This window comes from Cupriavidus necator (assembly GCF_040578825.1).
Taxonomy (GTDB): domain Bacteria; phylum Pseudomonadota; class Gammaproteobacteria; order Burkholderiales; family Burkholderiaceae; genus Cupriavidus; species Cupriavidus necator_E.
This window is the reverse complement of the sequence record NZ_JBEFLI010000007.1, coordinates 1-111,329: the sequence shown is the minus strand read 5'-3', so window position 1 is coordinate 111,329 and position 111,329 is coordinate 1. Positions and strand designations below refer to the sequence as shown.

General features: G+C 66.8%; 104 protein-coding genes, 4 tRNA genes and 1 pseudogene (1 of these 109 running past the window's edge). 56 read left to right on the top strand and 53 right to left on the bottom strand.

Going from position 1 to position 111,329, the window contains the following annotated elements; genetic code table 11:
• A protein-coding gene (gene mltB / locus AB1I47_RS06240) for a lytic murein transglycosylase B (protein WP_354682895.1) crosses the window boundary here: on the bottom strand, positions 1–774 show its 5' portion. 336 nt of this gene lie to the left of the window's left edge; only the first 774 of its 1,110 coding nucleotides appear in the window; its start codon is at positions 772–774; its stop codon lies beyond the left edge, outside the window.
• A 158-nt stretch (positions 775–932) separates the two neighbouring features.
• Here mltB and AB1I47_RS06235 point away from each other — a divergent pair, with 158 nt between their 5' ends.
• The 8 genes from AB1I47_RS06235 (at position 933) to AB1I47_RS06200 (ending at position 9,185) form a co-directional block, all read left to right on the top strand.
• Entirely contained in the window at positions 933–1,856 is a 924-nt protein-coding gene (locus AB1I47_RS06235; protein WP_354682894.1) for a histone deacetylase family protein, read from the top strand.
• 12 nt (positions 1,857–1,868) lie between these two features.
• Complete coding sequence (locus tag AB1I47_RS06230; RefSeq protein ID WP_354682893.1) at positions 1,869–2,669, top strand: enoyl-CoA hydratase; 801 nt, start codon at positions 1,869–1,871, stop codon at positions 2,667–2,669.
• Between the two features lie 168 nt (positions 2,670–2,837).
• The gene (locus tag AB1I47_RS06225; RefSeq protein ID WP_354682892.1) at positions 2,838–3,872 is read left to right on the top strand and encodes a methionine ABC transporter ATP-binding protein; all 1,035 of its coding nucleotides are present in this window, start codon (positions 2,838–2,840) and stop codon (positions 3,870–3,872) included.
• A complete protein-coding gene (locus AB1I47_RS06220; protein ID WP_354682891.1) occupies positions 3,862–4,515 on the top strand; it encodes a methionine ABC transporter permease in 654 nt (217 codons plus the stop codon). The genes AB1I47_RS06225 and AB1I47_RS06220 overlap by 11 nt, the downstream gene beginning before the upstream one ends.
• A 34-nt stretch (positions 4,516–4,549) precedes the next feature.
• Entirely contained in the window at positions 4,550–5,347 is a 798-nt protein-coding gene (locus AB1I47_RS06215; protein ID WP_354682890.1) for a MetQ/NlpA family ABC transporter substrate-binding protein, read from the top strand.
• Between the two features lie 226 nt (positions 5,348–5,573).
• On the top strand, positions 5,574–6,323 hold the full coding sequence (locus AB1I47_RS06210) for an electron transfer flavoprotein subunit beta/FixA family protein (RefSeq protein ID WP_354682889.1): 750 nt from the start codon (positions 5,574–5,576) through the stop codon (positions 6,321–6,323).
• 20 nt (positions 6,324–6,343) lie between these two features.
• Positions 6,344–7,279 carry an electron transfer flavoprotein subunit alpha/FixB family protein gene (locus AB1I47_RS06205; RefSeq protein ID WP_354682888.1) on the top strand — a complete coding sequence of 312 codons (936 nt, stop codon included), beginning with the start codon at positions 6,344–6,346 and terminating at the stop codon, positions 7,277–7,279.
• 121 nt (positions 7,280–7,400) lie between these two features.
• Entirely contained in the window at positions 7,401–9,185 is a 1,785-nt protein-coding gene (locus AB1I47_RS06200; RefSeq protein WP_354682887.1) for an acyl-CoA dehydrogenase, read from the top strand.
• A 77-nt stretch (positions 9,186–9,262) separates the two neighbouring features.
• Here the strand turns inward: AB1I47_RS06200 and AB1I47_RS06195 are convergent, their stop codons facing one another.
• Entirely contained in the window at positions 9,263–10,582 is a 1,320-nt protein-coding gene (locus AB1I47_RS06195) for a D-amino acid dehydrogenase (protein ID WP_354682930.1), read from the bottom strand.
• A 93-nt stretch (positions 10,583–10,675) separates the two neighbouring features.
• Here AB1I47_RS06195 and AB1I47_RS06190 point away from each other — a divergent pair, with 93 nt between their 5' ends.
• Both AB1I47_RS06190 and AB1I47_RS06185 read left to right on the top strand, forming a co-directional pair.
• Positions 10,676–11,179 carry an Lrp/AsnC ligand binding domain-containing protein gene (locus tag AB1I47_RS06190; protein ID WP_354682886.1) on the top strand — a complete coding sequence of 168 codons (504 nt, stop codon included), beginning with the start codon at positions 10,676–10,678 and terminating at the stop codon, positions 11,177–11,179.
• 20 nt (positions 11,180–11,199) lie between these two features.
• Entirely contained in the window at positions 11,200–12,444 is a 1,245-nt protein-coding gene (locus tag AB1I47_RS06185; RefSeq protein ID WP_354682885.1) for a PA0069 family radical SAM protein, read from the top strand.
• Between the two features lie 307 nt (positions 12,445–12,751).
• Here AB1I47_RS06185 and AB1I47_RS06180 read toward each other — a convergent pair whose 3' ends face one another.
• From AB1I47_RS06180 to AB1I47_RS06165, 4 genes are all read right to left on the bottom strand, one after another.
• Complete coding sequence (locus AB1I47_RS06180; protein ID WP_354682884.1) at positions 12,752–13,243, bottom strand: TM2 domain-containing protein; 492 nt, start codon at positions 13,241–13,243, stop codon at positions 12,752–12,754.
• A gap of 146 nt (positions 13,244–13,389) precedes the next feature.
• Positions 13,390–13,548: a hypothetical protein gene (locus AB1I47_RS06175; protein ID WP_354682883.1), complete on the bottom strand. Its 159-nt coding sequence runs from the start codon at positions 13,546–13,548 to the stop codon at positions 13,390–13,392.
• Between the two features lie 247 nt (positions 13,549–13,795).
• Complete coding sequence (locus AB1I47_RS06170) at positions 13,796–14,194, bottom strand: hypothetical protein (RefSeq protein ID WP_354682882.1); 399 nt, start codon at positions 14,192–14,194, stop codon at positions 13,796–13,798.
• 223 nt (positions 14,195–14,417) lie between these two features.
• The gene (locus tag AB1I47_RS06165) at positions 14,418–15,551 is read right to left on the bottom strand and encodes a PQQ-dependent sugar dehydrogenase (protein WP_354682881.1); all 1,134 of its coding nucleotides are present in this window, start codon (positions 15,549–15,551) and stop codon (positions 14,418–14,420) included.
• A 173-nt stretch (positions 15,552–15,724) separates the two neighbouring features.
• Here AB1I47_RS06165 and rpsP point away from each other — a divergent pair, with 173 nt between their 5' ends.
• The 5 genes from rpsP to AB1I47_RS06140 all read left to right on the top strand — a co-directional run bounded on the left by rpsP (position 15,725) and on the right by AB1I47_RS06140 (position 18,861).
• Positions 15,725–15,979, top strand: coding sequence for a 30S ribosomal protein S16 (gene rpsP / locus AB1I47_RS06160; RefSeq protein ID WP_354682929.1), 255 nt, complete (start codon positions 15,725–15,727; stop codon positions 15,977–15,979).
• A 107-nt stretch (positions 15,980–16,086) separates the two neighbouring features.
• A complete protein-coding gene (gene rimM / locus AB1I47_RS06155; protein WP_354682928.1) occupies positions 16,087–16,731 on the top strand; it encodes a ribosome maturation factor RimM in 645 nt (214 codons plus the stop codon).
• A 41-nt stretch (positions 16,732–16,772) separates the two neighbouring features.
• Entirely contained in the window at positions 16,773–17,555 is a 783-nt protein-coding gene (trmD, locus tag AB1I47_RS06150) for a tRNA (guanosine(37)-N1)-methyltransferase TrmD (RefSeq protein WP_354682880.1), read from the top strand.
• Positions 17,556–17,630: 75 nt separating this feature from the next.
• Entirely contained in the window at positions 17,631–18,026 is a 396-nt protein-coding gene (gene rplS, locus AB1I47_RS06145; RefSeq protein ID WP_354682879.1) for a 50S ribosomal protein L19, read from the top strand.
• 154 nt (positions 18,027–18,180) lie between these two features.
• Positions 18,181–18,861 carry a CoA pyrophosphatase gene (locus AB1I47_RS06140; protein WP_354682878.1) on the top strand — a complete coding sequence of 227 codons (681 nt, stop codon included), beginning with the start codon at positions 18,181–18,183 and terminating at the stop codon, positions 18,859–18,861.
• Between the two features lie 21 nt (positions 18,862–18,882).
• Here AB1I47_RS06140 and AB1I47_RS06135 read toward each other — a convergent pair whose 3' ends face one another.
• Positions 18,883–19,731, bottom strand: a complete 849-nt coding sequence (locus tag AB1I47_RS06135; RefSeq protein WP_354682877.1) for a sulfurtransferase — start codon at positions 19,729–19,731, stop codon at positions 18,883–18,885.
• Positions 19,732–19,950: 219 nt separating this feature from the next.
• On the opposite strand from AB1I47_RS06135, the gene dnaE reads away from it, so the two are divergent.
• Positions 19,951–23,463, top strand: coding sequence for a DNA polymerase III subunit alpha (gene dnaE / locus AB1I47_RS06130; protein ID WP_354682876.1), 3,513 nt, complete (start codon positions 19,951–19,953; stop codon positions 23,461–23,463).
• 15 nt (positions 23,464–23,478) lie between these two features.
• Here dnaE and AB1I47_RS06125 read toward each other — a convergent pair whose 3' ends face one another.
• Positions 23,479–24,552 (bottom strand): glycosyltransferase family 4 protein, encoded by a 1,074-nt coding sequence (locus tag AB1I47_RS06125; RefSeq protein ID WP_354682875.1) that lies wholly within the window; start codon positions 24,550–24,552, stop codon positions 23,479–23,481.
• Between the two features lie 35 nt (positions 24,553–24,587).
• A complete protein-coding gene (locus AB1I47_RS06120; RefSeq protein ID WP_354682874.1) occupies positions 24,588–25,352 on the bottom strand; it encodes a glycosyltransferase family 2 protein in 765 nt (254 codons plus the stop codon).
• A gap of 208 nt (positions 25,353–25,560) precedes the next feature.
• Here AB1I47_RS06120 and AB1I47_RS06115 point away from each other — a divergent pair, with 208 nt between their 5' ends.
• From AB1I47_RS06115 to msbA, 3 genes are all read left to right on the top strand, one after another.
• Positions 25,561–26,850, top strand: coding sequence for an O-antigen ligase family protein (locus AB1I47_RS06115; RefSeq protein ID WP_354682873.1), 1,290 nt, complete (start codon positions 25,561–25,563; stop codon positions 26,848–26,850).
• Positions 26,847–27,620, top strand: a complete 774-nt coding sequence (locus AB1I47_RS06110) for a glycosyltransferase family 25 protein (protein ID WP_354682872.1) — start codon at positions 26,847–26,849, stop codon at positions 27,618–27,620. The genes AB1I47_RS06115 and AB1I47_RS06110 overlap by 4 nt, the downstream gene beginning before the upstream one ends.
• Before the next feature lie 93 nt (positions 27,621–27,713).
• Positions 27,714–29,441, top strand: coding sequence for a lipid A export permease/ATP-binding protein MsbA (msbA, locus tag AB1I47_RS06105; RefSeq protein ID WP_354682927.1), 1,728 nt, complete (start codon positions 27,714–27,716; stop codon positions 29,439–29,441).
• An 82-nt stretch (positions 29,442–29,523) separates the two neighbouring features.
• Here the strand turns inward: msbA and waaC are convergent, their stop codons facing one another.
• Complete coding sequence (waaC, locus tag AB1I47_RS06100; protein WP_354682871.1) at positions 29,524–30,510, bottom strand: lipopolysaccharide heptosyltransferase I; 987 nt, start codon at positions 30,508–30,510, stop codon at positions 29,524–29,526.
• 190 nt (positions 30,511–30,700) lie between these two features.
• Between waaC and AB1I47_RS06095 the strand changes: the two genes are divergently transcribed.
• The gene (locus AB1I47_RS06095; protein WP_354682870.1) at positions 30,701–31,291 is read left to right on the top strand and encodes a peroxidase-related enzyme; all 591 of its coding nucleotides are present in this window, start codon (positions 30,701–30,703) and stop codon (positions 31,289–31,291) included.
• 18 nt (positions 31,292–31,309) lie between these two features.
• Here the strand turns inward: AB1I47_RS06095 and AB1I47_RS06090 are convergent, their stop codons facing one another.
• The 9 genes from AB1I47_RS06090 to AB1I47_RS06050 all read right to left on the bottom strand — a co-directional run bounded on the left by AB1I47_RS06090 (position 31,310) and on the right by AB1I47_RS06050 (position 39,545).
• Entirely contained in the window at positions 31,310–31,822 is a 513-nt protein-coding gene (locus AB1I47_RS06090) for a hypothetical protein (protein ID WP_354682869.1), read from the bottom strand.
• A gap of 156 nt (positions 31,823–31,978) precedes the next feature.
• Positions 31,979–33,445 (bottom strand): ribonuclease G, encoded by a 1,467-nt coding sequence (rng, locus tag AB1I47_RS06085; RefSeq protein ID WP_354682868.1) that lies wholly within the window; start codon positions 33,443–33,445, stop codon positions 31,979–31,981.
• Positions 33,446–33,542: 97 nt separating this feature from the next.
• Positions 33,543–34,145, bottom strand: a complete 603-nt coding sequence (locus AB1I47_RS06080; RefSeq protein ID WP_354682867.1) for a Maf family protein — start codon at positions 34,143–34,145, stop codon at positions 33,543–33,545.
• A gap of 137 nt (positions 34,146–34,282) precedes the next feature.
• Positions 34,283–34,762: a 23S rRNA (pseudouridine(1915)-N(3))-methyltransferase RlmH gene (gene rlmH / locus AB1I47_RS06075; RefSeq protein WP_011614787.1), complete on the bottom strand. Its 480-nt coding sequence runs from the start codon at positions 34,760–34,762 to the stop codon at positions 34,283–34,285.
• Positions 34,763–34,808: 46 nt separating this feature from the next.
• Entirely contained in the window at positions 34,809–35,585 is a 777-nt protein-coding gene (gene rsfS / locus AB1I47_RS06070) for a ribosome silencing factor (RefSeq protein ID WP_354682866.1), read from the bottom strand.
• A 49-nt stretch (positions 35,586–35,634) separates the two neighbouring features.
• Positions 35,635–36,372: a nicotinate-nucleotide adenylyltransferase gene (locus AB1I47_RS06065; protein ID WP_354682865.1), complete on the bottom strand. Its 738-nt coding sequence runs from the start codon at positions 36,370–36,372 to the stop codon at positions 35,635–35,637.
• Positions 36,373–36,382: 10 nt separating this feature from the next.
• Positions 36,383–37,294 (bottom strand): oxygen-dependent coproporphyrinogen oxidase, encoded by a 912-nt coding sequence (gene hemF / locus AB1I47_RS06060; protein WP_354682864.1) that lies wholly within the window; start codon positions 37,292–37,294, stop codon positions 36,383–36,385.
• A 172-nt stretch (positions 37,295–37,466) separates the two neighbouring features.
• Positions 37,467–38,735: a phosphoribosylamine--glycine ligase gene (gene purD, locus AB1I47_RS06055; protein WP_354682863.1), complete on the bottom strand. Its 1,269-nt coding sequence runs from the start codon at positions 38,733–38,735 to the stop codon at positions 37,467–37,469.
• 84 nt (positions 38,736–38,819) lie between these two features.
• Positions 38,820–39,545, bottom strand: coding sequence for a YebC/PmpR family DNA-binding transcriptional regulator (locus AB1I47_RS06050; RefSeq protein ID WP_354682862.1), 726 nt, complete (start codon positions 39,543–39,545; stop codon positions 38,820–38,822).
• Between the two features lie 211 nt (positions 39,546–39,756).
• Here AB1I47_RS06050 and AB1I47_RS06045 point away from each other — a divergent pair, with 211 nt between their 5' ends.
• On the top strand, positions 39,757–41,277 hold the full coding sequence (locus AB1I47_RS06045) for a helicase HerA-like C-terminal domain-containing protein (RefSeq protein ID WP_354682861.1): 1,521 nt from the start codon (positions 39,757–39,759) through the stop codon (positions 41,275–41,277).
• 77 nt (positions 41,278–41,354) lie between these two features.
• On the opposite strand, the gene AB1I47_RS06040 is transcribed toward AB1I47_RS06045, so the two are convergent.
• From AB1I47_RS06040 to AB1I47_RS06015, 6 genes are all read right to left on the bottom strand, one after another.
• A complete protein-coding gene (locus AB1I47_RS06040; protein WP_354682860.1) occupies positions 41,355–41,519 on the bottom strand; it encodes a DUF3149 domain-containing protein in 165 nt (54 codons plus the stop codon).
• A gap of 121 nt (positions 41,520–41,640) precedes the next feature.
• Positions 41,641–42,291 carry a uracil phosphoribosyltransferase gene (gene upp, locus AB1I47_RS06035; RefSeq protein WP_354682859.1) on the bottom strand — a complete coding sequence of 217 codons (651 nt, stop codon included), beginning with the start codon at positions 42,289–42,291 and terminating at the stop codon, positions 41,641–41,643.
• Positions 42,292–42,447: 156 nt separating this feature from the next.
• A complete protein-coding gene (locus AB1I47_RS06030; protein WP_354682858.1) occupies positions 42,448–43,848 on the bottom strand; it encodes an MFS transporter in 1,401 nt (466 codons plus the stop codon).
• Positions 43,849–44,469: 621 nt separating this feature from the next.
• Positions 44,470–47,331 (bottom strand): c-type cytochrome, encoded by a 2,862-nt coding sequence (locus AB1I47_RS06025; protein WP_354682926.1) that lies wholly within the window; start codon positions 47,329–47,331, stop codon positions 44,470–44,472.
• A 68-nt stretch (positions 47,332–47,399) separates the two neighbouring features.
• Positions 47,400–47,906: a (2Fe-2S)-binding protein gene (locus AB1I47_RS06020; RefSeq protein ID WP_354682857.1), complete on the bottom strand. Its 507-nt coding sequence runs from the start codon at positions 47,904–47,906 to the stop codon at positions 47,400–47,402.
• A 121-nt stretch (positions 47,907–48,027) separates the two neighbouring features.
• Positions 48,028–49,188 carry an FAD-dependent monooxygenase gene (locus tag AB1I47_RS06015; protein WP_354682856.1) on the bottom strand — a complete coding sequence of 387 codons (1,161 nt, stop codon included), beginning with the start codon at positions 49,186–49,188 and terminating at the stop codon, positions 48,028–48,030.
• 346 nt (positions 49,189–49,534) lie between these two features.
• Between AB1I47_RS06015 and AB1I47_RS06010 the strand changes: the two genes are divergently transcribed.
• Genes AB1I47_RS06010 through AB1I47_RS05995 form a run of 4 tightly spaced genes read left to right on the top strand, consistent with a single transcriptional unit; the run spans position 49,535 to position 52,850 of the window.
• The gene (locus tag AB1I47_RS06010; RefSeq protein WP_354682855.1) at positions 49,535–50,287 is read left to right on the top strand and encodes a maleate cis-trans isomerase family protein; all 753 of its coding nucleotides are present in this window, start codon (positions 49,535–49,537) and stop codon (positions 50,285–50,287) included.
• A gap of 11 nt (positions 50,288–50,298) precedes the next feature.
• The gene (locus AB1I47_RS06005) at positions 50,299–51,129 is read left to right on the top strand and encodes an alpha/beta fold hydrolase (protein ID WP_354682854.1); all 831 of its coding nucleotides are present in this window, start codon (positions 50,299–50,301) and stop codon (positions 51,127–51,129) included.
• Positions 51,130–51,142: 13 nt separating this feature from the next.
• Positions 51,143–52,222 carry a 2,5-dihydroxypyridine 5,6-dioxygenase NicX family protein gene (locus AB1I47_RS06000; protein WP_354682853.1) on the top strand — a complete coding sequence of 360 codons (1,080 nt, stop codon included), beginning with the start codon at positions 51,143–51,145 and terminating at the stop codon, positions 52,220–52,222.
• Positions 52,215–52,850, top strand: a complete 636-nt coding sequence (locus AB1I47_RS05995) for an N-carbamoylsarcosine amidohydrolase (protein WP_354682852.1) — start codon at positions 52,215–52,217, stop codon at positions 52,848–52,850. Before AB1I47_RS06000 ends, AB1I47_RS05995 begins: the two co-directional genes overlap by 8 nt.
• Positions 52,851–52,862: 12 nt before the next feature.
• Here the strand turns inward: AB1I47_RS05995 and AB1I47_RS05990 are convergent, their stop codons facing one another.
• On the bottom strand, positions 52,863–53,618 hold the full coding sequence (locus AB1I47_RS05990) for a TetR/AcrR family transcriptional regulator (RefSeq protein ID WP_354682851.1): 756 nt from the start codon (positions 53,616–53,618) through the stop codon (positions 52,863–52,865).
• Between the two features lie 82 nt (positions 53,619–53,700).
• Between AB1I47_RS05990 and AB1I47_RS05985 the strand changes: the two genes are divergently transcribed.
• The 6 genes from AB1I47_RS05985 to AB1I47_RS05960 all read left to right on the top strand — a co-directional run bounded on the left by AB1I47_RS05985 (position 53,701) and on the right by AB1I47_RS05960 (position 60,096).
• Positions 53,701–55,971 (top strand): xanthine dehydrogenase family protein molybdopterin-binding subunit, encoded by a 2,271-nt coding sequence (locus AB1I47_RS05985; protein ID WP_354682850.1) that lies wholly within the window; start codon positions 53,701–53,703, stop codon positions 55,969–55,971.
• A 148-nt stretch (positions 55,972–56,119) separates the two neighbouring features.
• Positions 56,120–56,593 carry a MarR family winged helix-turn-helix transcriptional regulator gene (locus AB1I47_RS05980; RefSeq protein ID WP_354682849.1) on the top strand — a complete coding sequence of 158 codons (474 nt, stop codon included), beginning with the start codon at positions 56,120–56,122 and terminating at the stop codon, positions 56,591–56,593.
• A 292-nt stretch (positions 56,594–56,885) separates the two neighbouring features.
• Positions 56,886–57,773 (top strand): DMT family transporter, encoded by an 888-nt coding sequence (locus AB1I47_RS05975; protein WP_354682925.1) that lies wholly within the window; start codon positions 56,886–56,888, stop codon positions 57,771–57,773.
• 54 nt (positions 57,774–57,827) lie between these two features.
• Positions 57,828–58,616 (top strand): SDR family oxidoreductase, encoded by a 789-nt coding sequence (locus AB1I47_RS05970; RefSeq protein WP_354682848.1) that lies wholly within the window; start codon positions 57,828–57,830, stop codon positions 58,614–58,616.
• 58 nt (positions 58,617–58,674) lie between these two features.
• A complete protein-coding gene (locus AB1I47_RS05965) occupies positions 58,675–59,076 on the top strand; it encodes a methylglyoxal synthase (RefSeq protein ID WP_354682847.1) in 402 nt (133 codons plus the stop codon).
• A gap of 42 nt (positions 59,077–59,118) precedes the next feature.
• Positions 59,119–60,096: a quinone oxidoreductase family protein gene (locus AB1I47_RS05960; protein WP_354682846.1), complete on the top strand. Its 978-nt coding sequence runs from the start codon at positions 59,119–59,121 to the stop codon at positions 60,094–60,096.
• Positions 60,097–60,172: 76 nt separating this feature from the next.
• Here AB1I47_RS05960 and AB1I47_RS05955 read toward each other — a convergent pair whose 3' ends face one another.
• From AB1I47_RS05955 to AB1I47_RS05930, 6 genes are all read right to left on the bottom strand, one after another.
• Positions 60,173–60,466, bottom strand: a complete 294-nt coding sequence (locus tag AB1I47_RS05955; protein WP_354682845.1) for a YkvA family protein — start codon at positions 60,464–60,466, stop codon at positions 60,173–60,175.
• Between the two features lie 364 nt (positions 60,467–60,830).
• Positions 60,831–61,976: a BMP family ABC transporter substrate-binding protein gene (locus AB1I47_RS05950; protein WP_354682844.1), complete on the bottom strand. Its 1,146-nt coding sequence runs from the start codon at positions 61,974–61,976 to the stop codon at positions 60,831–60,833.
• Positions 61,977–62,031: 55 nt separating this feature from the next.
• Positions 62,032–62,952, bottom strand: a complete 921-nt coding sequence (locus AB1I47_RS05945) for an ABC transporter permease (protein ID WP_354682843.1) — start codon at positions 62,950–62,952, stop codon at positions 62,032–62,034.
• A gap of 19 nt (positions 62,953–62,971) precedes the next feature.
• Positions 62,972–64,084, bottom strand: a complete 1,113-nt coding sequence (locus AB1I47_RS05940) for an ABC transporter permease (RefSeq protein WP_354682842.1) — start codon at positions 64,082–64,084, stop codon at positions 62,972–62,974.
• Positions 64,077–65,636, bottom strand: a complete 1,560-nt coding sequence (locus tag AB1I47_RS05935) for an ABC transporter ATP-binding protein (protein ID WP_354682841.1) — start codon at positions 65,634–65,636, stop codon at positions 64,077–64,079. Before AB1I47_RS05935 ends, AB1I47_RS05940 begins: the two co-directional genes overlap by 8 nt.
• Positions 65,637–65,973: 337 nt before the next feature.
• Positions 65,974–66,903, bottom strand: a complete 930-nt coding sequence (locus AB1I47_RS05930) for a pirin family protein (RefSeq protein WP_354682840.1) — start codon at positions 66,901–66,903, stop codon at positions 65,974–65,976.
• 679 nt (positions 66,904–67,582) lie between these two features.
• Here AB1I47_RS05930 and AB1I47_RS05925 point away from each other — a divergent pair.
• The 5 genes from AB1I47_RS05925 to AB1I47_RS05905 are packed head-to-tail and all read left to right on the top strand — an operon-like array spanning position 67,583 to position 71,522.
• On the top strand, positions 67,583–68,299 hold the full coding sequence (locus AB1I47_RS05925) for an ABC transporter permease (RefSeq protein WP_354682839.1): 717 nt from the start codon (positions 67,583–67,585) through the stop codon (positions 68,297–68,299).
• 25 nt (positions 68,300–68,324) lie between these two features.
• The gene (locus tag AB1I47_RS05920; protein ID WP_354682838.1) at positions 68,325–69,269 is read left to right on the top strand and encodes a glycine betaine ABC transporter substrate-binding protein; all 945 of its coding nucleotides are present in this window, start codon (positions 68,325–68,327) and stop codon (positions 69,267–69,269) included.
• 10 nt (positions 69,270–69,279) lie between these two features.
• Positions 69,280–69,930 carry an ABC transporter permease gene (locus AB1I47_RS05915; RefSeq protein ID WP_354682837.1) on the top strand — a complete coding sequence of 217 codons (651 nt, stop codon included), beginning with the start codon at positions 69,280–69,282 and terminating at the stop codon, positions 69,928–69,930.
• Complete coding sequence (locus tag AB1I47_RS05910) at positions 69,927–71,099, top strand: osmoprotectant ABC transporter ATP-binding protein OsmV (protein ID WP_354682836.1); 1,173 nt, start codon at positions 69,927–69,929, stop codon at positions 71,097–71,099. Before AB1I47_RS05915 ends, AB1I47_RS05910 begins: the two co-directional genes overlap by 4 nt.
• A 48-nt stretch (positions 71,100–71,147) precedes the next feature.
• Entirely contained in the window at positions 71,148–71,522 is a 375-nt protein-coding gene (locus tag AB1I47_RS05905) for a hypothetical protein (RefSeq protein ID WP_354682835.1), read from the top strand.
• Positions 71,523–71,565: 43 nt separating this feature from the next.
• Here the strand turns inward: AB1I47_RS05905 and AB1I47_RS05900 are convergent.
• Positions 71,566–71,655 (bottom strand) — tRNA-Ser (locus tag AB1I47_RS05900).
• A gap of 290 nt (positions 71,656–71,945) precedes the next feature.
• Between AB1I47_RS05900 and AB1I47_RS05895 the strand changes: the two genes are divergently transcribed.
• Positions 71,946–72,449: an outer membrane lipoprotein gene (locus AB1I47_RS05895; protein WP_354682834.1), complete on the top strand. Its 504-nt coding sequence runs from the start codon at positions 71,946–71,948 to the stop codon at positions 72,447–72,449.
• 178 nt (positions 72,450–72,627) lie between these two features.
• Here the strand turns inward: AB1I47_RS05895 and hemW are convergent, their stop codons facing one another.
• The 5 genes from hemW to AB1I47_RS05870 all read right to left on the bottom strand — a co-directional run bounded on the left by hemW (position 72,628) and on the right by AB1I47_RS05870 (position 77,296).
• A complete protein-coding gene (hemW, locus tag AB1I47_RS05890; protein ID WP_354682833.1) occupies positions 72,628–73,881 on the bottom strand; it encodes a radical SAM family heme chaperone HemW in 1,254 nt (417 codons plus the stop codon).
• Positions 73,878–74,507, bottom strand: a complete 630-nt coding sequence (gene rdgB / locus AB1I47_RS05885; protein WP_354682832.1) for an RdgB/HAM1 family non-canonical purine NTP pyrophosphatase — start codon at positions 74,505–74,507, stop codon at positions 73,878–73,880. Before rdgB ends, hemW begins: the two co-directional genes overlap by 4 nt.
• 13 nt (positions 74,508–74,520) lie before the next feature.
• Positions 74,521–75,240: a ribonuclease PH gene (rph, locus tag AB1I47_RS05880; RefSeq protein WP_354682831.1), complete on the bottom strand. Its 720-nt coding sequence runs from the start codon at positions 75,238–75,240 to the stop codon at positions 74,521–74,523.
• Between the two features lie 96 nt (positions 75,241–75,336).
• Entirely contained in the window at positions 75,337–76,251 is a 915-nt protein-coding gene (locus AB1I47_RS05875; RefSeq protein WP_354682830.1) for a PP2C family protein-serine/threonine phosphatase, read from the bottom strand.
• A gap of 16 nt (positions 76,252–76,267) precedes the next feature.
• Positions 76,268–77,296, bottom strand: a complete 1,029-nt coding sequence (locus tag AB1I47_RS05870; protein ID WP_354682829.1) for a serine/threonine protein kinase — start codon at positions 77,294–77,296, stop codon at positions 76,268–76,270.
• 190 nt (positions 77,297–77,486) lie between these two features.
• On the opposite strand from AB1I47_RS05870, the gene AB1I47_RS05865 reads away from it, so the two are divergent.
• The 4 genes from AB1I47_RS05865 (at position 77,487) to AB1I47_RS05850 (ending at position 82,064) form a co-directional block, all read left to right on the top strand.
• Positions 77,487–78,422: a YicC/YloC family endoribonuclease gene (locus AB1I47_RS05865; protein WP_354682828.1), complete on the top strand. Its 936-nt coding sequence runs from the start codon at positions 77,487–77,489 to the stop codon at positions 78,420–78,422.
• Positions 78,423–78,453: 31 nt separating this feature from the next.
• Positions 78,454–79,116, top strand: a complete 663-nt coding sequence (gmk, locus tag AB1I47_RS05860; protein ID WP_354682827.1) for a guanylate kinase — start codon at positions 78,454–78,456, stop codon at positions 79,114–79,116.
• 106 nt (positions 79,117–79,222) lie between these two features.
• Positions 79,223–79,426 (top strand): DNA-directed RNA polymerase subunit omega, encoded by a 204-nt coding sequence (gene rpoZ / locus AB1I47_RS05855; protein ID WP_006578656.1) that lies wholly within the window; start codon positions 79,223–79,225, stop codon positions 79,424–79,426.
• Between the two features lie 223 nt (positions 79,427–79,649).
• Entirely contained in the window at positions 79,650–82,064 is a 2,415-nt protein-coding gene (locus AB1I47_RS05850; protein WP_354682924.1) for a RelA/SpoT family protein, read from the top strand.
• An 80-nt stretch (positions 82,065–82,144) separates the two neighbouring features.
• Here the strand turns inward: AB1I47_RS05850 and greB are convergent, their stop codons facing one another.
• Positions 82,145–82,714 (bottom strand): transcription elongation factor GreB, encoded by a 570-nt coding sequence (gene greB / locus AB1I47_RS05845; RefSeq protein WP_354682826.1) that lies wholly within the window; start codon positions 82,712–82,714, stop codon positions 82,145–82,147.
• A 167-nt stretch (positions 82,715–82,881) separates the two neighbouring features.
• Here greB and AB1I47_RS05840 point away from each other — a divergent pair.
• The 3 genes from AB1I47_RS05840 to AB1I47_RS05830 all read left to right on the top strand — a co-directional run bounded on the left by AB1I47_RS05840 (position 82,882) and on the right by AB1I47_RS05830 (position 83,652).
• A tRNA-Arg gene (locus AB1I47_RS05840) sits at positions 82,882–82,958 on the top strand.
• Between the two features lie 209 nt (positions 82,959–83,167).
• Positions 83,168–83,431 (top strand): hypothetical protein, encoded by a 264-nt coding sequence (locus tag AB1I47_RS05835; RefSeq protein WP_354682825.1) that lies wholly within the window; start codon positions 83,168–83,170, stop codon positions 83,429–83,431.
• Positions 83,432–83,575: 144 nt separating this feature from the next.
• Positions 83,576–83,652 (top strand) — tRNA-Met (locus AB1I47_RS05830).
• Between the two features lie 138 nt (positions 83,653–83,790).
• Here AB1I47_RS05830 and AB1I47_RS05825 read toward each other — a convergent pair.
• The 3 genes from AB1I47_RS05825 to pdxR form a co-directional block, all read right to left on the bottom strand.
• Positions 83,791–84,072: a hypothetical protein gene (locus tag AB1I47_RS05825; protein ID WP_354682824.1), complete on the bottom strand. Its 282-nt coding sequence runs from the start codon at positions 84,070–84,072 to the stop codon at positions 83,791–83,793.
• A gap of 137 nt (positions 84,073–84,209) precedes the next feature.
• Entirely contained in the window at positions 84,210–84,518 is a 309-nt protein-coding gene (locus tag AB1I47_RS05820; RefSeq protein WP_354682823.1) for a hypothetical protein, read from the bottom strand.
• Positions 84,519–84,692: 174 nt separating this feature from the next.
• Complete coding sequence (gene pdxR, locus AB1I47_RS05815; RefSeq protein WP_354682822.1) at positions 84,693–86,141, bottom strand: MocR-like pyridoxine biosynthesis transcription factor PdxR; 1,449 nt, start codon at positions 86,139–86,141, stop codon at positions 84,693–84,695.
• A gap of 164 nt (positions 86,142–86,305) precedes the next feature.
• Here pdxR and AB1I47_RS05810 point away from each other — a divergent pair, with 164 nt between their 5' ends.
• From AB1I47_RS05810 to lpxO, 3 genes are all read left to right on the top strand, one after another.
• Positions 86,306–86,749, top strand: a complete 444-nt coding sequence (locus tag AB1I47_RS05810; protein WP_354682821.1) for a carboxymuconolactone decarboxylase family protein — start codon at positions 86,306–86,308, stop codon at positions 86,747–86,749.
• Between the two features lie 134 nt (positions 86,750–86,883).
• Positions 86,884–87,195, top strand: coding sequence for a hypothetical protein (locus AB1I47_RS05805; protein WP_354682820.1), 312 nt, complete (start codon positions 86,884–86,886; stop codon positions 87,193–87,195).
• Between the two features lie 151 nt (positions 87,196–87,346).
• Positions 87,347–88,249 carry a lipid A hydroxylase LpxO gene (gene lpxO, locus AB1I47_RS05800; RefSeq protein ID WP_354682819.1) on the top strand — a complete coding sequence of 301 codons (903 nt, stop codon included), beginning with the start codon at positions 87,347–87,349 and terminating at the stop codon, positions 88,247–88,249.
• A gap of 130 nt (positions 88,250–88,379) precedes the next feature.
• Here the strand turns inward: lpxO and AB1I47_RS05795 are convergent, their stop codons facing one another.
• A complete protein-coding gene (locus tag AB1I47_RS05795) occupies positions 88,380–89,816 on the bottom strand; it encodes an aminotransferase-like domain-containing protein (RefSeq protein ID WP_354682818.1) in 1,437 nt (478 codons plus the stop codon).
• Positions 89,817–89,992: 176 nt separating this feature from the next.
• Between AB1I47_RS05795 and AB1I47_RS05790 the strand changes: the two genes are divergently transcribed.
• Positions 89,993–90,382, top strand: a complete 390-nt coding sequence (locus tag AB1I47_RS05790; RefSeq protein ID WP_354682817.1) for a hypothetical protein — start codon at positions 89,993–89,995, stop codon at positions 90,380–90,382.
• Between the two features lie 67 nt (positions 90,383–90,449).
• Complete coding sequence (locus AB1I47_RS05785) at positions 90,450–92,078, top strand: NAD(P)/FAD-dependent oxidoreductase (protein ID WP_354682816.1); 1,629 nt, start codon at positions 90,450–90,452, stop codon at positions 92,076–92,078.
• Here the strand turns inward: AB1I47_RS05785 and AB1I47_RS05780 are convergent.
• Positions 92,075–93,364, bottom strand: coding sequence for a TIGR03862 family flavoprotein (locus AB1I47_RS05780; RefSeq protein ID WP_354682815.1), 1,290 nt, complete (start codon positions 93,362–93,364; stop codon positions 92,075–92,077). The genes AB1I47_RS05785 and AB1I47_RS05780 overlap by 4 nt on opposite strands.
• 87 nt (positions 93,365–93,451) lie before the next feature.
• On the opposite strand from AB1I47_RS05780, the gene AB1I47_RS05775 reads away from it, so the two are divergent.
• Complete coding sequence (locus tag AB1I47_RS05775) at positions 93,452–94,060, top strand: DUF1415 domain-containing protein (RefSeq protein WP_354682814.1); 609 nt, start codon at positions 93,452–93,454, stop codon at positions 94,058–94,060.
• Here the strand turns inward: AB1I47_RS05775 and AB1I47_RS05770 are convergent, their stop codons facing one another.
• Positions 94,061–94,903 (bottom strand): class I SAM-dependent methyltransferase, encoded by an 843-nt coding sequence (locus AB1I47_RS05770; protein WP_354682813.1) that lies wholly within the window; start codon positions 94,901–94,903, stop codon positions 94,061–94,063. It lies immediately after the preceding gene.
• 244 nt (positions 94,904–95,147) lie between these two features.
• Here AB1I47_RS05770 and AB1I47_RS05765 point away from each other — a divergent pair, with 244 nt between their 5' ends.
• On the top strand, positions 95,148–96,779 hold the full coding sequence (locus AB1I47_RS05765; protein ID WP_354682812.1) for a DUF342 domain-containing protein: 1,632 nt from the start codon (positions 95,148–95,150) through the stop codon (positions 96,777–96,779).
• A gap of 238 nt (positions 96,780–97,017) precedes the next feature.
• Here the strand turns inward: AB1I47_RS05765 and AB1I47_RS05760 are convergent, their stop codons facing one another.
• Complete coding sequence (locus tag AB1I47_RS05760; protein WP_354682811.1) at positions 97,018–98,130, bottom strand: CapA family protein; 1,113 nt, start codon at positions 98,128–98,130, stop codon at positions 97,018–97,020.
• Positions 98,131–98,352: 222 nt separating this feature from the next.
• Between AB1I47_RS05760 and AB1I47_RS05755 the strand changes: the two genes are divergently transcribed.
• From AB1I47_RS05755 to AB1I47_RS05745, 3 genes are all read left to right on the top strand, one after another.
• On the top strand, positions 98,353–99,741 hold the full coding sequence (locus tag AB1I47_RS05755) for an FAD-binding oxidoreductase (RefSeq protein WP_354682810.1): 1,389 nt from the start codon (positions 98,353–98,355) through the stop codon (positions 99,739–99,741).
• Between the two features lie 133 nt (positions 99,742–99,874).
• The gene (ppk2, locus tag AB1I47_RS05750) at positions 99,875–100,792 is read left to right on the top strand and encodes a polyphosphate kinase 2 (protein ID WP_354682809.1); all 918 of its coding nucleotides are present in this window, start codon (positions 99,875–99,877) and stop codon (positions 100,790–100,792) included.
• Between the two features lie 57 nt (positions 100,793–100,849).
• Positions 100,850–101,089, top strand: a complete 240-nt coding sequence (locus tag AB1I47_RS05745; protein WP_354682808.1) for a hypothetical protein — start codon at positions 100,850–100,852, stop codon at positions 101,087–101,089.
• Between the two features lie 38 nt (positions 101,090–101,127).
• Here the strand turns inward: AB1I47_RS05745 and AB1I47_RS05740 are convergent.
• The 3 genes from AB1I47_RS05740 to pepN form a co-directional block, all read right to left on the bottom strand.
• Positions 101,128–101,203 (bottom strand) — tRNA-Thr (locus AB1I47_RS05740).
• Positions 101,204–101,342: 139 nt separating this feature from the next.
• On the bottom strand, positions 101,343–102,359 hold the full coding sequence (locus tag AB1I47_RS05735) for a class 1 fructose-bisphosphatase (RefSeq protein WP_354682807.1): 1,017 nt from the start codon (positions 102,357–102,359) through the stop codon (positions 101,343–101,345).
• A 144-nt stretch (positions 102,360–102,503) separates the two neighbouring features.
• Entirely contained in the window at positions 102,504–105,200 is a 2,697-nt protein-coding gene (pepN, locus tag AB1I47_RS05730) for an aminopeptidase N (protein WP_354682806.1), read from the bottom strand.
• 298 nt (positions 105,201–105,498) lie between these two features.
• Between pepN and AB1I47_RS05725 the strand changes: the two genes are divergently transcribed.
• Both AB1I47_RS05725 and AB1I47_RS05720 read left to right on the top strand, forming a co-directional pair.
• Positions 105,499–106,116 (top strand): DUF4136 domain-containing protein, encoded by a 618-nt coding sequence (locus AB1I47_RS05725; RefSeq protein WP_354682923.1) that lies wholly within the window; start codon positions 105,499–105,501, stop codon positions 106,114–106,116.
• Positions 106,117–106,453: 337 nt separating this feature from the next.
• Entirely contained in the window at positions 106,454–108,775 is a 2,322-nt protein-coding gene (locus AB1I47_RS05720; RefSeq protein ID WP_354682805.1) for an NADP-dependent malic enzyme, read from the top strand.
• Positions 108,776–108,883: 108 nt separating this feature from the next.
• On the opposite strand, the gene AB1I47_RS05715 is transcribed toward AB1I47_RS05720, so the two are convergent.
• The 4 genes and pseudogenes from AB1I47_RS05715 to AB1I47_RS05700 all read right to left on the bottom strand — a co-directional run.
• A complete protein-coding gene (locus tag AB1I47_RS05715; RefSeq protein ID WP_354682804.1) occupies positions 108,884–109,129 on the bottom strand; it encodes a hypothetical protein in 246 nt (81 codons plus the stop codon).
• A gap of 249 nt (positions 109,130–109,378) precedes the next feature.
• Positions 109,379–110,446 carry a porin gene (locus tag AB1I47_RS05710; protein WP_354682803.1) on the bottom strand — a complete coding sequence of 356 codons (1,068 nt, stop codon included), beginning with the start codon at positions 110,444–110,446 and terminating at the stop codon, positions 109,379–109,381.
• 168 nt (positions 110,447–110,614) lie between these two features.
• Positions 110,615–111,133 carry a 2-oxo-4-hydroxy-4-carboxy-5-ureidoimidazoline decarboxylase gene (gene uraD / locus AB1I47_RS05705; RefSeq protein ID WP_354682802.1) on the bottom strand — a complete coding sequence of 173 codons (519 nt, stop codon included), beginning with the start codon at positions 111,131–111,133 and terminating at the stop codon, positions 110,615–110,617.
• A pseudogene (locus AB1I47_RS05700) lies at positions 111,130–111,329 on the bottom strand (allantoinase); the annotation flags it as partial. The gene uraD and the pseudogene AB1I47_RS05700, both read right to left, overlap by 4 nt.

Here is a 111,329-nt window from a genome sequence, read left to right as displayed (position 1 = left end):
CAGTTGCAGGAAGCGGGCGACGCTGCCGATTGCATCGGTCGGGCTGTTGCGCAGGTCGATGCGGCCGTTGTTGTCGTAGTCGATCGCGTATTCGCGCAGGCTGGTCGGCATGAATTGCGGAATGCCGATCGCGCCGGCATACGAGCCCAGCACCGAGTAGACATCGGTACGCGTGTCGCGGCACCACAACAGGTAATCCGCCAGCTGGTTGCGGAACAGCGTGCTGCGCGCGTCGCGGTTGGGCGTGTCCGGGTAGTCGAAGGCGAGCGTGGACAGCGAGTCGAGCACGCGGAAGGTGCCCATGTCGCGGCCATAGATGGTTTCCACGCCGATGATGCCCACGATCACCGAGGCCGGCACCCCGAATTCGGACTCGGCGCGGCGCAGCGTCTCGCGGTTGTCCTGCCAGAAGCGCACGCCCGCGTTGATGCGGATCGGCTCGATAAAGCGCGAGCGGTAGGTGCGCCAGCTTTTGCGGCCGGTAGTGGCGGGCGGCATGATCAGGCGCACCACGGTCGACGAATAGACCGCCTGGCCGAACCAGTCCTGCAGCATGCCGCGGTCAAAATTGTGGCGCGCCACCATCTCGTCGATAAAGGCGCGGGTTTGCGGGTTGTCGCGGTAGCGGCCGGGTTCGATTTCTTCCTCGCGCACGCTGACGCGGCGCTTGCCGGCGGCGAGCAGGCTGGGGGAGAGGCCGCAGAGTCCGAGTGCGGCAGCGGAAAGCGCGGCGCCCAGCAGGGGGCGTCGCAGTGAGCGCTGGGTGTCGGTCATGGTGTCCTTTGCAAGTCGCACCGAGTATAGCGGATGCCACTGGAGCAGCCGCCCGCCAGCGCGCCGCAACCGAACGCCGGTGGGGTAGGGTGCGGCTGGGTGGCTGGCCGTTGCCTGTGCTAACGTAGCGCATGGAGACAACCTTGCGACGATAAGAGATGCCGACAGGCTATTACACGCACCCGGAGTTCCAGCGGCACGAAATGGGGCATTTCCATCCCGAGTGCCCGGAACGCCTGCAGGCGATCGACGACCACCTGATTTCGCACGGCCTGGACGGCCTGCTGGAGCGGCGCGAGCCCACGCCCGCGACGCGCGAGCAGCTCGAACGCGTGCACCGGCCCGACTATGTCGATTCGCTGGAAAGCGCCAGCCCGGCCAGCGGCTACTACCCGATCGATCCCGACACCTCGATGAACAGCCATACCCTCGCCGCGGCAAAGCTGGCCGCGGGCGCTGCGGTGGCGGCCACCGATGCCGTGATCGCCGGCGAGCTGGAAAACGCGTTCTGCTGCGTGCGCCCGCCCGGCCACCACGCCGAGCCCGACCGCGCCATGGGCTTCTGCTTCTTCAACAACGTCGCCATTGCCGCGCGCCATGCGCTGCAGGCGCACGGGCTGGAGCGCGTCGCGATCATCGATTTCGACGTGCACCACGGCAACGGCACCGAGGCGGCCTTCCGCGGCGACGAGCGCGTGCTGATGTGCAGCATCTTCCAGCATCCGTTCTACCCGTACAGCGGCACCGAGCATCTCGCACCCAATATGGTCAACATCCCGCTGCCCGCGTACACCAACGGCATGGCGGTGCGCGAGGTGGTCGAAACCATCTGGCTGCCGCGGCTGAACGAGTTCCGCCCGCAGATGCTGTTTATCTCGGCCGGCTTCGACGCGCACCGCGAGGATGACCTCGGGCAGATGGGGCTGGTGGAGCAGGACTACGCCTGGATCACCGGCCAGCTCGTCGACGTGGCTCGCGCGCATGCGCAGGGCCGCATCGTCAGTTGCCTGGAGGGTGGCTACAACCTGAGCGCACTGGGCCGCAGCGTGCTGGCGCACCTGAAGGTCCTGATGGAACACTAGGAGACCATCGCCATGGCCGAGAACGATGCACGCGTGGATGCGCCGCTGCTGACCGAGTCGCGCGATGCCGCCGGCGTGACGCGTCTGACGATGAATCGCCCGCAGGCGTTCAATGCCCTGTCCGAAGGGCTGCTGGAAGCGCTGACCGAAGCGCTGGCGCGTCTGGCGACGGATGACACGGTGCGCGTGGTGGTGCTGGCCGGCGCCGGCAAGGCATTCTGCGCCGGGCACGACCTGCGCGAGATGCGCGCCTCGCCCTCGCACGATTACTACCGCCGGCTGTTCGACCGCTGCACGCGCATGATGATGGCGATCCAGAAGATGCCGCAGCCGGTCATCGCGCGCGTGCAGGGCATCGCTACCGCGGCCGGCTGCCAGCTCGTGGCGATGTGCGACCTGGCCGTGGCCGCTGACGATGCCCGCTTTGCGGTATCGGGCGTGAACCTGGGGCTGTTCTGCTCGACCCCCGGCGTGGCGCTGTCGCGCAACCTGCACCGCAAGCAGGCCATGGAGATGCTGCTGACCGGCGACATGATCGATGCTGCCACCGCGCGTGAGCGCGGGCTGGTCAACCGCGTCGTGGCCGCGGACCAGCTTGACGATGCAGTGGCGCGCCTGGCCGCCAGCATCTGCGCCAAGCCGGCCGCCGCGGTGGCCGCCGGCAAGGGGCTCTTCTACCGCCAGCTCGAGATGGGGATCGAAGCGGCTTACCAGCTTGCGGGCCAGACCATGGCATGCAACATGATGGACGAATCGGCGCTGGAGGGCGTGCAGGCCTTTATCGACAAGCGGTCACCGTCGTGGCGTGACTGACGGGCGACATTTAGCGCCTTTATATGCCGGGAACGTATAAAGACATCGGTAAAAAGTCGTTTCTGGTATGAAGCGAATCGAATAAAATACGCGCTTCAGAAAAATAACGTGCGGCAACAGCGCTGGAGACCTCCGCGACTGTTGCCGTTTTCTTTTGGTCACCTTTACATGATCGAACTGCAAGAACTGTCGCAGCGCTTCCCGGGCGCGGCAGGCGACGTGCATGCATTGCGGGACGTCAGCCTGTCGATAGCGTCCGGCGAAGTCTTCGGCATCATCGGCCGCAGCGGCGCCGGCAAGAGCACGCTGGTCCGCGCCATCAACCTGCTGAACCGGCCCACCAGCGGCCGCGTGATCGTCGCCGGCCAGGACCTGACCGCGCTGGACAACGGCGCGCTGCGCCTGGCGCGCCGCGAGATCGGCATGATCTTCCAGCACTTCAACCTGCTGTCGTCGCGCACCGTGTATGACAACGTGGCGCTGCCGCTGGAACTGGCCGGCAAGCCCAGGGACGAGATCGCCGCCACGGTGCTGCCGCTGCTGGACCTCGTTGGCCTGTCCGCGCTCAAGGACCGCTATCCGGCGCAGATCAGCGGCGGGCAGAAGCAGCGCGTGGGCATTGCGCGCGCGCTGGCGAGCAAGCCCAAGGTGCTGCTGTCCGATGAGGCGACTTCCGCGCTGGACCCGGAAACCACCCGCTCCATCCTCGACCTGCTCAAACAGATCAACCGCGACCTGGGCCTGACCGTGGTGATGATCACGCACCAGATGGAGGTGATCAAGCAGGTGTGCGACCGCGTGGCCGTGCTCGAAGCCGGCCAGGTGGTGGAGACCGGGCGCGTGATCGACGTGTTCCTGCGCCCGCAGCATGACGTCACGCGCGCGATGATCGGCGACGTGATTTCGCAGGAGCTGCCGGCGAGCGTGCTCAAGCGTGTGGAAAGCCGCCTCGGCAACGGCCGCGACCACGTCTACCGCCTCGCCTTCACCGGCGAGGGCGTGGACCAGCCGGTGCTGGCCCAGGCGATCCGCCGCTACGGGCTGGACTTCAATATCCTGCACGGCCATATCGACGAGATCCAGGGCCAGGCGTTCGGCTCGCTGGCGATCATGGCCACCGGTGAAACGGCCGACGTCAAGGCGGCGATGGAATACCTGCAGGCGCAAGGCGTCGTGGTGGAGGAGTTCGAGCATGTGGTCTGAAATGTCTGACCTGTTCCTGACCTCGTTCAACGAGACGCTGCTGATGGTGGCGATCTCCGGCGTGGTCGGCGCGCTGCTGGGCGTGCCGCTGGGCGTGCTGCTGCACCTGACCAACCGCGGTGGCGTGCTGTCGCATCCGCTGTTCAACCGCACCATCGGCGTGGTGGTCAATGCGGTGCGCTCGGTCCCGTTCATCATCCTGCTGGTGGTGGTGATTCCGTTCACGCGCTTTATCGTCGGTTCGTCGATCGGCACCACCGCGGCGATCGTGCCGCTGACCATCGCGGCGATCCCGTTTATCGCGCGGCTGGTGGAAAGCGCGCTGCGCGAGGTCGACAAGGGCCTGGTCGAGGCGGCCCAGTCGATGGGCGCGACCACCGGCCAGATCGTATGGAAGGTGCTGTTGCCCGAAGCGATGCCAGGCATCGTTGCCGGCCTGACCATCACCTTCGTCAGCCTGGTCGGTTATTCGGCCATGGCCGGCGCCATCGGCGGCGGCGGCCTGGGCGACCTGGGCATCCGCTATGGCTACCAGCGCTACATCACCGAAGTAATGGTGGCGGTGGTGGTGATCCTGATTGTTTTCGTGCAGGCGGTGCAAAGCTTCGGCGACTGGCTCGTCCGACGCATCAGCCACCGCTGAGCCCTTTATTTTTTTGAAACAGGAAACGCATATCATGCAACGTCGCAACCTGCTGCAATGGATCCTCGGCGCCGCGCTCGGCGCCTCGCTCGCCACCGCTGCCGTGGCCCAGGAAAAGCCGATCAAGATCGGCGTGACCGGCGGCCCGCACGCCCAGATCATGGAACAGGTGAAGAAGGTCGCCGCCAGGGACGGCCTCAACATCCAGGTGGTCGAGTTCAGCGACTACATCCAGCCCAACGCAGCGCTTGCCGCCGGCGACCTGGATGCCAACAGCTACCAGCACCTGCCGTACCTGGAAGCCCAGATCAAGGATCGCGGCTACAAATTCACGCATGTGGCCTATACCGTCACGTTCCCGATGGGCGTGTACTCCAAGAAGATCAAGTCGCTCGACCAGCTCAAGCAGGGGGCGCGCGTGGGCGTGCCCAATGACCCGACCAACGGCGGCCGCGGCTTGCTGCTGCTGCAGAGCAAAGGCGTGATCAAGCTCAAGCCCAACGCCGGCCTGAAGGCGACGCCGCTGGATATCGTCGAGAACCCGAAGAAGATCCGCATTGTCGAGCTGGACGCCGCCCAACTGCCGCGTTCGCTGGATGACCTGGACGCCGCCGCGATCAACGGCAACTACGCGGAATCGGCCGGTTTGTCGCCGACCAAGGACGCCATCGCCATGGAAGGCCCGAAAGGCCCGTACGCCAACCTGATCGCCATCCGCGACGCCGACAAGAACAAGCCGTGGGTGGCCAAGCTGGTGAAGGCATACCACTCGCCGGAAATCAAGCAATACGTCACTTCGACCTACAAGGAATCGGTCATCACCGCCTGGTAAGTCATATAAGGCCCCGATTAGTCGAGGGTTTCATCCAATCCGACGAGCCCCGCAAGCCCCGGTTTGCGGCAAAATCGTCGGACGGCTGGGGTCTGCCGGGCTATGCCCGGCATCATTTTGCCGATAAAATAGTACGATCGTTCGAAAAACAGGGAAGCCGCCAGCCCGGTGGTTATAATGACGAGCGAACAAAATTTCTGACTACAGCTATTAGTGGAGTGAGCGCATGAAAGTACTCGTCGCAGTCAAGCGGGTGGTGGATTTCAACGTCAAGGTCCGCGTCAAGGCGGACGGCTCGGGCGTCGATCTGGCCAACGTCAAGATGAGCATGAACCCCTTCGACGAAATCGCCGTCGAAGAGGCCGTGCGCCTGAAGGAAGCCGGCGTTGTCACCGAAGTCGTCGCCGTGTCGTGCGGTGTCACGCAGTGCCAGGAAACCCTGCGCACCGCGATGGCCATCGGCGCCGACCGCGGCATCCTGGTGGAATCCGGTGAAGACCTGCAGCCGCTGGCCGTGGCCAAGCTGCTGAAGGCGCTGATCGACAAGGAACAGCCGCAACTGGTGATCCTGGGCAAGCAGGCCATCGACGACGACTCCAACCAGACCGGCCAGATGGTGGCCGCGCTGGCGGGCCTGTCGCAAGCCACGTTCGCTTCCAAGGTGGTGATTGCCGATGGCAAGGCCTCGGTGACCCGTGAAGTCGATGGCGGCCTGGAAACGCTGTCGATCAACCTGCCGGCCGTGGTGACGACCGACCTGCGCCTGAACGAGCCGCGCTACGTCACGCTGCCGAACATCATGAAGGCGAAGAAGAAGCCGCTGGATATCGTCAAGCCGGAAGACCTCGGCGTGGACGTGAAGCCGCGCCTGTCGACCCTGAAGGTCGTCGAGCCGCCCAAGCGCAGCGCGGGTGTGATGGTGCCGGACGTCGCGACGCTGGTGCAGAAGCTGAAGAACGAAGCCAAAGTTATCTGAGCGCGGGGGAGATAGAAAACATGACTGCACTCGTCATTGCTGAACACGACAATCAATCCATCAAGGCCTCCACGCTGCATACCGTGACGGCTGCCGCCCAGTGCGGCGGCGACGTCCACGTGCTGGTGGCGGGCGCCAACGCCAAGGCCGCGGCTGACGCTGCCGCGAAGATCGCCGGCGTGAGCAAGGTCCTGCTGGCCGACGCTGCGTACTTCGACCACGGCCTGGCCGAGAACGTGGCCGAGCAGGCGCTGGCCATCGCCAGCGACTACAGCCACATCCTGGCTCCGGCTACTCCGTACGGCAAGAACATCCTGCCGCGCGTCGCCGCCAAGCTGGACGTGGCCCAGATCTCGGAAATCTCCAAGGTCGACGCCCCGGACACCTTCGAGCGTCCGATCTACGCCGGCAACGCCATCGCCACCGTGAAGTCGGAAGACAAGATCAAGGTCATCACCGTGCGCGGCACGGCGTTCGACTCCGCTGCTGCCGAAGGCGGCTCGGCTGCCGTCGAGAACCTGCCGGCCGTGGCCGACCTGGGCATCTCGCAGTTCGTCTCCAGCGAAGTCGCCAAGAGCGACCGTCCGGAACTGACCGCCGCCAAGATCATCGTCTCGGGTGGCCGTGGCGTGGGTTCGGGTGAGAACTACACCAAGGTGCTGACGCCGCTGGCCGACAAGCTGGGCGCCGCACTGGGCGCCTCGCGCGCCGCGGTGGACGCCGGCTTCGTGCCGAACGACTACCAGGTGGGCCAGACCGGCAAGATCGTTGCGCCGCAGCTGTATATCGCGGTCGGTATCTCCGGCGCGATCCAGCATCTGGCCGGCATGAAGGACTCCAAGGTGATCGTCGCGATCAACAAGGATGCCGAAGCCCCGATCTTCTCCGTGGCCGACTATGGCCTGGTGGGCGATCTGAACACCGTGGTGCCTGAGCTGGTGGCCGCACTGGGCTGACGCCGCCGCGCTGGCCATGCCGACCGCGCCGCGGCCGGCGTGGATAGCCTATACGAGCCGTTCCGGTGGGGTAACGTAGCCCCGCCGCGAACGGTTTTTTTATACACATGAGGAGACATCGATGACCTACCGCGCTCCGATCAAGGACATGCTGTTCGTCATGAACGAGCTGGCTGGCCTTGCGGCTGTCAGCAAACTGCCGGGCTTCGAAGAGGCCACGCCGGAGACGGCCGAGGCCGTGCTGGAGGAAGCCGCCAAGTTCAACGAGCAGGTGGTGGCACCGCTGAACCGCGCCGGCGACCTGGACCCGAGCAGCTGGAAGGACGGGGTGGTCACCACCACGCCCGGCTTCAAGGAAGCCTTCCGCCAGTTCGGCGAAGGCGGCTGGCAGGGCGTGCTGCACCCGCAGGAATTCGGCGGCCAGGGCCTGCCCAAGCTGATCGCCACCGCCTGCAACGAGATGCTGAACACCGCGAACCTGTCGTTCGCGCTGTGCCCGCTGCTGACCGACGGTGCCATCGAGGCGCTGCTGACGGCGGGCACCGACGAGCAGAAGGCAACCTTCCTGCCCAAGCTGATCTCGGGCGAGTGGACCGGCACCATGAACCTGACCGAGCCGCAAGCCGGCTCCGACCTGGCCGCGGTGCGCACCCGCGCCGAGCCGCAGGGCGACGGTACCTTCAAGCTGTTCGGCACCAAGATCTTCATCACCTACGGCGAGCACGACATGGCGAAGAACATCGTCCATCTCGTGCTGGCGCGCACGCCCACTGCGCCGGAAGGCGTCAAGGGCATCTCGCTGTTTATCGTGCCCAAGTTCCTGGTCAATGCCGACGGCAGCCCGGGCGAGCGCAACGACGTGCACTGCGTGTCGATCGAGCACAAGCTCGGCATCAAGGCCAGCCCGACGGCGGTGCTGCAGTTCGGCGACCACGGCGGCGCCATCGGCACGCTGGTCGGCGAAGAGAACCGCGGCCTCGAGTACATGTTCATCATGATGAACTCGGCGCGCTTCTCCGTCGGCATGCAGGGTGTGGCGGTGTCCGAGCGCGCCTACCAGCAGGCCGTGGCCTATGCGCGCGAGCGCGTGCAGAGCCGCCCGGTCGATGGCTCGGCGCGCGAGGCGGTGACCATCATCCACCACCCCGACGTGAAGCGCATGCTGATGACGATGCGCGCACTGATCGAAGGCGCTCGCGCCGTCGCCTATGTGGCCGCGGCCGCCAGCGACGCCGCGCACCAGCATCCGGACGAAGCGGTGCGCCAGCAGAGCCAGGCGTTCTATGAGTTCATGGTGCCGGTGGTCAAGGGCTGGAGCACCGAGCTGTCGATTGACGTCACCAGCCTTGGGGTGCAGGTGCACGGGGGCATGGGCTTTATCGAGGAAACCGGCGCGGCGCAGCACTATCGCGACGCCCGCATCCTGCCGATCTACGAAGGCACCACCGCGATCCAGGCCAACGACCTGGTCGGTCGCAAGACCGTGCGCGACGGCGGCGCGGTGGCACGCGCGATCTGTGCGCAGATCGCCGAGGCCGAGGCCGCGCTGGGCCAGCATGGCGGCGCTGCCTTCACCGCGGTCCAGGCGCAGCTGGCCAATGGCCGCGCGGCGCTGGAAGCGGTGGTCGATTTTGTGGTGAGCAATGCCAAGTCGGACCCGAACGCCGTATTCGCCGGCAGCGTGCCGTACCTGAAGCTGTGCGGCATCGTGTTCTCGGGCTGGCAGCTCGGCCGCGCAATGCTGGCCGCCGATGCCAAGCGGGCCGAGGATCCGGGCTTCTACGACGCCAAGATCGCGACCGCGCATTTCTTTGCCGAGCACATCCTGTCGCAGGCATCGGGGTTGCGCGATGCCATCGTCGGCGGCGGGGCACCGGTGAATGCGCTGACGGCGGAGCAGTTCTGAGCGTGCTCTGGTGGCAGGAAGAAAAAAAGGGCGACCCGCGGGGTCGCCCTTTTTTCGAGGTCGTTGCCGTGCGTGTGTCAGGCAGCAGCCGGCCGAGGCGCCAGATGATGGCGTGCCGGCTTCAGATAGCGCCCCACCGACAGGTCATCGGCACGGATCGCCGGCGACGTGCCCGACACCAGGTCGGCCAGCAGCTTGCCCGACCCACACGCCATGGTCCATCCCAGCGTACCGTGGCCGGTGTTCAGCCAGAGCCCGCGCATCTGCGTCGGCCCCACGATCGGCGTGCCGTCCGGCGTCATCGGGCGCAGCCCGGTCCAGAAGGTGGCCTGGCTGACGTCGCCGGCGCCCGGGAACAGGTCGGTCACCACGTGTTCCAGCGTGCGGCGCTTGGCCGGGTCCATGCTGCGGTCGTAGCCGACGATCTGCGCCATGCCGCCGACGCGGATGCGGTCGTCGAAGCGGGTGATCGCGACCTTGTAGGTTTCGTCCAGCACGGTCGACACCGGGCTGCGCGAGACGTCGCTGAGCGGCACCGTGATCGAGAAACCCTTGAGCGGGTAGACCGGCAGGTTGGACATGCCGCGCAGGAACGGCTTCACCAGTTGCCTCGACCAGCTGCCCAGCGCCACCACCACCAGGTCGGCGGCGACCGGCTCGCCGTTGACCACGGCGCCGGTGACGGCATCGCCCTGCGTCATCAGGCCGTCGATCGATCGGTTGTACAGGAAGCGGACCCCGAGCGTCTGGGCCATCCGTGCGAGCCGCTGGGTGAACAGCGCGCAGTCGCCCGTTTCGTCGTTGGGGAGGCGCAGGCCGCCGGCCAGCTTGTGGCGGACGGCGGCCAGCGCCGGTTCGCTCGCGGCGAGTTCCTCGCGCGAAAGCAACTGGTAGGGCACGCCGGCTTCTTCCAGCACGGCGATGTCCTTGGCCGCGCCCTCCAGCTGCGCTTCGGTGCGGAACACCTGCAGCGTGCCTTGCTGGCGGCCTTCATAAGCGATGCCCGTCTCCGCGCGCAGCGCGCGGATGCAGTCGCGGCTGTATTCGGCCAGCCGCACCATGCGTTCCTTGTTGACGGCGTAGCGCTCGGCGCTGCAGTTCAGCAGCATCTGCCACATCCACTGGAGCTGGAACAGCGTGCCGTCGGGCCGGATGCTGAGCGGAGCATGCTCCTGGAACATCCACTTGATCGCCTTCAGCGGCACGCCCGGTGCCGCCCAAGGCGACGCGTAGCCGGGCGAGATCTGCCCGGCGTTGGCAAAGCTGGTGCCGAGCGCGGGCCCGGACTCACGGTCGACGACGGTCACTTCGTGACCGGCTTTGGCCAGATACCACGCACTGGTGACGCCAATAACGCCACTGCCGAGTACGAGAACGCGCATGTCCGGGGGCTCCAACTGCGATGACAAGTTGATGAAGGATTTATCTCTATACTATTGGATGCAATCCAGTCATAGTTACCGAATTTCTCAGGAAAACAGGAAAAACTGATGAGAACGAGTCGCCAGCCTCTGCGCACCCTTGACCGGCTCGACCGCAAGATCCTGACCGCGCTGCAGAGCGACGGACGGATGTCGATGAAGGACCTGGCCGAGGCGGTCGGCCTGACCATCACGCCCTGCATCGAGCGCGTCAAGCGCCTGGAGCGCGATGGTGTCATCATGGGCTACTACGCGCGGCTGAACCCCGCGCTGCTGGGCAGCGCGCTGCTGGTGTTCGTCGAGATCTCGCTCGGCAACAAGTCGGGCAATATGTTCGAGCAGTTCCGGCGCGAGGTGCTGCGCATCCCGGAAGTGCTGGAGTGTCACCTCGTATCGGGCGATTTCGACTATCTGATCAAGGCCCGCATCCGCGAGATCGGCGAATACCGGCGGCTGCTGGGCGATATCCTGCTGCAACTGCCGGGCGCCGCGCAGTCTAAAAGCTATGTCGTGATGGAAGAAATCAAGGAAACGCTGGCGATCTCGGTCGAGGAGAAGAGTCCGCCAGACTGACAAAGGCCACCGTAGTCGCCATGAAGCGCCCCCCGCACAAACCGCAGGACCACGAGCACCGCCCCGTGCGGCGCGATGCCGACGCGCAGGCGCCGCAGGCCGCCGCGCGGCCGCCGCTCGCGCGCAAAGGCCGGGGCGCGGTCAGCAACCTGCAGGGGCGGTTCGAGCGCGACCAGCGCGAGGCCTTTGACGATGGCTGGGGCGGGGCGTTTGCCGACGAGCCACCCGTAGTGGCTGACGAGGGAGCGCCGGCTGGCGCCGGCACCATTGCCTCGCCGGCAGCCGAGGTCCCGCTGCCGCCGCTGCGCACCATCGTGCGCATCGAGCGAGCCCGCTCGATCCTGACCCGCAATGCGTCGCCCGATATCCCGTTCGATGTTTCGCTCAATCCATACAGAGGGTGCGAACACGGCTGCATCTATTGCTTCGCGCGGCCGACGCACGCCTATCTCGACCTGTCGCCGGGACTGGACTTCGAGACCAGGCTGTTTGCCAAGGCCAACGCCGCCGAACGGTTGCGCGAGGCGCTGGCGCGGCCCTCGTACCAGTGCGAGACCATCGCGCTGGGTGTCAACACCGATGCCTACCAGCCGATCGAGCGCGAGCAGCGCATCACCCGCGGCATCCTGGAGGTGTTGAGCGAGTGCGACCACCCGGTCGCGCTGATCACCAAGTCGTCACTGATCGAGCGGGATATCGACCTGCTGGCGCCGATGGCGGCCAGGCGGCTGGCGGTGGCGGCGGTCACCATCACCACGCTCGACGCCGGTATCGCGCGCACGCTGGAGCCGCGCGCGGCCACGCCGTCGCGCCGGCTGCGCACCATCCGCACGCTGACCGACGCGGGCATCCCGGTGGGCGTGAGCATCGCCCCGGTGATCCCGTTTATCACCGAACCGGACCTGGAACGTGTACTGGAAGCGGCGCACGAGGCGGGCGCCGTGTATGCGAACTACATCGTGCTGCGGCTGCCGTGGGAAGTGAAGCCGCTGTTTGAGGAATGGTTGCAGGCGCATTTCCCGGACCGGGCCGAGCGGGTCATGAACCGCGTGCGTGAAATGCGCGAAGGCAAAGCCTACGATGCCAGCTTTGCCACGCGCATGCGGGGTACGGGCGTGTGGGCGGACCTGCTGCGACAGCGCTTTTACAAGGCCGCCGAACGGCTCGGCTTCCGCTACAACCGGTTCGAGCTGGATACTTCTCGTTTTCGTCCCCCAGCCAGGGGGCCAAGCGGCAAGGATGATCCGCAAGGTTCGCTTTTCTGAGCCTTCAGCGCGGCTTCGGTGGCCTGCTGGTCGCTGATCATGCTGCTAGCGAGATCCAGCGCGGCCTTGGCGCTCGATGGGGACAGTCCTGAGGACAGCGCCAGCCGGACGGCGATCGCTGCCAGGCGTCCTTCCTCATAGGTCGGCATGTCGGTCTGTGCTCCTTTGCGCCGCCGAGCCGCGGCCCTGCTGCGCGTGCTGCCGCCGGAGATTGGGCGGTCTTACCAGTATGGGCGATTTGACTGAAAGCGAAACCCGCGATTGCGCCCGCATTGATCGCGCGCAAGCGGGTGACAGACCGCCGCCGCTATTGCGACAACTCGCGCGCGGCCTCGACCTGCGATTCGAAAAAGGTCTGGAAGCTGATCGCCAGGCCGGCCATCAGCAGCCCGGTGCCGATCAGCAGCGACAGGATCACCAGGATCACCACCGGCCAGCCGGAGCGCGTGGGTTTGCCGTGCGGGTTGAAGCGCGCGTCCCACTTGTCGTCCGGGCGCAGGCCATAGACGATGGCCGCCAGGAAGGCGCTGATGACAGAAGTGCCGCCCGCGACGGCGAAGGTCCAGTTCAGCGCCGGCGAGCCGGCCCCGGTCGCCATCGACGCCACGCCGATGACGCCGGCCAGCAGTGCCAGCAGATGCGCCCATCCATACGGGTCGCGCAGGCCGCCCAGATAGAAGCGATGTACGCCCAGGCTGCCGAACAGGAAGGCCAGCGCCACGGTCAGCAGCTTCGATTTGGCCCGGGAGGCAGAGGAAGCGAGGGGGGAAGCGTGGCGGGCTGGCGTGGCTGCTGGCATGGTCGGAGTGCAGGCAATGGCGGACGGATGCAGGCCGGCAGTGCGCCGGCACGGGAGCGGCGGCACACGGGTGCCAGCCGGCACACATTGTACGCCGGCAGTCAGCGCAGGGAGGGGAAGTGCGTCACCAGACGCGCAGGGCGGCGCTAATGCCAGCCGCCGGACAGCAGGCTCTTGATAAAGGCGGCCGCATGCTCGCTGATATGCGTCTCGCTGTAGAGGACCAGGGTCAGGATGCCCATGAACAGGATTGACAGCGATAACTGGCCTGCGTGTTCGGCCAGGTCGCTAAGAAGGGGTGACATGACAAACCTCACAGAATTATTGTCATTCTGGAGGCTGCGCCCGAGCCGTCTTGATCGGGTCCCGGCAGGAGGTGTCGGGCAGAGGCAGGTCAGTTCGATTGCCGTCTGCACTAGACGGCACGCTGTGAGCCCCGGGCAGCGCCGGGCGGCAGCCTGTGCGCGACCCATAAAGGGGGCGCGCACTTAGGTACAGACACGGAAAGCGGGGGCGGAGTTCCGTCCGAAACCCGAAATGCGGACCCGGCGGCTAGCGCCCGCCGTCGCGGCCGTGGGTCTGCCAGCCGGGGCCGACGTTGGTCGGGCGGACGTCGTTGCGGACTTCGCTGGGAGGATTGACGCGTTCCGGCGGCCGGCCGCGATTGTCGTCGCGCGCGCCGGACAGCGCTGCGCGGCGGCCGTTCAGGCGGTCGTCGGCACGGGCGCGCGCCTCCATCCGGTCGATCTGGGCCTGCACGTGTTCACGGCTTTCGGCGCGCACGCTGGCCACTTGCCAGCCGTCGCCGGATTGCAGGCGCGCGGGGCGCGCCTCGGGGCGGGCTTTTTGCCAGAACGCGACCTGGGCATGGCTGGTGGCTACCGCGCCGACCAGGCCCGAGGCCACCAGGATGCCAGCCACCAGGTCGCGCAGGAGAGAGCGGGTGAGCATGCGGATTCCCAGGTTCCTGTCGCGCTGTGATGCTGTTGGAAGATGGGTTCATGGTACGCATGGGCCATCAGGCCGCCTATGCCAATCCCGTTACCGGTGTAACGGATTGTTTCGGCCCCGCCACGTCCCCTTTCGCCCCGCCCCAGGCGGGTTTCCGGGGAATTGCGGGGGCGCTTCAGGGGCCGCCTGATGGGCGCTTCGGGGGCCGCTTCAGGGGCCCGCTTCAGGGGGCATAGCGGATGCGGTAGATCGCCCCCGCCATATCGTCGCTGACGAGCAGCGAACCATCCGGCGCGACCAGGACATCGGCGGGCCGGCCCCAGGGCCTGCCACCGCGCAGCCAGCCCTGGGCGAACACCTCGTGGGCGGTCGCCTTGCCGGCGCCGTCCAGCGCCACGCGCACCACGCGATAGCCGGACGGCTCGCTGCGGTCCCAGCTCCCGTGCTCGGCGATAAAGACGTTGTTGCGGTACGCGGCCGGGAATTGCGTGCCGGTGTAGAAGCGCATGCCCAGCGCCGCCACATGCGCGCCCAGCCTGGCGACGGGGGCGATGAATTCGGAACAGGGGCGCTTGCTGCCGTATTCCGGATCGGCAACGTTGCCGGCATGGCAGTACGGGTAGCCGAAATGCTGGCCGGCGGCGGTAGCGCGATTCAGCTCGTCGTCGGGGACGTCGTCGCCCATGCGGTCGCGGCCATTGTCGGTGAACCACAGCTCGCGCGTGGCCGGGTGCCAGTCGAAGCCGACGGTATTGCGCACGCCCCGCGCCACCACCTGCAGGTCGCTGCCGTCGGGCTTCATCTTCATGATGTTGGCGTAGCGGTTCTCGTCGGGCGCGCAGATATTGCACGGCGCGCCGACCGGCACGTACAGGTAGCCATCCGGGCCGAAGGCGATGAATTTCCAGCCGTGGTGCCCGTCGGTCGGGAAGCGGTCGCTGACCACCACCGGTGCGGGGGGATTTTCCAGGCGGGCCTCGATATTGTCGATCCGCACGATCCGCGACACCGCGGAAGCGTACAGGCTGCCATCGCGGAACGCCACCCCGGCCGGCGCGCGCAGGCCGTTGGCGACCACGCGCACCCGCGGCTTGCTGCCGAGCGGGTCGGTCACCGCATACACCTTGCCCTCGCTGCGCGAGCCGACGAAGAGCGTGCCCGACGGCGACATCGCCATGGCGCGTGCGCCGGGCACATCGTCCGTGATCACGTCGATGCGGAATCCCTGCGGCAGCCTGACCTGGTCCAGCGGCAACGCCGCCAGCGCGGGCGCGGCGGACGCGCCCGCCAGCAGTACAATGCCGAGCACGACCGTACGTCGTACGGCGCGAACCATGAAGTGCAGAGCCGGGCGCATGTCGGGCCTCCTGTCGCGGTTTTTGCCACGATGCCTGCACCGCCCCCGCGCGTCAATCACCTAAGTGTTTGTTTGGCCTCGGGAATTGGGCTATACTCTTGCGTTTCGTGTTCGAACCTCTTGCGTTGCATGTTCGGACGCTCTCGAACACCCGTTTTCTGAGGAATCATTCCATGGTCGTTATCCGTCTGGCTCGCGGCGGCAGCAAGAAGCGCCCGTTCTTCAACATCGTCGCCACCGACTCGCGCAATCGTCGCGATGGTCGTTTCATCGAGCGCGTTGGTTTCTACAACCCGCTGGCTTCGGAAGGTGAAGAAGGCCTGCGCCTGGTGCAAGACCGCCTGGCCTACTGGCAAGGTGTTGGCGCCCAGCTGTCGCCGACCGTTGCCCGCCTGGTCAAGCAAGGCACCAAGGCTGCTGCTGCCTGATTGCCCGATAGCTGCCTGTAGCGCGCCTGGTCTCGCCCGTTGGCGAGGCCAGGCGCGTTCTCGTTGCACACGTGACTGAACGCAAGCAGGGCGCTGCGCCCCGACCGCTGAACCGGCCCCACGGGGCGCCTGCCAAGGCTCCTGGTGCCAAGGCTCCCAAAGTGCCAGCGGCGCTGCTGTATGCCGACCCGCTGCCGGAAGACCTGGTCGAAGTCGGCTATGTGGGCGCTGCCTACGGCATCCGCGGCTGGATCAAGGTCCAGCCGCATGCCGATGATGCTTCCGCCTTGCTGCATGCCCGCCGCTGGTGGCTGCTGGCGCCGCCGCAGGCGGGGCTCGTGGGTGCTGGTGCCGATGCCTCCCGTGCCCAGCCGCTCTGCGTGAAGATCGCGCAGTCGCGCGAGCACAGCGGCACCGTGGTGGCGCAGGCTACCGGCGTTGCCGACCGCAATCTGGCGGAGGCGCTCAAGGGCCGTCGCGTGTGGATTCGTCGCGGGGATTTTCCGGCGCCGGACGAAGATGAGTTTTACTGGGTCGACCTGATCGGCTGCAGCGTCAGCAACGAGCAAGGCGAGTTGCTGGGCGAGGTGTCCGGCCTGATCGACAACGGTGCCCACCAGATCCTGCAGGTTGCCTTCGTGCAGCCTGACGGCAAGACCGGCGAACGGCTGATCCCGTTTGTCGATGCGTTCCTGCGCACGGTTGATACCGCGGGCAAGCGCATCGTGGTGGACTGGGGGCTCGATTACTGAACCCGTGCCTTCGCGGTGCGGGTTGGGAAGGGAGGGAGCGGATGCAGTTCGATGTGATCACGCTGTTTCCCGAGATGTTTCGCGCGCTGACCGACTGGGGCATTACCAGCCGGGCGGCCAAGCAGCAGCGGTATGCGTTGCGCACGTGGAATCCGCGCGATTTCACGGTCGACAACTACCGCACCATCGACGATCGTCCTTATGGCGGCGGCCCTGGCATGGTAATGCTGGCCAAGCCCCTGGACGATGCCATCGATGCCGCGGTCCAAGCGCAGGCGCAGGCCGGCGTGGCGCAGCCGCATGTGGTGCTGATGTCGCCGCAAGGCCGGGCGCTGACGCATGGCAAGGTGATGGAACTGGCCGAACGGCCGGGCCTGGTGCTGTTGTGCGGCAGATATGAGGCCATCGACCAGCGGCTGATCGACCGCCGCGTGGACGAGGAAATCAGCCTCGGCGACTTCGTGCTGTCGGGCGGAGAACTGCCGGCGATGGCGCTGATCGACGCTGTGGTGCGGCATCTGCCTGGCGTGCTGGGCGATGCGCAGTCGGCGGTGCAGGACAGCTTCGTCAACGGCCTGCTGGATTGTCCGCACTACACGCGGCCGGAAGAATATGAAGGCGTGCGGGTGCCCGAGATCTTGCTCGGGGGCCATCATGCCGAGATCGAGAAATGGCGGCGCCAGCAGGCGCTGGCCAATACCGCGAGGAAGCGCCCCGACCTGATCGAGGCCGCTCGCGCGCAAGGTTTGCTGACCCGCGCCGACGAGAAGTTCCTGTCGGAGTGGGCGGCGAAGGAAGGGCGGGAGGAATCTCCCGCCAGGTAAAACCCCATCCTCTGCCGGGGCCCGGGCAATGCCTGGGGCATACAACGCCGGCACGATGGTTACGGAGAAGAAACGATGAACATCATCGAGCAGATCGAGAAGGAAGAGATCGCGCGCCTGACCGCGAACAAGACCATCCCCGCTTTCGCCCCCGGCGATACCGTGGTGGTGAACGTGAACGTGGTCGAAGGCAACCGCAAGCGCGTGCAGGCCTACGAAGGCGTGGTGATTGCCAAGCGCAACCGCGGCCTGAATTCGTCCTTCATCGTGCGCAAGATCTCGTCGGGTGAAGGCGTGGAGCGTACGTTCCAGCTGTACTCGCCGCTGATCGCTGCCATCGAAGTGAAGCGTCGCGGCGACGTGCGTCGCGCGAAGCTGTACTACCTGCGCCAGCGTTCGGGCAAGTCCGCACGTATCAAGGAAAAGCTGGTGTCGAAGGCTGCTGTCGCCGCCAAGGCTGCTGCACAGTAAGCTGGACATGCCGGCCGGGGCAACCCGGCCAGCGTTTCCGCAGGAAGGGCACCCCAGGGTGCCCTTTTTGCATGGTTCTGCGGCAAGGCGGCCACGCGGTGTTGGATTTTGCTGCGACGCCGAAACCCGCGCTTCTGTCATACTTGCGCTTGTTATGCGTCCCGCCTTCGATCCCGAATCCCTCCCCGTCATCGACACCGACCTGCGCAACGGCGCCCTGAGCGCGCCGCGGTTGCAGGTGGACTTTATCCGGCACCGCTTCGAGGTGCCGCCGGCCTGGGCGCCGGAGCTGACCGATGAATCACGCGTCTACGACCGCAGCCGCGGGCTGCGCGACGCCGCCGTGCTGGTGCCGCTGGTGGAGCGGCGCGATGGCCTGACCGTGCTGCTGACGCAGCGCAATGCCAACCTGAGCGCGCATGCCGGGCAGATCAGCTTCCCGGGCGGACGCCAGGAGGAGTGGGATGCCAACCGCATCGACACGGCACTGCGCGAGACGGAAGAAGAGGTGGGGCTGGCGCGCGACTATGTGGAAGTGCTCGGTGCGCTGCCGGACTACATCACCGGCACCGGCTTCCATGTCAGCCCGGTGGTGGGCCTGGTGCGCGACGGCTTTACGTTGCGCCCGGATGCATCGGAAGTGGCCGATGTCTTTGAAGTGCCGCTGGCCTTCCTGATGAACCCGTCGCACCATGAGCGGCGCCTGTTCCGCTGGGTCGATGGCGAACGGATCTTCTATGCCATGCCCTATCCGCGTGAGGACGGCGGCCACCGCTTTATCTGGGGCGCGACCGCGGGCATGCTGCGCAATCTCTATCATCTGCTGGCGGCCTGAGCCGCCGCTGCACGGCCTGGATCAGGCCGCCGCCTGCTCCCTGCCGCCGACGCAATGCGGGCAGCTCTTGCCCACCACATAGTGCGGGCTTTGCTGCTCCTCGGGCGTGACCACGGCGCGGCAGGCAAAGCACTGTTTGGGGCCGGCAGGTTCCAGGTTCGGGTTCAGCGCGGTGCGATAGTCGAAGACAAAGCAGTCGCCGCGATAGTGGCTGCCGCCGACTTCCTCGAAATACTTCAGGATGCCGCCCTCGAGCTGGTACACGCGCTCGATGCCGACCTCCTGCATATGGATCGCCGCCTTCTCGCAGCGGATGCCGCCGGTGCAGAACGACACCACGGTCTTGCCCTCCAGCTCTGCCTTGTGCGCGGCGACGGCCTCCGGAAATTCGCTGAACTTGGCGATGTCGTACTCGACCGCCGACTCGAAGGTGCCGACCGCCACTTCGAAATCATTGCGCGTATCGAGCATCACCACGGGACGGCCTTCGTCGTCGTGCCCCTGGTCCAGCCAGCGCTTCAGGTCGACCGGCCGTACCGACGGGGCGCGGCCTTCCTCGGGTCGGATCAGCGGCATCTTCATGGTGATGATTTCCTTCTTGGCGCGCACCAGCATGCGCTTGAAGGGCTGGTTCTCCGACAGGCTTTCCTTGGGCGCGATATCGGCAAAGCGCGCGTCGGCATGCAGCCACGCCATGAAGCTGTCGATGGCTTCGCGCGGCCCGGCCAGGAACATGTTGATGCCCTCGGGGGCGAGCAGAATCGTGCCTTTCAGGCCGGCCGCTTCGCAGCGCTCGCGCATGGCCGGGCGCAGGGTCTCGATGTCGTCCAGCGAGACGAATTTGTAAGCGGAAATATTGACGATCTGCATGGCGAACGGCGAGGAGAAGTGCGCCCGCGCGGCCACGCCCGGAAGGGCGCCGACGGCTTGCGATAACTGCCTGATTGGAAAGGCGAAATTATAACCCGCACGGACGTTCCTGCCGCGCATTCCCAAGCACTCCGATCAGCTTTGCGATGGCGTCGCCACGCACCGCCTGCACGCAATATCAGAGGCCGGCAAGCGGGCCGAGCCGGTACAATGTCGCCCATGTCTGCACCCCGCTTCGTACACCTCCGCCTGCATTCCGAATACTCCATCGTGGACGGCATCGTCCGCCTGGAAGACGCCGTCAAGGCCGCCGCCGCCGACGGCATGGGCGCGCTCGCCCTGACGGACCTCGCCAACGCCTTCGGCCTGATCCGTTACTACAAGGAGGCGCGCGGCAAGGGCGTGAAGCCGGTGGCCGGTGCCGACGTCTGGCTGACCAACGCCGAGGACCGCGACAAGCCGTCGCGCCTGCTGCTGCTGGTGCAGGACCGCCGCGGCTACCTGAACCTGTGCATGCTGCTGTCGCGCGCCTGGCTGGGCAACCAGCATCGCGGCCGCGCCGAGATCGAGCCCGCCTGGTTCCTGGAGCCCGGCGAAGACGACCTGCCGCTCGCCACGGGCCTGATCGCGCTGTCGGGCGCGATGGGCGGCGATATCGGCATGGCGCTGGCCAACGGCAATGCCGAAGGCGCCCGCCGCGCCGCGCAGCACTGGGCCGCGGTGTTCCCGCAACGCTTCTACATCGAACTGCAGCGCGCCGGCCATGCCGGCACCGACGCCTACGTGCAGCAGGCGGTCCAGCTCGCAGCCGAGCTGCAGTTGCCGGTGGTGGCCACGCATCCGGTGCAGTTCATGACGCCGGACGACTACACCGCGCACGAGGCGCGCGTGTGCATCGCCGAGGGCGAGCTGCTGGCCAACCCGCGCCGCACCCGGCGTTTCACCACCGACCAGTATTTCAAGACCCAGGACGAGATGTGCGCGCTGTTCGCCGACATCCCCTCGGCGCTGGAGAACGCGGTCGAGATCGCGCGCCGCTGCAACCTGACGCTGGAGCTGGGCAAGCCGCGCCTGCCGCTCTTTCCGACGCCCGACGGCATGTCGCTGGACGACTACCTGGTCTACATGGCCAAGGACGGGCTCGAGAAGCGCCTGGCGGTGCTGTTCCCGGACGAGGCGGTGCGCGAGGCGAAGCGGCCCGAGTACTACGCACGGCTGGAATTCGAGACCGGCACCATCATCAAGATGGGCTTCCCCGGCTACTTCCTGATCGTGGCGGACTTTATCAACTGGGCCAAGAACAACGGCGTGCCGGTGGGACCGGGCCGTGGTTCGGGCGCCGGTTCGCTGGTCGCGTATGCGCTCGGCATTACCGATCTTGACCCGCTCAAGTACGCACTGCTGTTCGAGCGTTTCCTGAATCCGGAACGGGTTTCGATGCCCGACTTCGATATCGACTTCTGCCAGCACGGCCGCGATCGCGTGATCACGTACGTGAAGGAGAAGTACGGCAAGGACGCGGTGTCGCAGATCGCCACCTTCGGCACCATGGCGGCAAAGGCCGCGGTGCGCGACGTGGGCCGGGTGCTCGATCTTGGCTACGGCTTTGTCGATGGCATCGCCAAGCTGATCCCGTTCAAGCCGGGCAAGCTGGTCACCATCGAGGAAGCCAAGAAGGAAGAGCCGCTGCTGACCGAGCGCGAGAACAACGAGGAAGAAGTGCGCCAGCTGCTGGAGCTGGCACAGCGCGTCGAAGGCATGACGCGCAACGTCGGCATGCACGCCGGCGGCGTGCTGATCGCGCCCGGCAGGCTGACCGACTTCTGCCCGCTGTACACGCAGGGCGCGCAGAACGACGGCATGAGCGGCGTGGTCAGCCAGTATGACAAGGACGACGTCGAGGCCGCCGGCCTGGTCAAGTTCGACTTCCTGGGCCTGACCACGCTGACCATCCTGGACTGGGCCGAGCGCTATATCCGCCGTCTCGATCCCAGCAAGGCCGACTGGAACTGCAGCCATATCCCGCTCGACGACGGCCCCGCCTTCGATATCCTCAAGACCGCCAACACGGTCGCCGTGTTCCAGCTGGAAAGCCGCGGCATGCAGGGCATGCTGAAGGACGCCAAGCCTGACCGCTTCGAGGACATCATCGCGCTGGTGGCACTGTACCGCCCGGGCCCGATGGACCTGATCCCCAGCTTCTGCGCGCGCAAGCACGGCCGCGAGAAGGTGGAGTATCCCGATCCGCGCGTCGAACCCGTCCTGAAAGAGACCTACGGCATCATGGTCTACCAGGAGCAGGTGATGCAGATGGCGCAGATCATCGGCGGCTACTCGCTCGGCGGCGCCGACCTGCTGCGCCGTGCGATGGGCAAGAAGAAGCCCGAGGAGATGGCGCAGCATCGCGTGATGTTCCGTGAAGGCGCCGACAAGAACGGTCTCTCCGCGCAGCAGGCCGACGATATCTTCGACCTGATGGAGAAGTTCGCGGGCTACGGCTTCAACAAGTCGCACGCGGCCGCGTATGCGCTGCTGGCGTACTACACCGCCTGGCTCAAGGCCCACCATCCGGCCGAATTCATGGCAGCCAACATGTCGCTCGCCATGGACGACACCGACAAGGTCAAGATCCTCTACGAGGATTGCAAGCTCAACAAGATCGCGGTGCTGCCGCCGGACGTCAACGCCAGCGAATACCGCTTCGCGCCGACCGATCCCAAGACCATCCGCTATGGCCTGGGCGGCATCAAGGGCAGCGGCCAGGGCGCGATCGAAGACATCCTGCGCGCGCGCGAAGAGCGGCCCTTCACCGACCTGTTCGACTTCTGCGAGCGTGTCGATCGCCGGCAAGTCAACCGCCGTACCATCGAGGCGCTGATCCGCGCCGGCGCCTTCGACAGCCTGAACGACAACCGCGCCCAGTTGCTGGCCTCGGTGCCGATCGCGATGGAGGCCGCCGAGCAGAAGGCCGAGTCCGCCAACCAGGTGTCGCTGTTCGACCTGATGGGCGATGCCGGCGCTGCGCACCGCCCCGAGCTGCTCGACGAGCCGCGCTGGAACCCCAAGCGCACGCTGCAGGAAGAGAAGCAGGCGCTCGGCTACTACTTCTCAGGCCACCTGTTCGATGCCTACCGCGACGAAGTGCGCCGCTTCAACAAGGGCACGCTGGCCGCGCTGGAAAAGGAAGTGCAGGGCAACGGCGGCGGCTTCGGCCGCGACGTGCGCGGCAAGACCATCGCCGGCGTGATCAGCGGCGTCCGCACGCAGATGACCCAGCGCGGCAAGATGGTGATCGTCACGCTCGACGACGGCACCGGGCTGGTCGAGATGACGGTGTTCAATGAGCTGTTCGACGCCAACCGGCATATGTTCCGCGAGGACGAACTGCTGATCGCCACCGGCAATGCGCGGCACGATACCTTCACCGGCGGGGTCAGGTTCACGGCGGAGTCGGTGATGGACCTGACCGCGGCGCGCATCCGGTTTGCCAGCGCGGTGCGGCTGGCGATCAACGGCAATTCATCGACCGGGATGCTGCGCGAACTGCTGATGCCGCACCTGGCGCGCGCCAGCGGCACGCAGGGGCTGCCGGTGCGCATCCGCTACGAGGCCAAAGCGGCGTCGTGCGAGGCGATGCTGGGCCAGGACTGGCAGGTGGTGCCGTCCGACGAAGCACTGACCGCGCTGCGGCAGGCGCTGTCGGCGGAGTGCGTCAGTACGGTCTACGACTAAGCGGCGGCGTGGGCGTCAGGCCCGGCGCCGCTCCGCCAGCGCCTGCGCGGCCAATGCCAGCAGGCTGTCGACATGGGTGTCGATGCCAGGATCGTAGGCCAGCATGGCCATCGGGTCAGCCAGCCGCGCCTGCCCGGACCGCGCGGCATCTACCGCGGCGCGGATGGCGCGATCGAGCGTGTCGGCGCGGTCGCGCGCAAAGGCATGCACCGCCTGCGGCCGGATCACTTCCAGGCAGGCGATATTGTCGGCAAACACCAGCGGCGTGCCGCACAGCACCGATTCCACCCCGACCAGCCCGAACGGCTCATAGCCCGATGCCAGGATGGTGAAGTCCGCGGCGCGGTAGAGCGCATCGATCCGATTGCTGTAGCCAAGCTCGCGCACGCGCGCGATGTTGCGCCCGACCGGACGCCCGGCCACGGCCAGCGTGATCGGCAGGCTCGACTTCGAGAAATAGTCGGCCAGCAGGTCGAAGCCCTTGCGCGCATGGCCTGACGACGGGAACAGGAACACCACTTCGTCATCGCCGAAGCCGAACTCGCGGCGCAGCGCGGCGCGCGCCTCGGCATCGACCGGCGTAAAGCGCTGCGTGTCGACGGGCGGGTAGAGCAGTTCGACGCGCTCTTCCGGCATCCCATACAGCTCGATCACCTCGCGCCGCATCAGCGCCGAATGCGCCACCACGCGGTGGGCGCCGGCGTACTGCGCGCTCTCGAGGGCGATCTGCCACTGGTCAGACCGGCGCGGCGGCGTGCCGCGCGCAGCCAGGTAGCCGCGATGGGTGCCGCCGCAGATGGCAATGTCCGAACCGCGCACGCGGTTGCAGCCGATCAGCACCTCATCGTTGCGCAGGCGCGCCTGCAGCCGCCACGAGAAATAGCGGTCGCGCAGCTTGCCGGGCAGCCACGACACCACGATCCGGTGCGCTTCGATGCCGGCGGATTCCGCCACGCCGGCGTCGAAGCGGCGCGCGTACACCGACACCTCGGTGCCGGCGCGGTTCGCCATCGCGCGGCTGATGTCGAGCGCATAGCGCTCCAGGCCGCCGCCGGCCCCAAAGCGGTTGCAGGAGATGCCAACTTTCATCGCGGGAAGGAGTGTGATGGAGGGAGCCGCACGCGTCAGGACGCGGCCTTGGTCTCGGCGGCGGCATGCAGCTGCGCCAGCTTGGCGTACTTGTAGTAGCTCGCCTGCGCGTTCATCAGCGCCACGCCAAAGCCGGCGCTGCCATCGAGGAAGCCGCGCTTGAGCAGGTAGGTCCGGATAAAGGCCCACAGGCCGTGGCCCGCCGCCGACGCCACCGAGCTGCGCTTGCCGCGGGCATACGCCTGCTGCGCGCCGGCGCTGGAATAGGCGTCGATCTTGCGCAGCACGTCAGACAGCGACCGGTAGCTGTAATGGATCAGCGGTTCCTTAAGGTGGACCAGCGGATCGTCGACCTGCAGGTGCTCGTGGACCAGGTCGTCGGTGAAGCGGCCGCGGCCCTTGCGGAAGACGCGGGTCACGTAATCGGGATACCAGCCGGAGTGGCGTACGAAGGTGCCGCAGAACGCGGACAGCCGCGGCAACGCCAGCGCCTTGCCATCCTGCCGTTGCAGGTGGGCGAGGATCTCGTCGCGAAGTGCCGGCGTGACGCGTTCATCGGCATCGAGGCTGAGGATCCAGTCGCCAGTGGCGGATTCGACCGCGCGATTCTTCTGTGGGCCGAAGCCCGGCCAGAACTCGGTCTGGATCACTGTGGCGCCGGCTGCACGTGCAATCGCCACTGTGTCATCCGTGCTAGCCCAATCCACTATAATCACCTCTTCGCACCAGGACACGCTGTCGAGGCATGGCCCGATATTGTGGGCTTCATTCCTGGTAATGATGACGGCCGAGACTCTCATGGAACGTAAGGGCGGCGCACAGGTCGGACAAACCGACAGGCCGTCGGCGTTGCCCACGGCGCCAAGCGGTGGACGGTGACCGCGCATTCTACCGCACCGGCGCAGTGCCCCTGGAGACGCCTGGCAGACCACAGCCAGCCTCCCCGGGTGCTTTTCAACCAAGAATTTGATGATAAGAGCACATTTGTCCCGCTTTACAGGGATGGAAATGGTTTTGTCCCTCGTGGCGTGTGCCGCATTGATCTCCTTTCCGCTCCTGCTACTGACCTACCCCTCCGCAGCCAATACCGGTTTTACCCTGTTGCTGATGTGGTGCCTGATTGCCCTCGCGCTGCAGCGCCGGGCCGGCCTGGCCTCATGGCGGGAGATGCTCCGAACCTACTGGCCCATGGTGGCCGCGATGGCATCGCTGCCGGCAGCGCTGTTGCTGCGCAACGTCTTCAGCGGCGAAGCGCCCGACGTGCCTTATCTCTATTTGCGCTTCGCGCTGTTCGCGCTGCTGGCATGGGGCCTGGCTCAGCTCGGCCGGCGCGCGCTGCAAGGCATGCAGTGGGGGCTGGTGGCGGGTGCGATCGTTTCCGCGGTCTGGATCCACACGATGGCGGAACACGGCCGGCCGAACCATGTCGGCATCAATAACGTGATTCCGTTCGCCAACCTGTCGCTGCTGATGGGCATGCTGGCGCTGATATCGATCGGCTGGGACCGCCGCGGCCAGGTGGCGGCAGCCGGCGCCAAGCTGCTCGCGGGCGCGGCCGGGCTCTACACCTCTTATATCAGTGCCACGCGCGGCGGCTGGATCGCGATCCCGGTGCTGCTGCTGATCGTGCTCATGGTGATGCGCAAGTGGAGCGTGCGCTTGCGGGCGGGCCTGCTGGTCGTGCTGGTCGGGGGAATGGCGATAGCGGGCTACTGCAGCGATATTGTCAGGACGCGCGTGCATGAAGCGGTGGCAAATATCAATGCCGCCATATCCTCGCAAGCGATCGACGCTGCCGTGCCAGTGCAGACGGGCCTGGATACCTCGGAGGGCTGGCGGCTGCAATTGTGGAAGGCATCGCTGGACATGCTGAAATCGCATCCGCTCACTGGCGTCGGCCACGACGGGTTCGAGCCCGCGCTGCACGCGATGGCCGGCAGCGGTTTCGTGACGCCGGCCACGGCGCAGTTCGGGCACTCGCACAACGACATCCTGTACATCGGCGCCACCCAGGGCATTCCAGGCATTCTGGCCGTGCTGGCGCTGTACCTGGTGCCGGCCGCTTTTTTCCTGCGCCATGTGCGCAGCCGCGATCCGGTGACGCGCGGTGCCGCCACCATGGGCCTGGCTACCAGTATCGGCTTCCTGCTGTTCGGGCTGACCGAGGCCATGTTCATCATCGCGATGACCAACGCCTTCTACACGCTGCTCATCGCCACCTGCTTTGCCATGGTGGTGGCGCCCCGGGCGACGGCCGAGCCCCCCGCACAGCCTGACCGGCGGGCAGTGGCGGCATGATCGGCGCCTATGTCATCAACCTGGCGCCGGCGCAGTCACGCCGGGAGCGCATGTCGGAACAGCTCGCGCGCCTGGGCGTGCCCTTCCAGGTGTTCCCGGCAGTGGACGGGCGCGGGCTTGCGGAGCAGGAGGTCGCGCAGCGCTATGATGCCGCTGCCGCTGCCGTGCGCTACCGCCCGATGAGCCGCGGCGAGGTCGGGTGTGCGCTGAGCCATCTCGGCGTGTACCGGAAAATGCTCGCCGACGGCGCCAGCTTTGCGCTGGTGCTGGAGGACGATGCCCTGTTGGGCGATGAGCTGCTGGCCGTGCTGGCGGACCTGGAGGTGCACCTTAATCCGGCTCGAGCCGAAGTGGTGCTGCTGTCGCATGTCGACAAATACACCCGCTGGGGCGCGCGCCCGCTGGGCCGCAGCCGCAAGCTGGTGCGGCGCTACGGCGAGTGGTGGCGGGCGCACGGCTACGTGGTCACCCGTGCAGCGGCCGAGCGGCTCGTGGCAGGGCTGCAGCCGGTGTGGTGTGCCGCCGACTTCTGGTCGGCCTTCGAAAAGCAGGGCCTCGTGGCGGTCCGCGCCGTGGTGCCGTACTGCATCGGCCTGACCGAGCTGGCGCAGGATTCCGCGCTGGAGGGCCACCGCGCCGACCTCGATGCGACCGACAAGGCCCGGCGCAGCATCGGCTATTATCTGCGCCGCTACGTTTATCAGCGCTTCCTGTTCCAGTTCCTCGTCAGGCCCTTCCTGCGGGTGGCACGGCAGAAGCGGCCGGGGTAACTTGCACGCCCCAGCCCCCGCATCCATACAGAAGAATTTCCAGTGACCACATCCAAACCGCCCATCTCGCCGGGTTCCACTGTGCCGACAGGCATGGCCGGCCGGCTCTGGTCTTACCTGCGCCCCGAACTGCGCGTTTTCATCGGCGCCATCCTCGCCATGGCGGTGGTTGCGGCCAGCGAAGGGGTGATCCCCAAGGTCGTCAACGACCTGCTCGACAAGGGCTTTGGCGGCGACTACGCCGGCACGCTGTGGCAGGTCCCTGCCATCCTGACCGGCGTGGCGCTGATCCGCGGGGTGGCGCAGTTCACCTCGGGCTACCTGCTGAACCTGATCTCCAACCGCGTGCTGCTGAAGATGCGCATGCAGATGTTCGAGCGCATGCTGCACGCGCCGGCGCTGTTCTATCACCGCAATACCGCCGCCTCGCTGATCAACGCCGTGATCTTCGAGGTCAACCAGGTGCTGCAGATCCTGACCAGCGTATTCATCACGCTGGTGCGCGATTCGCTGACGGTGGTGGCGCTGTTGATCTATCTCTTCTACACCAACTGGCGCCTGACGCTGATCGTGGCGGTGATCCTGCCGGTGATCGGCTACCTGATGTCGAAGATCAACCGCCGGCTGCGCAAGCTCAACCGCGATCACCAGACGTACACCAACAACGCCGCCTATGTCGTGGAAGAGGCTGCCGGCGGCTACAAGGTGGTCAAGCTGCACGGTGGCGAAGGCTATGAGATAGAGCGCTTCCGCAACGTCGCCGAACGCCTGAAGAACTACTCGATGCGCATGGCGGTGGCGGGCGGCCTGAACCAGCCCGTGACGGCGTTCCTGGCCGCGCTGGCCCTGTCGGTCATCATCACCATCGCGATGGTGCAGGCGCAGGGCAACCAGACCACGGTGGGCGGCTTTACCGGCTTCGTGATGGCGATGCTGCTGCTGATCTCGCCGCTCAAGCACCTGACCGATATCAACCAGCCGCTGACGCGCGGCATCACCGCCGCGGAAATGATCTTCCGGCTGATCGACGAGCCGGTCGAGCCGCAGGACGGCGGCAAGCCGCTCGCCCGCGCCCGTGGCGAGCTGGCGTTCGAGCAGGTGGGCTTCCGCTATGGCGATGCGCCGCGGGCGGCGCTCGAGAATATCGACCTGCGCGTGAGCCCCGGCGAGGTGGTGGCGCTGGTGGGTCCGTCCGGCAGCGGCAAGACCTCGCTGGTCAACCTGGTGCCGCGCTTCTTCGATCCCACGCACGGTCGCATCCTGCTCGACGGCGTGCCGCTGACCGAGCTGTCGCTGAAGGACCTGCGCAACCAGATCGCGTTCGTCAGCCAGGACGTGGTGCTGTTCAACGACACCGTGGCGGCCAATGTAGCCTACGGTGCGCACTCCGACAGCGAGATCGACATGGCCCGCGTCGAGCGCGCGCTGGCGGCGGCCTACCTGACCGAGACGGTGAAGGGATTGCCGGAAGGCGTGAACACCAATATCGGCGACAACGGCATGAAGCTGTCAGGCGGCCAGCGCCAGCGGCTGGCGATCGCCCGCGCCCTGTACAAGGATGCGCCGATCCTGATTCTGGACGAGGCGACTTCGGCACTGGATTCGGAATCGGAGCGCCAGGTGCAGGCGGCGCTGGAAGAACTGATGAAGGGCCGGACCACGCTGGTGATCGCGCACCGGCTGTCCACCATCGAGAATGCCGACCGCATCGCCGTGCTCGACCACGGCCGGCTGGCGGAGCAGGGCTCGCACGACGAACTGCTGGCGGCCAATGGCCTGTACGCGGGGCTGCACCGGATCCAGTTCGCGACGCACCAGTAGCACGTGGTGGGGACGACGTGCCCCAGACGTAAAAAAGGCCGGCGCACAGCGCCGGCCTTTTTTTACGTCCGCGAGTTGCCGCTTATTGCTGCGACGTCACCGGCGGCTGCACGGCCAGCACCTCGTCGATGGCGGCCAGCACTTCGGCGCGCGTCGGCACCACCCCGCCCCCGCCCAGCGATACCGCGCGGCCCGGTGCGTCGACGCCGTACAGATGGCGCGAGGTCGTCGTGAACAGGATCACCGTCGGGCTGCGCAGCGCATCGGCGATATGCATGAAGCCGGTGTCCATGCCCACTACCAGCGACGCCTTGCCCACCATCTGCGCCACGCCGGTAATGGTGAGGCGCGGCATCACTTCGGCGCCGGGCACGCTGGCGGCGATGGTCTGCGCTTCCTTGCGCTCGGCGTCGTTGCCCCACGGCACCAGCACGCGCAGCCCGCGTGCCGCGATCGCGCTGCCCACGCTGATCCAGTCGGCCACCGGCCACTTCTTCTCTTCACTCGAGGTGGCATGGAACAGCATCGCGTACGGCCCCCTGGCGGCTGGCGCCGGCGTGTCGGGCGGCATCCGCAAGCCGTAGTCCATTTCCTTGGTCAGTTCGTAGCCGAGCGCGCGGCTGACCGCGCGGCGCATCCGCTGGCGCGCGCAATCCTCTTCGACGAACGGCATGAAGATATGGTTGTAGGCAAACTTGGCGCCGCTCTCGCCGAGTTCCTGCTCCGGGTAGCCGTAGCGATGGCGCGTGCGCGCGAGGAACGACACGATCGCGCTCTTGTAGACGCCATGGACGTCGAGCACCGCATCGTACTTCTCGCGGCGCAGCTCGCGCAGTGCGCTGAAGATGGCGCGCAGATCCGACCACTTGCGCGACTTCTTCAGTGCCCGCAGCGGCGCGGCGATCACGCGGTCGATATTCGGGTTCCAGCGCGGCACGTCGGCGCAATAGGAATCGGCGATCCAGTCGATCTTGACGCCGGGAAAGGCCCGCTGCAGGTCCGCGACCAGCGGCTGCGTGAAAACCATGTCGCCCAGGGATGTCAGCTTGACGATGAGAATGCGTTTCATCGGGAAGGATACGGCGGCTCGGAGGGGCGCTCGCCTTGTTCAGAAGGAGCGTAGTATGCCTTATCCAGTGGACATCCGTACGTGCGAAGCAAGCGCAACATGGCGCGCACCGACGCCGATCCCTTAGTATCGGCATGACAAGCACATCACGCCCGCTTTGGGCCATCGCGTACGCCAACAGGAGACAACCATGCCCGAACAGGCCTTCCCCATCAGCCGTTACCCGGTCCCCGCGCTGACCGACCTGCCCGACGATATCCGCGCCCGCATCCTCGAAGTCCAGGAGAAGGCCGGCTTCGTCCCCAACGTGTTCCTCGCGCTGGCGTATCGCCCCGATGAATTCCGCGCCTTCTTCGCCTATCACGATGCGCTGATGCTCAAGGATGGCGGGCTGACCAAGGGCGAGCGCGAGATGATCGTGGTGGCGACATCGGGCGCCAACCAGTGCCTCTATTGCGTGGTCGCGCACGGCGCGATCCTGCGCATCTATGAAAAGAAGCCGCTGGTGGCGGACCAGGTGGCGGTCAACTACCTGAAGGCGGATATCCCGCCGCGCCAGCGCGCGATGCTCGACTTCGCGATGAAGGTATGCAAGGCGTCGCACGAGATCGGCGACGCCGAGTTTGCCGCGCTGCGCGAGCACGGCTTCTCCGAAGAGGACGCGTGGGATATCGCCGCCATCACCGCGTTCTTCGGGTTGTCGAACCGGATGGCCAACACCATCAGCATGCGCCCGAATGACGAGTTCTACCTGATGGGCCGCGTGCCCAAGGCGAAGTAAGCCGAAGCAAGTCCCGGCTCAGCGCACCTCGGCGCAATTGCCGCTCTTGGGGTCGAACAGCACCGGCCACGCCTGCTCGTAGATGCCGGGCGTGCAGTACTTCTCGCAGCGGTTATGGGCCAGCGTCACGCGGCGCGGGTCCTGCCACACCAGCAGCTTGCACTGGCTGCCATCGATCGCCTGCAGCTCGATATGCGGCGTCTCGCGGACCTGGCGGAATTCGGCGAGGTTGAACTCGCACGAGCCGCGCCGCGACACCCACAGCTTCCACTTCAGCGCGCGTACCTCGTTGGCCCTGACGTCCATGTGCGCGTCCTCGCGGAAGCCGTCTTCTTCGGTGCGCTTGCACGTGCCGGCGATATTGATGGTCTTGTGCGGGATCGGGGTGGCGCGCGGCTGCGGCGGGGGCTTGACCGCGGTGGCGGTCTCGCCCGGCGGCGGGGACGGGCGCTTGACTGCAACAGGCAATTCCGCGCAGGCGGCAGCCAGCAGTACGGCCAGCAGACAGGCCGCATGGTTCGTGGCGTTCATGCTGACTCCTCCTTGCCGTCCGGCGCCAGCCGTGCGCGCCCGGCGCGCGCGCGCCGGGCGCGGCACCGATGGCGATGCCGCTGACTACCCTCGCTTAGTTATAGTGGATCGCAGCCGGAATGGATGTAGGACCATCCCCGACAGCAGGGCGCCGGCCTACATCAGGATGATGTCGTACTGCTCCTGGTGGAAGGTCGACTCCACCTGCAGCGAAATCGGTTTGCCGATGAAGTCACCGAGCATCGCCAGGTGCTGGCTTTCTTCTTCGAGGAACAGGTCGATGACTTCCTGCGAGGCCAGGATGCGGAACTCGCGCGGATTGAACTGGCGCGATTCGCGCATGATCTCGCGCAGGATGTCGTAGCACACCGTGCGCGGCGTCTTGACCTGGCCCTTGCCCTGGCACACCGGGCATTGTTCGCACAGCACGTGCGCCAGCGATTCGCGCGTGCGCTTGCGCGTCATCTCCACCAGCCCGAGCTGCGAGAAGCTGTTGACGGTGATGCGGGTGCGGTCGCGCGACAGCGCGCGCTTCAACTCAGACAGCACCGCGTCGCGGTGCTCGACATTCTCCATGTCGATGAAGTCGATGATGATGATGCCGCCGAGGTTGCGCAGCCGCAACTGCCGCGCGATGGTATGGGCCGCCTCGAGGTTGGTCTTGAAGATGGTGTCGTCAAAATTGCGCGCGCCCACGTAGCCGCCGGTGTTGACGTCGATGGTCGTCATCGCCTCGGTCTGGTCGATCATCAGGTAGCCGCCCGACTTCAGGTCCACCCGCCGCGACAGCGCCTTCTCGATCTCGGCGTCGATATTGAACAGGTCGAAGATGGGGCGCTCGCCGGTGTAGTGCGACAGCCGCGGCAGCACCGCCGGCGTGTATTCCTTGGCGAACTCCAGCAGCATCTGGTAGTTCTCGCGCGAGTCGATCTGGATCACGCCGGTGGCGTCGTTGATGAAATCGCGCAGCACGCGCTGGGCCAGGTTCAGGTCCTGGTAGAGCAGGGACGGCGCCGGCAGCGTGGTGGCATTCTGGCGGATCGCGCTCCAGATCTTGCGCAGGTAGGCGATGTCGTTGCCGAGTTCCTCGTCGGTCGCTTCCTCGGCGATGGTGCGCACGATAAAGCCGCCGCGCTCGTCGGCCGGCACCAGGCCCTGCACGCGGCTGCGCAGCGCCTCGCGGTCCACTTCGCCTTCGATGCGCTGCGAGATGCCGATATGCGGATCCTGCGGCAGGTACACCAGCGTGCGCCCGGCGATGCTCACCTGCGTGGACAGCCGCGCGCCCTTGGTGCCGATCGGGTCCTTGATCACCTGCACCATCAGCGCCTGGCCTTCGAACAGGGTCTTCTCGATGGCGAGCTGCGGGGTGGAATTGTTGCGGTCGGCATCGCGCGGATGCCAGATGTCGGCCACGTGCAGGAAGGCGGCGCGTTCCAGGCCGATGTCGATAAAGGCCGATTGCATGCCGGGCAGCACGCGCACCACCTTGCCCAGGTAGATATTGCCGACCAGCCCGCGCGTGAGCGTGCGTTCGACATGCAGTTCCTGCACCGCGGCCTGCTGCACGATGGCGACGCGGGTCTCTTGGGGCGTGATGTTGACGAGGATGTCTTCAGTCATAGCGGGTGAAACGCGTCGCCGGGGGGCCGGCTGTATGGGTTGCCCGACGCGCAGGCCGGGTCTTGTCTGGGTGCGGGGGCGGGCGGCTCAGAAGCGTTCAGAAGCGCAGGCGGGCCTGCCGAAGTAACGCCGCCGTCTCAAACAAGGGCAAGCCCATGATACCTGAATAGCTGCCAGCGATCCGCTCGACAAATTCGGCCGCGCGGCCCTGGATGCCGTAGGCGCCGGCCTTGCCGAGCGGCTCGCCGCTGGCGACATAGCGCTCGATCTCGGCGGGCTGCATCGGGCGGAAGGTGACTTCGGAGACCGACAGCGCATGGTGCATGCCGAGCATAGACACCACCGTCACCGCGGTCAGCACGCGGTGGGTGCTGCCTGACAGCGAGAACAGCATCGCTGCCGCGTCGGCGCCGTTGGCGGGCTTGCCCAGGATGCGGCCGCCCAGGCAGACCGTGGTGTCGGAGGCCAGCACCGGCGCGTCGGGCAGCGCGCGGCGCTCGCGGCGGCGCAGCGCGGCCTCGGCCTTCAGCGCGCAGACGCGCTGCACATAGTCGTCCGGGGTTTCGCCGGGCAGGACGGCTTCGAGGGCTTCGGCATCCTCGTCGTCATCGGCAAGCAGCAGTTCGTATTGCACGCCGAGCTGGGTCAGCAGCTCGCGGCGGCGCGGGCTCTGGGAGGCGAGGTAGAGGTAGTCGTGCATCGCGGCAGGCTGGAGAGATGCGGGAATCGGCAGGAATCGGAAAACTCGCGGAAGCGCGCCGAAGCGCGCGACACCAGCGAAACGCGCACCGGGGGCGCGGCGGTGGCCCGCATTGTAACGTCCGCCGCGCGCCGGGATCAGGCGCGGTGGTAGGGGTGGTTCTGCGTGACCGACCAGGCGCGGTAGAGCTGCTCGGCCAGCAGCACGCGCACCATGCCGTGCGGCAGCGTCAGGCTGGACAGCCGGATCAGGGTGCTGGCGCGCGCCTTCAGCGCCGGGTCGAGCCCATCGGCGCCGCCGATCAGGAAGGCGACGTCGCCGCCTTCGCGCTGCCAGTCGGTCAGCTGCGCGGCAAGCTGCACGGTGGTGAAGTCGCGGCCGCGTTCATCGAGCGCGACGATGCGGCACTGCTTCGACAGCGAGCCCAGCACCGCCTCGATGCGCGCGGCTTCGCGCTGCATCACGGTGGCGGCGTTGTTGCTGGACGAGCGGGTTTCCGGCTTGACCTCGCGCAGTTCGATGCGCAGCTCGGGCGGCATGCGCTTGGCATACTCGCTGAAGCCGGTTTCGATCCAGCCGGGCATCTTGTGGCCGACGGCCACGATCACCAGTTGCATTGCGATGTGTCTGCTGCGCGGCCGTCAGCCGGCCGCGCGCGGGGGCTCAGGCCGAGCGGGCGGTGCGCTTGCGGGCCGCCGGCTTGGCCGCGCCGGTCTTGCTGGCGGCGGACTTGGTGGCCGTCTTGGTAGCGGTCTTGGCGGGGGCCTTGGCGCCCGTCTTGGTCGCGGTCTTGCGTGCCGTGGTGCCGGCGGCCGTCTTGCGCGGCGCCGCGGCGCGGGTACCCGCCGTCTTGCCTGCCGCGGTCTTCGTGCCCGTGGTCTTGGCGGCGGTCTTGCGCGCCGGCTTGCGGATGGTGGCGATCGCGTCCGCGTCGGTGTCCTCGTGGCCCATCGGCGGCGACGGCTCCTTCATGCCTTCCGGCAGGCGGGCCAGTGCCGGGCGCAGGCTGCTGGCGCGGCGCGTGCCGCGCACGGCCGGCACCTCGTCCTCATCCTCGTCGATCGGCTCGCTGGCCCTGGCCAGGCCGCGGGCGCCGGTGGCCAGCTTCATGCGCACCGGCTTGTCGCCCCAGATCTCTTCCAGGTTGTAGTAAAGGCGCAACTGCGGCTGCAGGATATGGACCACGGCGTCGCCGCAATCCACCAGCACCCATTCCCCGGTTTCCAGGCCCTCGACCGCCACGATATGGCCGCCGGCTTCCTTGACCGTATCCCGCACCGATGCTGCCAGCGCCTTGGTCTGGCGGTTGGAGGTCCCGCTGGCAATCACCACCCGGTCGAACAGCTCGGTCAGGTGGCTGGTGTCGTACACCTTGATGTCCTGCGCTTTGACATCCTCGAGGCCGTCGACGATGGCGCGTTGCAGTTTACGAATATCCATGGTGTCTTCTTGTTCAGCTGAGATCGGTTGGGTGGTGGGCGCCGGGGGGTTATGCCCCGGCCCGGGCGTCGCGGTACAGCCCGTGGCTTGCGATGTAGTGTGCCACGCCCGGCGGCAGTTGGTCATCTGCCGGCTGGCCGGTTGCCAGGCGCTGGCGCAGGTGGGTGGAAGAGAGGTCGACGGCGAGCGTCTGGTCGATCCACATCCGGCCGGAGGGCGTGCATTGTATCAGTTGCGTGTCGGCCTGGCGTTCGGCCAGCGCTTCCAGCACCGGACCCTCCAGCGCTGCCAGCTCGAAGCGCGGGCGCGTGGCGGTGCACAGGTGCACGTGCTCGAACAGTTTTTGCCAGCCATGCCAGGTGTGCAGGCGCAGCAACTGGTCGGCGCCCATCAGCCAGCACAGCGACGCCTCGGGGCCGTATTCGTCCCGCAACTGGCGCACCGTGTCGATGGTGTAGCTGGGGCCGGCGCGGTCCACTTCCATGCGGCTCACGCGGACTTTGGCGCCGCTGGCCTGCAGCGCGGCGGCGGCCAGTTCGGTCATCGCCAGCCGGTCGGCGGCGGGGGTGACGTCGGCGCCCTTCTGCCAGGACTGGCCGGTGGGGATCCATACCAGCTCGTCCAGCGCCAGGTGCTCGATGCACAGCCGCGCCAGCGCCAGGTGGCCGACATGGGGCGGATCGAAGGTGCCGCCGAGGATACCCAGGCGGTAGGGACGGTCCGCAGGGGTGTGCGGCGGTGCGCCCGCGTCTGCGGCGGGTTTGCGGTGTTGCAGAGGGTTGGCCATAGGTCTGCCGTCAGGCCCAGTCGCGTGCCGGCAGGAAATCCGTGTACAGCGCCGCTTCGGGGCTGCCCGGTTCCGGTTGCCAGTCATAGCGCCAGGTCACCAGCGGCGGCATCGACATCAGGATGGATTCGGCGCGTCCGCCCGACTGCAGGCCGAACAGCGTGCCGCGGTCGAACACGAGGTTGAATTCGACGTAGCGCCCGCGCCGGTAGGCCTGGAAATCGCGCTCGCGCTCGCCGAACGGGGTGTCCTTGCGTGCCTGCAGGACCGGCAGGTAGGCGTCCAGGAAGGCGTCGCCGACGGACTGCATCATCGTGAAGCTGCGCTCGAAGCCCAGCGCCGAGAAGTCGTCGAAGAAGATCCCGCCGATGCCACGTGCCTCGTTGCGATGCTTCAGGAAGAAATACTCGTCGCACCACTGCTTGAAGCGCGGGTACAGCTCGTCGCCGTAGGGCGCCAGCGCCTGCCTGCAGGTGCGGTGGAAATGGCTGCAGTCTTCGGCGTTGCCGTAGTACGGCGTCAGGTCCATGCCGCCGCCGAACCACCACACCGGCTCGGCCCCCGGCTTGAGCGCCAGGAAGCAGCGCACGTTCATATGGACCGTAGGAACGTACGGGTTGCGCGGGTGGAACACCAGCGACACGCCCATCGCCTCGAAGCTGCGCCCGGCCAGCTCGGGCCGGTTGGCGCTGGCCGACGGCGGCAGGGTGTCGCCGCTGACGTGCGAGAAACCCACGCCGGCGCGCTCCATCACCGCGCCGCCCTCAAGGATGCGGGTGCGGCCGCTGCCGCGCAGGCGTTCGGTGGGCGGTTTCTCCCAGGCGTCGGTCAGGAACGGCTGGCCGTCGATGGCACCGATGGCATCGGTGATGCGGTCTTGCAGACCGAGCAGATAGGCACGGACTGCCTGGGAATCGATCATGGTTGGCGAAGGCGGATAAAACCGGCGGATGGACGGGCTGGATGGCACTCCGGCAGCCTGTTGGCTGCCGGGTGGGTCACAGCATTGTCACGATTGTACCGGCTGGGGCGGCCGGGCGGTCGCTTGCGTCCGAAGCGTCCGGCGCGGCGACTCAGCCGGGCCGGGGGCAGGATCAGCGCTTGATGGCCCGGTATCCGATATCGGTCCGGTACTGCATGCCGTCAAACCGGATCTGCTCGACCGCGGCATAGGCGGCACGCTGCGCGGCCTTGACCGTGTCGGCCAGCCCGACCACGCACAGCACGCGCCCGCCCGTGGTCAGCAGCGTGCCGTCCTTGAGCGTGGTGCCGGCGTGGAAGGTCACGCTGTCGTCGGTCTCGGCCGGGATGCCGGTGATGGCATCGCCCTTGCGCGGGCTCTCCGGGTAGCCGTAGGCGGCCATCACCACGCCCAGCGCGGTGCGGCGGTCCCAGTCCAGTTCGACCACGTCGAGCTTGCCGTTGACGGCGTGCTCCATCACGTCGACCAGGTCGGTCTTCAGGCGCGCCAGGATCGGCTGGGTTTCCGGGTCGCCCATGCGGCAGTTGAATTCCAGCGTCTTCAGGTTGCCGTCCTTGTCGATCATCAGGCCGGCGTACAGGAAGCCCGTGTACGGGATGCCGTCCTTTTCCATGCCGCGCACGGTCGGCAGGATGATCTCGCGCAGCGCGCGCGCATGCAGCGCGGGCGTGACCACCGGGGCGGGAGAGTAGGCGCCCATGCCGCCGGTGTTGGGGCCGGCGTCGCCGTCCAGCAGGCGCTTGTGGTCCTGGCTGGTGGCCAGCGCCAGCACGTTCTTGCCGTCGACCAGCACGATAAAGCTGGCTTCCTCGCCCTCGAGGAACTCTTCGATCACCACGCGCGCGCCGGCATCGCCCAGCTTGTTGTCGGCCAGCATCATGTCGACCGCCTGATGCGCTTCGTCCAGCGTCATCGCCACCACCACGCCCTTGCCCGCGGCCAGGCCGTCGGCCTTGATCACGATCGGCGCGCCCTGCGCGTCGATATAGGCGTGCGCCTGGGTCGCGTCGGAAAAGGTCTGGTAGGCGGCGGTCGGGATGCCATGGCGCTGCATGAACGCCTTGGCGAAGTCCTTGGACGACTCCAGCTGCGCGGCGGCCTGGGTCGGCCCGAAGATGCGCAGGCCCTTGGCGCGGAAGATATCGACGATACCGGCCGCCAGCGGCGCCTCGGGGCCGACCACGGTGAAGGCCACGCCCTCGCGCTCGGCAAAGGCGGCGATGACCTCGGGATCGGTCAGCGGAACATTCTGCAGGCGCTTGTCGAGCGCGGTTCCGCCGTTGCCCGGCGCGACGTACACCACCTGCACTTTGGGTGACTGGGCCAATTTCCAGGCCAGCGCGTGTTCACGTCCACCCGAGCCGACAACCAATACTTTCATGATCACTGCCAGAAAAGAAACACATACTAAAAGGCGGCGGCCTGGGCTGTGTCCGGGTCGCCGCCGATGGGGGCTTGTTGCAGCTTAGTCTTCGATCACCGCGTTGGTGAAGACTTCCTGCACGTCGTCCAGGTTTTCCAGGGCGTCGAGCAGTTTCTGCATCTTGGCCGCGTCGTCGCCGGCAAAGCTGACTTCGTTCTGCGGCTTCATCACCACGTCGGCCACTTCCGCCTTGAAACCGGCGGCTTCCAGCGCGGCCTTGACCGCCGAAAAATCGTTGGGCGGGCAGGTCACTTCGATCGAGCCGTCGTCGTTGGTGACGACGTCGTCGGCGCCGGCTTCCAGCGCCGCTTCCATCAGCTTGTCTTCCGGCGTGCCGGGCGCGAACAGGAACTGGCCGCAGTGCGTGAACATGAATGCCACCGAACCTTCGGTGCCCATGTTGCCGCCGTGCTTGGAGAAGGCATGGCGCACTTCGGCCACGGTACGGGTGCGGTTGTCGGTCAGGCAGTCGACGATGATGGCCGCGCCGGCCAGGCCGTAGCCCTCGTAGCGGATCTCTTCGTAGTTGGCGCCTTCCAGGCCGCCTACGCCACGCTGGATCGCGCGCTGGATGTTGTCCTTGGGCATGTTCGCGTCCATGGCCTTGTCGATCGACAGGCGCAGGCGCGGGTTGGAGTCGACGTCACCGCCGCCGAGCTTGGCGGCCACGGTGATTTCCTTGATCAGGCGGGTCCAGATCTTGCCGCGCTTGGCGTCAGCGGCAGCTTTCTTGTGTTTGATATTGGCCCATTTCGAGTGACCGGCCATGATTCTCTCCGAGACGGAAAACGCTGTTGTGCGGTGATGGAATGCGGGGTCGCCACGCTTGCCGGAGCCGGGGCGCAAGGCCTCGGGACGGCGCGCGCCAGGTGACGGATATGTCTGGCGGCTGGCTATAATCAGCCCAGGATTTTATCACGCGGGCCTGCCCGCGCCGCTGCCGTGGCGAGCCCCGCGGCACCTTGCTATCAGGAAGATCATGGCCGACCCCATCCTTATCGCCAAGAACGCCGAACATGACCTCGTGCTGCTGCCGCAGATGGGCAACCGGCACGGGCTGATCACCGGCGCCACGGGCACCGGCAAGACCGTCACGCTGCAGACGCTGGCGCAGGGGTTCTCGCGCCTGGGCGTGCCGGTCTTTATGGCCGACGTCAAAGGTGACCTGACCGGCATTTCGCAGCCAGGCCAGCTCTCGGACAAGCTCAAGCAGCGCCTGGCCGACCTGAACCTGCCCGAGCCGGCGTGGGGCGCCTGCCCGACCACGCTGTGGGACGTGTTCGGCCAGAAGGGCCATCCGGTACGCGCCACGGTCTCGCACATGGGGCCGCTGCTGCTGTCGCGCATGCTGGAGCTGAACGACACCCAGCAGGGCGTGCTCAACCTGGTCTTCCGCATTGCCGACGCCAACGGCCTGCTGCTGCTCGACGCCAAGGACCTGCGCGCGATGCTGCAGCACGTCGGCGACAACGCCGCGCAGTTCACCACCGAGTACGGCAATATCTCGGCCGCTTCGGTCGGCGCGATCCAGCGCGGGCTGATCGCGCTGGAGTCTCAGGGTGGCGATCTGTTCTTCGGCGAGCCGATGCTCAACCTGGAAGACTTTATCCAGACCGAGAAGGGGCAGGGCGTCATCAATATCCTGGCGGCGGACAAGCTGATGAACTCGCCGCGGCTCTACGCCACGTTCCTGCTGTGGATGCTGTCGGATCTGTTCGGGAAGCTGCCCGAGGCCGGCGACCTGGACAAGCCCAAGCTGGTGTTCTTCTTCGACGAGGCGCACCTGCTGTTCAACGACGCGCCCAAGGCGCTGCTCGACAAGATCGAGCAGGTGGTGCGGCTGATCCGTTCCAAGGGCGTGGGCGTGTATTTCGTCACGCAGAACCCGATCGATATTCCCGACACGGTGCTGGGCCAGCTCGGCAACCGCGTGCAGCACGCGCTGCGCGCGTTCACGCCGCGCGACCAGAAGGCGGTCAAGGTGGCGGCCACCACCATGCGCGCCAATCCCAGGCTGGACGTGGAAACCGCGATCGGCGAGCTGGGCGTGGGCGAGGCGCTGGTGTCGTTCCTCGATGCCAAGGGCACGCCGTGCGTGACCGAGCGGGCGTGGGTGCTGCCGCCGGGCAGCCGCATCGGGCCGGCGACGGAGGAGGAGCGCAAGCAGTTGATCGCGAATTCGCTGGTGGCGGGGACGTACGAGAAGACGGTTGACCGTGAATCGGCTTATGAAAAGCTGCGGGACAGCGTGGCGACGGTCGGCAACGGCAATGGCAATGGCAAGGCGCCGGCCGGCGAACAGAAGGGCGAACAGGATAGCGGGTGGCTTGGCACGGCTGGCGATATCTTCGGCACGCTGACCAAGGGCACCGGCAAGAGCGGGCGGGGGGATTCGATCCTGGAATCGATGGCCAAGTCGGCCGCGCGCACGGTGGGCTCGCAGGTGGGGCGCGAACTGATCCGTGGTGTGCTGGGGAGCTTGCTGGGAAAGAGAAAGTAAAGAAATCAAGCTTGTTTGCTCCCCTCTCCCGCGCGCGGGAGAGGGAGTGCCCAGTCAGCAATGCAAAATCGCCGCGGTCAGCGGCGTTGCCCCGTTTGCTCCGCCTTCGCAGCCTCCGCGTCCTCGCGCATCTTGCGTGCGAACATCCGCGCAAAGAACCAGCCCATGCCGATGATAAAGACGATCACGCCCAGGCTCATCAGGCCGGTGCTGGTGCTGAAGAGAATCTTGAAGGCTTCCATGCTTGGCTCCCTGTGGATTGGCGGTCTGCGCCGGCGGGTTACCGCCAGCGGCTGCCGCCAGTGTAGGGAGCCGTTCAGTACGGACTATTGAGGCCGGTCAAGCCGGCGCAAGGGCCGGCAGTCAGTTCTTGGTGCCGAACAACCGGTCGCCCGCATCGCCCAGGCCCGGGACGATATACGCATCGCTGTCCAGGTGGCTGTCGAGCGAAGCCACGAACAGCTTGACGCCCGGATGCGCCTTCTGGAACACCTCCACGCCTTCGGGCGCCGCCACCAGCGCGACGAAGGTAATCGCCTCGTCCTTGACGCCGCGGCGCTTGAGCACTTCCACCGCGTGCACGGCGGAATAGCCGGTGGCCACCATCGGGTCGCACAGGATAAAGCTGCGGTCCTCCAGGTCCGGCAGGCGCACCAGGTATTCCACCGGGCGGTGCTGCTCGTCGCGGTACACGCCGATATGGCCGATGCGCGCCGACGGGATCAGTTCGACCAGCCCGTCGCTCATGCCCACGCCCGCGCGCAGCACCGGCACGATGGTCAGCTTCTTGCCCGCGATCACCGGTGCATCCAGTTCCACCAGCGGCGTCTCGATGCGGCGCGTGGTGAGCGGCAGGTTGCGCGTGATCTCGTAGCCCATCAGCAGCGTGATCTCGCGCAGCAGCTCGCGGAAGGTGCGCGTGGACGTTTCCTTGTCGCGCATATGCGAGAGCTTGTGCTGGATCAGCGGGTGGTCGAGGATAAACAGATTGGGAAAGCGCGGATCTTGTTTCATGGCTGGCGGCGAGGGCTCGGCGGAAGAGGGGGGGCGGGCGGCCAGGCCAGGTCGACCAGGGCGCCGCGCCGTTGTAGCCGGATTGTAATGGAAGCGGGCCGCAGCGCGGCTGCGGCCCGATGGCTGGCGATCCGCGGCCCGCGCCGGTGCCTTGCCTTAATCCAGCGCGCGGTTCTTCGACTCGATATCCACCATGAAAATGGCAAGCGCCGCCAACGCAAGGAACGACGACAGCAACCCAAGGGCAAGCGTGAACTGGCTGGCCATGATCGGTGCAATGATGGAAGGGGCGAACAGGCCACCGAAGCGTGCCATCGCACCCGCAGTGCCCATCCCGCTGGCCCGCAGATCCGTCGGATACACCTCAGGCGTGAAGGCGTAGAGCGCGCCCCAGGTACCGAGGAGGGCGAAGCTCATCAGCAAGGTAGAGCCGATGACCAGCGCGGGGGACTGGCCCAGGCTATAGAGCATGCAACCTGCCGCGCTGAGCAGCAGGAAGCCGATCAGGGTCGGTTTCCGCCCCCAACGCTCGACGCCGTGCGCGGCGAGCGCGAAGCCCGGCAGCTGTACCAGCGCCAGCACGATCAGAAAGACCTGGCCACGCATGAAACCAAAGCCCTGGCCGGCCAGCTTCACCGGCAGATAGACGAAGACCCCGTAATAGGCAATCGAGATCAGCATCCACGCGGCAAGCAGGCAGATGCTGCGGCGCCGGCATCCGGCCGCGAACAGCGCGAAAACCGATTTGCGCTCCATCTTCTGCGGCTCCAGCGCGCCGATTTCCACGGAAACGCGATTGGCGGTGGCTACGCGCTGCAGCACCGCGCGTGCCTCGGCCGAGCGCCCCGATTTATTCAGGTAGAGCGGCGATTCGGGAACAAAGAACCGGAAGACCACGCCGACCAGCGCGGGAATGCCGGTGACGAAGAAGATCAGCCGCCAGGCATCATCGCCCTGCGACACGGCGATCAGCGCAAGAATGGCGAGCAGGATCGTGCCGACGGCCCAGAATGACTCCAGCAGGACCAGCCAGCGGCCGCGGCGGTCGGACGGGAGAAACTCGGCCATCATGGTGTAGTCAACGGGCAAAGTCCCGCCGACGCCGATGCCGGTCAGAAAGCGCAGCACCAGCAGCCACTGGAATTCCGGTGCGAAGGCGGACGCGACTCCACAGATGGCGTCAATGATCACCGCCATCATCAGCACTGGCCGGCGGCCGATCCTGTCCGCGAGCCGGCCGAACACGAACGCACCGATCAGCATGCCAACAAAGAACATCGTGCCGGTCTGCAAAGCCGTCGGGACGGGAATGCCGAATGTCGCCGCGATGGACGGCGCGGTGAACCCGATCGACAGGACCTGCATCGCGTCAGCGAGCCAGACCAGGCCGAAGATGGCAAAGAGCCGATACTGGAACCGGCCGACGCCGGCCGCACGGATGCCTTGTTCGATCGAGATGGTTTGAGAGGACGCTGCCCTCGCGCTCGGCTGCGGGGGCGCGCTAGTCGTTGCGTCTGCGATCGTCGTGGGTGGCATGGATGAGATGGATGACGACATGTTGTCTACCTGTCTTTATAGGCTGGTTCTTGAACTCGGAAGCACACGTTTATCGAAGCGGGACCAGACTGCGGTACTGACTAATGCGTGATGCCATCGCACCGAGTTGCAACGAAACGTGGTGATTACTTCAATTTAGCGAGGCTGGAACTAACCCGGTAGCACGCTCGCAACACTTTGCAGATTCTGATACGACATAGTCACTCCTTGTTGTCTACCCTTTGGTGTCCTGAGCCCGAACTCCCGGTCGGCATTGCGATGGGACTATGCAAGCTCCGGGCCAGCGCTTCCGGTGATGTAAAGGACCAATCTTGTGGTTTTGTTGTCTCGTTTGCCGCTCGCGGCGCGCCGTCCTTGTGCGGGGAGGCACCGCTGCGCGCCATGCGGCACTCATGTAGTGCGCACTACATGATCGTTCAGCGTAAGCTACATGAAACTGGCGGGCAAGGCCGAATTGCGGTTTCTCTCCTCGGGGTTTTCCCGCGCGTGGCGCGCATTGCGCCGGCGTGGGGCCGCACGTCTCCCTGCCCGGTGGCGAAGCGCCTTGCCAGGCACGGCGTATGTGCGTTCAGCGTGGATGCGGAAGGCGCGGCGAGCCGGCCGCGCGGGTCTGCGTTGGTCTCAGTGGGCAGGCGTCGCGCGCAGGCGCGCGACGGTGTTCTCCAGGTCCTGCCAGGCGGGTTGGTCGGGGGCAAAGCGCGCGCGCAGGTATTGCGCCAACTGCGCGATCTGCCGGTCGTCGAAAGTGTCGGCATAGGCCGGCATCGCGCCCAGCTCACTGTTGGGCGGCGCGGGCATGCCTTGCAGCAGCACCTGGATCACGTTGTCGGGCAGCTTGCTGTGCAGGTTGGTGTTGAGTGCCAGCGATGGCTTTACGCCGAACTGCGCGATCCCTTGCTCAGACTGGTGGCACACCGCGCAGGCGCTCTGGTACAGGCGTTCGCCCGGACCGTTCAGGGTGAGCGCTGCCTGCGCGCTGCGCTGCTCGACCTGCGCTGCCTGCGCGGCCAGCACCGATGGCGCAGGCGGCGGCGTGCCGAACGAGGCGACGTAGTGCGCGATCGCGCGCACATCCGATTCGGGCAACTGCGCGAGTTCTTCCACCACGGGGGCCATCGGTCCCGCGGCAGCACCATGATGCGGCGCATAGCCGCCGCGCAGGTAGGTGAACAGCGCGGCTTCGGTCCACGGCACCGGGGCGTGCGACAGCGACGTCAGCGGCGGCGCTTCCCAGCCTTCGGCACTGCCGCCGGTCAGGTACTTGCGCCCGCTTTGTTCCGCACCGAGCGCGTTGCGCGGCGAATGGCACGCGCTGCAATGGCCCAGCCCTTCGGCGAGATAGGCGCCACGGTTCCATTGCGCGGAGCGCGACGGGTCGGGCTTGAATGGTTCGTTGCGATGGAACAGCAGGTTCCAGCCCGCCAGCAGCGGGCGCATGTTGAACGGGAATGCCAGCTGGGTTTGCGGCACCTCTGACTTCACCGGCTCCGCCGACATCAGCCAGGCATACAGCGCCTGCATGTCGGCATCGCTGACCTTGGCGAATGCCGTGTAGGGGAAGGCCGGATACAGCCGCCGCCCGTCACGGTGGATCCCTTCGCGCATCGCGCGCTCGAACGCGGCAAACGACCAGTTGCCGATGCCGGTCTGCACGTCGGGCGTGATGTTGGTGCTGTAGACCGTGCCGAACGGCGTTTCCAGCGGCAGGCCGCCAGCGTTCTTCACGCCGCCGGGGGCGGTGTGGCATACCGCGCAATCGCCCGCCGCCGCCACCAGCCGCCCGCGTTCCAGCGTGGCGGCGGAGTAGAAGCCGGGCTCCGGCGGTGCGACCGGCGCGATCGGCGCGCGCCACGGCAACAGCGTCGCGCACAGGCCGGCCGCGGTGGCGGCAGCGGCGGCGATCCAGCCGCGCTTGCTGCGCTTGCCGATGCGCTTGCCTTCGGTTTCGGCCAGCGCCAGCCGGATGCGCTCGGCGCTGAAGGGCGGGGTGCGCAGGCGCACGCCGGTGGCGTCGAAGATGGCGTTGGCCACCGCTGCTGCGGCGGGCAGCGTATCGGCAGGCCCCGCGGCAAGTATGTCGTGCCCGGCCAGCGTGCCGGCCAGGCGCACTTCGGGCAGCGCGCTGCCAGGCATGGCCGGCAGCGTCTGGCCGGCGGTGGCATCGGATGATGGCCACGTGTCGAAGCCGGGCGTGGCCGAGGTCAGTTGCAGGGCGGTGTCGGCGACTGCCTGCTCGAGCGAGCGCGTCACCGCTGCAGCTTGCGGGGGCGCCAGCGATTCGCTGTCATGGCCCACGGTCACGCGCGTGACTGCGAGTTCGCCGCTGGTGCCGTCGACTTCGACTTCCGCTACCCACGCCGACCAGCTCTGGCCCGCATCGTGGTCGATCGTACGCGCATAGGCAAAGCCACGGCCGCGCTGCACGTTGCCCGCCGATGCCGCGGCACGCGGTGCTGCCGGCATCCATCCGGCGCGCTCGGTCACCTGCCTTACCAACGCCACGCCGCGTGCATCGTCCAGATGCGCGAGCCGCAGCGCGACCGGATCGGTGCCTGAGGCGGCGGCGATTTCGTCGAGATGGGATTCGCGCGCAAACACCTGCGCGCGCGCCGCGGCGAGCGGTGCGGCGTCGAAGGCGGCCGGATTGCCGGCCGTCCCGATATCGACATTGGGGATGCGGTAGGGCGGCATGCCGGCATTGCCAGCGTGGCTGGTATCGATTCTGTCCGTTACCGGCGAGGGCGTGTGCGTCAGCCACAGCGCCAGCGGCACCGACGGCGCGGCGGTGCCGGCCAGTGTAGCTGCGTAGGCATCGATGGCATCGCCTGCTTGTGCCGTGTCGACGCGCACAGCGAGCGCGGCGTCGGACAATTCAATGTCTTCGGCGCACAGCCGCCGCATGACGGGCCTTCCGGCAGCATGGGCAAGCAGTGCGGCGTCGGCGGCTGCATGGTGCGCCAGCAGTGCGGGGTCGGCGGTATCGTCCGGCGCTTGCCAGCAGGCCAGCGCAACCTGCTGCGGCACGATGCCCAGCAGCGCGGCCAGGTCTTCGCGCAGCGCCCCCGGGCGCATGCTGGGCAGCCACACGTGCAGCATGCCGTCGCGCCAGTCCGCGATCGCGGTACAGCGGGCCTGCGCAACGGTGCCGGCCAGCGGCCACTGGTAGTGCTGCGCGCTGCGCGTTGCGGCGCTGGCCAGCACGCCTGTGGCATCGCCGCGCTGCGCAACGGCATGGCGCGAGACCGGTGCCTCAGCCGCGCGTGGCGGTGCCGACCAGCGCGCCCTCAGCGCGCGTGCGGCATTGGCGGCCAGCGCATCGGTCTGCGCGACCACGCCCGCAAACTGGTTGCGGATCACCACGGCGCGCACGCCTGGGAGCGCCAGTGCTGCGTCGCGGTCAGCGCCAAGCAGTCGCGGCAATAGTGGCGTGCCATCGGTCCAGCGCAGCCCCGGCGGCGTCAGCACATGGGCGACGAGGCACATCGATGCCGGCGGCGGCGCATAGTCGGCCACGGCATCGGTGTGCCCGGCCTGCGTCACTAGCACTGGCTTCACGATGCCGCTCCCTCGGCGGCCTGCCGTTGCAACACCGCCGCGCGCTGTACCGCGCGCACGATCTCCACATGCGTGCCGCAGCGGCACAGGTTGAAGCGCAGCGCCTCGCGGATCTGCGCTTCGTCGGGATCTGGATTCTGGGCGAGCAAGGCCTTCGCGGTCATGATCATGCCGTTCAGGCAGTAGCCGCATTGCGCGGCCTGCTCGTCGATAAAGGCTTGCTGGACCGGATCGGGCTGCGTCGGTGTGCCCAGTCCTTCCAGCGTGGTCACCTCATGGCCCAAGACGGCTCTTACCGGCAGCACGCACGAGCGCGCGGCCATGCCGTCCACCAGCACCGTGCAGGCGCCGCATTGCCCCAGCCCGCAACCGTACTTGGGGCCATTGCAGGCCAGGTCGTTGCGCAGGATATAGAGCAGCGGCGTGTCAGGCGCCACGCTGAGCGTGTGCTCGGCGTGGTTGACCTGCAGCACCATGCGAAGAGGGGGGCGGGGCGCATTCATCGTGGGCAGGAGGCGGTTTGCACATCACGCATCGCGGTGCCGCGCCCCTTCGTCGGCGAGGGGCTGCGGCGTCATATTGCCTGCCGGCATACTGTGCCGGCAGGCCCGGGTCAGGCTGGCATCAGGCCGCCGCGGACAGCGGCTTGCGCCCGGCCGACACCAGCGGCACGTCGAATACATCGTAGCCGAAACACCAGTCGGGGTTCTCGTTGCTGCGCAGCCAGGTATTGTTGTGCGAGACCAGCTGGACCTTGCTGGCGCGCTCGGCGCGGTTCGCTTCATACAGCGCGAAGGCCGAGGCGTAGTCGTCGACGCCGGTTTCGGTGAAGCAGCGCGTGAGCATGGCGGCATCCTCGATCGCCATCGCGGCGCCCTGGGCCATATGCGGCTTCATCGGGTGGCAGGCGTCGCCCAGCAGTACCAGGCGGCCGCGGCTCCACAGCGGCAGCGGGTCGCGCTCCAGCAGCGGCCACTTGGTCACTTCGACGGTGCCTTCGATCAGCGACTGCACGCCCTGGTGCCAGCCGTCGAACGCGGCGCGCATCTCTTCGATACTGCTAGGCACCCAGCTCTTGCTCATGTCCCACTCGGGCTCGGGCACGCCGGTGACGTAATAGATCTCGTCGAGCTTGCTGGTGTCGAAGTAGACCATCATGTGGCGGTCGTCCGTCCACCACTTGGTGCAGCGCTCATGGGTGAAGCCCTTGACGCGCGCGATCGGGAAGACCGCGCGGTGCGCCACGTATCCGGTGTACTTGGGCGGCTCGGCGCCCAGCAGCGTCTCGCGGATGCGCGAGTTGACGCCGTCCGCGCCGATCACGATATCGGCCTCTTCGACCGTGCCGTCGGTAAAGCGCAGTTCCACCACGTCGCCCTGGTCGGTGACGCTTTCCAGCTTCTTGTTGAAGAAGAGCGTGCCGGGTGCCACGGCATCGGTCAGCAGCTTGTGGAAGTCGCCGCGGTGCACGGTCAGATAACTGGCGCCGTAATGCTGCAGCGCGTAATCGCCCAGCGGGATCTGCGCGATCACCTCGCCGGTCAGGCCGTCGCGGCTGTACCAGTAGTCGGGATGGCAGCCCATGTCATTGAGCGCGTCCTCGATGCCGATGCGCCGCATGATCTTCATCACGTTGGGCCCGACATGGATGCCCGCGCCCAGGCGCGAGAACGCCGGAGCCTGTTCATACAGCCTGACTTGGAAGCCGGCACGCTGCAGCAGGGCGGCAGCGGCCGTCCCTCCGAGTCCGGCGCCGACAACTGCGATTCGCGGTTTGCCTTGCACGTTCTTTCTCCTGGCAATGACACAAGGGTCGATGGGGGCTGGGGTGGCCATCTGGCCGACCGTTGAAAACGAGTGTACACACTCAAAAAATCGGAGTAAAGAAAGAACATGGCAAACTTATGGAAAACCCTTATGCAAAGATGATTTCGCGCGCACATGGCGCTATAACGGTGAATAGGCGCGCAAAAGCAGGGATTGATGGATTAAGTATGCACTGAATGAGTGAATCGCATCGGGCGCAGATTCTGTTTGCCTAGCTAAAGTGTGTACACTACAATCGATCGCAGCATGCAGGCCCCGGGCCGTAGCAGGCAGGGTAGACAGACAAACAGATACGGAGTCGACAGTGCAGAAAGTTTTCCGAATCGGCCAGATCGTGCCGAGCTCCAACACCACCATGGAAACCGAGATCCCGGCGATGCTGGCCGCGCGCCAGCTGGTGCGTCCGGAACGCTTCACCTTCCATGGAAGCCGGATGCGAATGAAGAAGGTGGTCAAGGAAGAGCTGGCCGCCATGGACGCCGAGTCCGACCGCTGCGCGGTGGAACTGAGCGACGCCCGCGTCGACGTGCTGGGCTACGCCTGCCTGGTCGCGATCATGGCGATGGGCCACGGCTACCACCGCGTGTCCGAGCAGCGCCTGCAGGCGCATACCGCCGAGAACGGCGGCGACGCACCGGTGATCACCAGCGCCGGCGCGCTGGTGGATGCGCTCAAGGTGATGGGCGCGAAGCGCATCGCCGTGGTGGCGCCCTATATGAAGCCGCTGACCGAGCTGGTGGTGGACTACATCCGCAATGAAGGCTACGAGGTGGTCGACTACCGCGCGCTGGAGATTCCCGACAATCTCGAGGTGGGCCGCCACGATCCGGCGCGGTTGCCGGAAATCGTCGCGCAGATGAACACCGCCGACGCCGATGTGATTGTGCTGTCGGCATGCGTACAGATGCCGTCGCTGCCGGCGGTGGCCAAAGTGGAGGCGATGACCGGCAAGCCGGTGGTCACCGCTGCGATTGCCACCACGTACGCGATGCTGAAGCGGCTGGGCCTGGAGCCGGTGGTGCCGGGCGCGGGCGCGCTGCTGTCTGGCGCTTACTGAAGGAGCCGGCGATGACGACCAGCACCTTTCTCTACGGCGCCAACGTCCATGCCAACGGCATCCGCCAGCACTACCTGCGCTATGGCGGGCAGGTCGGTGCGCGTGCGCAGCGCGATGCCATCGTCATCGTGCCGGGCATCACCAGCCCGGCGGTGACCTGGGGTTTTGTCGGCGAACAGTTCGGCCAGCAGTTCGATACCTATGTGCTCGACGTGCGCGGCCGGGGCCTGTCGCAAGCGGGCCCCGAGCTGGACTACAGCCTCGATGCGCAGGCCGCCGATGTGATCGCGCTGGCTGAAGCGCTGGGTCTGCGGCGCTACGCCATCGTCGGCCACTCGATGGGCGCGCGCATCGGCATCCGCGCCGCGCGCAGCAAGCCCGCGGGCCTGACGCGGCTGGTGCTGGTCGATCCGCCGGTGTCGGGTCCGGGCCGCCGCGCGTATCCGTCGCAATTGCCGTGGTACATCGATTCGATCCGGCTGGCGCAGCAGGGCATCGATGTGGAAGGCATGCGGCGCTTCTGCCCGACCTGGACCGAGGATCAGCTTCGCCTGCGCGCGCAGTGGCTGCATACCTGCGACGAGCGCGCGATCCTGGCCAGCTTCAACGGCTTCCATGAGGACGATATCCACGCCGACCTGCCGCAAGTGCCGGTACCGGCCCTGCTGATGACCGCGGGCCGCGGCGACGTGATCCGGGAGGAGGACGTGCAGGAGATGCGCAAGCTGCTGCCCCCATTGCTGGTCGCGCATGTCGCCAATGCCGGCCACATGATCCCGTGGGACGACGAGGCCGGCTTCTACCGTGCCTTCGGCGACTTCCTCGGCGCGGCGCTGAACTGAACAAGGAGCGAACATGCCCGTAAGCGATTACGACCTGACCGCGGCGTGGAAGCAGGTGCTGACGCTGTCGAAGCTGGAACCGGGGCAGACCGTCACCGTGCTGACCGGCGCCGCCACGCATCCGCAGACGCTGCGCACCGCGCTGGTGGCGGCGGCGTCGATGGGCGCCATCGTCAACCGGCTCGACCTGCCGCCGGTCAACGGCGACAAGGCGCTCAGCCGCGACGCGCTGGCCTATCTCGGCACCACGCCGCTCACCGGCAACCCCGCTGCCATCGCTGCGCTGAAGGCAAGTGACCTGGTGCTGGACCTGATGACGCTGTTGTTCTCGCCCGAGCAGCACGAGATCCTGTCGCACGGCACCAGGATCCTGCTGGCGGTGGAGCCCCCCGAAGTGCTGGCGCGGCTGGTGCCGACCGAAGCCGACCGCACCCGCGTCAAGGCCGCCACCGCGCGGCTCGCCAGGGCGCGCGAGATGCATATCGTGTCTGACGCCGGCATGGACCTGCGCTGCAGCCTCGGCGAATTCCCCGCGATCAGCGAATACGGCTTTGTCGACGAACCGGGCCGCTGGGACCACTGGCCGAGCGGCTTCGTGCTGACCTGGCCCGACGAGGGGGGCACCAACGGCACCATCGTGCTCGACCGCGGCGACATCCTGCTGCCGATGAAGTCGTATATCCAGGCACCGATCTGCATCACGGTGGAGGCCGGCTATGTGCGCCACATCGAAGGCGGGCTCGATGCCGAACTGCTGGCCGACTACATGGCCTCGTTCAACGATCCCGAAGCCTATGCGATGTCGCATATCGGCTGGGGGCTGCAGCCGCGCGCGAGCTGGTCGGCGCTGGCGATGTACGACCGCGAGGCCACCATCGGCATGGACGCGCGCGCCTACGAAGGCAACTTCCTGTGCTCGTTCGGTCCCAACAATGAAGCGGGCGGCAGCCGCACCACCGCCTGCCATATCGATATTCCCGTGCGCCATTGCACCGTCAGCCTCGACGGCGAACCGGTGGTGGTGCGCGGCAAGGTGATGGACGGCCACCACGCGCCGGCCAACTCGCTTTACAAGGACGTTCGCCATGGATGACGCCGTGCAGACTTACCAGCGCCAGGGCTTTGGCGCGTCGATGGAACTGCGTGCGCCGTATGGCCTGCTGATCATCGACTTCGTCAATGGCTTTGCCGATCCCGCGGTGTTCGGCGGCGGCAATATCCCCGACGCCATCCGCAATACGCAGCCGCTGCTGCGCGCGGCGCGCGAACAGGGCTGGCCGGTGGCGCACAGCCGCATCGTGTTCGCCGACGACGACAGCGATCACAATATCTTCACGCTGAAGGTGCCGGGCATGCTGACGCTGAAGGAGCACGGCCACAACAGCGCGATCGTGCCGGAGCTGGCGCCCGCGCCGGGCGAGCTGGTGGTGCGCAAGACCGTGCCGTCGGCGTTCTTCGGCACGTCGCTGGCGGCATGGCTGACGCAGCGCGGCGTGCAGACGCTGCTGGTGGCGGGTTGCGTCACCAGCGGCTGCGTGCGCGCCAGCGTGGTCGATGCGATGTCGCTGGGCTTCCGTCCGCTGGTGGTGTCGGATTGCGTGGGCGACCGCGCGCTCGGGCCGCATGACGCCAACCTGTTCGACATGGCGCAGAAGTACGCCACGGTGCTCACGCGCGATGACGCGCTGGCGCAGATCGCCGGCGTCAGGGCCGCGGCCTGAGGCGTGGCGTTGTCAGCCCTGGGCCATACGCCTGGCGCGCGCCGCCTTGCGCGGGGCCGCCGCGGGCGGCTGCACCGCATCGGACACGGCGCCGGGCACGGACACCGTGCGCAGCACCGTCTGCTGGATCACATCGCGCCAGTGCGCCAGCGCGGGCGGGCTCATCATCGGCTCGCCCAGGAAAGCGCTGAGCGTATGATGGTTGGAATTGTAGAAGTAGCCGAGCGAAGCGATCACCATATAGACGTCGCGCGCGCCCACGTCTGGCCGGAACAGCCCCGCGGCCTTGCCGCGCGCGAGGATGCCGTCGAGCACCGACAGCGCGTAGCTGGAGATCTCCCTCAGGCGCACCGACTTCTTCGCGTGCTTGCCCTGGCTCATGTTCTCGCTGGTCAGGATCGCGACGAATTCCGGATGGTCGAGGTAGTACTGCCAGATAAAGTCGATCAGCTGCGACAGCGCGCGCACCGGGTCGGCGGCGTCGAGTTCGTGTTCGAGCTTCTGCTCGGCTTCGTTGAGCTGCAGGTAGATGGTCTCGAGTACTTCGACGAACAGCTTTTCCTTGCTGCCGAAGTAGTAATAGATCATCCGGTCGTAGGTCTTGGCCAGCGACGAGATGCGTTCGATGCGTCCGCCGTCGTAGCCGCGCTGGGCGAAGACCTTGATGGCAGCCTTCAGGATGCGGTCGCGGCTGTCCTGTGCCTGCCTGGCCCGCGTGCCGGCTGCGGCCCGCTTGGTTGCAGGTCTGGGCGCGGTCTTGATGGTCATGGTGGATGGTTCGGCTGTGTCCCTGTTGGCTCGCAGTATAACGGCGCCCCGGGCGCCGGCTGGTGAAGGAGTTTGTGGAACGATGACGGCGACCAACCTGCAACCCGCGGCACACGCCGATCCCGCCACGCCCCGCGCGTTGCGCCTTGCGCTGCTGCAGGCCACCGGCGTGCTGCTGGTGACACGCGCCCCGCAGGCGGCGGCGCGTCCCGCGCCCGGCCAGCCCGGCGCGGCGTCTGATTATGTGCCGGCGCTGCCTGACCTTTTTATCGCCGTGCGCGACAGCGGCGAGGTACTGGCCTTCAACGGGCATGTCGACCTGGGTACCGGCATTCGCACGGCGCTGGCCCAGATCGTGGCGGAAGAGCTCGACGTGCCGCTGGAACGCGTGCGCATGGTGCTGGGCCATACCGAGGCGACGCCGAACCAGGGCCCCACTATCGCCAGCGCATCGATCCAGATCTCGGCACTGCCGCTACGCCGCGCCGCGGCGCAGGCGCGCGCGTGGCTGCTGGCGCGTGCGGCGCGGCAGCTCGGCGTGGAAGCGAGCGGGCTGAGGGCGGAGGACGGCGTCTTCAGCATCCCCGGTACGGAAACCAGCATCGGCTACGGCGCACTGGTGGCCGGCGAGCATGTGGAGCTGCCGCTGGCCGACGACGTGCCGACCAAGCCGGTCGAGTCTTACCGCATTGTTGGCCGCCCGGCGGGCCGCGTCGATATCCCCGACAAGGCGCGCGGCGTGCTGACCTTCGTCCACGACGTGCGCGTGCCCGGCATGCTGCATGGCCGCGTGGTGCGCCCGCCGTATGCGGGCCGCGACAGCGGCGACTTTGTCGGCAACAGCCTGCTGGAGGTGGACCGCGACTCGGTGCGCGATGTGCCGGGTCTGGTCGACGTGGTGGTGCACGGCGACTTCGTCGGCGTGGTGGCCGAGCGCGAGGAGCACGCGGTGCAGGCCGCGCGCCGGCTGCGGGTGCGCTGGAAGCCGGTGCCGCCGCTGCCTGCGCTCGATGACCCGGAGCCCGCGCTGCGCGCCAATCCCGCCACACGGCGCGAACTGCTTGCCGAAGGCGAGGTCCCCGCGCGCGGCGAAAGTACCGTGCTGCAGCGCCGCTACGTCTGGCCTTACCAGATGCATGGCTCGATCGGCCCGTCATGCGCGGTGGCCGACTGGCATGACGATGGCCTCACCGTCTGGTCGGGCACGCAAAACCCCCATGTGCTGCGCATCGACCTGGCCAGGGTGAGCGGGCTGGGTGAAGACCGCATCGAGATCGTCCGCATGGAAGCCGCCGGCTGCTACGGACGCAACTGCGCCGACGATGTCTGCGCCGATGCCGCGTTGCTGTCGCGTGCAGTGGGGCGCCCGGTGCGCGTGCAGTTGTCGCGCGAGCAGGAGCACCTGTGGGAGCCCAAGGGCGCGGCGCAGCTGATGGACGTCAGCGCCACGCTGGGGCCGGACGGTGCCTTGCTCGGCTATGACTTCACCAGCCGCTATCCATCCAACGATGCGCCGACGCTGGCGCTGGTGCTGACCGGTACGGTGCCCAACGCACCGCGCGTGCTGGAGATGGGAGACCGCACCGCCGTGCCGCCATATGCGTATGCCGCGCGGCGCATCGGCTGCGACGACACGCCGGCGATCGTAAGGGCTTCATGGCTGCGTGGTGTGTCGGCGTTGCCCAATGCGTTTGCGCATGAATGCATGATCGACGAACTGGCGGCGCAGGCGGGTGTGGATCCGGTGGATTTCCGCTTGCGGCATTTGCCGGATACACGGGCCGGGGAACTGCTGCGGGCCGTGGCCGATACGGCGGGTTGGCAGCGTGGTGTGCAGGGTTCGCGAGGAACGCCGGATGCCGACGGCATGCTGCGCGGACGCGGCGTGGCCTATGCCCGCTATATCCACAGCCGTTTCCCCGGATTCGGCGCTGCCTGGGCAGCGTGGGTGGTCGATCTTGCGGTGGATGCCGCCACCGGCCGCATCGCGCTCGCCAAGGTTGTCGTCGGCCAGGACACGGGCATGATGGTCAACCCCGACGGCGTGCGCCACCAGATCCACGGCAACGTGGTGCAGACGCTGAGCCGCGTGCTGAAGGAACAGGTGCGCTTTGACGCCGACGGTGTTGCCAGCCGTGAATGGGGCAGTTATCCGCTGCTGACCTTTCCGGAGATTCCGCCGATCGAGGTGGTGCTGATGCCGCGGCAGTCAGAGCCGCCGCTGGGGGCAGGGGAGTCGGCCTCGCTGCCGGGGGCGCCGGCGATTGCCAATGCGTTGTTCGATGCGATCGGAGTGCGGCTGCGCCGCCCGCCGTTCGTGCCGGAAACGGTGTTGGCGGCGATCAACGGCTGACGGTGTGTGAACCACCAAGCCGGTCCCCTCTCCCGCAAGCGGGAGAGGGGAGCAAACCAGCGCCCAGGCTCGCGATTTCACGGAGCAGCGCTTTCCACGCCTGGATCGGTATACTCGGGGCACGCTCATCCACCGCAACACGATCGACGTGCCCTTGCCTTCCGACCCGTCCGACAACACCGCCAACGACTACGACTTCACCGAGCAGGTCGGCCACCTGCTGCGGCGTGCTTACCAGCGCCATGTCGCGATCTTCCAGCAGACCATTCCCGATTCGCAGCTCACTGCGGCGCAGTTTGTGGTGCTGTGCGCGGTCAGGGACCGCCAGCCGTGTTCGATGAATGAGGTGGTGCGGGCGACGGCGATCGACCAGGCGACGGTGCGCGGCATTATCGAACGTCTGAAGGCACGCCAGCTGATCGCGGTGTCGCATGATCCCAATGACCGGCGCAAGGTGGTGGTAACGGTGACCGCTGCGGGGCTGGCGTTGATCGATGAGACCGTGCCGTTTGCCAGGCAGATTTCCGAGCAGACGTTTGGCAGTCTTAATCCGGCTGAGCGGGTGGCGGTGACTTACTTGCTGCGGAAGATGAGTGAAGTTGATGAAGGGAATGGTGGGTAGCGCCTGCGACCGCGGCCGGGTTGCTCTCCCGCCCGCGAGAGAGAGGCAGGCGCGTGCCTTGCGATATGGCGCTCTCCTCTCGATCTGTTGGACTGGCGCCGGCGGTGACGCAACCGGCGCGCGGCCATTGTAGGGGGATAGCGCGCGAAGTGGTGCCCGATGCGCTTGCGCCTTTTCGAATACAATCGTCCGGTCGTTTCGCGGGGCCGCCGTGGCGGTCCGCCTACCCTGCACGGCTTTCCCCGTATTCTCAGTGCCAGCCTCCCAGAAGTCCCTTGCCGCCCCAGCCGCCCTGCCATCGCCGCAGCGTTCGGGGCTGGCCATCGCCGCCATCGGCGCAGTGTTGTTTTCCGCCAAGGCGATCGTCGCCAAGCTGATGTACCGCTACAACGTCGATGCGGTGATGGTGCTTACGCTGCGCATGCTGTTCGCGGTGCCGCTGTTCATGGCGATCGGCTGGTGGCAGTCGCGCAAGCTGGCGCCGCTGTCGTGGGCGGACCGTGGCCGCGTGGTGTTCCTCGGCTTTATCGGCTACTACCTGTCGAGCTTCCTCGATTTCATCGGCCTGCAATACATCACCGCCGGGCTGGAGCGGCTGATCCTGTTCCTGACCCCCTCATTCGTGCTGCTGATCACCGCGCTGGTATTCCGCCGCCCGATCGCCGCGCGCCAGTGGGTGTCGCTGCTGCTGGCCTATGCGGGCATCGTGCTGGTGTTCGCGCATGACCTGGACGTCAGCGGCGGCCAGGTGTGGCTGGGCGGCGCGCTGGTGCTGGCCAGTGCCATGACTTATGGTATCTACCTGATCCTGAGCGGCGAACTGGTGCGGCGCATCGGCTCGCTGCGGCTGGTGGCGTACGCGATGTGCGTATCGACCGCCTGCTGCGTGATCCAGTACGCCGTGCTGGGCCGGCCGGTGGCGGAACTGGCGCAGCCGGCGCCGGTGATGTGGCTGTCACTGATCAATGCGGTGTTCTGCACGGTGCTGCCGGTCTCGCTGACCATGGTGGCGGTGGCCCGTATCGGCGCGCCGATGGCGTCGCAGGCCGGCATGATCGGGCCGGTGTCCACGCTGTTGCTCGGCTTCTGGCTGCTGGGCGAGCCGGTCAGCGGCGTGCAGCTTGCCGGCAGCGCACTGGTGCTGGGCGGCATGTACCTGCTGTCGGCAAGGAAATCATGATGCGGGGCCGGCGCCGGGCCGGCCCGCCAAAGACAACGAAACAAGGAGAAAGACATGGATCTCGGACTGCGCGGCAAGCATGCGCTGGTATGCGGCGCCAGCAAGGGCCTGGGCTTTGCCTGTGCCGATGCACTGGCGGCTGAAGGCGTCGATGTGGTGATCGTGGCGCGCGGCGCCGAGGCACTGGAAAAGGCCGCCGCTGACCTGCGCGCGCGCCACGGCCGCCGCGTGATCGCGGTGGCGACCGACATCACCACGCCGGAGGGCCGCAAGGCGGCGCTCGACGCGGTGGCCAAGCTGGGCAACCTCGACATCCTGGTCAACAACGCCGGCGGCCCGCCGCCGGGCAATTTCCGCGACTGGGACCGCAATGACTGGCTGGCCGCGCTGGACGCCAACATGCTGACCCCGATCGAGCTGATCAAGGCCACCGTCGACGGCATGATCGCGCGCAAGTGGGGCCGCATCATCAACATCACCAGCGGCGCGGTCAAGGCGCCGATCGATGTGCTGGGCCTGTCCAACGGCGCGCGCTCGGGCCTGACCGGCTTTGTCGCGGGCGTGGCGCGCGAGGTGGCGCAGCATGGCGTGACCATCAACAACCTGCTGCCGGGCCCGTTCGAAACCGACCGCCTGCACAAGACCATGGAAGCCGGCGCGAAGAAGGCCGGCCTTCCCGTCGAAGAGGTGGCCCAGCGCCGCGCCGCGCAGAACCCGTCGCGCCGCTTCGGCGACCCGGCCGAGTTCGGCGCCACCTGCGCCTTCCTGTGCAGCCGCCACGCCGGCTATATCACCGGGCAGAACGTGCTGCTCGACGGCGGCGCCTACCCGGGCACCTTCTGACGTTCCTGCATTCCCCAGGCATTCCGCAGTTCACCGACCCCGCAACAAGGAAACACTGATGACTCGCCCACGCATCGCGCTGATCGCCCACGACCACAAGAAGGACGATATCGTCGCCTTCGCCACGCGCCACCGCGCGTTTCTCTCGCAGTGCGAGTTGCTGGCCACCGGAACCACCGGCGGGCGCCTGATCGACGAGGTCGGGCTGGACGTGACGCGCATGTTGTCGGGGCCGTGGGGCGGCGACCTGCAGATCGGCGCGCAGCTTGCCGAAGGGCTGGTGCGTGCCGTGGTGTTCCTGCGCGACCCGATGACGCCGCAGCCGCATGAACCCGATATCAACGCGCTGGTGCGCGCGTGCGACGTGCACAACGTGCCGTGCGCGACCAACGTGGCCACCGCCGAGCTGCTGCTCGCGGGCCTGACCCGTGAGGTGGCGGACGAGGGCAAGACAGCCTGATTTTTCCCGATCGATGCAACACCATAACGAGGAGCGACGCAGATGAGCAAAGCCATCCGGATCGAGCAGACCGGCGGTCCCGAAGTGATGCAGTGGGTCGATGTCGAAGTGGGCGAGCCCGGCCCGGGTCAGGTACGGGTGCGCCATGAGGCGGTGGGCCTGAACTATATCGACGTCTATTTCCGCACCGGGTTGTACAAGCAGCCGCTGCCGGCGGGCCTGGGCATGGAAGGCGCCGGCGTGGTCGAGGCGGTGGGCGAGGGCGTGACGCACGTGAGCGTGGGCGACCGCGTCGCCTACGCCGGGCGTCCCACCGGCGCGTATGCGCAGGTGCGGGTGATGCCGGCCGATATCGTGGTACGGCTACCGGACGCGATCCCGTTCGAGACCGCCGCGGCGATGATGCTGCAGGGCCTGACCGCGCAGTACCTGATCCGAGACAGCTACAAGGTGCAACCGGGCGACACCGTGCTGCTGCACGCTGCCGCGGGTGGTGTCGGCCTGATCGCCAGCCAGTGGCTCAAGGCGCTGGGCGTGACCGTGATCGGCACCGTGGGCAGCGATGAGAAAGCGGAGTTGGCGCGCGCCAACGGCTGTGCGCACACCATCGTCTATACGCGCGAATCGTTTGTCGACCGCGTCAAGGAAATTACCAACGGCAAGGGCGTGCCGGCGGTCTATGACTCGATCGGCAAGGACACCTTCCTGGGCTCGCTCGACTGCCTGGCGCCGCGCGGCACCATGGTCAGCTTTGGCAACGCGTCGGGACCGGTGCCGCCGTTCGACCTGTCGGTGCTCGGCACCAAGGGCTCGCTGCGGCTGACGCGCCCCACGCTGATGACCTATGTGGTGCATCGCGAACTGCTGGAGCCGATGGTGGCCGACCTGTTCGACGCTGTGACCACCGGCAAGATCAAGATCGATATCCGCCAGCGCTACGCGTTGTCAGAGGTGGCGCAGGCGCACCGCGACCTGGAGTCGCGCAAGACCACCGGCTCGACCATCCTGCTGCCAAACTGAGCGTCTGCGACGCAGGCATGCAAAAGCCCCGGGGCGGCAAGCGCTGCCCCGGGGCTTTTTTCTTGAGACGATACCGTCAGTGCGGCCGGACCGTGGTGGCGGCGGCGCGCGACTGCGCCTGGCGCAGGATATGCGGCGGCAGGCGCTTCAGGATGAAATGCACGGCCAGCGGGATCAGCACCACGTCATCGACGATGCCCAGCCCGGCCACGATGTCCGGAATGACGTCGATCGGCGAGATCGCGTAAAACAGCAGCCCGATTGCCGCGGGCTTCAGCCATGCCGGCGCATCCGGGTGGCGCAACGCGTACCAGAACAGGCGGCCATCACGACGAACCAGCGTCCACAGGGCCGAAAATCGCTTCAACATGAGAGGCCTCCTTCACATGGCGGCGCCTGACACTGGCGCATACGCAGATATCTTGGGCCGTTGTCGAGGGGTTCAAGTTCCGGGGGAGCCGGGAGATTGGAGATGGAGATGGTGTGACCAATGCTGCTGGTTTGCGCCCCTCTCCCGGGTGCGGGTCGGAGCCAGCGTGCTGGACAAAACCGTTGGCCCTGCTTGATGTGGTTCCTAGCTAGACCACCCCTCACCCCGGTCCCTCTCCCCATGAGGGAATGAGGGGAGAGGGAGAACACCTTGCTTAGGCTAGTTCGGGCGGCTTTGGCGCACCCAAAACCGATCTCCTCTCCCGCGCAGCGAGGGGCTAGCTCGGGCCGCTCGGGTGCACCAATCAGCCGGGAATCTTGCCCTCCACACCTTCGACATAAAACTTCACCCCATGCAGGAATTTGTCGTCGGCGACCTGGTCCTTCGCCAGCTGTTCCTTGCCGGTGTTGTCCTTGATCGGCCCCTTCCAGATTGGCGCGCTGCCGTCGGCGATACCCTTCTTGCGCTCTTCAACCAGCTTCTTCACGTCCTCAGGCACGGCCGCGTTGAACGCCTTCAGGTCGATCATGCCTTCCTTCAGGCCCCACCAGGTGGTGCCGTTCTTCCACTGCTTGTTCAGCACATCTTCCACCACCTTGTTGTAGTAGACGCCCCACGTGATCACCGAGGCGGCCAGGTGGGCCTTCTCGCCGAACTTGGTCATGTCGCTGTCCCAGCCGAAGGCATACACGCCCTTTTCCTGCGCGGTCTGCACTACGGCGGCCGAGTCGGTGTTCTGCATCAGCATGTCAACGCCCTGGCCGATCAGCGTGGTGGCGGCTTCGCGCTCCTTGCCCGGATCGAACCACTTGTTGACCCACACCACCTTGACCGTGGCGTTCGGGTTGACGCTGCGCGCGCCCAGCGTGAACGAATCGATATTGCGGATCACTTCGGGGATCGGCACCGAGGCCACCACGCCCATCTTGCCGGTCTTGCTCATCTTGCCGGCGACCACGCCCGCCAGGTACGCGCCTTCATAGGTGCGCACGTCGTACTGGGCCAGGTTCTCGGCGGTCTTGAAACCGGTGGCGTGTTCGAACTTCACGTCCGGGAATTCCTTCGCGACCTTGAGCATCGACTCCATGTAGCCGAAGGTGGTGCCGAAGATCAGCTTGTTGCCCTGGCTGGCCAGGTCGCGGAACACGCGCTCGGCGTCGGCGGCGGATTCCGGCACGTTCTCGACGAAGGTGGTCTTGACCTTGTCGCCGAACTTCGCTTCCACGGCCTTGCGGCCGTTGTCATGCGCAAAGGTCCAGCCGGCATCGCCAACCGGGCCGATGTAGACGAAGGCGACCTTGAGCGGCTCGGCAGCCTGTCCGGCAGCGGGCGGGGAGGCCGGCGCTGCCGTCTCGGCAGGCTTGTCGGCCTCTTTCTTGCCGCAACCGGCCAGCGCCAGCACTGCGGTGGCGGCCAGTGCCGCCAGGGTCTTCCTTCGCGTGACGATCATGATTTCTCCTTGTGGTGAATTGTTGGTACGGCTCGAGGGATTTCCGTCAGAAAGTCTAAGCATTGCCGGGGCGGAACGGCTTGCCGAGCGAGGCCGGCATGTTCAACCGGATCCACGCCGGGTTGCGCGAGATCAGCGCCAGCACCACGATGGTCGCCGCGTACGGCAGCATCGACAGGAACTGCGACGGCACCTCCACGCCGATGCCCTGCAGGTAGAACTGCAGGATGGTCACGCCGCCGAACAGCCAGGCGCCCACCAGCACGCGGCCCGGACGCCAGGTGGCGAAGGTGGTCAGCGCCAGCGCGATCCAGCCGCGGCCTGCCACCAGGTTCTCGACCCACATCGGCGTGTAGACCAGTGACAGGTACGCGCCCGCCAGCCCGCAGCAGGCGCCGCCGAACAGCAGCGCGCCGAAGCGGATGGTGCGCACCGGGTAGCCGAGCGCGTGCGCCGATTCCGGCGACTCGCCGACCGCGCGCAGCGTCAGGCCCGCGCGGGTGCGGAACAGGAACCCCATGATGGCGAAGCACAGCAGCAGGCTGAAATAGACCATCCAGTGGTGCTGGAAGAACGCCGGCCCGACAAAGGGCAGGTCGGCCAGCCCGGGCACGGCCTTGGCCTGCGCCGGCATGGCGTAGCCGACGAAGCGCTGGCCCATGAAGGCCGACAGCCCGGTGCCGAAGATCGACAGCGCCAGCCCGGTGGCGACCTGGTTGGTGGCCAGCACCAGCGCCAGCCACGAGAACAGCGTGGCCATCAGCATGCCGGCAAGCGCGCCGGCGGCAAAGCCGAGCATCGGCGACTGGGTCTGGTAGCCGACCATAAAGCCGGCCACCGCGGCGACCAGCATCATGCCTTCGGCGCCCAGGTTGAGCACGCCCGAGCGTTCGTTGATCAGCAAGCCCAGCGCGGCCAGCAGCAGCGGCGTGCCGGCATTGATGGCGGTGGCGATGAGGGGAGCGAGTTGTTCCATGTTGTTGTCGTGGCTCCGCTCAGGCCGCGGCCGTGGCGCGCCAGCGCAGGCGGTTTTCGATCAGCGTGTCGCAGGCCAGCAGGAAGAACAGCAGCATGCCCTGGAACACCCAGCCTATGGCCGACGGCAGGCCCAGGCGCGACTGTGCCATCTCGCCGCCGATATAGAACAGCGACATCATGATGCCGCCGAAGACGGTGCCGACCGGATGCAGCCGGCCGATAAAGGCGACGATGATCGCAGTGAAGCCGTAGCCCGGAGAGATCGACGGCAGCAGTTGCCCGATCGGACCCGCCACTTCGAATGCGCCCGCCAGGCCAGCTGTCGCGCCGGAGATCAGCAGCGCACTCCACAGCGCGCTGCGCGCCGAGAAACCCGCGTAGCGCGCCGCTGCCGGCGCGGTGCCGCCCACCTGCAGCCGGTAGCCCGCGAAGCTGCGGAACACGAACACCGTCATCACCGCCACCAGCACCAGCATTACCGCAAAGCCCGCGTGCAGGCGCGAGCCCGACATCAGGTTGGGCAGCAGGTACTCGGACGAAAACACCTTCGATTGCGGGAAGTTCATGCCGGCCGGATCCTTCAGCGGCCCGTTGACCACCCACAGCAGCAGCTGCTGCGCGATATAGGTCAGCATCAGCGACACCAGGATCTCGTTGGCGTTGAACCTGTCCTTCAGCAGCGCGGTGATCGAGGCCCACAGCATGCCGCCCACGATGCCGGCCAGCGACGCCAGCACCAGCACCACGGTGCCGTTGATGGCCTGGCCCGGCACATCGAAATACAGCACGGTGGCACCGGCGCAGATGCCGCCGGCGATCAGTTGCCCGTCGGCGCCGATGTTCCACACATTGGCGCGGTAGCAAACCGATAGCCCGAGCGCGCACAGCACCAGCGGCACGGTCTTCAGCAGCACCTCGCCGATGGCGCGCTTGTCGCGCAGCGGGTCGGCCAGGAAGACCTTGAGCGCGGCCACGGGGTCCTTGCCGAGCACCACGAACAGCAGCGCGCCGAACAGCAGCGTCAGCGCCAGCGCGATCACCGGCGACGCGTAGGCCATGCCGCGCGACGGCAGCCCGCGCGGCGCCAGCGTGAGGGGAGAGCGGGGCAGCAGGTTGCGCATATCAGCCATGGCTTGCCACCTCCGCGGTACGTGCGCGGGCGGGGCCGCCATCCCACAGTCCGCTCATCCACAGGCCGACCTGTTCGCGCGTGGCGCTTTCGGTCGGCACCGACGGCGACAGCCGGCCCTTGGCGATCACGTGCAGCCGGTCGCAGATCGCGAACAGCTCGTCGAGTTCTTCCGAGACCACCAGGATGGCGCAGCCGGTGGCCTTCAGCGCCAGGATCTCGTTGTGGATCTGTGCCGCGGCGCCCACGTCCACGCCCCACGTCGGCTGCGCCACGATCAGTACCTTCGGGCCGCTTTCGATTTCGCGGCCGACAATGAATTTCTGCAGGTTGCCGCCCGACAGGCTGCGCGCCAGCGCATCGGGGCCGCTGGCCTTGACGCGGAAACGGTCGATCACCGCCGCGGCCAGCCCGGTGGCGGCCTTCGGCGAGATCATGCCTTGCCGCACGTAAGGCGGCGTCTGGTGCGACAGCAGCACATTGGTCGACAGGCTCATGCCCGGCACCGCGCCGCGGCCCAGCCGCTCTTCCGGCACGAAGGCCAGGCCGGCGCGGCGGCGCCGGCGCGCGTCGAGCCGGCCCACGGGCTTGCCGCCGAGTTGCACGGACACGTTGTCGGCGCGCGTATCCTCGCCCGACAGCGCCGCCAGCAGTTCCTGCTGGCCGTTGCCGGAGACGCCGGCGATGCCGACGATCTCGCCCGCATGGACATCGAGCGAGATCCCGTCCAGCTCGGTGGCGAATGCATGCGCGCGCGGCAGAGACAAGTCCTGCACGCTCAGCCGCACCGGCCCGCGCTCGGTGGTCACGCGCGCCTCGCGCGGCGGCTCGCCGCCGATCATCAGCCGCGACAGCGACGCCGCGGTTTCCTGCCGCGGATCGCACACGCCGGTGACCTTGCCCATGCGCATCACGGTGGCGTGATGGCACAGCGCGCGGATCTCGTCGAGCTTGTGGCTGATGTAGAGGATGCTGGTGCCTTCGTCGGCAAGCTGGCGCAGCGTGACGAAGAGCGTTTCCACGGCCTGCGGCGTCAGCACCGAGGTGGGCTCGTCCAGGATCAGCAACTGCGGGTTGGCCAGCAGCGCGCGCACGATCTCCACGCGCTGGCGCTCGCCGACCGACAGCGTATGCACATGGCGGTTCGGCTCCAGCGGCAGGCCGTAGCGTTCCGCGGTGGCGCGGATGCGCTCGGCCAGTTCCCGCATGCTGCCTTGCTGCGCGGCGGGCAGGCCGAGCGCGATGTTCTCGGTGACCGTCAGCGTGTCGAACAGCGAGAAATGCTGGAACACCATGGCGATGCCCAGGTTGCGGGCATCGTGCGGGCTGTTGATGGTGACCGGCTCCCCGTTTAAGTGCATCTCGCCGGCGTCGGGCCGGACCGCGCCGAAGATGATCTTCATCAGGGTCGATTTGCCGGCGCCGTTTTCACCGAGTACGGCGTGGATCTCGCCGGGGGCGACGCTGAGGCTGACGTCGTCATTGGCGACGACGCCCGGGTAGCGCTTGCTGATATGGGCGAGGGCCAGCCTGGGAGGGAGTTGTGGTGTCACTGAGGCGGCTCGGGTTGTTGTATTGGCAGCAACGGGATGAATGCGCACAAGGAACGAAGGCGATTCGGAAGCGCGGCAGTGCGTGGCGCAGCATCGCCGCGACGCATTGCAGCATTCATCATGGTTTGGTGATGCCCGATATTGGTGGTGAATTATATAAGTGAGCGGGGTCCGGACCAGGCCAATGCGGCGAGTTTCCAGGCCCGGCAACGGTTGCAGGCAGGTTGCAAGTCGCATGCCGGCAACAGTATGAAAAAAAAAAGCCGCCGCCTCCTGGTGGAGGCGGCGGCTTGGCGCTACTGAGAGATTTGGAACGGTGATTGCTGTCTTCCCTGTGTCAGCCCCCGCTGGCAGCCGCGATCGTCGCAAAGCGCCCGTCCCGGAAATCCGACAGCGTCTGGTAGATCTGCTCCTGCGTGTTCATCACGAACGGGCCGTACTGCGCGATCGGCTCGTTCAGCGGCTTGCCGGCGATCAGCAGGAAGCGCGCGTCGGCTTCGGCCTTGACGATGACGCCGTCGGCGACGCCGGCGTTGTCGAGCACGCCCATGCGCTGCGCTTCGAGCGCGGCCTTTTCATCGCCTTCACCGATCGACACCTCGCCCCGGTACACATAGACGAAGGCGTTATGCCCGGCCGGCAGCGCCTGCGCAAAGCTCTGCCCGGCCGGCAGGTGCACATCCAGGTAGACCGGCTCGGTCACCGGCCGCGTGATCGCACCGGCCACGCCATGCGTGGCGCCCGCCAGCACGCGCACCGTGGCGCCATTGTCCAGTGCCACCGTCGGAATTTCCGCCGACGGCAGGTCGCGATACCAGGGCGCGGTCATCTTGTCCGCGGCCGGCAGGTTCAGCCAGAGCTGGAAGCCCTCCATGCGCCCGCCTTCCTGCTCCGGCATTTCCGAATGCACCACGCCGGAGCCCGCCACCATCCACTGCGCGCCGCCGTTCTGCAGCAGCCCTTCGTTGCCGGCGCTGTCGCGGTGGCGCATGCGGCCGGCCAGCATATAGGTGATGGTCTCGAAGCCGCGATGCGGGTGATCGGGGAAGCCGCCGACGTAGTCGTCCTTGCTGTCGGTGCCGAAGGCATCGAGCATCAGGAACGGGTCCAGCCGGCGCTGCAGGTTCTGCGTCAGCACGCGGGTCAGCTTGACGCCGGCGCCGTCCGAGGTGGCAATGCCGCGCACGACGCGGTCCACGGTGCGCGAGCGTTGCACGGTTTCCGCGGCAGTGGCGGGAATCGTGGCGAGGGTGGTACGGGTGTCCATGTTCTTTCTCCTGTGGGCGGGTTGCACCGGGCGGTTGCGCCGTGCTTCCCGTCATTTCGGCTACCTCGTCAATTTAGTGGTTTGGCCAGGAAAGAGTAGAGGGTCGGACGGCAACAGATTGTTCTATTGGTGCATCGACTCGGTCTGATTTGCTGGTCGAAATCAGAACACTAGACCGGACGCGGCGAGGCAGAAATTCAGGCGTCTTGCAGGGCGCATTCTGGTCAGAAATTGCGGATAAATCGGCGTGGGAATTCAGGAAGATGACAAGATCGATGAAGATCGCTATAATAGAGCTCTCTTTGTGATCCGTTGATGCAAGAAGCAGGGTGGGAAAATCCCCGTCAGCCCTTGTCAGTCAACGGCCGATGGATCGGCGGCGCGTCGAAAACCTTCAATACCTGCGCTGCCACTGGCCAACCCGATGCCACGCCCTTGCGTCTCTGGTTGCGCCGCTTCAGGGACAGCCGCGCCCCGCGCCGGCATCCCGTCAATCAGGTTCCCCGCCCACGGCGGAAGACCCTACAGACCGTCCGCCGGCAATCCTGCCGGTCATGGCGGCAATGCAATCTGAACCGGGCCGGTGGCGCCTCTATCTCCGCAACCACCTGCCCATATTGTTTTCCGCTGTCCGGAAGTGGCGTCCTGCACGCTTTTCCGGCCTGGAAAAGGGGAGAGTATGTCAAAGCAATCGGCACGGGCTTTCGCCTGGGCAGGACTGACCGTTGCCGCGCTGGCCGCACTGGTGGCATGGATCGGCGTCGATGTGATCCGCCAATACCAGGAGCGCCTTGTCTACGACGTGGCCGACCACCTGCGGCTGGTGGCGATGTCGATGGCGCTGGCGCTGGTCACCGGCATCCCGGCCGGCATCGCGCTGAGCCGGCCATGCATGCGCCGCTGGGCCGACCGGCTGATGCAGGTTTTCAACGTCGGCAATACCGTGCCGTCGCTGGCGGTGCTGGCGCTCGCGCTGGCCGTGCTCGGCATCGGCGAGCGGCCCGCGATCCTGGCGCTGTGGCTGGCTTCGCTGCTGCCGATCGTGCGCAACACCTATGAAGGGCTGCGCACCGTGTCGCCGACGCTGCTGGAAGCGGCGCGCGGCATCGGCATGACGCCGGTGCAGCGGCTGGTGCGAGTGGAACTGCCCAACGCACTGCCGGTGATGCTGGCCGGCATCCGCATCAGCCTGGTGATCAACGTGGGCACGGTGCCGCTGTCGTTCCTGATCGGCGCCAACAGCCTGGGCGAGCTGATCTTCCCGGGCATCTACCTGAACAACCAGTCGCTGCTGCTGCTGGGCGCGGCCGCCACGGCGCTGCTGGCGCTGGCACTGGACGCGCTGTTTGCCGCCGCCGGCCAGATGTACCTGCGCCGCCGCGGGCTGGCGCGCTGACCTTGAGGTCGATATGAAAAATCACATGCAATTCGTCCGCCGCCGGGCCCGACGCGTCGCCATGGTAGTGGCGGCCGTCACCGCGTTTGCGGCGGGCCTGGCGCTGGCCACTGCGCCTGATGCACACGCTGCGGATGCCACCGCTGCGCCGATCCGCGTGGGCGGCAAGAACTTCACCGAGCAGCTGCTGCTGTCGTCGATGACTTCGAAGTACCTGCGCGCCAAGGGCTTCACCACCGAACTGACCGCCGGCCTGGGCAGCACGCTGATGCGGCAGGCGATGGAGAGCAACCAGCTCGACGTGGTCTGGGACTACACCGGCACCGCGCTGATCGTGTTCAACAAGGTCCAGGAAAAGCTGGGCGCCAAGGAAAGCTATGAGCGCGTGAAGCAGATGGACGGCGCGCGCGGGCTGGTTTGGCTCGATGCCTCGAACATCAACAACACCTATGCGCTGGCGATGCCGAAGGAACGCGCGGCGGCCAGCGGCGCGACCACGCTGTCGGCCCTTGCCGAGCAGATGCGCAAGGCCGGCCCTGACGCCGGCCACCCGTTTGCGGTCGACATGGAATTCGCCGCGCGCCCGGACGGGCTCGAGCCGCTGAAGGCGCTGTACAAGCTGCCGTTCTCGCGCCGCGACGTGATCCAGCTCGATCCGGGCCTGGTCTACACCGCGCTGAAGAACAACCAGGTGGAACTCGGCCTGGTCTATGCGACCGATGGCCGCGTCAAGGGCTTCGACCTGGTGCTGCTGGAAGACGACCTCCATTTCTTCCCGCCGTACAACGCGGTGCCGGTGGTGCGCAAGCCGGTGCTCGACAAGCATCCGCAACTCGCGGGCCTGCTCAATGCGCTGGCGGCCAGGCTCGACAACGAGAGCATGACCGACATGAACTACAAGGTGGACATCGGCCAGCAGCCGGTGGACAAGGTCGCGGAGGATTTCCTGCGCCGCCACGGATTGATCTGAGGAGGGCCGCATGGACTTGATCTCGTACCTGCAGCATAGCTGGCCCACGCTGCTGAAAATGACCGGCGAGCACCTCGCGCTGGTGGGCTCGGCCGTGGGGCTGGCGATCCTGATCGGGGTGCCGCTGGGCATCGTGATCACGCGCTTCCGCGCGCTGGCCACGCCGCTGCTGGCGCTGGCGACGATCGTGCTGACGCTGCCGTCGATCGCGCTGTTCGGGCTGATGATTCCGATCTTCGCGCGCTTCGGCCATGCGCTGGGCTACGTGCCCGCGGTGACGGCGGTGTTCCTGTACTCGCTGCTGCCGATCATGCGCAACACCTACACCGCGCTGGCCAATGTCGACCCCGGCATCCAGGAAGCGGGCCGCGGCATCGGCATGACCACCTGGCAACGGATGCGGCTGGTGGACCTGCCGCTGGCGGTGCCGGTGATCCTCGGCGGCGTGCGTACCGCCGTGGTGATGAATATCGGGGTTGCCACCATTGCCGCCATCATCGGCGCCGGTGGCCTTGGGGTGCTGATCCTGCAGGCGATCAGCCAGAGCAACATGAGCAAGCTGGCCGTGGGCGCGGTCGTGGTCAGCCTGCTCGCCATCGTGGCGGACGCCTTCCTGCAGTGGTTGCAGCGGGTACTGACGCCAAAAGGAATCCGCATATGATCGAACTCGACCAACTCACCAAGTCTTTCCCGCAGAAAAACGGCGCTGAGGTGCGCGCGGTGGATGCCGTGTCGCTGACGGTGCCGCGCGGCGAGATCTGCGTCTTCCTGGGCCCGTCGGGCTGCGGCAAGACCACCACGCTGAAGATGATCAACCGGCTGATCGAGCCGACCTCGGGCACGGTGCGCATCGAAGGCGAGGACACGCGCGGCATCGACGGCGTGACCCTGCGCCGCAAGATCGGCTACGTGATCCAGCAGATCGGCCTGTTCCCCAACATGACCATCGAAGAAAACATCATGGTGGTGCCGCGCCTGCTGGGGTGGGGCAAGAAGCAATGCCGCGAGCGCGCGCGCGAGCTGATGGCGATGGTGCAGCTCGATCCCAACCTGATGCTCAGCCGCTATCCGCGCGAGCTCTCGGGCGGCCAGCAGCAGCGCATCGGCGTGATCCGGGCGCTGGCGGCCGATGCGCCGGTGCTGCTGATGGACGAGCCCTTCGGCGCGGTCGATCCCATTAACCGCGAGAGCATCCAGAACGAGTTCCTGCAGATGCAGCGCCAGCTCGGCAAGACCGTGATCATGGTCTCGCACGATATCGACGAAGCGATCAAGCTGGCCGACAAGGTAGCGGTGTTCCGCCGCGGCAAGCTGGTGCAGTTCGACCATCCCGACGCGCTGCTGGCGCATCCGGCCGATGAGTTCGTGCAGGCCTTCGTCGGCCACGACAACACGCTCAAGCGCCTGCTGCTGGTGCGTGCCGGCGACGCCGCCACCATGCCGCCGAGCTGCCGCCCCGACATGCCGCTGGCCGAAGCGCTGGGCGTGATGGACGATGCCGACGTGCGCCACCTGCCGGTGGTGGACGAGGCGCAGCGCGCGGTGGGCTACGTCGCGCGCCGCGATGCGCGCTCCGGCAAGGGCCAGTGCCGCGACGCGATGCGCCCGTTCGCGGTGACCGCGGCGTTCGACGAACACCTGCGCATCGTGCTGTCGCGCATGTACCAGCACAACACGAGCTGGCTGCCGGTGATGGATGCGGATGGCGGCTACCTGGGCGAAGTCACGCAGGAATCGATCGCCGGCTACCTGAGCTCGGGCCGCTCGCGCGGGCAGGCGGCGCTGATGCCGGCCGCAGCTGCCACGGCACCGCTGCGCGCAGCCGCCTGAGGCCAGCGCAGGAGGGCAGGGCAGTGCCGATCGCGCTATGCTTGACGCATGCTTCGCTACTGCCGTTCGCCGTTGTGCCTGGTCGTCGAAACCCGCTGGCTGATCCCGCGCGGGTTTGACGGCTTTACGCCCGGCCCGCTGATCCTGCTGCGCCCTGGCGCCAGCGATGCGCTGTTCGAGCATGAGAAGGTCCACGTGCGCCAGTTCTGGCGCAGCTGGGGTCTGATGGGTGTGCTGTACCTGGCCAGCCGGCGCTGGCGCCTGCGCTATGAAGTGGAGGCGTACCGCGAGCAGTTGCGGCACAGCCCGCCGGAGTCGGCGCACACGCTGGCGCGGTTTCTTGCCGGCAAGTACCGGCTGAAGATCTCCGAGGCCGAGGCGTACCGCCTGCTGACGGAAGGGCTGGACGATCCCGGCCAATGAAAACGGCCCGCACCGGTTGCCTGGTGCGGGCCGTTTTGCTGTCTGGCGGAAGCGGTGAGATTCGAACTCACGGATGGGTCACCCCATCGGCAGTTTTCAAGACTGCTGCCTTAAACCACTCGGCCACGCTTCCGTAAAAGTGCGGGCATTGTAGCGCGAAAGCGGAAGAGTCCCGTGCGCTGCTGCCTGCCGGCCTGATGGGCCAGGCCGCGCATTATACAAGGCCGGCGTGCAATTGAGGGAGGTCTTGCGATGCGGCATTGCAGCGTGCGTAAACTTCCTGCCACACCTGGGGCCGCGGCTGTCGGCGTCCGTCTGACATTGCGGAACCTTCACACGCCGGCATCGCTCATATTGTCGTGCCGGCGGACGCGGTGTGTGCCGCATTCCCGGCTTTCGCCTGGCAACAGAGGAGAACTCAAAATGCGAACCCATAGCAAGAAATGGCTGATCCTTCCGGCCGCCACCGCGGTGGCCATGCTGGCTGGTTGCGCCGCGCCGTATGGTGGCGGTTATGGCAACACTGGCTACAACGCCCCGCCTCCGGGGTACCAGACTCCCGCCTCATCGCAGGCTCCGGCCGGCGCGGTGTATTACGGCCGTGTTGAATCGATCGAGCCGATCACCACTACGCAGGGCAGCTCTGGCCTGCTGGGCACGGTCATCGGCGGTGCCGCGGGCGGCCTGCTGGGCCACCAGGTCGGCGGCGGACGCGGGCAGACCGCGGCCACCATCGGGGGTGCCGTGGTCGGCGCCGTGGCTGGTAATCAGATCGAGAAGCGCGCCGGCAGCAGTACGCAGACGGTGTATCGGGTGAATGTACGGCTGGATGATGGCCGTCTCGCTACCGTGACGCAGTCGAACCTTGGCAACCTGCAGGTGGGGATGCGGGCGCGGGTGGCGAATGATATGGCTACGCCGTACTGACGTGTTGGTCTGACGTTTGCCCAAATGTAGAGGGCTGCGCGGTGCGTGGCCCTTTTTTATGTCGTTGGTCGAGGGCTCGCGCTGTTGGGTGGCATGCTGTCGTTGTTCAGCCGCTGTCGACAACAACGAGAGCCGTCGAGCTACGACAACATGTCACCAGCCCCCAAGACCTCCCACTTCAATCCTTCAAAAACATCTCCTGCAGATCATTCAAAAACCGCCTCCCAAGCTCGGTAGGCCGAATGGTGGTCAGATCCGCTTCCAGCAGCCCCTTCTTTTCCGCCTCGCTCAGCTGCTTGCTGATCGTATGCAGCGGCAACCCGGTGTACTCATAAAAGCTCGACGCAGGCACACCGTCAGTCAGTCTCAGCGCATTGAGCATGAACTCGAACGGCAACTCATCCGCACCGACATCGCGCGCCTCCTGCACGGCATTGCCGGCCAGAGCCTGCGCCATATAGGTGGCCGGATGCTTGTGCCGCATCTGCCGCAACACACGATGCGGAAACGACAACTTGCCATGCGCACCCGCGCCAATGCCCAAGTAATCCCCGAAACGCCAGTAGTTGAGATTGTGGCGCGCCTCGCGATGGGGCTTGGCGTAGGCCGAGGTCTCATAGTGCCGATAGCCCGCTTCAGCCGTGCGCGCCTCGAGCAGATACTGCATCTCGTAAGCAACGTCATCGTCCGGCAGCGCCGGCGGAAACTTCGCGAACAGCGTGTTCGGCTCCAGCGTCAGGTGGTACAGCGACAGATGCGTGGTCCCGTACGACAGCGCGGCTTCGAGATCCTGCCTGCATTCGTCCAGCGTCTGGCCTGGCAGCGCATACATCAGGTCGAGATTGATATTGTCGAAGCTGGCCTGCGCGATCTCGATCGCCTTGCGCGCTTCCGCGCCGCCATGGATGCGGCCCAGCGCCTGCAGGTGGCGGTCGTTAAAGCTCTGGATCCCAATCGACAGCCGGTTGATGCCACTGGCACGATAGCTGGCGAACTTGTCCGCCTCGAACGTGCCGGGGTTGGCCTCCATCGTGATCTCGGCATCGGCATCGAGCGGCAGCAGCGCGCGGATATCCGACAGCAGCCGGTCCATGCCCGCGGCCGACAGCAGGCTCGGCGTGCCGCCGCCGATAAAGACCGTATGCACCGGCCGGCCCCATACCAGTGGCAGCGACTGCTCCAGGTCAGCGCGCAGCGCGTCCAGGTAGAGGTCTTCCGGAATTTCGTGGTTATCGGCGCCCGGCGCCGCATGCGAGTTGAAATCGCAATACGGGCACTTGCGCACGCACCACGGGATATGCACGTACAGCGACAGCGGCGGCGAGCCGGGCAGGTTGAGCTGCCCCGGTTTGAGCCAGAGCTGCTTGCTGTCCGCAGGCGTGGAGGGGGGCGCGGACGGCGCTGCGTTGCCGGCCGGTACGATCGGTATCATCGCCCTGCGCTCTGCGCGGCCTTACCGCCATGCTCGACCTGCAGCCGTGCCACCAGCGTGCGCAGCGCCTGCGCACGGTGGCTGACCGCGTTCTTTTCTTCGGGCGTCAGCTCGGCCGCGGTCTTGCCCTCGCCCGGCAGCAGGAAATGCGGGTCGTAGCCGAAGCCGCCCGCGCCGCGCGGCGCGTCGACGACTTCGCCGTGCCACAGCCCCTCGGCGATGATGGGGCAGGGGTCCTCGGCATGGCGCACCAACACCAGCACGCAGTAGTAGTGCGCATGGCGGTTCAGTTTGCCGGCGAGTTGGGACACCAGGTGGGCGTTGTTGGCCGTGTCCGATTTGGGCTTGCCCGCCATCTGCGCATAGCGCGCCGAATAGACGCCGGGCGCGCCGCCCAGCGCCTGCACGCAGATGCCGGAGTCGTCGGCGAGCGCGGGCAGGCCGGACAGGCGGCTGGCGTGGCGCGCCTTGGCCAGCGCGTTCTCGACGAACGTGACAAAGGGCTCTTCGGCCTCGGGGATGCCCAGGTCGCCCTGCGGCACCACGTCAAAGCCGAGCGGGGCCAGCAGCGTGCCGAATTCGCGCAGCTTGCCGGGGTTGTTGGAGGCCAGGACCAGGCGTTGCATCGCGATGCGCTCCTCAGGCCAGGCCGAGCGCTTGGCGCTGATGCTGCACCAGGCGCGCGATGCCGGCTTCGGCCAGGCGCGTCATGGCGTCCAGGTCGGCGCGGCTGAACGGCGCGCCCTCGGCGGTGCCCTGCACCTCGACAAAGCCGCCGCTGCCGGTCATCACCACGTTCATGTCGGTGTCGCAGCCGCTGTCCTCGGCGTAGTCCAGGTCCAGCACCGCCACGCCGTCGACCATGCCGACCGAGACCGCGGCCACGAAGTCGCGGATCGGGCTGGCAGCGATCAGGCCGTCGCGCAGCATCGTCGAAATCGCGTCATGCGCGGCGACAAAGGCGCCGGTGATGGCCGCGGTGCGGGTGCCGCCGTCGGCCTGCAGCACGTCGCAGTCCAGGTGCAGCGTGTATTCGCCCAGCGCCGCCAGGTCGAACACCGAGCGCAAGGCGCGGCCGATCAGGCGCTGGATCTCCTGGGTGCGGCCGGTCTGCTTGCCGCGCGCGGCTTCGCGGTCCGAGCGCGTGTGCGTGGCGCGGGGCAGCATGCCGTACTCGGCCGTGACCCAGCCTTCGCCGCTGCCCTTCTTGTGCGGCGGCACCTTGGCCAGCACGCTGGCGGTGCACAGCACCTTGGTATCGCCAAAGGCACACAGGACAGAGCCTTCGGCGTGGCGGGTGTAGTGGCGGGTAAGGCTGATGGAACGCAGCGCATCGGCTGCGCGGCCGCTGGGTCGCATGGGATGGTTTGTCCGAATCGGGGAGAGACCGCGATTCTAACGCCGCCAGCCCCTGCGCGCTGCATGGGCTGCATGCCTGCTGCCGTAGCGGCCGCGTCAGCGCATCAGGTTGCTGGTCTTGTCGATGGCGGCGCGGATCTCGGCGATCGAGCGCTCGATCTCTTCCTCGGACAGCAGGTCGCTTTCGGAACCGGTGCGCTCCAGGATCGACGTGGTGAAGGCGTTCAGCGGCAGCGTGTCGGTCATCACCGCATCCTGTCCGGTGGTGTTGCTGTCCAGCTCCCACATCATGGCGATGCCGGTGGTGTTGTCGGCGCCTTCGCCGGCGTTCTGCAGCGCCTGCTCGATGAGCGCCGGCACCGCCTGCACCACCGACAGCCGCGACAGCCGGTCGACCAGCACCGGTTCTTCCAGGCTGCCCCACAGGCCGTCGGAGCACAGCAGCGCCACGTCGCCAGGCTCCAGACGCACCGGGCCGCCCAGGTCGATCAGCGGCAGGTTGGGCGAGCCCAGGCAGTTGTAGAGCTTGTTGCGCTCAGGGTGGTTGGCCACCTGCATCGGCAGCACGCGTTCCTGCTGCAGCAGGTTTTCGATCTTGGAGTGGTCGCGCGTGCGCGTCAGGAGCTGGCCCTTGCGCAGCAGGTAGTAGCGCGAATCGCCGGCATGCGCCCAGTGGATCTGGCCATGCTGCACCAGGCAGCAGACCACGGTGGTGCGGGGCACGTCGGCCAGCTTGTTGGCTTCCGCGTAGCGGTGGATCTCGCGGTGCGCCAGCATGATGGTGTCCTGCAGGAACTCGGCAGGGTTGCGCACGGCGGGTCGCGCCTGGGCCTGGAACTGGCGCGCCAGCGTCTGCAGCGCCTGCTGCGCGGCGACCTCGCCGTGGGCATGGCCGCCCAGGCCGTCGGCCAGCACCATCAGCAGCGCGTCGCGGGTAAAGCAATAGCCCATGCGGTCCTGGTTGATACGGCGGCCGCCTTTCCGGCTTTCCTGGTAGACAGAGAATCGCATGTTGGCTCGTTGTGATTTATTCGACGCTGGCGCCGGGGCGGCGCAGCAGCGTGCGGAAGCGCGAGCCCGTCGCTGGCCGTTCGGCGGACGGGGCCGGGGCGGTCGCCGGCTGCTGCGCGGCCTGCTCGCCCAGCGCATTGGTCTGCTCGCGCAGTTCCTTCTGGAGCCGGAACACGCTCTGCGGGCGCTCGGACGGCGTCAGGCGCAGGCACCATTCGACCAGGTCGACCAGGCCGTTGGTGTAGCTGCTGCGCAGCCGCACGATCGCCTCGGCCATGCGGTCGTCCTTTTCGCGCTGGTTGGCTTCCTGCGGCGGCATGCCCGACATGCAGGCGTACAGCGTCGCGCCCAGGCTGTAGATGTCGGTCCACGGGCCGAGGTCGGTATGCTTGCCGTAGAGCTCCGGCGCGGCAAAGCCGGGCGTGTACATGGGCTGGAAGCGGGCCGCTTCCATGGTCAGCGTCTGCCGCGCGGCGCCGAAATCCAGCAGGATCGGGGATTCGTCCTCGCGCAGGTAGATATTGCCGGGCTTGATGTCCAGGTGCAGCAGCTTGTGGATATGCACCTCGCGCAGCCCGCTCATCAGCTCGTGGAACACCTTGCGGATGAAATGCTCGCGCAGCACCTTGGGCCGGGCCTGCTGCCGGGCCGCCAGGATATGCTCCTGCAGCGTCTTGCCCAGCTCGTAGTTCATCACCATGTAGACCGTGGCGTTCTCGCGGAAGAAGTTGACCACGCGCACCACGCTGGGATGGGAGATCCGGGCCAGCGAGCGGCCCTCCTCGAAGAAGTACTTCAGGCCCAGCCGGAATGCCGCGGCGTTTTCCTCGGGCACCACCGGGATCAGTTCGCCCGGGTTGCGCCGTGCCAGCGACGACGGCAGGTATTCCTTGATGGCGACCGGCGCTCCCTTTTCGTCGGTGGCCAGGTAGACGAAACTGAACCCCCCGCTGGCCAACTTCTTTACAATACGATAGTTGGACAACAGCGTGCCGACGGGCAGCGGTGCACTCTTTGGTTGTGTAGTGCCCTTGGACTCTGTCATGGGAATAGGGACCTGAATTGCCTCCGGATTGTCCGGGCTAATCGGTCACTTGTAAAGAACACAAATAAGGGCAAAGTTGCCCTCCTTTCAACGTTTTGAGAGCGCTCCCGGAATAAGGTGCGGGAGGCTCGGGGAGGGCGTCTCCGGGCCAGCCAGCGCCCCGGGCCGACTCCATTCACGAGAATATCCAATGATCCACAGCATGACAGGCTATGGCCTGGCGACGCGCCAGGCGCCATTGACCAACGCGCAGGGCGAGCCCAGCGGGCGCACTGCGTCCGTTTCGGTGGAATTCCGCACTGTCAATTCGCGTTTCCTTGACCTGTTGTTCCGGGCCCCGGAAGAGTGCCGCGCCTTTGAGCCGGCGCTGCGCGAGATGCTGATGGGCGAACTGTCGCGCGGCAAGCTGGAATGCCGCATCAACCTGCAGCGCACCGACGGCGGCGGCGCCACGCTGGCGCTCAACGACAACCTGCTGGCGCAGATCCGCGCGCTGGAAACCACGGTGGCCGCCACCTTCACCAGCGCCGGCACGCTGCGCATGGGCGAGATCCTGCGCTGGCCGGGCGTGCTGGTGGAGCCCGAGCTGTCGCAGGAAGCGCTGCGTGAAGCCGTGCTTGGCGCCGCGCGCGAGGCGCTGGATCAGCTGCTGGAAGCGCGCCGCCGCGAGGGCGATGCGCTCAAGGCCACGCTGATGGAGCGCATCGACGCCATGCTGGCGATCGTCGAGCGCCTGACGCCGACCATTCCGCAACTGATCGCGCACCACCAGGAAAAGCTGACCGAACGCCTGCAGGAAGCCTTCAACCTGGCCGCGCCGCAGGGCATGCCGTCGATGAGCCGCGACGAGATCGCCGAGCGCATCCGCCAGGAAGCCACCGTCTACGGCATCCGCATCGACATCGCCGAAGAGCTGTCGCGGCTGCAGGCGCACCTGAACGAGACCCGCCACATCCTGAAGAAGGGCGGCCAGGTCGGCAAGCGCCTGGACTTCATGATGCAGGAGCTCAACCGCGAGGCCAACACGCTCGGTTCCAAGGCCGCGGCCAAGGAACTGGCCGATGCCTCGATGGAGCTCAAGCTGCTGATCGAGCAGATGCGCGAGCAGGTCCAGAACCTCGAATAAAGACTGTCCCAGGAATCACCGAAGAATCATCATGAGCCCAACGTCCCAAACTGCGCCCCACACCGCCATCGACACCGTCTACCCCGGCAACCTCTTCATGGTGGTGGCGCCGTCCGGAGCCGGCAAGTCGACGCTGGTGAACGCGCTGCTGGCGCAGGACCCGGCCATCCGCCTGTCGATCTCGCACACCACGCGCGCCCCGCGCCCCGGCGAGCAGGACGGGCGCGAGTACCACTTTGTCAGCGTCGACGAGTTCCGCACCGCGCGCGACCGCGGCGACTTCCTGGAATGGGCCGAGGTGCACGGCAACTACTACGCCACCTCGCGCGTGTGGATCGAGCAGCAGATGGCGCTGGGCAACGACGTGCTGCTGGAAATCGACTGGCAGGGCGCGCAGCAGGTGCACCAGCGTTTCTCCAACGCGGTCGAGATCTTTATCCTGCCGCCGTCGCTGACCGCGCTGGAAGAGCGCCTGAAAAAGCGCGGCCAGGACGAGCCCAATGTGATCGTGCGCCGGCTGCTGGCGGCGGGCAGCGAGATGTCGCACGCGTCGGAGTCCGACTACGTGATCATCAACGAGGTGTTCGACGACGCGCTGGAGCAGCTGCGCAACGTGGTCAGCGCGACCCGTCTGCGGTTTTCTTCGCAAAAGGCGCGGCATACGGAGCTGTTTATCGAGCTCGGCATCCACTGAGCCGAGGCCGCACGAAAGGCACGCGCGCGCAGCGCCGCCGGCGTTTTCCGCCGCGTGCTGTAAAATAGCTTCCCAACACAAGGTTTTGTCCCAAGGTGGATTTGATATGGCGCGTATTACCGTCGAAGATTGTCTGAAACACATTCCGAACCGTTTCGAGCTCGCGCTGGCGGCCACGTACCGTGCGCGCCAGCTCGTGCAGGGCCACACGCCCAAGGTCGAAGCCAAGGACAAGCCGACCGTGGTGGCACTGCGCGAGATCGCGTCGGGCCAGGTCGGCATCGAGATGCTGAAAAAGGTCCCGACCTGATCGACCAGGCGGCCCATGGCTCATCCTTGCACCGTGCCAGCACGTATCCAACCGGATTACATGGGCCGCCGCCATGCCTTCGCCGCATCCGCCCTCCAAGCCTCCCACCCCGCCGTCGCCGACTGCCGTGGTGCCCGTGCGCACGCGTGGCAAGCCGGACGAGGGGCATGGCGAGCCGGCTCCGCCCACGGCGCGTAAGCGCACCATTCCGGGCCAGTCTTCCGTGAACGCGCGCACCGGCGCTCCCAATCTTCCCGATCCGCTCGGCGACGATGTCGTCGGCGAGCGCGCCGTCGCGCCCGCGCTGGCGCCGGGCAAGGCCAGGGGCACGGCCGTGCAGGACGAACTGGCCGCGGTGCAGGAAGCGACGCCGCCGGCAGCCGACAGCCTCTTTATCGATGCAGTGCTGGCGCAGTCATACCGGCACTTCTTCGGCCCGACCTCGCAGCCGGCGGTACCGCCGCGCCAGCAGGTCATTTCCATCACCCGGCTGATGGAAAAGCTCGCGTACCTGAAGGTGCCCGACCTGGCACGGGTGCGCGAAGCCTTCCAGTTTTCCGACGAGGCCCACCTGGGCCAGTACCGCCAGAGCGGCGAGCCCTACATCACCCATCCGGTGGCGGTGGCCGAGCTGTGCGCCGACTGGAAGCTGGACGTGCAGTCCATCATGGCGGCGCTGCTGCACGACGTGATGGAAGACCAGGGCATTACCAAGAGCGAACTGGCCGAGAAATTCGGTCCCAAGGTCGCCGAACTGGTCGATGGCCTGACCAAGCTGGACAAGCTCGAATTCCAGAGCCGCGAGCAGGCACAGGCGGAGAGCTTCCGCAAGATGCTGCTGGCGATGGCGCGCGACGTGCGCGTGATCCTGGTGAAGCTGGCCGACCGTACGCACAACATGCGCACGCTCGACTTCGTGCCGCCGGAGAAGCGCCGCCGCATCGCGGTGGAGACCATGGAGATCTATGCGCCGATCGCGCATCGTCTCGGTCTGAACACGATCTACCGCGAACTGCAGGAACTGTCGTTCAAGGTCGGCTCGCCGTTCCGCTACGCCACGCTCGAGAAAGCCGTCAAGGCCGCGCGTGGCAACCGGCGCGAGGTGGTCAGGCGCATCCTCGAGGCCGCGCAGAAGGGGCTGGCCGACGCCGGCATCGTGGCCGAGCTGTCCGGCCGCGAGAAGACGCTCTACAGCATCTACCGCAAGATGCACGACAAGCAGCTGTCGTTCTCGCAGGTGCTGGACGTGTACGGTTTCCGCGTGGTGGTGGAAACGCAGATGCATTGCTATATGGCGATGGGCGCGCTGCATGGGCTGTACAAGCCCATGCCGGGCAAGTTCAAGGACTACATCGCGATTCCGAAGATCAACGGCTACCAGTCGCTGCACACCACGCTGGTAGGTCCGTTCGGCACGCCGGTGGAATTCCAGATCCGCACGCGCGACATGCACCAGATCGCCGAGGCCGGCGTGGCCGCGCACTGGATGTACAAGCACCAGGCGGATCACGCCAACGACATCCAGCAGCAGGCGCACCAGTGGCTGCAGTCGCTGCTTGATATCCAGAGCCAGACCGGCGATTCGCAGGAGTTCCTGGAGCACGTCAAGATCGACCTGTTCCCCGACGCGGTCTACGTATTCACGCCCAAGGGCCATATCCGCGCGCTGCCGCGCGGCGCCACCGCGCTGGACTTCGCCTACGCGGTGCACAGCGACCTGGGCAACCAGTGCGTCGCGGTCAAGATCAACAACGAGATGCTGCCGCTGCGGACCGAGCTCAAGAGCGGCGATATCGTCGAGGTGGTGACGGCGCCGTACTCCAAGCCCAACCCGGCGTGGCTGTCGTTCGTGCGCACCGGCAAGGCGCGCGCGGCGATCCGTCATTACCTGAAGACCACCAAGCTCGACGAGGCGATCCAGCTTGGCGAGCGCCTGCTGGAACAGTCGGCGCGCCAGCTCGGGATCGAGCTGAAGGCGGTGCCGCAGTCGGTGTGGGACCGCATGATCCAGTGGACCGGCAACAAGCAGCGCGAGGACATCTTTGCCGACCTGGCGCTGGGCCGGCGCGTGCCGGCGGTGGTGGCCAAGCGCATGGAGATCCTGCTGCAGGAACTGTCCGGCGACGTCGACAGCGCGCTGCTGGCGGCGGTGCAGACCTTTGCCGGAGAAGAGGCGCCCGCGGTGCCGATCACCGGCGACGAAGGCATGTCGATGATCTTCTCGGCGTGCTGCCGCCCGATCCCGGGCGACTCCATCGTCGGCTACCTGGGCAAGGGCGAAGGGCTGCAGATCCATGTGCAGGACTGCAAGATCGCCAAGCGCCTGCACAGCAAGGATCCGGAGCACTGGATCGACGTGATGTGGGCCAAGAAGACCACGCGCGCCTTCGATGTGTCGATCAAGGTGATGGTGCGCAACGTCAAGGGCATCGTCGCGCGCGTCGCGGCCGACCTGACTGCCGCCGACGCCAACGTCGCGCACGTGGCGATGGAGCAGCAGGACGGCAGCCACCAGGAAGCCACCTATATGCAGTTCATCATCCAGGTGCAGAACCGCCTGCACCTGGCCAACGTGATGCGCGGGCTGCGCCGCAACCCCGACGTCATCCGCATCTTCCGCGACCGCAACGACGGCTGAGCGCTGCCCGGCGGCGCGTGCTTGATCAACGCTGCCCGGCGGCGCGTGATCACTCGCCGCCGCCTGCGGTGCTTCGGTGACTATTCGCCGCCGCGCGGCGACGGATAGCGAACTTCCAGGATCTCGATCTGCTCGACCCCGGCCGGCGTGCGCAACGCGACCGTGTCGCCTTCGCGCGCCTTGATCAGCGCCTTGGCGATCGGCGAGATCCAGCTCACGTGGTTATGCTCGAGGTCGACCTCGTCCATGCCGACGATGGTGATGGTGGTCTCTTCGCCGGCCTGGTTGGCGTAGGTGACGGTGGCGCCAAAGAAGATCTGGTCGTTGTCGCCCTGCAGGGACGGGTCGACCACTTCGGCCTTGTCGAGCCGGCGCGTCAGGAAGCGGATGCGGCGATCGATCTCGCGCAGGCGCTTCTTGCCGTACAGGTAGTCGCCATTCTCCGAGCGGTCGCCATTGGACGCCGCCCACGACACGATCTGCACCACGTCGGGCCGGTCGATGTCGATCAGCTGCATCAGTTCATTGCGCAGGCGGTTGTAGCCTTCGGCGGTGATGTAGTTCTTGGTGCCAGGAGGCAGCGGCGTTGCGCCTTCGGGGAGATCGTCGTCCTCGTCGCCAGACGACTCTTTGACAAATGCCTTGTTCATGGTCGGGATCACTTCTTCGGTCTGACATTATAGGAAAACGCCGCGCGCAGGCCCTGCCGGCAGGTCTCGGCTCAGGCCCCTGCGCAGGGCAATCGCAAAAAAATTCAGAAAAAGTTGGGAAGGGGCTTCCCAAAAAGAAAAACTCGGTTATAATCTTTTTCTCGCGTGCGGCTGTAGCTCAGTTGGATAGAGTACTTGGCTACGAACCAAGGGGTCGTGGGTTCGAATCCTGCCAGCCGCGCCACCTATGCAGAAAGAAAAGGGCTTCCGGAAACGGAAGCCCTTTTTGTTTCTCGCTTCCATTTGCTCTCCCGCTTTCCGTTCGTCTTCCGCATTCGCCTTCGGTTCCCTGCTGCGCGCCAACAGCGATTGCCGCGCCATGCCTTGCGATCGCGCGTATGGCCTCCTAGGCTCGAAGCACAACCACAACTTACTACGCTGGAGCAAAAGCGCATGGAACACGCAGACTGGCGCGTCGAGCAGTATCGCGGCATGGATGTCTACGTCCTGGTGTCGCCGCAAGGCGAGAGCAGTATCGGCCGATGGGGTTATGAAGTGCGGGTGTCGCAGGAAGGCGCGGACCCGGCCGATGCGGGCGATACCGAGCTGCTTGCCAGCGGCCCGCAGCAGTTCGCTACACGCCATGCGGCGGAAGTCGCTGCATTCGGCGCGGGCTATGCACTGGTCGATCGCTTGCTCGGGCCGCCGGTGCAGTGAACCCGCGCCGCGATGGCGAAGGGCGCGACGTTTTATATCATGTCGTGATCCATTGCCATGGCAAGGCGAAGAACTATTTCACACGCATGCGCAGATAATGCTTGCCATGTGCGCGTGAATCACCCATAATCCGTTTCCTTCAGACGCGGGGTGGAGCAGTCTGGCAGCTCGTCGGGCTCATAACCCGAAGGTCGCAGGTTCAAATCCTGCCCCCGCAACCAACGCCTTACATCAGTATTGCGCGGCATTCGCCGCAGTCCTTCAAGGCGTTGTCCTCAAGGCCGTCCGGCCTGAATCTCACTCACTGCTTCGATGTGAATCCGCGATGCGCCAATCGCTGCAGCATTCGTGCGTTCGCGCTATGCGCGTACCAGTTCTGCCGCGCGTTGGAACGTGTCGCGCACCAGCGGCTGGTCCTCGCGCTCGGCGGCCTCGGCACGTTCGCGCAGCCGCGTCGCCAGCACCGTCAACGTCCCCTGCGCCTGCGGGCCGCCCGCGGCCTGGCATTTGGTTACCGCTTCGCGCATCACCGCATCGAGCTCGCCGCTGACATCGGCACCGTCGAAGGCGCTGACCGAGAGGGCCGAAATACGTTCCAGGTAGAGATTGACCAGCGCTTCGTCGTGTAGCGGTTCGGGCATGTCTTCTCCTTGTCGGGGGACGGGAACACAGAAACCATTGTAGTGGCACCGCATGATCCGCGCATAAGCGCAGCCAGCGCCCGGCGCCGGATCACCGGCGGGGCGCTGCGGTCATTGCGGCAACCGTGCCGGCGTGACTATTCGTCGCGCCGCCGTCGCATCTGCAACTGTTCGATCGGGGAGGGCTGGATGCGCCGCCGCGCCGGACGCAGCGCGCGGTTCGGCCACAGCACGTAGTTGGTGTGCGGGTCCAGCGGCTTGCCGAAGTACGAGACCCAGACCTGGACGCCGTGCTCGGTTTCGGCAACGATGGCCGCGACGGCACGCGCCGCGGCGGAAGGGGACTTGAGCAGCTCGGCCAGGGCTTCGACGCCCTGCACGACATGGTGCTTCACCCCTGCAAACCATGCGTACTGACGCATGGCGGACAACAAACGCTTGGTCATGAACGCGACTCTGGTGGTGTGTGTGTGTGGAAATGCGAATGAGCGAATAAGACTGGCGCTCGTCCGATTTGTTCACGGCATATTTGCGGACACCAGCATGACGGCGGCGCCATGCGCCGGGGCAGGTCGCGAGCGCGGCATGCGTCACCTGGCGGCGTTCCGGTGCCGGGCGCATCACGCAGCGCGCGACGGCAACGGTGCCAGTGCGGAGAGTACCATCGCCAGCCGGTCCAGTGCGGGATCGATATCGAGCAGGTCGATCGCGCCGAATCCCAGCAACAGCCCCGCGCAGGTAGCTGGCGGGCTTGCATGGCAGGGATCCAGCGTGGCCAGCTCCAGGCCGGAGAGCCGTGCCATCGATACCAGGGTTTCGGTCGCCACCGGCACGCGCAGCCGCGCCGCGAGGTGGAAGCCCGCCATCGCGGGCAGCGGTTCCAGCCACGGCGACAGGTCGCCCTGCAGCCGCGCCAGCAGCCGCGCGCGCCGCTGCACATGGCGCGCGTGCGAACGCCGGATATGGCGCAGCAGGTGTCCCTCGGACAGGAAGCGCGCCAGCGCCTGCTGCAGCAGCGTCGGCGTGTACCAGTCCATCAGGTGCTTGACCTTGCGTGCCGCCGGCATCAGCCAGGGCGGCACCACCACATAGCCGCCGCGCAGGTTGGCCACCAGCGTCTTGGAAAAAGTGCCGAGGTAGACCACGCGCGCGTGCCGGTCCAGCGTCTGCAGCGCGTTTAGCGCCTGCCCGCCGTAGCGGAACTCGCTGTCGTAGTCGTCCTCGAGGATCACCGCATGGCGGCGCGCGGCCCAGTCAAGCAGCGCCTGGCGCCGCGCCAGGCTCATCGCCACACCCAGCGGCATCTGGTGCGACGGCGTGGCGTAGACCAGCGTGGCGTCGTCGGGTAGCGCGTCGACCACCAGCCCTTCGCCGTCGACCGGCACCGGCACCACGCGTGCGCCCATCCCCTGGAACAGTCCGCGCGCCATCGGGTAGCCGGGATCCTCCATCGCCACCACGGCACCCGGGCCCAGCACCAGCCGCGCCACCAGGTCCAGGCCCTGCTGCGCGCCGCCGGTCACCAGGATATCGGCCGGCACGCTCTGCACGCCGCGCGTGAACGCGATGTGGCGCGCGATGGCCTGGCGCAGCGCCATCTCGCCGGCCGGGTCCGGCGGGCCAGGCGGGCGCTGGCGCTCGGCGGCAAGCGCCGCGCGCACGCAGCGCGACCAGGCCTCGTGCGGAAAGCGCGCGGTATCGGCCTGGCCCGGCTGGAAAGCGTAGCGTGCGCCGCCGGCCGGGCCGAGGAAGGGCGTTTCCACCGCCATCCAGCGCTGCACCGCCGGCGGCAGCACCGGCGCCGCGCCCATGCGCACCGGCGGCCGCGCCAGCCCCTTGGCGACGTAGGTGCCGTCGCCGACGCGCGCGTGCAGCCAGCCCTCGGCCACCAGCCGCTCATAGGCCGTGGTCACGGTCTTGCGCGCCACGCCCAGCTGCGTGCCGAGCAGCCGCGTGGGCGGCATGCGCGCGCCGGCTCCGAGGCGGCCGGCCTGGATCGCATCGCGGATCTGGTGGACGATCTGCGCGGTCAGGTCGCTGGACGGGTCCAGGGCGAGGTGAAGTTCCATGGGGGAGGGGGAGCCGGAATTGGCCAGCCGATTGGTCTACTGATTTTGCCGGAAATTGGTGGTGTACGGTGCCAATCGGCACGGCTATCTTTGATCCCAACGGGCGCCACCCGGCAACGCAGGCGCCCGCCGCAACAATCCACTGACGAACTGGAGAAACCATCATGGAAGAACGGATGAACTGGCAGGACGTGGCCCCGGACGCCTACAAGGCAATGATCGGGCTGGAGGTCTACCTGGCGCGCTGCTCGCTGGAAAACAGCCTGAAGGAACTGGTCAAGATCCGCGCCTCGCAGATCAACGGCTGCGCGTTCTGCCTGGACATGCATATCACCGACGCCCGCAAGCATGGCGAAAGCGAGCGCCGCGTGAACCTGCTGCCGGCCTGGCGCGAAGTGAGCTGGTTCACCCCGCGCGAGCGTGCCGCGCTGGCGTGGACCGAGGCGCTGACGCTGCTGCCGCAAAGCCAGGCGCCGGACGCCGACTACAACGCGCTGCGCGAGCAGTTCTCGGAAAAGGAGATGGCCGACCTGACGCTGCTGATCTCGGCCATCAACGCGTGGAACCGTTTCGGCGTGGGCTTCCGCCGCCAGCCGCCGGCGCTCTGATCCAGGCAGTCGCTCCTGCCACGCCGCGGCCGGTCGATTGACAAGCCGCGGCGCGGTGCATTAGCTTCGGTTGCAGGGGCTGCCGCCGCCTGCGCGTGCAGCCCGGCCTGCTTTGCCTGCCAGGAGTCTTGCCCATGACCGAGGACACCCTGCTGCAACTGATGGTGGAAGTGGAGAAGGAAGACCCGATCGACTACGCCGACCTGCCGTTCGACGACGCCGCGCTGCGCCGGCTGGCGTGCAAGCTGATTGCCGATCGCTCCGCCGAGATGGAGGCGTCCGGCATGCCGACCGAAGCGCTGCTGGCGACGATGTGGGCCTCGACCGCCAAGCTGGTGCTGGAAAACCTGGTGCTCAATGCGCGCCTGCTGACGCTGCAGGGGCTGCCGGACGATGCCAGGGCGCTGATCGAGCGCATCGCGCGCCAGTCGCGCGGCGAGTCCTGAACCTGCCTTCCTGAGCCGCCCGGCCATGGCCGGGCCATGTGCCGCCGCCGGCTCAGGCAGCGGTGCCTTTGCCGTTTCGCTAAAATACCGGTTTTCACCCAGCCTGCCCGCGCGCCCGACGCGGCGGAGGCGGCTGACCAGGAGGATTTCGGTGATCAAGTGGATAATCGTCGCGGGCTACCTCGGTGCCATCCTGTATGTGCACTTCCGCGGCAAGGTAAGGCTGCGCATCTGGCGCCAGTTCCTCGACCATTCGGCGCTGGTGGCGCCGATCAACTGCTTTATGTACGCGTTCTCGGGCGTGCCGCGCACCCCGTATATCCCGGTCGAGAACTTCCCCGACCTGGAAAAGCTGCGCGCCGCCTGGCCTGAAATCCGCGACGAAGGGCTGGCGCTGGCCGCGATGCAAAAGATCAAGGCCGCCGACAAGAACGACGACGCCGGCTTCAACTCCTTCTTCAAATACGGCTGGAAGCGTTTCTACCTGAAGTGGTACGAGGCCCAGCACCCGTCGGCCGAAGTGCTGTGCCCCAAGACCGTGGCGCTGCTGCGCGAGCTGCCGACCGTGAAGGCGGCGATGTTCGCCGAGCTGCCGCCGGGCGGCAAGCTCAACCCGCACCGCGACCCGTTCGCCGGCTCGCTGCGCTATCACCTCGGGCTGTCCACGCCCAACGACGACCGCTGCTTTATCGAGGTCGACGGCGAGCGCCATAGCTGGCGCGACGGCCAGGGCGTGGTGTTCGACGAGACCTACCTGCACTGGGCCGAGAACCGCAGCGATGCCAACCGGCTGATCCTGTTCTGCGATATCGAGCGCCCGATGCGCTATGGCTGGGCCGCGAAGGTCAACCACTGGATGGGCCGCAAGGTGATGACCGCCGCCAGCTCGCCCAATGACGAGCACGACCAGACGGGGATGATCAACCGGCTGTTCCGCTTTGTGTGGCTGGGCGGGCAATATCGCCGGCGGTTCAAGGCGTGGAACCGGCAGGCTTATTACGTGACGAAGTTCGGGCTGATCGTGCTGGGCGTGGTGTTGATTGTTTATCTGTAATCGGGGCGGGCTGAAGCTGCTGACAGCATTGGCCCGCTGCAGGTTTGCTCCCCTCTCCCGCAAGCAGGAGAGGGAGCACGCAATCAGCGGTTGAAAGCCACCGCGACTTCAATCCCTTCAAAGGCCAGCGCTAGCCAGCCAGCCGCTGCACCACCGCAGCGAGCGTGGCCAGCGCGCGCTCGATCTGCGCCGAGCGCGGCGTGCCGCAGTTGATGCGCAGGCAATGGTCGAAGCGCCCGGCGTTGGAGAACATCACGCCCGGCATTACACGGATGCCGGCGGCCAGCGCCTGGTCGAACACCGCCTCTGACGAGACCCGCGCAGGCATCTCCACCCACAGGTGCATGCCGCCGCGCGGCGCCCCCAGCCGCGTGCCCGCCGGAAAGCTGGCGGCGACCGCCTGCGCAAACCATTCGCGCTGCGCGCTCAGCCGCGTGCGCAGCCGGCGCAGGTGGCGGTCATGCGCGCCCGACGCAAGGAAGTCCGCCGCCGCCATCTGCGACAGCATCTCGTTGGGCCGCGACAGCCCGAACTTCAGCATCTCCACGCGCGCCTGCCATTTGCCCGCGGCGATCCAGCCCAGCCGCATGCCCGGCGCCAGCACCTTGTGCAGCGACGCGCAGTGGATCACGTTGCCGCTGGTGTCCCATGCCTTGGCCGCGGCCGGCGGGGCCTCGCCATCGGCGGTGGCAGAGAAACAGTCGTCCTCGATCAGCGCAATGCCGCGCGCCTCGCACCACTGCGCGAGCCGCGCCTTGTTCGCGTCCGGCATGATGCAGCCGAGCGGGTTCTGCAGGTTGGGCACCACCGCCACCGCGCGGATATTGTCGTAGTGCTGCGCGGCCAGCTCCAGCGCCTCGAGCGAGATGCCGGTCTGCGGGCTGCACGGGATCTCGAGCGCGCGCATGCCCAGGCTTTCCAGGATCTGCAGCAGGCCATAGTAGGTCGGTGATTCCACCGCGATCACATCGCCCGGGCCGGCCACCGCGCGCAGCGCCAGGTTGAGCGCCTCGGTGCAGCCGTTGGTGATGACGATCTCTTCCGGCGTCAGTTGTACGCGTGCCCGCAGCGCCTGGCGCGCCAGCGCGGCGCGCAGCGGCTGGTAGCCCTCGGGCTCGACCGCCTCGCCGAACAGCATCGGATGCCGGCGCAGCGCGCGCGCCGCCGCGGTGCGCAGCGCCTCGGTCGGATACAGCGACGGCGCGCAATAGGCGCCGCCCAGGTTGGTATGCACGGGCTGGTGCTGGCCGCGCGCCAGCAAGCCGGAAATGCGCTGGTGGATGCCGACGTACTGCGCCGGATCGGGCAATGCCGCAGCGGGCTCGGTCAGCGCAGCCAGCGGCGCGCGCAGCGGCGCCGAGACGAAATAGCCCGAGCGCGGCCGCGCCTCGAGCAGGCCGTCGCTCTCGAGCTGCCTGCAGGCCTGCAGTGCGGTGGAGAGGCTGACGTCGTGCAGCGCCATCAGCGCGCGCACGGAGGGCATGCGGTCGCCGGTGGCAAGCGTGCCGGATTCGATGGCGCGGCGGTAGTGGCCGGCAACCTGGCGGTAGAGCGGGGCGGATTCCATGGGTGGCATCGTGGCGCGGTAGGCCACATCGGTACAGATACAGACGTGGGGCGGCTGTATCGTAACAGGGCGGAATTTGCATTGCTGTTCCGGTCTGCGCGCTTGCAGGGTGTGCCTGCCGCCGCGAAGTGCCGGTCGATAGGCTGGAGTCCTGTGCCTGTAACCGGAGTCCTGTGATGCAAAGCGAACCCCAATACACATCCGCCGCATCGTCATGCGTGCGGCTGGCGGCCGGCCAGAGCCTGCGCCTGCGGGTGGCGGCCGGCACTGTACTGCATGCCGACGGGGGCGAAATGGTAGTGGCCGGGCCGCCGCAATGGCTGGCCGAGACCTGCCATCTGCCGCGGCGGCGGCTGCGCGCCGGCGACACGCTGGTGGTGTCCGCACGCGGCTGGCTGGAAGTCGCCGCGCAACGGCCGGGCAGGCTCGCGATCGCGCAACCGGCCGGGCTGCTGGCGCGCCTGAAAACCGCGCTGGCGTTGCGTCCGCGCCACGGCGGGCCGGTGCACAAGCCCCACAAGCCCATCTCCCCCGCGATTCCCGACCCGGCTCCGGAAAACCTATAAAATTGCGCTCCGGCCGGCCTGGCACGTTTGTGTGCCCAACCCCCCGGCCGCAGTTCCCGGGTTCCCCATGCTACGTCTAAGTGAAGTCAAACTCCCGCTCGACCATACCGAAAGCGACCTGGACGCCGCCGTGCGTGCCAGCGCAGCGCAGATCGGCGTCAAGGGAGACGGCCTGATCGGCTATACCGTGTTCCGCCGTGCCCACGATGCGCGCAAGCGCTCGGATATCAAGCTGACCTACATCATCGATCTCGAAGTCAGCGACGAGGCCGCGGCGATCCGGCGCATGGCCGGCAAGCCGAACTGGAGCGTGACGCCCGACATGGAGTACCACTTCGTCGCGCGCGCGCAGCCGGGCAGCGCGCACCCGCGCCCGGTGGTGATCGGCATGGGCCCGTGCGGCCTGCTGGCGGGGCTGATCCTGGCGCAGTCGGGCTTCCGCCCGATCATCCTGGAGCGCGGCAAGGAAGTGCGCGAGCGCACCAAGGACACCTTCGGCCTGTGGCGCAAGAGCGTGCTCAACCCCGAGTCGAACGTGCAGTTCGGCGAAGGCGGCGCGGGCACGTTCTCTGACGGCAAGCTGTACAGCCAGATCAAGGACCCGAAGCACTATGGCCGCAAGGTGCTCAACGAGTTCGTGCGTGCCGGCGCGCCGGAAGACATCCTGTACAAGGCGCGTCCGCATATCGGCACCTTCCGCCTGGTCAGCATGGTCGAGAAGATGCGCGCCGAGATCATCGAACTGGGCGGCGAGATCCGCTTCGAGACGCGCGTCGACGATATCGACATCGACAATGGCCGGGTGCGCGGCCTGAAGCTGTCCAACGGCGCATACCTGGAAGCCGACCACGTCATCATGGCGGTCGGCCACAGCGCGCGCGATACCTTCGAGATGCTGCACCAGCGCGGCGTGTTCATGGAGGCCAAGCCGTTCTCGCTGGGCTTTCGCATCGAGCATCCGCAGGGGCTGATCAACCGCAGCCGCTTCGGCAAGTTCGCCGGCAACAAGCTGCTGGGCGCTGCCGACTACAAGGTGGTGCACCACTGCAGCAACGGGCGCTCGGTCTACAGCTTCTGCATGTGCCCCGGCGGCACGGTGGTGGCGGCGGCGTCCGAGTCCGGCCGCGTGGTCACCAACGGCATGAGCCAATACAAGCGCGCCGAGCGCAATGCCAATGCGGGCATCGTGGTCGGCATCACGCCGGAAGACTATCCCGGCGGTCCGCTGGCCGGCATCGAATTCCAGCGCAAGTGGGAAGAGCGCGCGTTCGAGCTGGGCGGCCGCAACTACAACGCACCGGGTCAGCTGGTGGGCGATTTCATTGCCGGCCGCGCGTCGACGTCGCTGGGCTCGGTCGAGCCCTCGTACAAGCCGGGCGTGACGCCGACCGACCTGAGCACCTCGCTGCCGGACTACGTGATCGAGGCGATCCGCGAAGGCATTCCCGAGATCGACAAGAAGCTGCCCGGCTTTGCGCTGCACGATGCGGTGCTGACTGGCGTGGAGACGCGCACCTCGTCGCCGCTGCGCATCCGCCGCAACAACGACGATTACCAGAGCATCAACGTCAAGGGCCTGTACCCGGCGGGCGAGGGCGCGGGCTATGCCGGCGGTATCTACTCCGCGGCGATCGACGGCATTGAAGTTGCCGAAGCGGTGGCTTTGAGCCTGGTCGGCAGCAAGGCCGCCGCCTAAGCCTGCTTCAGGTAAGCCGCGGCGCCCTGCGCCGCGGTGCGTCCGCTGGCAAAGCAGGCGGTCAGCAGGTAGCCGCCGGTGGGCGCTTCCCAGTCCAGCATCTCGCCCGCGCAGAACACGCCGGGCAATGCGCGCAGCATCAGCCCTTCATCCATCGCTTCGAAGCGCACGCCGCCGGCGCTGCTGATCACTTCATCGATGGGGCGCGCGCGCAGCAGCCGCAGCGGCAGCGCCTTCAGTGACACCGCCAGCGTGCCGGGGTCATACATCGCGTCCTTCGACAGGCATTCGCGCAGCAGGCCGGCCTTGACGCCCGTGATGCCGAGCCGGCTCTGCAGGTGGCTCGACAACGAACGCGCGCCGCGTGGGTGACTGACCTCGGCGCTGACCTGTTCGGCGCTGTGCGAAGGCAGCAGGTCCAGGTGGATCACCGCGCTGCCATCGGCTTCGATGCGGTCGCGTATCGGTGCCGACAGCGCATAGACCAGGCTGCCTTCGATACCGGTGGTGCTGATCACGAACTCTCCCTGCCGCGCGTGCGGTTGTCCGTCGCGATCCGTCAACGCGATCGCGGCCGGCTTGACCGGCGTGCCCGCGAAGCGTTCGGCAAAGCCCTCGCTCCACGCGACATCGAAACCGCAGTTGGCCGGCCGCAACGGCGCAATGTCGACGCCGCGTTCGGCCAGGCGCGGCACCCAGGTGCCATCCGAACCCAGTCGCGCCCAGCTCGCGCCGCCCAGCGCCAGCACCACGGCGCGCGCCTGCACGCAGACCTCGCCGGACGGCGTGGCGAAGCGCAGCCCATGCGGGGCGCGGTGCTGTGCGCCACCCTGTGCCCCATCCTCCCAACCCAGCCAGCGATGGCGCATATGGAACTGCACGCCGGATTCGCGCAGCCGGTGCAGCCACGCGCGCAGCATCGGCGCGGCCTTCATGTCGGTCGGGAAGACTCGGCCCGAACTGCCGACAAAGGTCTCGATGCCAAGCCCATGCACCCAATCGCGCAGCGCCTGCGGACCGAAGCCCGCCAGCATCGGCGCGATCTGTGCCGCACGCGCGCCGTAGCGGCCGAGGAAGGCGGCTTCCGGCTCCGCATGCGTCAGGTTCATGCCTCCCTTGCCGGCCATCAGGAACTTGCGCCCGACCGAAGGCATCGCGTCATACAGGACCACGCTGGCGCCCTGGGTTGCCAACACTTCTGCCGCCATCAGCCCGGCCGGGCCGCCGCCGATGATGGCAACGTCGGTACTGGTGCGCTGCAGGGAAGGATTGAGGGCAGAGGGCATAGGGGTGCGTGGAGTGAGGAGGTGTTTCGCCGCGGATTATAGAGCCTGCGGCAGCGCTAGAATGACGGTTTCCCGCGTCTTGCCATCATGTCTTCCGCCAGCTCCTCCGCCACCGCCTCCGCAGACGCCGTCATCGCCGCCACCCGCCACTGGCTGGAGCGCGCCGTGATCGGGCTGAACCTGTGCCCGTTCGCCAAGAGCGTGTATGTGAAAGAGCAGGTCCGCTACGTAGTCAGCACGGCCACCGAAGCGCCCGATGTGATGGACGACCTGGAGCGCGAACTGCGCCTGCTGGAGGAATCGGATCCCGCGCAGCTCGACACCACGCTGCTGATCCTGCCCGATGCGGTGGCGGACTTCCTCGACTTCAACGACCTGCTGTATTTCGCCGAGCGCCTGCTCGCGAGGCTCGGGCTGGAAGGCACGCTGCAGATCGCCAGCTTCCATCCGCACTACCAGTTCGCGGATACCGGGCCGGACGATATCGAGAACTACACCAACCGCGCGCCGTATCCGATCCTGCACCTGCTGCGCGAAGACAGCATTGCGCGCGCGGTGGCGGCATTCCCCGATGCGGCGGATATCTACGAACGAAACCAGGCCACCATGCGCCGGCTCGGCCATGAAGGCTGGCGGCGCTGGATGGCCGGCGAGGACGACGAGCCGGCGCAGGACGCGAAAGACGCGAAGGACTGATTACGCCGCGGCCAGCGGCGTGGTGAAGAAGCGCTCGCGCATCTCCTCCAGCCCCAGCTGTGCCAGCACGTCCTCCAGCCGCTCGGCCGGGCGCCGGCGCGGCAGGTCCTTGTACTGCGCGATGATCAGCTCGTTCTTCATCGAGTGCTCCCAGCCCACCAGCTCGGTCACGCTGACCTGGTAGCCGTGCGCCTCGAGCTGCAGGCACCGCAGCACGTTGGTCACCTGGCTGCCGAACTCGCGCGTATGCAGCGGATGGCGCCAGATCTCGGTCAGCGGATTGCCGGCCAGCAGCTTGCCCTTGTGCTTGCGCAGCACGCTGGCCACTTCGGCCTGGCAGCACGGCACCAGCACGATATGCCGGGCCTGCTTCGCCAGCGCGAAGCGGATCGCATCGTCGGTCGCGGTATTGCAGGCGTGCAGCGCGGTGACCACGTCGACCGTCGGCGGCAGCTGCGGCGAGGTGATCGAATCGGCCACTGACAGGTTCAGGAACGACATCCCCGGGAAACCGAGCCGTCCGGCCAGTGCCTGCGACGTCTTCACCAGCTCTTCGCGGGTCTCGATGCCGTAGATATGGGAGTCGTCGTGCAGCGCCTTGAAGAACAGGTCGTACAGGATAAAGCCGAGGTACGACTTGCCGGCGCCATGGTCGACCAGCGTGACGCGGCCGCGCTCGGCCTTGACCTCCTGCAGCAGCGGTTCGATGAACTGGAACAGGTGGTAGACCTGCTTGAGCTTGCGCCGGCTGTCCTGGTTCATCTTGCCGTCGCGCGTCAGGATATGGAGTTCCTTGAGCAGCTCGATGGACTGGCCGGGGCGGATTTCGTGGGTGTTTGACATGGGGACTGCGCAACTGCGGGGCGCGGCGCGCCCCGGACATGCCGACAGTTTACCGAAAACTTCCGGCTGCCCCAGCCAATGCATGTGGCTTCAGCCCTGCTTCTGAAGGGTAAAGTTGCGCGCTCAAGTTCCTGGTGCAACCTGCCGTTGGTGATGGATCGATCACCAGTGAAGCGCCGTGCACGGGCCTCTCGAGCCGGGGAGGAAGCAGCCGCGCCGCTCCAACTTAACCATCGGGGGACTCATGATGCAGGAGTCGGGTTTGCGCCTGGAGCTTGCCGAGCCAGGCGAGCAGGTGCATGCGCGCTACACGCCGGAGCCGGGCAGGATGCCGCCGGATCACGACAGCCTGATGCAATGCCTGGCCGACCTCGGCTGGGCGGGCGCACGGCTGGACGCGCGCGCGGTGGCGCAGTTCCTGGCGCAATGCCAGCGGGCCGGGCATGAAATCGACGCCACCATTGGGGTGCTGATCGACGGCGCGTTCGAACTCGATATCACCGCCGACGGCCTCGCCGTGCGGCTGACGCTGCTGCCGCCGGAAGGCGGACGTCCGGTTACCGCGCCAGAGATTCGCCGCGCCGTGGCGGAACGCGGCGTGGTCGCGCCGATCCAGGCGCTGGCACTCGACGCCGCTATGGCCGAGGGCCGTTGCGAGCTGCGGACCATCGCCGCGGGCGTGGCGCCGCGCCAGGGCGAGCCGGCGCGCTTTATCAACCTGCTGGCACCGCGCAAGCCGGCGCAGGCCGACGACGAAGCCACCAGGGTCGACCTGCGCGACCTCGGCAACCTGCTGCTGGTGAGCCCCGGCACGCCGCTGATGCGCCGTATCCCGGCCGTGCCGGGCAATGACGGCGTCGACGTATTCGGCAAGCCCATTGCCGCCGAGGTGGCCGAAGATCCTCCGTTTGCCGAGGGGCTGACCGGCGCGGCCGCCGACGCAGACGACCCCGGTCTCCTGGTCGCGGTGATCGCCGGCTCGCCGGTGGTCGGCGTCTATGGCATCTCGGTGAGCCCGGTGGTGCAGGTAGAATCGGTCGACCTGCATTCAGGCAACGTCGCGTTCGACGGCTCGCTGCGCGTAGCGGGCGATATCCGCACCGGCATGTCGGTCAGCGTCAGCGGCGATGTGATGGTCGAAGGCACCATCGAAGCCGCCAATGTCGAGGCCGGCGGCAATGTCGTGGTCAAGGGCGGCATCATCGGCAAGGCCGAAGGTGGCCTGGCAGGCAAGACCGAGGGCGGCCAGGGCGGCATCAGCCGTGCCAGCGTGCGCTGCAAGGGCGCGGTCAAGGCGCGCTTTATCGAGAACGCCGTGGTCGAGGCCGGCACCGAGGTCGTGGTCGAGAGCGGTATCCGCCAGAGCGACGTCGCGGCCGGCGAGCGCATCGTGGTGGGCGGGCAGGGTGTGCAGGGCAGCATCAGCGGCGGCCGCAGCCGCGCCATGCTGGCGGTGCACGCCGCAGTGCTGGGCGCGCCGGCCGGCACCGCCACCATCGTGCACGTCGGCCTTAATCCGTTTGCCGACGCGCAGCGCGCCGCGCTGGAAGCCGAGCGGCGCCGCATGCTGGAGGAGCAGAACAAGGTCAGGCAATTGGTGGCGTTTTTCGCCAAGCACCCCGAGAAAGCGGTTGGCGACCTGCGCGAGAAGGCGCGCGCGACGCTGTTCAAGCTGTCGCGCGACCTGTTCGCGCTGGAAGGGCGGCTCACGGAACTCGGCCAGCAGATGCAGCCCTGCGCCGATGCCGTGATCGACGCCGCACGCCGCATCCATGGCGGCGTCACGCTGCAGGTAGGCAACCGCGTGCTCAAAGTGATGGAAGACAAGCCCGGCGGGCAGATCCGGCTGGTCGACGACCGTATCGCCGTCACCTGAATCAACGCTTCTTTTCGCCGCGCTTTGTACTATGCTGCAGTTATGTCCTGGGGTGCCGCAGGATGGGCGAGAAGAGCTAGAGTTGGGCAGTGAATGCAGAAGCGGACCAGCACTCTGTGGAAGCGTTACATAGAACCGACTCACGTGGCACTGGAATACCGGAAGGCCAGCCATTGCGGCTGGCCTTTCTGCTTTTCATGCCTTACGCGTGGTTTGAGCTGCCCTTTAAGACCGCACGTTACGCCGCATAAACGCGCAACTCGTGCAGCCCGCTGCGCTCCACGCGCGTACCCAGCGCGCGCCCTTCATCGGCCAGCATGCCCAGCAGCCACGTAACGTCCACTTCGCGCGCATACTGCAGCCGGAAGTGGCTGCGGCGCAGCGGCACCAGCCGCAGGTCGGCGTTGCCGCCGCGATCGAAGCTGACGAATACCATCAGCGCCAGGTCGGGCCGGTAAGCGTCGTAGCCGCCGATGCCTTCGTAGTCGTTGATAAAGTCACCGCAGCCGTAGAGGATGGGCTTGCCGGCATGCAGTTCGATGCCGCGCGGGTGGTGGGACGAATGGCCGTGCACGATATCGACGCCGGCGCGCCGTACAAGGCCGCGGGCGAAGGCGCGTTGCGCGGGATCGATGTGGTAGCCCCAGTTCGAACCCCAGTGGATCGAAACCACCACCCGGTCGCCAGCGCGCTTGATCGCGCGCACCTGCGCCGCGATGCGCTCGAGCGAGGCATCGGACCAGTCATCCAGCAGGTTCACGCCGGAGTGCCCGGCGGTGGCGCGCCATGCTGCGGGCGTGCCCGCGTTCTCCATGGCGAAGCCGAGCACCACCACGCGGCCGCCGCCGGCGCGCGGCAACAGCGCCGCACGCGCGGCGCTGGCCTCGTCGGTGCCGGCCCCGACATGCGCGATATGCGCGCCGTCGAGCGCCGCCAGCGTATCGTTCAGCCCCGCGCGTCCCCAGTCGAGCACATGATTGTTGGCCAGCACCGCGCAGTCGATGCCCGCAGCCTGCAGGCAGGCGATATTGCCGGGATGCATGCGGTAATGCACCGCCTTGCCCGGCCATGCATCGTCGCTGGTGGTGATGGCGGTTTCGAGATTGACGATGCGCGGGCGCGCCGCGCGGCTTTCCAGTTCCGCCAGCGCTTCGCCCCACGGGTATTCCGGCCCGGCGGGGCGCGCGATCGGGCCGGCCTTGCGTTCGGCCAGGCGCACATAGTCGAGCGCGGAATGCACGTACGACTCATGCAGCAGCGGCACGCTCGGATGCGCCAGGATCTGGTCGATGCCGCGGCCGGTCATCACGTCGCCGCACAGGAACAGGGGAGGGTTGTCGGGTGTATTCATCGCGCGGTCGGACGGCGCACAGGCGCAGTGCCGACGCTTCATGATAGGTCGGGGGAACGGCATGATCGTCGTACCGCACTTGCTGCGCGCTGACGAATTAGCGTTCGGTTTACATTCGTCCGGGGCCTGCCTTAAATGGTGAAGTCATCGGTCCTCGTGGCCATCACTTCCCGCTTCGCCGCGCGCCGTCCGATGTCTGCAACCAGCATCGGGAGGCACATCATGGCCCAGTTATCCAGCGAACTTGTCGAAGGACTCAAGGCACAACTGAGGGGGCAGGTGCTGCAACCGGGCGACAGTGCCTACGACGAAGCCCGCAGCATCTGGAACGCCATGATCGACCGCCACCCGCGGCTGATCGTACGCGCTGCGGGCACTGCCGACGTGATCGCCGCCGTCAATTTCTCGCGCGACAACGGCGTGCTGATGTCGATACGCGGCGGCGGCCATAACATCGGCGGACTGGCGATCGCCGAGGCCGGCATGGTGCTCGACCTGTCGCAGATGAAGTCCGTGCGCGTCGATCCCAAGGCGCAGCGCGCCTACGTGGAGCCGGGCGCCACGCTGCGCGACTTCGACCATGAAGCGCAGGCCTTTGGCCTGGCCACGCCGCTGGGCATCAACTCCACCACGGGTGTCGCGGGACTGACGCTGGGCGGCGGCTTCGGCTGGCTCAGCCGCAAGTTCGGCACCACCGTCGACAACCTGGTGTCGGCGCAGGTGGTGACCGCGGATGGCAAACTGCTGCGCGCGAGCGCCGACGAGAACGCTGACCTGTTCTGGGCCTTGCGCGGTGGAGGCGGCAACTTCGGCGTGGTGACCATGTTCGAGTTCCGCCTGCATCCGGTCGGGCCCGAAGTGTATGGCGGCCTGATCGTCTATCCGCTGGAACAGGCGGCAACGGTGCTGCCCGCCTATCGCGAACTGTACGAGTCGATGCCGGACGAACTGACGGTCTGGGTGGTGCTGCGCCAGGCGCCGCCACTGCCGTTCCTGCCGGCCGAGGCGCACGGCAAGCCAGTGGCAGCGCTGGCAATCTGCTATATCGGCCCGCCCGACAAGGGCCCCGAACTGGTCGAGCCGCTGCGGCAGCTCGGCACGCCCTACGGCGAGCACGTCGGGCCGATGCCGTTCACCGCATGGCAGCAGGCCTTCGATCCGCTGCTGACGCCGGGCGCGCGCAACTACTGGAAATCGCACAACTTTGCCGGCCTGGACGACGGCATGCTGACGATGCTGGTCGACCAGATCTACAAGCTGCCATCACCGCAATGCGAGGTCTTTATCGGCGCGATGGGCGGGCAGACCAACCGCGTCGCGCCGGACGCCACCGCGTATGCCAGCCGCGACGCCAAGTTCATCATGAACCTGCACGGGCGCTGGGATTCGCCAGCGGACGACGACCGGTGCATCGCGTGGTCGCGCGAGGTGTTCCGCGCGGCGACGCCGTTCGCGCTGGGCAGCGTCTATGTCAACTTCCTGACGCAGGAAGAGGGCGACCGCGTCGGCGCTGCGTACGGGCCCAACTATGACCGGCTGGTCGAGGTGAAGCGGCGCTACGATCCGGACAACCTGTTCCGCCATAACCACAACATCAACCCGGCGCAGTAGCTGGCGTTATTCGAGGTTGGCGTAATCGGCGTCATGCAGGGCGCCCCGCGCGTGCGGGCCGCCCACCTTCACGCGGCTGCAATACTGGCATGCGAGCATCGCCGCGACCGCGTTGTATCCACAGGGAGAGCAGATGAGACCGGGTGAGGCAGAGCTGGTGCGACGTATCCACAATGAGGTCGCCGACTACTACGACGAAGAAATCGAACTGGAACTGGACGACCGCGAGGCCAGCGAGGCCTTTGGCGACCCGGTGCACTTCGACGACGCGGCCGAGCAGGACAGCCGCCGCCGCTACTTCCGCGAGCTGTTCCGTCTGCAGGGCGAACTGGTGCGGCTGCAGAGCTGGGTCGCCGCCACCGGGCACAAGATCGTCATCATCTTCGAAGGGCGCGATGCCGCCGGCAAGGGCGGCGTGATCAAGCGCATCACGCAGCGGCTCAACCCGCGCGTATGCCGCGTGGCGGCACTGCCCGCCCCCAACGACCGCGAGCGCACGCAGTGGTATTTCCAGCGCTATGTCGCACATTTGCCCGCGGCCGGGGAAATGGTGCTGTTCGACCGGAGCTGGTACAACCGCGCCGGCGTCGAGCGCGTGATGGGCTTCTGCTCGGACGACCAGTACGAAGAGTTCTTCCGCTCCGTGCCCGAGTTCGAGAAGATGCTGGTGCGCTCCGGCATTCAGGTCATCAAGTACTGGTTCTCGATCACGCACGACGAACAGCGGTTGCGCTTCCTCAGCCGTATCCACGACCCGCTCAAGCAGTGGAAGCTCAGCCCGATGGACCTGGAATCGCAGCGTCGCTGGGAGGACTACACCAAGGCCAAGGAGACCATGCTCGAGCGCACCCATATCGCCGAAGCGCCGTGGTGGGTGGTGCAGGCCGACGACAAGAAGCGCGCGCGGCTGAACTGCATCCACCACCTGCTGAGCCAAGTGCCCTATGCGGAAGTGGAGGCGCCTACCGTGGTGCTGCCGGGGCGCGAGCGGCATGAGGATTATGTGCGCCAGCCGGTGCCTAAAGAGATGATCGTGCCGGACGTGTATTGAAGGAGTAGGGTATCCATGGGGTGCGCCATCGTCCCCGTCGCTTATCCGCTACCTATAATGAAAACGGCCGCCTGGCAAACAAGGGCGGCCGTGATCGTGCAACTGCTTGTATTCTGGGCGGCCATGCTTGCCGCCTACCTCCTGATGAAGCACGCTGGCTGCTTCAGCCAGCCGGTGCTCTACCCCGACTTCGACCACCCGTTCAGGTACTGGTGGGCGCGGCGGTTGGGGCACCAGTTGCTGCCACCGCCGCCATTGCCCCCTGACGAAGGACGACAAAAAACCCGGAGAGCCTGACGCCGTCCGGGTTTGTTGGGCCATGCCCAGGAATTCTGTGGTGCCGAAGAGAGGAATCGAACCCCCGACCTTCTCATTACGAATGAGCTGCTCTACCGACTGAGCTACTTCGGCAACATGTTCCGGTGAACTGGAACAGCCCGCAATACTAGCAGCGTTTTTCGGGCTTGGGAAGCCCCTTTGTGCTTCCCGGGGATCATTGCAGCAAGATCGGGGCGCCGCCCGGCGCCCCGTTTTCTTGCCGACAACCGCGTCAGGCCTTGCCTTCGGCTTCCTGGTGGTAGCGCGTGACGCGCTCCACTTCGTTCTTCGAGCCCAGGATCACCGACACGCGCTGGTGCAGCTTCTCGGGTGTGACGTCCATGATGCGCTCGTGGCCGTTGGTGGCGGCGCCGCCTGCCTGCTCGACCAGCATTGCCATCGGGTTGGCTTCGTACATCAGGCGCAGCTTGCCCGGCTTTTCCGGCTCGCGCTTGTCCCACGGGTACATGAAGATGCCGCCGCGGGTCAGGATGCGGTGCACGTCGGCGACCATCGACGCGACCCAGCGCATGTTGAAGTTCTTGCCGCGCGGGCCTTCCTCGCCGGCCAGGCATTCGTCGATATAGCGGCGCACAGGCGGGGCCCAGTGGCGCATGTTCGACATATTGATGGCGAATTCCTTGGTGTCTTCCGGGATCGTCACATTGGAGTGCGTCAGCACGAAGCTGCCGGCCTCACGATCCAGCGTGAACATGTGCACGCCGTTGCCGACGGTCAGCACCAGCGTGGTCTGCGGGCCGTACACGGCGTAGCCGGCGGCGACCTGGTGGGTGCCCGGCTGCAGGAAGTCGGCCTCGGTCACGGTCTGGCCGGGCTTGGGCATGTGCAGCACCGAGAAGATGGTGCCGATCGAGACGTTGACGTCAATGTTCGACGAGCCGTCCAGCGGATCGAACATCAGCAGGTATTCGCCCTTCGGGTAGCGGTTGGGAATCTCGTAGAACGATTCCATCTCTTCGGACGCCATTGCGGCGAGGTGGCCGCCCCATTCGTTGGCGTCGAGCAGCACTTCATTGGCGATCACATCCAGCTTCTGCTGGGTTTCGCCCTGGACGTTGCCGGTGCCGGCCGAGCCCAGCACACCGGCGAGTGCGCCTTTGCTGACGGCGTTGGAAATGGCCTTGCAGGCGCGCGCGACCACTTCGATCAGCAGCCGCAGTTCGGGCTGGATCGTGTTGTGCTTGCGCTGCTCCTCGACCAGGTAGCGGGTGAGGCTGATGCGAGTCATGGTTGGTTCTCCTTGGATGGCCGCAATTCTACATGCCCGGCCCCGGCTGCCCGCCGGAGCGGCGCAGCGGGATCGGGCAAGCGGGGGGCGTTGCGGAGCCTGGTTGTGTGTTCTTTCGCTCGGTTGCTCAGCTCAGTCCTGCAGTCACGCAGCCAGCGCCTTGCCGACGATCTCGCGCACGTCGCGCGACAGCGTGGTGCTGGCGGCCACGCGTTCCAGCTCGGCGCGCATGCGGTCGCGCAGGGTCAGTTCGTACTTCTGCCAGCGGTCCATCACGCGTGCCAGGCGCGCGGCCACTTGCGGGTTGATGGCGTCCAGCGCCAGCACCTGGTCGGCCCAGAAGCGGTAGCCCGAGCCGTCCTCGGCGTGGAACTGCGCCGGGTTGCCGGAGCAGAAGCTGAAGATCAGCGAGCGCGCGCGGTTGGGGTTGCGCAGGTTGAACGCGGGGTGCTCCATCAGCGCGCGCACGGTGTCGATGGTGCGCTTGCCTGCATGCGGGCCAACCTCGCCGCGCTGCATGCCTTGCAGCGAGAACCATTTGTCGATCACCAGCGCGTCGTCCTCGAAGCGCTCGTAGAAATCGGCCAGCGCGTGCTCGCGCCCCGGCGCGAAGCTGTTGACCAGCGCCGACAGCGCGGCAAAGCGGTCGGTCATGTTGTCGGCGGCCTGGTATTGCTGGTCGGCCAGTGCCTGCATGTCGGCGTCGCCGCCGTCGGCCAGGTAACCGAGCGCCAGGTTGCGCAGCGCGCGCTTGGCGGCGGAAGCGGCATCGGGCGAGTACGGCCCGGGCGTCGCGTTGGCCTCGTACGCGGCCAGCCAGTCGGCCCGCAGCGCGCGCGCCAGGCCTTCGCGCATGAACTGGCGGGCGCGGTGGATCGCGGCGGGATCGGCCACGCCCATGCGCTCGGCCAGGTAGGCTTCGGCGGGCAGCACCAGCGCCTGTTCGCGGAAGGCGGGGTTGAGGGTGTGGTCGGTCAGCACGGTGCGAAGCGCCTGCACCAACGCGGGATCGAGCTTCAGCTCGCGTCCGGCCTGCACGTCGGCGACGAGCTGCAGCAGCGCGCGCGTGGCCAGCCGTTGGCCGGCTTCCCAGCGGTTGAAGGCATCGCTGTCGTGCGACAGCAGGAAAGTGAGCTGCGCATCGGTGTATTCGGCATCGACGATCACCGGCGCGGAGAAATTGCGCAGCAGCGAGGGCAGCGGTGCCTGCTGACCTTTGGGCAGGTTGACGAAGTGGAAGCTCTGCTCGGCCTGCGTGAAGTCGAGCACGCGCGTGGTGCCGGCGGGCGCAGCCTCGCCGTCGAGCTGCAGCGGCAGGTCGCTGCCGTCGGCGCCGAGCAGGCCCAGCGCGAACGGGATATGGAACGGCTGCTTCTCGGGCGTGCCGGCGCGGGTCTCGATGCCGACCTTGGGGCAGCGCTGCGACAGCGTCAGCGTCAGGCTGCCGTCGTCGGCGTTCCAGACGCTGCGCACGGTCACCACGGGCGTGCCGGCCTGGCTGTACCACAGCCCGAACTGGGTCAGGTCGCGGCCGTTGGCATCGGCCATCGCGATGCGGAAGTCGTCGCAGGTGACGGCCTGGCCGTCATGGCGCTGGAAGTACAGGTCCATGCCCTTGCGAAAGCCCTCGCGGCCCAGCAGGGTCTGGTACATGCGCACGACCTCGGCGCCTTTCTCGTACACCGTGACGGTGTAGAAGTTGTTGATCTCTTCGTAGCTGTCGGGGCGCACCGGGTGCGCCATCGGGCCGGCGTCCTCGGGGAACTGCACCTGGCGCAGCACGCGCACGTCCTCGATGCGCTTGACCGCGCGGCCCGATTCCGAGCCCATCATGTCGGCCGAGAACTCCTGGTCGCGGAACACCGTCAGGCCTTCCTTCAGCGAGAGCTGGAACCAGTCGCGGCAGGTGACGCGGTTGCCGGTCCAGTTGTGGAAGTACTCGTGGCCGACCACCGCCTCGATATTGGCGAAGTCGGTGTCGGTGGCGGTCTGCGCGTTGGCCAGCACGTACTTGGTGTTGAAGATGTTCAGGCCCTTGTTTTCCATCGCGCCCATGTTGAAGTCGCCCACGGCGACGATCATGAAGCGGTCGAGGTCGAGCTCCAGCCCGAAGCGCTGCTCATCCCAGCGGATCGAATGGACCAGCGAATCCATCGCGTGGCGGGTCTTGTCGAGGTCGCGCGCCTCGACCCAGACCTGCAGCAGCTTTTCCTTGCCCGAGGCGGACTGGATCCGTTCCTCGATGCATTCGAGCTTGCCGGCGACCAGCGCGAACAGGTAGGACGGCTTGCGGAACGGGTCTTCCCAGATCGCCTCGTGGCGGCCGTCGGGCAGGTCCTGCTTGCTGACCAGGTTGCCGTTGGACAGCAGCACCGGATAGGCGGCGCGGTCGGCGCGCAGCGTGACGCGGTAGGTTGCCATCACGTCCGGGCGGTCGAGGAAGTAGGTGATGCGGCGAAAGCCCTCGGCCTCGCACTGGGTGAAGAAGTTGCCGTTGGACACATACAGGCCCGACAGCGTGGTATTGGCCGCGGGCTGGCACGCGGTGACGATCTCCAGCGTGCCCTGCGCCGGCAGGCCGGCGATGGTCAGCGTGCCCGCGTCCTGGGTCGCGTTGGCGACCGGCTTGCCGTCCAGGCTGACGCCAATCAGTTCGAGTTCCTCGCCGCACAGCACCAGCGGCGCATCCGGCGCGCCGGCCTGGCGCGCGAAGCGCAGCGTGCTGGTGACCACGGTGCGCTGGGGATCGAGCTCCAGCACCAGCTCGGCGTGGTCGATGCCGAACGGGGGCGGGGTATAGTCCTTGCGATAGACGGTAACGGGCGTGTCGGTGCGCAGCATGGAGAGATCCTGTCTTCGGAAGACCGTTAGGAAGGGCGGGCCATGGGGATAAGCATGGCGCCGAAGTCCTCATTGTAGCCAAGGGGGTGGCCGGGCACCGTCGGAGGCGTCGGCGGCAGCACCAAGGCCGCTCCGGTCGGGCAGGGCGACGGGGCCGCCGGGAATTCCGCGGCCGCGGCGTGGTCTCAGAGACACGTAAGGAAGAAAGCGAGGTAGCACTATGTGGCAGCGCGCAGGCGGTGTCGGCAATAAAGCAACGGGAGGCCTGCGGTGGGATCCGCGCAGGCTGTTGGGAGCGGTGGCATGGCTGGCGGTGCTGTTGCTGTCGGGTTGCGCCAGCACGGTGGTGACCGATGTCACGGCGTTCCGCCAGCCCGGCTGGCAGAACGACGCGCCGCGCACCTACAGCTTCGAGCACAGCGCCGGGCAGGCGGCGCAGCTGGACCGCCAGACCTATGAGGTGTGGCTGGCCCAGGCGCTGTCCGGCGCCGGCTTCCAGCAGGTGCCGGAGAAGCAGGCACGCTATCGCATCAGCATGGACTACGACGCCGCGCCCGGCATCGTGCGCGTGGCCGAGACGGTCTACCCGGACTACGGCCCATGGGGCCCGTACTGGGGACCCGGCTACTACCGGCCCTGGGGCCCGTGGGGACCGTGGGGTCCCTGGGGACCGGGCTACTGGCCGCCGCAGACGGTGGTGCGCGACGTGCCGGTGACGTTTTCCAGCCTGCGCGTGTACTTCAGGGACGCGGCGACCGGCAAGCGGGTCTACCAGGTGACCGCGCAGAACCAGACCGAGAACGGCAGCCTGCCGGCGACCATGCCCTACCTGATCCGCAGCGCCTTTACCGACTTCCCGGCTGACAGCGGCCGCCCGCGCCGCGTGAAGCTGGAGGTCGACAAAAACGTGAAGTAGCAGGGCCTGGTTGGTGTCGCGACAGATGCTGAACGGCAGTGCGTGCAGATGCGTGCAGGGGCATGCCCCTGCACGTTCATTGCATACCTGGCGGTAAAAGCTGTTTAACCAGAAGATTCCGCCTAAATAAAGGCTTCCGAACTGGCTCCGGTGGCACTTTGCGCATCTGCGTGGGCTAGAATATCTGCTCGATTTTTCCGGCCCTGCTTGCCGGAATCGTCAGTTTTCGCTGCCAGAAGTCTCCTTCGCTGCCGGCCATTTTTTGCATCGCGGCCGGGGAGAAGATTGGCGGGAGAGGAGACGCTTCCGGTGTCGGGCCTATTTTCCGGACGAGCCAATGAGCAGCCAGAACAGCGGTGATGCACCGCAACATGCCCCGAACAGTCCTGAAGCGCAGCTGCGCCTCGCCGCGCTGGAATACCACCGCAGCCCCACCAAGGGAAAGATCCAGGTAACCGCGACCAAGGCGCTGTCCAACCAGCGTGACCTGTCGCTGGCCTACTCCCCCGGCGTGGCCTACGCCTGCGAGGAGATCGCCAGGGATCCCGCCACTGCCGCCGAGTACACCTCGCGCGCCAACCTGGTGGCCGTGGTGACCAACGGCACCGCGGTGCTGGGCCTGGGCGACATCGGCCCGCTGGCCGGCAAGCCGGTGATGGAAGGCAAGGGCTGCCTGTTCAAGAAGTTCGCCGGCATCGATGTGTTCGACATCGAACTCGACGCACGCGACCCGGACAAGATCGTCGAGATCGTGGCCGCGCTGGAGCCCACGCTGGGCGGCGTGAACCTGGAAGACATCAAGGCGCCGGAGTGCTTCTACATCGAGCAGAAGCTGCGCGAGCGCATGAATATCCCCGTCTTCCACGATGACCAGCACGGCACCGCCATTATCTCGGCGGCGGCGCTGCTGAACGGCCTGAAGGTGGTTGGCAAGGACATCGCCACGGTCAGGCTGGCGGTGTCGGGCGCCGGCGCCGCGGCAATCGCCTGCCTGGACACCATGGTGAGCCTGGGCGTGAAGCGCGAGAACGTCTCGGTGGTCGACTCCAAGGGCGTGATCTACGTTGGCCGCGACGCCAACATGGAGGCCAACAAGGCCCGCTACGCGCAGGACACCTCGGCCCGCACGCTGGCCGACATCGTCAAGGGCGCCGACGTGTTCCTGGGCTGCTCGACCGCCGGCGTGCTGACCGGCGACATGGTCAAGACCATGGCCGACAAGCCCATCATCCTGGCGCTGGCCAACCCCGAGCCGGAAATCCGCCCGGAAGTGGCCAAGGCCGCGCGCCCGGACTGCATCATCGCCACCGGCCGTTCGGACTACCCGAACCAGGTCAACAACGTGCTGTGCTTCCCGTATATCTTCCGCGGCGCGCTCGATTGCGGCGCGACCAAGATCACGGAAGCGATGAAGCTGGCCTGCGTCAAGGCGATCGCCGAGCTGGCCGAGGCCGAGCTGAACGACGCCGTCGCCGCCGCCTACGGTGGCCGCGAGCTGAAGTTCGGCCCGGACTACATCATCCCGACGCCGTTCGACCAGCGCCTGATCGAGAAGATCGCGCCGGCGGTGGCCAAGGCTGCGGAAGAGTCCGGCGTGGCTACCCGTCCGATCAAGGATCTCGAAGCGTACCGCCAGCAGCTCACGACCTATGTCTATCACACCGGCCTGATCATGAAGCCGGTGTTCTCGGCCGCCAAGAGCGCGCCCAAGCGCGTGGCCTATGCCGAAGGCGAGGAAGAGCGTGTGCTGCGCGCGGTGCAGACCGTGGTCGACGAAGGCCTGGCCCGTCCGACGCTGATCGGCCGTCCGCACGTGATCCAGATGCGCATCGAGAAGGCCGGCCTGCGCCTGAAGGCCGGCGTGGACTTCGATCTGGTCAATCCGGAAGAAGACCCGCGCTACCGCGCTTACCACGAGGCCTACCACACGTTGCGCGGCCGCGACGGCGTGACGCCGGACATGGCCAAGGTGGCGCTGCGCCGCTCGAATACGCTGATCGGCACGATGCTGATGCACATGGGCGATGCCGATGCGCTGCTGTGCGGCACGGTGGGCCGATTCGAGGCGCACCTGGAGCATGTGCGCGACGTGATCGGCCTGGCGCCGGGCGCCAGGGTGTTCGCCGCGATGAACGCGCTGATGCTGGAAAAGTACACGCTGTTTATCACCGACACCTTCGTCAACGACGACCCTAGCGCGGAAGAGCTGGCTGCCATCACCCAGCTTGCCGCCGAGGAAATCGCCCGCTTCGGCCTGCAGCCGAAGGTGGCGCTGATGTCGCATTCGATGTTCGGCTCGTCGACCCGCCCGTCGGCACGCAAGATGCGCGAGACTGCCCAGATCCTGGCGCGCGTGGCGCCCAATCTGGAAGTCGAAGGCGAGATGCAGGGCGACGCCGCGCTGGTCGAGGACGTGCGCCGTCACTTCCTGCCGTCGACCAAGCTGGCCGGCAGCGCCAACCTGCTGGTGATGCCGACGCTGGACGCCGCCAATATCGCCTTCAACCTGCTCAAGATCACAGGCGGGCAGGGCGTGACGGTGGGCCCGATCCTGCTGGGCGCGGCCAAGCCGGTGCACATCCTGAACCCGCAGGCAACCACGCGACGCATCGTCAATATGACGGCCGTGGCCGTGGCGGAGAGCAACGCGGTGCGCTGATACGCTGAACCAGCGTTGTGCAGATGCAAAAAGCCGGGTCGAATGACCCGGCTTTTTGCTGGTTGGTGCCCGGCCGCAAGCGAACGGCGCGGGCGTGTGCCGCTATGACTATTGCAGCACGTTGTACTGCTCGCGCATTACCACGATGATCGACTTGGCCGCCGCAAGCTGCTGGCCAAGGTTGTCGACGGACTCCTGCGGGAAATCGACCTCGGCGCTCCAGTTGCATCCGGTATGGTCAGGCTGGTGCATTCGCACCGCGTGCAGTTCGCATTCGCCGCACTCGGGGTTGTTGTCGAGGCACTGGTTCAGGATGGCCATCAGTTCGGTCCGGGTCTTCGCGTATCGCCGCATGTGTCACCTCGCTCGTGTCGTTTTTGAGGCCTGGAAAACCAATCTAGGAAGCGGGCGAGGGCGCTTCCAATTGAATCCCCCTATGAAACAGCGGTTTTCGATCCGGTGTGCGCTGTAGCATGGAATGGCGCGCCGCAGCAATGTGCGGGCAAATTTCGGCTGAATGTGACGCCTGGTCGGCAAGAAAAAAGCCCGCCAAGGGGGCGGGCTCCAGAACTGCAGGTCACTTTCCGTGAGACGGTTACGCCATCAGAACTTGTGGCGCACGCCCACGCCGAAGGTATCGCCGTGCTCGATGCCGGTGATCTTGTCGTAGTAGTAGGCGACGTACACGTCGGTGCGCTTGGACAGGTTGTAGTCGTAGGCGACCGCGAAGGTGTTGCGCTTGAAGTCGCCCAGCGAGTTGTCGGTCTTGTCGTAAGCGTACGAGGCCAGCAGGCTGCCGGCGCCGATCGGCACCGAGGCGCCGAACTGGCCGTTCACGTGCTTGATGTCGCCATCGACCGCCGTGGTGGCGCGCGTCTTGATGTACTGGCCCTGCGCGTACAGCTTGACCACCTTGAAGTCATACGACAGGCCCACCTGCGCGGCGTCCTGGCGCGAGAAGCCCAGGCTTGCCAGGTCGGTCGGCACGTTGCTGAAGCGCACCTGCTGGTAGGCGACGGTGGCCGCGAACGGTCCGTTGAAGTACATCAGGTTGCCGCCCCACTTGTTCTTGCCCGCTGCGCCTGCCTGCTCGCCGAACGAGTAGATGACGTTGGCGGTCAGGCCGCCGAAGCTCGGCGTGGAGTACAGCACCGAGTTGTTCCAGCCCGAATCGCCGATGATGCCGGGATCGTTGACGCTGCCGCTGACCGCGCCGAAGTAGGTGTGGAAGATCGCCGGCGAGAATACATACGAGTCGATCAGCGGGTTGAACAGGATGGTCGACACGAAGTACGGCGTGGTGTTGCGGCCCAGCTTGATGGTGCCGGCCTTGTCGTTCTGCAGGCCGACATAGGCGTTGCGGCTGAACATCGAGTCGCCGGTAAAGCGGCCGCTGTTGCCGCTGTCGGTGCGGAAGAAGCCGTTCAGGTCGAAGATGGCCTTGGTGCCGCCGCCCAGATCTTCGGTGCCCTTGATGCCCCAGTACGACGTCTGCATCCCGCCCGAATTGGCAACCCATGCGCGCTCGCCCGTGCCGGGGCTCTTGACGGCGCCGACGAACATGTCGGCCTGGCCGTAGAGCGTGACGCTCGACTGGGCCATGGCCGCGCCGGAGAGAAGGGTAGCTGCTACCGCCGCCAGCTTCAGTGCCGGCTTGTACTGCTTCTGCATGTTAAGACCTCCGTGGTTTTGATCCTGCTTGGAACGTTGTGTACTGGGTCCCTGACGGGTTCTTCTAATGTTTTTTCTTGGATGCGTGCCGCCTGGCTTGGGCTCGGTGACTGGGGTGCCGGCGGCATCGCGGTACAGCGTTTTTGTTATACAGCTGACGCTTTTTTCTCAGGCGGATACTAAGTCGTCGAGCCGGAACTGCGCAATGCGATGGATCTGATGAATGCAGGTTTGCAACTCCTCTTGCGGCGAGTTCTCAAGGCGGCGCGCAAACTCGGCAATGATCCCGTGGCGGTCGTAGCCGCGCACGGCCAGGATGAACGGAAAGCCGAACTTCTGGTTGTAGGCGGCGTTGAGCGCTTGCAGCCGATCGAACTCTTCTGGCGTGCACAGGTTGAGGCCGGCGCCGCTCTGCTCGCGCGTGGACTCGGCGGTCAGCTCGCCGCGCACGGCGGCCTTGCCGGCGAGTTCCGGGTGGGCGCGCACCAGCTTCAGTTGCGCGGCTTCACCGGCTTCGTCGACGGCCCGGCGCAGTGCCTGCGCCAGCGCGGCGCGGTCGGCGAAGGGACGCTGCGCGGCAGCGGCCTCGGCGAACCAGGGGGAGTGTTCATAAATGCCGCCCAGCACCTGCACGAATTCCGCGACCGGCATGGCGTTCAGTTGGGCGATGGTGAAGGTCTGGCTCATGCTTGCTTCCGGGGAGTGTAGGGATGGGTTGCGGCCCAGTGCCGCGCGATATCGACACGGCGGCAGATCCACACCTTGTCGTGCTGCTGCACATAGTCGAGGAAGCGCTGCAGCGCGCGGAAGCGGCCGGGGCGGCCCAGCAACCGGCAGTGCATGCCGATCGACAGCATCCTGGGTTGATCGAGCCCGTCCGGAT

What these genes read in the sequence shown, in the direction of transcription:
- AB1I47_RS06235 (WP_354682894.1), top strand. Translation starts at nt 933, where the DNA reads ATGCCGACAGGCTATTACACGCACCCGGAGTTCCAGCGGCACGAAATG.
- AB1I47_RS06230 (WP_354682893.1), top strand. Translation starts at nt 1,869, where the DNA reads ATGGCCGAGAACGATGCACGCGTGGATGCGCCGCTGCTGACCGAGTCG.
- AB1I47_RS06225 (WP_354682892.1), top strand. Translation starts at nt 2,838, where the DNA reads ATGATCGAACTGCAAGAACTGTCGCAGCGCTTCCCGGGCGCGGCAGGC.
- AB1I47_RS06220 (WP_354682891.1), top strand. Translation starts at nt 3,862, where the DNA reads ATGTGGTCTGAAATGTCTGACCTGTTCCTGACCTCGTTCAACGAGACG.
- AB1I47_RS06215 (WP_354682890.1), top strand. Translation starts at nt 4,550, where the DNA reads ATGCAACGTCGCAACCTGCTGCAATGGATCCTCGGCGCCGCGCTCGGC.
- AB1I47_RS06210 (WP_354682889.1), top strand. Translation starts at nt 5,574, where the DNA reads ATGAAAGTACTCGTCGCAGTCAAGCGGGTGGTGGATTTCAACGTCAAG.
- AB1I47_RS06205 (WP_354682888.1), top strand. Translation starts at nt 6,344, where the DNA reads ATGACTGCACTCGTCATTGCTGAACACGACAATCAATCCATCAAGGCC.
- AB1I47_RS06200 (WP_354682887.1), top strand. Translation starts at nt 7,401, where the DNA reads ATGACCTACCGCGCTCCGATCAAGGACATGCTGTTCGTCATGAACGAG.
- AB1I47_RS06190 (WP_354682886.1), top strand. Translation starts at nt 10,676, where the DNA reads ATGAGAACGAGTCGCCAGCCTCTGCGCACCCTTGACCGGCTCGACCGC.
- AB1I47_RS06185 (WP_354682885.1), top strand. Translation starts at nt 11,200, where the DNA reads ATGAAGCGCCCCCCGCACAAACCGCAGGACCACGAGCACCGCCCCGTG.
- AB1I47_RS06180 (WP_354682884.1), bottom strand. Translation starts at nt 13,243, where the DNA reads ATGCCAGCAGCCACGCCAGCCCGCCACGCTTCCCCCCTCGCTTCCTCT.
- AB1I47_RS06175 (WP_354682883.1), bottom strand. Translation starts at nt 13,548, where the DNA reads ATGTCACCCCTTCTTAGCGACCTGGCCGAACACGCAGGCCAGTTATCG.
- AB1I47_RS06170 (WP_354682882.1), bottom strand. Translation starts at nt 14,194, where the DNA reads ATGCTCACCCGCTCTCTCCTGCGCGACCTGGTGGCTGGCATCCTGGTG.
- AB1I47_RS06165 (WP_354682881.1), bottom strand. Translation starts at nt 15,551, where the DNA reads ATGCGCCCGGCTCTGCACTTCATGGTTCGCGCCGTACGACGTACGGTC.
- rpsP (WP_354682929.1), top strand. Translation starts at nt 15,725, where the DNA reads ATGGTCGTTATCCGTCTGGCTCGCGGCGGCAGCAAGAAGCGCCCGTTC.
- trmD (WP_354682880.1), top strand. Translation starts at nt 16,773, where the DNA reads ATGCAGTTCGATGTGATCACGCTGTTTCCCGAGATGTTTCGCGCGCTG.
- rplS (WP_354682879.1), top strand. Translation starts at nt 17,631, where the DNA reads ATGAACATCATCGAGCAGATCGAGAAGGAAGAGATCGCGCGCCTGACC.
- AB1I47_RS06140 (WP_354682878.1), top strand. Translation starts at nt 18,181, where the DNA reads ATGCGTCCCGCCTTCGATCCCGAATCCCTCCCCGTCATCGACACCGAC.
- AB1I47_RS06135 (WP_354682877.1), bottom strand. Translation starts at nt 19,731, where the DNA reads ATGCAGATCGTCAATATTTCCGCTTACAAATTCGTCTCGCTGGACGAC.
- dnaE (WP_354682876.1), top strand. Translation starts at nt 19,951, where the DNA reads ATGTCTGCACCCCGCTTCGTACACCTCCGCCTGCATTCCGAATACTCC.
- AB1I47_RS06125 (WP_354682875.1), bottom strand. Translation starts at nt 24,552, where the DNA reads ATGAAAGTTGGCATCTCCTGCAACCGCTTTGGGGCCGGCGGCGGCCTG.
- AB1I47_RS06120 (WP_354682874.1), bottom strand. Translation starts at nt 25,352, where the DNA reads ATGAGAGTCTCGGCCGTCATCATTACCAGGAATGAAGCCCACAATATC.
- AB1I47_RS06115 (WP_354682873.1), top strand. Translation starts at nt 25,561, where the DNA reads ATGGTTTTGTCCCTCGTGGCGTGTGCCGCATTGATCTCCTTTCCGCTC.
- AB1I47_RS06110 (WP_354682872.1), top strand. Translation starts at nt 26,847, where the DNA reads ATGATCGGCGCCTATGTCATCAACCTGGCGCCGGCGCAGTCACGCCGG.
- msbA (WP_354682927.1), top strand. Translation starts at nt 27,714, where the DNA reads ATGGCCGGCCGGCTCTGGTCTTACCTGCGCCCCGAACTGCGCGTTTTC.
- waaC (WP_354682871.1), bottom strand. Translation starts at nt 30,510, where the DNA reads ATGAAACGCATTCTCATCGTCAAGCTGACATCCCTGGGCGACATGGTT.
- AB1I47_RS06095 (WP_354682870.1), top strand. Translation starts at nt 30,701, where the DNA reads ATGCCCGAACAGGCCTTCCCCATCAGCCGTTACCCGGTCCCCGCGCTG.
- AB1I47_RS06090 (WP_354682869.1), bottom strand. Translation starts at nt 31,822, where the DNA reads ATGAACGCCACGAACCATGCGGCCTGTCTGCTGGCCGTACTGCTGGCT.
- rng (WP_354682868.1), bottom strand. Translation starts at nt 33,445, where the DNA reads ATGACTGAAGACATCCTCGTCAACATCACGCCCCAAGAGACCCGCGTC.
- AB1I47_RS06080 (WP_354682867.1), bottom strand. Translation starts at nt 34,145, where the DNA reads ATGCACGACTACCTCTACCTCGCCTCCCAGAGCCCGCGCCGCCGCGAG.
- rlmH (WP_011614787.1), bottom strand. Translation starts at nt 34,762, where the DNA reads ATGCAACTGGTGATCGTGGCCGTCGGCCACAAGATGCCCGGCTGGATC.
- rsfS (WP_354682866.1), bottom strand. Translation starts at nt 35,585, where the DNA reads ATGGATATTCGTAAACTGCAACGCGCCATCGTCGACGGCCTCGAGGAT.
- AB1I47_RS06065 (WP_354682865.1), bottom strand. Translation starts at nt 36,372, where the DNA reads ATGGCCAACCCTCTGCAACACCGCAAACCCGCCGCAGACGCGGGCGCA.
- hemF (WP_354682864.1), bottom strand. Translation starts at nt 37,294, where the DNA reads ATGATCGATTCCCAGGCAGTCCGTGCCTATCTGCTCGGTCTGCAAGAC.
- purD (WP_354682863.1), bottom strand. Translation starts at nt 38,735, where the DNA reads ATGAAAGTATTGGTTGTCGGCTCGGGTGGACGTGAACACGCGCTGGCC.
- AB1I47_RS06050 (WP_354682862.1), bottom strand. Translation starts at nt 39,545, where the DNA reads ATGGCCGGTCACTCGAAATGGGCCAATATCAAACACAAGAAAGCTGCC.
- AB1I47_RS06045 (WP_354682861.1), top strand. Translation starts at nt 39,757, where the DNA reads ATGGCCGACCCCATCCTTATCGCCAAGAACGCCGAACATGACCTCGTG.
- AB1I47_RS06040 (WP_354682860.1), bottom strand. Translation starts at nt 41,519, where the DNA reads ATGGAAGCCTTCAAGATTCTCTTCAGCACCAGCACCGGCCTGATGAGC.
- upp (WP_354682859.1), bottom strand. Translation starts at nt 42,291, where the DNA reads ATGAAACAAGATCCGCGCTTTCCCAATCTGTTTATCCTCGACCACCCG.
- AB1I47_RS06030 (WP_354682858.1), bottom strand. Translation starts at nt 43,848, where the DNA reads ATGTCGTCATCCATCTCATCCATGCCACCCACGACGATCGCAGACGCA.
- AB1I47_RS06025 (WP_354682926.1), bottom strand. Translation starts at nt 47,331, where the DNA reads ATGTGCCTCGTCGCCCATGTGCTGACGCCGCCGGGGCTGCGCTGGACC.
- AB1I47_RS06020 (WP_354682857.1), bottom strand. Translation starts at nt 47,906, where the DNA reads ATGAATGCGCCCCGCCCCCCTCTTCGCATGGTGCTGCAGGTCAACCAC.
- AB1I47_RS06005 (WP_354682854.1), top strand. Translation starts at nt 50,299, where the DNA reads ATGACGACCAGCACCTTTCTCTACGGCGCCAACGTCCATGCCAACGGC.
- AB1I47_RS06000 (WP_354682853.1), top strand. Translation starts at nt 51,143, where the DNA reads ATGCCCGTAAGCGATTACGACCTGACCGCGGCGTGGAAGCAGGTGCTG.
- AB1I47_RS05995 (WP_354682852.1), top strand. Translation starts at nt 52,215, where the DNA reads ATGGATGACGCCGTGCAGACTTACCAGCGCCAGGGCTTTGGCGCGTCG.
- AB1I47_RS05990 (WP_354682851.1), bottom strand. Translation starts at nt 53,618, where the DNA reads ATGACCATCAAGACCGCGCCCAGACCTGCAACCAAGCGGGCCGCAGCC.
- AB1I47_RS05985 (WP_354682850.1), top strand. Translation starts at nt 53,701, where the DNA reads ATGACGGCGACCAACCTGCAACCCGCGGCACACGCCGATCCCGCCACG.
- AB1I47_RS05970 (WP_354682848.1), top strand. Translation starts at nt 57,828, where the DNA reads ATGGATCTCGGACTGCGCGGCAAGCATGCGCTGGTATGCGGCGCCAGC.
- AB1I47_RS05965 (WP_354682847.1), top strand. Translation starts at nt 58,675, where the DNA reads ATGACTCGCCCACGCATCGCGCTGATCGCCCACGACCACAAGAAGGAC.
- AB1I47_RS05960 (WP_354682846.1), top strand. Translation starts at nt 59,119, where the DNA reads ATGAGCAAAGCCATCCGGATCGAGCAGACCGGCGGTCCCGAAGTGATG.
- AB1I47_RS05955 (WP_354682845.1), bottom strand. Translation starts at nt 60,466, where the DNA reads ATGTTGAAGCGATTTTCGGCCCTGTGGACGCTGGTTCGTCGTGATGGC.
- AB1I47_RS05950 (WP_354682844.1), bottom strand. Translation starts at nt 61,976, where the DNA reads ATGATCGTCACGCGAAGGAAGACCCTGGCGGCACTGGCCGCCACCGCA.
- AB1I47_RS05945 (WP_354682843.1), bottom strand. Translation starts at nt 62,952, where the DNA reads ATGGAACAACTCGCTCCCCTCATCGCCACCGCCATCAATGCCGGCACG.
- AB1I47_RS05940 (WP_354682842.1), bottom strand. Translation starts at nt 64,084, where the DNA reads ATGGCTGATATGCGCAACCTGCTGCCCCGCTCTCCCCTCACGCTGGCG.
- AB1I47_RS05930 (WP_354682840.1), bottom strand. Translation starts at nt 66,903, where the DNA reads ATGGACACCCGTACCACCCTCGCCACGATTCCCGCCACTGCCGCGGAA.
- AB1I47_RS05925 (WP_354682839.1), top strand. Translation starts at nt 67,583, where the DNA reads ATGTCAAAGCAATCGGCACGGGCTTTCGCCTGGGCAGGACTGACCGTT.
- AB1I47_RS05920 (WP_354682838.1), top strand. Translation starts at nt 68,325, where the DNA reads ATGCAATTCGTCCGCCGCCGGGCCCGACGCGTCGCCATGGTAGTGGCG.
- AB1I47_RS05915 (WP_354682837.1), top strand. Translation starts at nt 69,280, where the DNA reads ATGGACTTGATCTCGTACCTGCAGCATAGCTGGCCCACGCTGCTGAAA.
- AB1I47_RS05910 (WP_354682836.1), top strand. Translation starts at nt 69,927, where the DNA reads ATGATCGAACTCGACCAACTCACCAAGTCTTTCCCGCAGAAAAACGGC.
- AB1I47_RS05905 (WP_354682835.1), top strand. Translation starts at nt 71,148, where the DNA reads ATGCTTCGCTACTGCCGTTCGCCGTTGTGCCTGGTCGTCGAAACCCGC.
- AB1I47_RS05895 (WP_354682834.1), top strand. Translation starts at nt 71,946, where the DNA reads ATGCGAACCCATAGCAAGAAATGGCTGATCCTTCCGGCCGCCACCGCG.
- hemW (WP_354682833.1), bottom strand. Translation starts at nt 73,881, where the DNA reads ATGATACCGATCGTACCGGCCGGCAACGCAGCGCCGTCCGCGCCCCCC.
- rdgB (WP_354682832.1), bottom strand. Translation starts at nt 74,507, where the DNA reads ATGCAACGCCTGGTCCTGGCCTCCAACAACCCCGGCAAGCTGCGCGAA.
- rph (WP_354682831.1), bottom strand. Translation starts at nt 75,240, where the DNA reads ATGCGACCCAGCGGCCGCGCAGCCGATGCGCTGCGTTCCATCAGCCTT.
- AB1I47_RS05875 (WP_354682830.1), bottom strand. Translation starts at nt 76,251, where the DNA reads ATGCGATTCTCTGTCTACCAGGAAAGCCGGAAAGGCGGCCGCCGTATC.
- AB1I47_RS05870 (WP_354682829.1), bottom strand. Translation starts at nt 77,296, where the DNA reads ATGACAGAGTCCAAGGGCACTACACAACCAAAGAGTGCACCGCTGCCC.
- AB1I47_RS05865 (WP_354682828.1), top strand. Translation starts at nt 77,487, where the DNA reads ATGATCCACAGCATGACAGGCTATGGCCTGGCGACGCGCCAGGCGCCA.
- gmk (WP_354682827.1), top strand. Translation starts at nt 78,454, where the DNA reads ATGAGCCCAACGTCCCAAACTGCGCCCCACACCGCCATCGACACCGTC.
- rpoZ (WP_006578656.1), top strand. Translation starts at nt 79,223, where the DNA reads ATGGCGCGTATTACCGTCGAAGATTGTCTGAAACACATTCCGAACCGT.
- greB (WP_354682826.1), bottom strand. Translation starts at nt 82,714, where the DNA reads ATGAACAAGGCATTTGTCAAAGAGTCGTCTGGCGACGAGGACGACGAT.
- AB1I47_RS05835 (WP_354682825.1), top strand. Translation starts at nt 83,168, where the DNA reads ATGGAACACGCAGACTGGCGCGTCGAGCAGTATCGCGGCATGGATGTC.
- AB1I47_RS05825 (WP_354682824.1), bottom strand. Translation starts at nt 84,072, where the DNA reads ATGCCCGAACCGCTACACGACGAAGCGCTGGTCAATCTCTACCTGGAA.
- AB1I47_RS05820 (WP_354682823.1), bottom strand. Translation starts at nt 84,518, where the DNA reads ATGACCAAGCGTTTGTTGTCCGCCATGCGTCAGTACGCATGGTTTGCA.
- pdxR (WP_354682822.1), bottom strand. Translation starts at nt 86,141, where the DNA reads ATGGAACTTCACCTCGCCCTGGACCCGTCCAGCGACCTGACCGCGCAG.
- AB1I47_RS05810 (WP_354682821.1), top strand. Translation starts at nt 86,306, where the DNA reads ATGGAAGAACGGATGAACTGGCAGGACGTGGCCCCGGACGCCTACAAG.
- AB1I47_RS05805 (WP_354682820.1), top strand. Translation starts at nt 86,884, where the DNA reads ATGACCGAGGACACCCTGCTGCAACTGATGGTGGAAGTGGAGAAGGAA.
- AB1I47_RS05795 (WP_354682818.1), bottom strand. Translation starts at nt 89,816, where the DNA reads ATGGAATCCGCCCCGCTCTACCGCCAGGTTGCCGGCCACTACCGCCGC.
- AB1I47_RS05790 (WP_354682817.1), top strand. Translation starts at nt 89,993, where the DNA reads ATGCAAAGCGAACCCCAATACACATCCGCCGCATCGTCATGCGTGCGG.
- AB1I47_RS05785 (WP_354682816.1), top strand. Translation starts at nt 90,450, where the DNA reads ATGCTACGTCTAAGTGAAGTCAAACTCCCGCTCGACCATACCGAAAGC.
- AB1I47_RS05780 (WP_354682815.1), bottom strand. Translation starts at nt 93,364, where the DNA reads ATGCCCTCTGCCCTCAATCCTTCCCTGCAGCGCACCAGTACCGACGTT.
- AB1I47_RS05775 (WP_354682814.1), top strand. Translation starts at nt 93,452, where the DNA reads ATGTCTTCCGCCAGCTCCTCCGCCACCGCCTCCGCAGACGCCGTCATC.
- AB1I47_RS05770 (WP_354682813.1), bottom strand. Translation starts at nt 94,903, where the DNA reads ATGTCAAACACCCACGAAATCCGCCCCGGCCAGTCCATCGAGCTGCTC.
- AB1I47_RS05765 (WP_354682812.1), top strand. Translation starts at nt 95,148, where the DNA reads ATGATGCAGGAGTCGGGTTTGCGCCTGGAGCTTGCCGAGCCAGGCGAG.
- AB1I47_RS05760 (WP_354682811.1), bottom strand. Translation starts at nt 98,130, where the DNA reads ATGAATACACCCGACAACCCTCCCCTGTTCCTGTGCGGCGACGTGATG.
- AB1I47_RS05755 (WP_354682810.1), top strand. Translation starts at nt 98,353, where the DNA reads ATGGCCCAGTTATCCAGCGAACTTGTCGAAGGACTCAAGGCACAACTG.
- ppk2 (WP_354682809.1), top strand. Translation starts at nt 99,875, where the DNA reads ATGAGACCGGGTGAGGCAGAGCTGGTGCGACGTATCCACAATGAGGTC.
- AB1I47_RS05745 (WP_354682808.1), top strand. Translation starts at nt 100,850, where the DNA reads ATGAAAACGGCCGCCTGGCAAACAAGGGCGGCCGTGATCGTGCAACTG.
- AB1I47_RS05735 (WP_354682807.1), bottom strand. Translation starts at nt 102,359, where the DNA reads ATGACTCGCATCAGCCTCACCCGCTACCTGGTCGAGGAGCAGCGCAAG.
- pepN (WP_354682806.1), bottom strand. Translation starts at nt 105,200, where the DNA reads ATGCTGCGCACCGACACGCCCGTTACCGTCTATCGCAAGGACTATACC.
- AB1I47_RS05720 (WP_354682805.1), top strand. Translation starts at nt 106,454, where the DNA reads ATGAGCAGCCAGAACAGCGGTGATGCACCGCAACATGCCCCGAACAGT.
- AB1I47_RS05715 (WP_354682804.1), bottom strand. Translation starts at nt 109,129, where the DNA reads ATGCGGCGATACGCGAAGACCCGGACCGAACTGATGGCCATCCTGAAC.
- AB1I47_RS05710 (WP_354682803.1), bottom strand. Translation starts at nt 110,446, where the DNA reads ATGCAGAAGCAGTACAAGCCGGCACTGAAGCTGGCGGCGGTAGCAGCT.
- uraD (WP_354682802.1), bottom strand. Translation starts at nt 111,133, where the DNA reads ATGAGCCAGACCTTCACCATCGCCCAACTGAACGCCATGCCGGTCGCG.